This is a genomic window from Enterococcus sp. DIV0712 (assembly GCF_050554855.1).
In the GTDB taxonomy this organism is placed as follows: domain Bacteria; phylum Bacillota; class Bacilli; order Lactobacillales; family Enterococcaceae; genus Enterococcus; species Enterococcus faecalis.
Map to the genome: position 1 here is coordinate 502,938 of NZ_CP187333.1, position 115,343 is coordinate 618,280.

The 115,343-nt window shown below is 37.2% G+C and carries 106 protein-coding genes, 1 tRNA gene, 1 riboswitch and 3 other annotated features (2 of these 111 cut by a window edge); of the genes, 86 read left to right on the forward strand and 21 right to left on the reverse strand.

Annotated elements, in window-relative coordinates:
• The 7 genes from aguA to IGL42_RS02505 form a co-directional block, all read left to right on the forward strand.
• Nucleotides 1–911, forward strand: the 3' portion of a protein-coding gene (gene aguA / locus IGL42_RS02475; protein WP_002364800.1) for an agmatine deiminase. It extends 187 nt beyond the left edge of the window; the window shows 911 of its 1,098 coding nt (coding positions 188–1,098); the start codon falls outside the window, past its left edge; it ends in the stop codon at nucleotides 909–911.
• Nucleotides 912–922: 11 nt separating this feature from the next.
• Entirely contained in the window at nucleotides 923–1,852 is a 930-nt protein-coding gene (arcC, locus tag IGL42_RS02480; RefSeq protein WP_002355590.1) for a carbamate kinase, read from the forward strand.
• A gap of 196 nt (nucleotides 1,853–2,048) precedes the next feature.
• Complete coding sequence (locus tag IGL42_RS02485) at nucleotides 2,049–3,635, forward strand: amidase family protein (RefSeq protein WP_002361263.1); 1,587 nt, start codon at nucleotides 2,049–2,051, stop codon at nucleotides 3,633–3,635.
• Between the two features lie 555 nt (nucleotides 3,636–4,190).
• Nucleotides 4,191–4,889, forward strand: coding sequence for a nicotinamide riboside transporter PnuC (pnuC, locus tag IGL42_RS02490; protein WP_002355593.1), 699 nt, complete (start codon nucleotides 4,191–4,193; stop codon nucleotides 4,887–4,889).
• 8 nt (nucleotides 4,890–4,897) lie between these two features.
• A complete protein-coding gene (locus IGL42_RS02495) occupies nucleotides 4,898–5,542 on the forward strand; it encodes a deoxynucleoside kinase (RefSeq protein WP_002355594.1) in 645 nt (214 codons plus the stop codon).
• Between the two features lie 349 nt (nucleotides 5,543–5,891).
• Nucleotides 5,892–6,323, forward strand: coding sequence for a hypothetical protein (locus IGL42_RS02500; protein ID WP_002361265.1), 432 nt, complete (start codon nucleotides 5,892–5,894; stop codon nucleotides 6,321–6,323).
• A gap of 112 nt (nucleotides 6,324–6,435) precedes the next feature.
• Nucleotides 6,436–6,822, forward strand: coding sequence for a DUF1149 family protein (locus IGL42_RS02505; RefSeq protein WP_002358717.1), 387 nt, complete (start codon nucleotides 6,436–6,438; stop codon nucleotides 6,820–6,822).
• A 46-nt stretch (nucleotides 6,823–6,868) separates the two neighbouring features.
• Here the strand turns inward: IGL42_RS02505 and IGL42_RS02510 are convergent, their stop codons facing one another.
• Entirely contained in the window at nucleotides 6,869–7,204 is a 336-nt protein-coding gene (locus IGL42_RS02510) for a hypothetical protein (RefSeq protein ID WP_002355597.1), read from the reverse strand.
• 297 nt (nucleotides 7,205–7,501) lie between these two features.
• Here IGL42_RS02510 and IGL42_RS02515 point away from each other — a divergent pair, with 297 nt between their 5' ends.
• From IGL42_RS02515 to IGL42_RS02585, 15 genes are all read left to right on the forward strand, one after another.
• On the forward strand, nucleotides 7,502–8,893 hold the full coding sequence (locus IGL42_RS02515; RefSeq protein ID WP_002355598.1) for an L-cystine transporter: 1,392 nt from the start codon (nucleotides 7,502–7,504) through the stop codon (nucleotides 8,891–8,893).
• 274 nt (nucleotides 8,894–9,167) lie between these two features.
• Entirely contained in the window at nucleotides 9,168–9,548 is a 381-nt protein-coding gene (locus IGL42_RS02520; protein WP_002363195.1) for a VOC family protein, read from the forward strand.
• A 152-nt stretch (nucleotides 9,549–9,700) separates the two neighbouring features.
• Nucleotides 9,701–10,867, forward strand: coding sequence for a serine hydrolase domain-containing protein (locus tag IGL42_RS02525; protein WP_010710792.1), 1,167 nt, complete (start codon nucleotides 9,701–9,703; stop codon nucleotides 10,865–10,867).
• Between the two features lie 98 nt (nucleotides 10,868–10,965).
• Nucleotides 10,966–11,676 carry a DUF1003 domain-containing protein gene (locus IGL42_RS02530; protein WP_002425487.1) on the forward strand — a complete coding sequence of 237 codons (711 nt, stop codon included), beginning with the start codon at nucleotides 10,966–10,968 and terminating at the stop codon, nucleotides 11,674–11,676.
• Between the two features lie 465 nt (nucleotides 11,677–12,141).
• Entirely contained in the window at nucleotides 12,142–13,092 is a 951-nt protein-coding gene (locus IGL42_RS02535) for a rhodanese-related sulfurtransferase (RefSeq protein ID WP_002358723.1), read from the forward strand.
• Between the two features lie 178 nt (nucleotides 13,093–13,270).
• Entirely contained in the window at nucleotides 13,271–13,654 is a 384-nt protein-coding gene (locus IGL42_RS02540) for an LPXTG cell wall anchor domain-containing protein (protein WP_002355604.1), read from the forward strand.
• The gene (locus IGL42_RS02545) at nucleotides 13,654–14,385 is read left to right on the forward strand and encodes a WxL domain-containing protein (protein ID WP_002361269.1); all 732 of its coding nucleotides are present in this window, start codon (nucleotides 13,654–13,656) and stop codon (nucleotides 14,383–14,385) included. The genes IGL42_RS02540 and IGL42_RS02545 overlap by 1 nt, the downstream gene beginning before the upstream one ends.
• A 16-nt stretch (nucleotides 14,386–14,401) precedes the next feature.
• On the forward strand, nucleotides 14,402–15,181 hold the full coding sequence (locus tag IGL42_RS02550) for a WxL domain-containing protein (protein ID WP_002355607.1): 780 nt from the start codon (nucleotides 14,402–14,404) through the stop codon (nucleotides 15,179–15,181).
• A 19-nt stretch (nucleotides 15,182–15,200) separates the two neighbouring features.
• A complete protein-coding gene (locus tag IGL42_RS02555) occupies nucleotides 15,201–17,300 on the forward strand; it encodes a lectin-like domain-containing protein (RefSeq protein WP_185776367.1) in 2,100 nt (699 codons plus the stop codon).
• A 22-nt stretch (nucleotides 17,301–17,322) separates the two neighbouring features.
• The gene (locus IGL42_RS02560) at nucleotides 17,323–18,063 is read left to right on the forward strand and encodes a WxL domain-containing protein (RefSeq protein ID WP_002355609.1); all 741 of its coding nucleotides are present in this window, start codon (nucleotides 17,323–17,325) and stop codon (nucleotides 18,061–18,063) included.
• Between the two features lie 75 nt (nucleotides 18,064–18,138).
• Entirely contained in the window at nucleotides 18,139–19,233 is a 1,095-nt protein-coding gene (locus tag IGL42_RS02565; RefSeq protein ID WP_002361272.1) for a DUF916 and DUF3324 domain-containing protein, read from the forward strand.
• Between the two features lie 201 nt (nucleotides 19,234–19,434).
• Complete coding sequence (locus IGL42_RS02570; RefSeq protein WP_002381257.1) at nucleotides 19,435–19,884, forward strand: hypothetical protein; 450 nt, start codon at nucleotides 19,435–19,437, stop codon at nucleotides 19,882–19,884.
• Between the two features lie 3 nt (nucleotides 19,885–19,887).
• On the forward strand, nucleotides 19,888–21,336 hold the full coding sequence (locus IGL42_RS02575; RefSeq protein WP_016634524.1) for a helix-turn-helix domain-containing protein: 1,449 nt from the start codon (nucleotides 19,888–19,890) through the stop codon (nucleotides 21,334–21,336).
• A 109-nt stretch (nucleotides 21,337–21,445) separates the two neighbouring features.
• On the forward strand, nucleotides 21,446–23,350 hold the full coding sequence (locus IGL42_RS02580; RefSeq protein WP_010710789.1) for a heavy metal translocating P-type ATPase: 1,905 nt from the start codon (nucleotides 21,446–21,448) through the stop codon (nucleotides 23,348–23,350).
• Between the two features lie 35 nt (nucleotides 23,351–23,385).
• Nucleotides 23,386–24,105 (forward strand): MgtC/SapB family protein, encoded by a 720-nt coding sequence (locus IGL42_RS02585; RefSeq protein ID WP_010710788.1) that lies wholly within the window; start codon nucleotides 23,386–23,388, stop codon nucleotides 24,103–24,105.
• A 47-nt stretch (nucleotides 24,106–24,152) separates the two neighbouring features.
• Here IGL42_RS02585 and IGL42_RS02590 read toward each other — a convergent pair whose 3' ends face one another.
• Nucleotides 24,153–24,890 (reverse strand): amino acid ABC transporter ATP-binding protein, encoded by a 738-nt coding sequence (locus IGL42_RS02590; protein WP_002355616.1) that lies wholly within the window; start codon nucleotides 24,888–24,890, stop codon nucleotides 24,153–24,155.
• Between the two features lies 1 nt (nucleotide 24,891).
• The gene (locus tag IGL42_RS02595) at nucleotides 24,892–27,060 is read right to left on the reverse strand and encodes an amino acid ABC transporter substrate-binding protein/permease (protein WP_002355617.1); all 2,169 of its coding nucleotides are present in this window, start codon (nucleotides 27,058–27,060) and stop codon (nucleotides 24,892–24,894) included.
• A gap of 278 nt (nucleotides 27,061–27,338) precedes the next feature.
• Between IGL42_RS02595 and uvrB the strand changes: the two genes are divergently transcribed.
• From uvrB to IGL42_RS02635, 8 genes are all read left to right on the forward strand, one after another.
• Complete coding sequence (uvrB, locus tag IGL42_RS02600; protein WP_002355618.1) at nucleotides 27,339–29,336, forward strand: excinuclease ABC subunit UvrB; 1,998 nt, start codon at nucleotides 27,339–27,341, stop codon at nucleotides 29,334–29,336.
• Between the two features lie 117 nt (nucleotides 29,337–29,453).
• Nucleotides 29,454–32,273, forward strand: a complete 2,820-nt coding sequence (gene uvrA, locus IGL42_RS02605) for an excinuclease ABC subunit UvrA (RefSeq protein ID WP_113813597.1) — start codon at nucleotides 29,454–29,456, stop codon at nucleotides 32,271–32,273.
• 171 nt (nucleotides 32,274–32,444) lie between these two features.
• A complete protein-coding gene (locus tag IGL42_RS02610) occupies nucleotides 32,445–33,239 on the forward strand; it encodes a YusW family protein (RefSeq protein WP_010710787.1) in 795 nt (264 codons plus the stop codon).
• A 165-nt stretch (nucleotides 33,240–33,404) separates the two neighbouring features.
• Complete coding sequence (gene rapZ / locus IGL42_RS02615) at nucleotides 33,405–34,292, forward strand: RNase adapter RapZ (protein WP_002355625.1); 888 nt, start codon at nucleotides 33,405–33,407, stop codon at nucleotides 34,290–34,292.
• Entirely contained in the window at nucleotides 34,292–35,287 is a 996-nt protein-coding gene (locus IGL42_RS02620; protein ID WP_002355627.1) for a gluconeogenesis factor YvcK family protein, read from the forward strand. Before rapZ ends, IGL42_RS02620 begins: the two co-directional genes overlap by 1 nt.
• Before the next feature lie 33 nt (nucleotides 35,288–35,320).
• A complete protein-coding gene (whiA, locus tag IGL42_RS02625) occupies nucleotides 35,321–36,256 on the forward strand; it encodes a DNA-binding protein WhiA (protein ID WP_002358736.1) in 936 nt (311 codons plus the stop codon).
• Between the two features lie 233 nt (nucleotides 36,257–36,489).
• Nucleotides 36,490–37,413, forward strand: coding sequence for a hypothetical protein (locus IGL42_RS02630; RefSeq protein ID WP_010710786.1), 924 nt, complete (start codon nucleotides 36,490–36,492; stop codon nucleotides 37,411–37,413).
• A 113-nt stretch (nucleotides 37,414–37,526) separates the two neighbouring features.
• Nucleotides 37,527–38,045 carry a DsbA family protein gene (locus tag IGL42_RS02635; RefSeq protein WP_002361283.1) on the forward strand — a complete coding sequence of 173 codons (519 nt, stop codon included), beginning with the start codon at nucleotides 37,527–37,529 and terminating at the stop codon, nucleotides 38,043–38,045.
• Between the two features lie 43 nt (nucleotides 38,046–38,088).
• Here IGL42_RS02635 and clpP read toward each other — a convergent pair whose 3' ends face one another.
• Nucleotides 38,089–38,682, reverse strand: coding sequence for an ATP-dependent Clp endopeptidase proteolytic subunit ClpP (gene clpP, locus IGL42_RS02640; protein WP_002355633.1), 594 nt, complete (start codon nucleotides 38,680–38,682; stop codon nucleotides 38,089–38,091).
• 195 nt (nucleotides 38,683–38,877) lie between these two features.
• On the opposite strand from clpP, the gene IGL42_RS02645 reads away from it, so the two are divergent.
• Entirely contained in the window at nucleotides 38,878–39,396 is a 519-nt protein-coding gene (locus IGL42_RS02645) for a hypothetical protein (RefSeq protein ID WP_002355635.1), read from the forward strand.
• Nucleotides 39,397–39,416: 20 nt separating this feature from the next.
• Here the strand turns inward: IGL42_RS02645 and IGL42_RS02650 are convergent, their stop codons facing one another.
• The gene (locus tag IGL42_RS02650; protein WP_002386155.1) at nucleotides 39,417–39,821 is read right to left on the reverse strand and encodes a DUF1622 domain-containing protein; all 405 of its coding nucleotides are present in this window, start codon (nucleotides 39,819–39,821) and stop codon (nucleotides 39,417–39,419) included.
• A 464-nt stretch (nucleotides 39,822–40,285) separates the two neighbouring features.
• Here IGL42_RS02650 and IGL42_RS02655 point away from each other — a divergent pair, with 464 nt between their 5' ends.
• The 6 genes from IGL42_RS02655 (at nucleotide 40,286) to IGL42_RS02680 (ending at nucleotide 47,867) form a co-directional block, all read left to right on the forward strand.
• A complete protein-coding gene (locus tag IGL42_RS02655) occupies nucleotides 40,286–44,098 on the forward strand; it encodes an isopeptide-forming domain-containing fimbrial protein (protein ID WP_104842627.1) in 3,813 nt (1,270 codons plus the stop codon).
• 24 nt (nucleotides 44,099–44,122) lie between these two features.
• On the forward strand, nucleotides 44,123–44,506 hold the full coding sequence (locus IGL42_RS02660) for a bacteriocin (RefSeq protein ID WP_002358745.1): 384 nt from the start codon (nucleotides 44,123–44,125) through the stop codon (nucleotides 44,504–44,506).
• A gap of 167 nt (nucleotides 44,507–44,673) precedes the next feature.
• Nucleotides 44,674–45,183, forward strand: a complete 510-nt coding sequence (locus IGL42_RS02665) for an SA1002 family membrane protein (RefSeq protein ID WP_002361285.1) — start codon at nucleotides 44,674–44,676, stop codon at nucleotides 45,181–45,183.
• A gap of 29 nt (nucleotides 45,184–45,212) precedes the next feature.
• The gene (locus IGL42_RS02670; RefSeq protein WP_010710782.1) at nucleotides 45,213–47,000 is read left to right on the forward strand and encodes a glycerophosphoryl diester phosphodiesterase membrane domain-containing protein; all 1,788 of its coding nucleotides are present in this window, start codon (nucleotides 45,213–45,215) and stop codon (nucleotides 46,998–47,000) included.
• A gap of 25 nt (nucleotides 47,001–47,025) precedes the next feature.
• The gene (locus tag IGL42_RS02675) at nucleotides 47,026–47,433 is read left to right on the forward strand and encodes an NUDIX hydrolase (RefSeq protein WP_002355645.1); all 408 of its coding nucleotides are present in this window, start codon (nucleotides 47,026–47,028) and stop codon (nucleotides 47,431–47,433) included.
• A 233-nt stretch (nucleotides 47,434–47,666) separates the two neighbouring features.
• The gene (locus tag IGL42_RS02680) at nucleotides 47,667–47,867 is read left to right on the forward strand and encodes a cold-shock protein (protein ID WP_002355647.1); all 201 of its coding nucleotides are present in this window, start codon (nucleotides 47,667–47,669) and stop codon (nucleotides 47,865–47,867) included.
• A gap of 647 nt (nucleotides 47,868–48,514) precedes the next feature.
• On the opposite strand, the gene IGL42_RS02685 is transcribed toward IGL42_RS02680, so the two are convergent.
• Nucleotides 48,515–48,586, reverse strand: a tRNA-Arg gene (locus tag IGL42_RS02685).
• Between the two features lie 58 nt (nucleotides 48,587–48,644).
• Here IGL42_RS02685 and rpoN point away from each other — a divergent pair.
• The 5 genes from rpoN (at nucleotide 48,645) to IGL42_RS02710 (ending at nucleotide 55,922) form a co-directional block, all read left to right on the forward strand.
• On the forward strand, nucleotides 48,645–49,976 hold the full coding sequence (gene rpoN / locus IGL42_RS02690; RefSeq protein ID WP_002413645.1) for an RNA polymerase factor sigma-54: 1,332 nt from the start codon (nucleotides 48,645–48,647) through the stop codon (nucleotides 49,974–49,976).
• Nucleotides 49,977–50,176: 200 nt separating this feature from the next.
• Entirely contained in the window at nucleotides 50,177–52,054 is a 1,878-nt protein-coding gene (locus IGL42_RS02695; protein ID WP_002388972.1) for an acyltransferase family protein, read from the forward strand.
• Between the two features lie 122 nt (nucleotides 52,055–52,176).
• Nucleotides 52,177–52,272, forward strand: a riboswitch (SMK box riboswitch).
• Entirely contained in the window at nucleotides 52,270–53,454 is a 1,185-nt protein-coding gene (gene metK, locus IGL42_RS02700; protein WP_010710781.1) for a methionine adenosyltransferase, read from the forward strand. Its footprint overlaps the riboswitch before it by 3 nt.
• A 171-nt stretch (nucleotides 53,455–53,625) precedes the next feature.
• Nucleotides 53,626–55,092 (forward strand): MDR family MFS transporter, encoded by a 1,467-nt coding sequence (locus tag IGL42_RS02705; protein ID WP_002364774.1) that lies wholly within the window; start codon nucleotides 53,626–53,628, stop codon nucleotides 55,090–55,092.
• A 38-nt stretch (nucleotides 55,093–55,130) separates the two neighbouring features.
• Entirely contained in the window at nucleotides 55,131–55,922 is a 792-nt protein-coding gene (locus IGL42_RS02710) for an alpha/beta hydrolase (protein WP_002355660.1), read from the forward strand.
• An 80-nt stretch (nucleotides 55,923–56,002) separates the two neighbouring features.
• Here IGL42_RS02710 and IGL42_RS02715 read toward each other — a convergent pair whose 3' ends face one another.
• Entirely contained in the window at nucleotides 56,003–56,665 is a 663-nt protein-coding gene (locus IGL42_RS02715) for a TetR/AcrR family transcriptional regulator (RefSeq protein ID WP_002358755.1), read from the reverse strand.
• 253 nt (nucleotides 56,666–56,918) lie between these two features.
• Between IGL42_RS02715 and erfC the strand changes: the two genes are divergently transcribed.
• The 5 genes from erfC to IGL42_RS02740 all read left to right on the forward strand — a co-directional run bounded on the left by erfC (nucleotide 56,919) and on the right by IGL42_RS02740 (nucleotide 63,309).
• Nucleotides 56,919–58,634 carry a multidrug ABC transporter ATP-binding protein/permease ErfC gene (erfC, locus tag IGL42_RS02720; RefSeq protein WP_002355662.1) on the forward strand — a complete coding sequence of 572 codons (1,716 nt, stop codon included), beginning with the start codon at nucleotides 56,919–56,921 and terminating at the stop codon, nucleotides 58,632–58,634.
• Nucleotides 58,634–60,403: a multidrug ABC transporter ATP-binding protein/permease ErfD gene (gene erfD, locus IGL42_RS02725; RefSeq protein ID WP_002355663.1), complete on the forward strand. Its 1,770-nt coding sequence runs from the start codon at nucleotides 58,634–58,636 to the stop codon at nucleotides 60,401–60,403. The genes erfC and erfD overlap by 1 nt, the downstream gene beginning before the upstream one ends.
• A 409-nt stretch (nucleotides 60,404–60,812) precedes the next feature.
• Nucleotides 60,813–61,418 carry a TetR/AcrR family transcriptional regulator gene (locus IGL42_RS02730; protein ID WP_002355664.1) on the forward strand — a complete coding sequence of 202 codons (606 nt, stop codon included), beginning with the start codon at nucleotides 60,813–60,815 and terminating at the stop codon, nucleotides 61,416–61,418.
• 138 nt (nucleotides 61,419–61,556) lie between these two features.
• Nucleotides 61,557–62,636, forward strand: a complete 1,080-nt coding sequence (locus tag IGL42_RS02735) for an ABC transporter permease (protein ID WP_002355665.1) — start codon at nucleotides 61,557–61,559, stop codon at nucleotides 62,634–62,636.
• Between the two features lie 4 nt (nucleotides 62,637–62,640).
• Nucleotides 62,641–63,309, forward strand: coding sequence for an ABC transporter ATP-binding protein (locus IGL42_RS02740; RefSeq protein ID WP_002363221.1), 669 nt, complete (start codon nucleotides 62,641–62,643; stop codon nucleotides 63,307–63,309).
• Between the two features lie 57 nt (nucleotides 63,310–63,366).
• On the opposite strand, the gene IGL42_RS02745 is transcribed toward IGL42_RS02740, so the two are convergent.
• The 5 genes from IGL42_RS02745 to IGL42_RS02765 all read right to left on the reverse strand — a co-directional run bounded on the left by IGL42_RS02745 (nucleotide 63,367) and on the right by IGL42_RS02765 (nucleotide 67,416).
• On the reverse strand, nucleotides 63,367–63,930 hold the full coding sequence (locus IGL42_RS02745; protein ID WP_002379137.1) for a class I SAM-dependent methyltransferase: 564 nt from the start codon (nucleotides 63,928–63,930) through the stop codon (nucleotides 63,367–63,369).
• Complete coding sequence (locus IGL42_RS02750) at nucleotides 63,930–64,898, reverse strand: TIGR01212 family radical SAM protein (RefSeq protein ID WP_002355668.1); 969 nt, start codon at nucleotides 64,896–64,898, stop codon at nucleotides 63,930–63,932. Before IGL42_RS02750 ends, IGL42_RS02745 begins: the two co-directional genes overlap by 1 nt.
• Nucleotides 64,899–64,913: 15 nt before the next feature.
• On the reverse strand, nucleotides 64,914–65,564 hold the full coding sequence (locus tag IGL42_RS02755) for a phosphatase PAP2 family protein (protein ID WP_002355669.1): 651 nt from the start codon (nucleotides 65,562–65,564) through the stop codon (nucleotides 64,914–64,916).
• 167 nt (nucleotides 65,565–65,731) lie between these two features.
• On the reverse strand, nucleotides 65,732–66,757 hold the full coding sequence (locus IGL42_RS02760; protein ID WP_010710779.1) for a DUF4097 family beta strand repeat-containing protein: 1,026 nt from the start codon (nucleotides 66,755–66,757) through the stop codon (nucleotides 65,732–65,734).
• On the reverse strand, nucleotides 66,757–67,416 hold the full coding sequence (locus IGL42_RS02765) for a DUF1700 domain-containing protein (protein ID WP_010710778.1): 660 nt from the start codon (nucleotides 67,414–67,416) through the stop codon (nucleotides 66,757–66,759). The genes IGL42_RS02760 and IGL42_RS02765 overlap by 1 nt, the downstream gene beginning before the upstream one ends.
• A gap of 316 nt (nucleotides 67,417–67,732) precedes the next feature.
• Between IGL42_RS02765 and IGL42_RS02770 the strand changes: the two genes are divergently transcribed.
• The 4 genes from IGL42_RS02770 to IGL42_RS02785 all read left to right on the forward strand — a co-directional run bounded on the left by IGL42_RS02770 (nucleotide 67,733) and on the right by IGL42_RS02785 (nucleotide 75,461).
• Entirely contained in the window at nucleotides 67,733–69,946 is a 2,214-nt protein-coding gene (locus IGL42_RS02770) for an autolysin (protein ID WP_010711179.1), read from the forward strand.
• Nucleotides 69,947–69,996: 50 nt separating this feature from the next.
• Nucleotides 69,997–70,229: a binding site (T-box leader), on the forward strand.
• A gap of 120 nt (nucleotides 70,230–70,349) precedes the next feature.
• Complete coding sequence (leuS, locus tag IGL42_RS02775; protein WP_002364766.1) at nucleotides 70,350–72,764, forward strand: leucine--tRNA ligase; 2,415 nt, start codon at nucleotides 70,350–70,352, stop codon at nucleotides 72,762–72,764.
• 212 nt (nucleotides 72,765–72,976) lie between these two features.
• Nucleotides 72,977–74,557 (forward strand): membrane protein, encoded by a 1,581-nt coding sequence (locus tag IGL42_RS02780; protein ID WP_002396935.1) that lies wholly within the window; start codon nucleotides 72,977–72,979, stop codon nucleotides 74,555–74,557.
• Complete coding sequence (locus IGL42_RS02785; protein ID WP_002376017.1) at nucleotides 74,523–75,461, forward strand: glycosyltransferase family 2 protein; 939 nt, start codon at nucleotides 74,523–74,525, stop codon at nucleotides 75,459–75,461. Before IGL42_RS02780 ends, IGL42_RS02785 begins: the two co-directional genes overlap by 35 nt.
• 611 nt (nucleotides 75,462–76,072) lie before the next feature.
• On the opposite strand, the gene IGL42_RS02790 is transcribed toward IGL42_RS02785, so the two are convergent.
• The 4 genes from IGL42_RS02790 to IGL42_RS02805 all read right to left on the reverse strand — a co-directional run bounded on the left by IGL42_RS02790 (nucleotide 76,073) and on the right by IGL42_RS02805 (nucleotide 78,828).
• The gene (locus IGL42_RS02790; RefSeq protein ID WP_002355676.1) at nucleotides 76,073–76,516 is read right to left on the reverse strand and encodes a hypothetical protein; all 444 of its coding nucleotides are present in this window, start codon (nucleotides 76,514–76,516) and stop codon (nucleotides 76,073–76,075) included.
• A 175-nt stretch (nucleotides 76,517–76,691) separates the two neighbouring features.
• Nucleotides 76,692–77,525, reverse strand: a complete 834-nt coding sequence (locus IGL42_RS02795; RefSeq protein WP_002355679.1) for an amino acid ABC transporter substrate-binding protein — start codon at nucleotides 77,523–77,525, stop codon at nucleotides 76,692–76,694.
• A 10-nt stretch (nucleotides 77,526–77,535) separates the two neighbouring features.
• Nucleotides 77,536–78,171 carry an amino acid ABC transporter ATP-binding protein gene (locus tag IGL42_RS02800; RefSeq protein WP_002358764.1) on the reverse strand — a complete coding sequence of 212 codons (636 nt, stop codon included), beginning with the start codon at nucleotides 78,169–78,171 and terminating at the stop codon, nucleotides 77,536–77,538.
• Nucleotides 78,172–78,183: 12 nt separating this feature from the next.
• Nucleotides 78,184–78,828: an amino acid ABC transporter permease gene (locus tag IGL42_RS02805; RefSeq protein WP_002383057.1), complete on the reverse strand. Its 645-nt coding sequence runs from the start codon at nucleotides 78,826–78,828 to the stop codon at nucleotides 78,184–78,186.
• 53 nt (nucleotides 78,829–78,881) lie between these two features.
• Nucleotides 78,882–79,124 (reverse strand) — a binding site (T-box leader).
• A gap of 154 nt (nucleotides 79,125–79,278) precedes the next feature.
• Nucleotides 79,279–79,511: a binding site (T-box leader), on the reverse strand.
• 147 nt (nucleotides 79,512–79,658) lie between these two features.
• Between IGL42_RS02805 and IGL42_RS02810 the strand changes: the two genes are divergently transcribed.
• Nucleotides 79,659–81,290 carry a peptide ABC transporter substrate-binding protein gene (locus IGL42_RS02810; RefSeq protein WP_002404754.1) on the forward strand — a complete coding sequence of 544 codons (1,632 nt, stop codon included), beginning with the start codon at nucleotides 79,659–79,661 and terminating at the stop codon, nucleotides 81,288–81,290.
• 106 nt (nucleotides 81,291–81,396) lie between these two features.
• A complete protein-coding gene (locus IGL42_RS02815; protein WP_002355684.1) occupies nucleotides 81,397–81,645 on the forward strand; it encodes a GlsB/YeaQ/YmgE family stress response membrane protein in 249 nt (82 codons plus the stop codon).
• 65 nt (nucleotides 81,646–81,710) lie between these two features.
• On the opposite strand, the gene IGL42_RS02820 is transcribed toward IGL42_RS02815, so the two are convergent.
• Nucleotides 81,711–82,034 (reverse strand): DUF960 domain-containing protein, encoded by a 324-nt coding sequence (locus IGL42_RS02820; RefSeq protein ID WP_002355697.1) that lies wholly within the window; start codon nucleotides 82,032–82,034, stop codon nucleotides 81,711–81,713.
• A gap of 251 nt (nucleotides 82,035–82,285) precedes the next feature.
• A complete protein-coding gene (locus tag IGL42_RS02825) occupies nucleotides 82,286–82,894 on the reverse strand; it encodes a 50S ribosomal protein L25/general stress protein Ctc (RefSeq protein WP_002358773.1) in 609 nt (202 codons plus the stop codon).
• Between the two features lie 330 nt (nucleotides 82,895–83,224).
• Here IGL42_RS02825 and IGL42_RS02830 point away from each other — a divergent pair, with 330 nt between their 5' ends.
• Both IGL42_RS02830 and IGL42_RS02835 read left to right on the forward strand, forming a co-directional pair.
• Nucleotides 83,225–84,007 (forward strand): 16S rRNA pseudouridine(516) synthase, encoded by a 783-nt coding sequence (locus IGL42_RS02830; protein WP_010710775.1) that lies wholly within the window; start codon nucleotides 83,225–83,227, stop codon nucleotides 84,005–84,007.
• A complete protein-coding gene (locus IGL42_RS02835; protein WP_002378056.1) occupies nucleotides 84,004–84,684 on the forward strand; it encodes a YjjG family noncanonical pyrimidine nucleotidase in 681 nt (226 codons plus the stop codon). The genes IGL42_RS02830 and IGL42_RS02835 overlap by 4 nt, the downstream gene beginning before the upstream one ends.
• A gap of 34 nt (nucleotides 84,685–84,718) precedes the next feature.
• Here IGL42_RS02835 and IGL42_RS02840 read toward each other — a convergent pair whose 3' ends face one another.
• Nucleotides 84,719–85,174 (reverse strand): GNAT family N-acetyltransferase, encoded by a 456-nt coding sequence (locus IGL42_RS02840; protein WP_010710774.1) that lies wholly within the window; start codon nucleotides 85,172–85,174, stop codon nucleotides 84,719–84,721.
• Nucleotides 85,175–85,348: 174 nt separating this feature from the next.
• Between IGL42_RS02840 and udk the strand changes: the two genes are divergently transcribed.
• From udk to cshA, 21 genes are all read left to right on the forward strand, one after another.
• Nucleotides 85,349–85,978, forward strand: coding sequence for a uridine kinase (gene udk, locus IGL42_RS02845; protein ID WP_002355702.1), 630 nt, complete (start codon nucleotides 85,349–85,351; stop codon nucleotides 85,976–85,978).
• 169 nt (nucleotides 85,979–86,147) lie between these two features.
• A complete protein-coding gene (locus IGL42_RS02850) occupies nucleotides 86,148–86,489 on the forward strand; it encodes a type II toxin-antitoxin system PemK/MazF family toxin (protein WP_002355703.1) in 342 nt (113 codons plus the stop codon).
• 101 nt (nucleotides 86,490–86,590) lie between these two features.
• The gene (locus IGL42_RS02855; RefSeq protein ID WP_010710773.1) at nucleotides 86,591–87,556 is read left to right on the forward strand and encodes a Gfo/Idh/MocA family protein; all 966 of its coding nucleotides are present in this window, start codon (nucleotides 86,591–86,593) and stop codon (nucleotides 87,554–87,556) included.
• Between the two features lie 370 nt (nucleotides 87,557–87,926).
• Entirely contained in the window at nucleotides 87,927–89,846 is a 1,920-nt protein-coding gene (locus tag IGL42_RS02860; RefSeq protein ID WP_002388793.1) for a BglG family transcription antiterminator, read from the forward strand.
• Complete coding sequence (locus tag IGL42_RS02865; RefSeq protein ID WP_002386165.1) at nucleotides 89,812–90,135, forward strand: PRD domain-containing protein; 324 nt, start codon at nucleotides 89,812–89,814, stop codon at nucleotides 90,133–90,135. The genes IGL42_RS02860 and IGL42_RS02865 overlap by 35 nt, the downstream gene beginning before the upstream one ends.
• Before the next feature lie 14 nt (nucleotides 90,136–90,149).
• Complete coding sequence (locus IGL42_RS02870; protein ID WP_002355707.1) at nucleotides 90,150–90,506, forward strand: glycine-rich SFCGS family protein; 357 nt, start codon at nucleotides 90,150–90,152, stop codon at nucleotides 90,504–90,506.
• Nucleotides 90,507–90,536: 30 nt separating this feature from the next.
• On the forward strand, nucleotides 90,537–90,893 hold the full coding sequence (locus IGL42_RS02875) for a DUF4312 family protein (RefSeq protein WP_002355708.1): 357 nt from the start codon (nucleotides 90,537–90,539) through the stop codon (nucleotides 90,891–90,893).
• A 15-nt stretch (nucleotides 90,894–90,908) separates the two neighbouring features.
• Nucleotides 90,909–91,688, forward strand: coding sequence for a DUF4311 domain-containing protein (locus tag IGL42_RS02880; protein WP_002355709.1), 780 nt, complete (start codon nucleotides 90,909–90,911; stop codon nucleotides 91,686–91,688).
• 19 nt (nucleotides 91,689–91,707) lie between these two features.
• On the forward strand, nucleotides 91,708–92,403 hold the full coding sequence (locus tag IGL42_RS02885; protein ID WP_002355710.1) for a DUF4310 family protein: 696 nt from the start codon (nucleotides 91,708–91,710) through the stop codon (nucleotides 92,401–92,403).
• A 130-nt stretch (nucleotides 92,404–92,533) separates the two neighbouring features.
• Complete coding sequence (locus IGL42_RS02890) at nucleotides 92,534–93,847, forward strand: PTS sugar transporter subunit IIC (protein ID WP_002358780.1); 1,314 nt, start codon at nucleotides 92,534–92,536, stop codon at nucleotides 93,845–93,847.
• A 25-nt stretch (nucleotides 93,848–93,872) separates the two neighbouring features.
• Entirely contained in the window at nucleotides 93,873–94,172 is a 300-nt protein-coding gene (locus IGL42_RS02895) for a hypothetical protein (RefSeq protein WP_002363233.1), read from the forward strand.
• A gap of 8 nt (nucleotides 94,173–94,180) precedes the next feature.
• Entirely contained in the window at nucleotides 94,181–95,269 is a 1,089-nt protein-coding gene (locus tag IGL42_RS02900; protein WP_010710772.1) for a DUF871 domain-containing protein, read from the forward strand.
• An 8-nt stretch (nucleotides 95,270–95,277) separates the two neighbouring features.
• The gene (locus IGL42_RS02905; protein WP_002388962.1) at nucleotides 95,278–96,387 is read left to right on the forward strand and encodes an amidohydrolase/deacetylase family metallohydrolase; all 1,110 of its coding nucleotides are present in this window, start codon (nucleotides 95,278–95,280) and stop codon (nucleotides 96,385–96,387) included.
• Nucleotides 96,377–97,483 carry a DgaE family pyridoxal phosphate-dependent ammonia lyase gene (locus tag IGL42_RS02910; RefSeq protein WP_010710771.1) on the forward strand — a complete coding sequence of 369 codons (1,107 nt, stop codon included), beginning with the start codon at nucleotides 96,377–96,379 and terminating at the stop codon, nucleotides 97,481–97,483. The genes IGL42_RS02905 and IGL42_RS02910 overlap by 11 nt, the downstream gene beginning before the upstream one ends.
• Before the next feature lie 3 nt (nucleotides 97,484–97,486).
• The gene (gene dagF / locus IGL42_RS02915) at nucleotides 97,487–98,230 is read left to right on the forward strand and encodes a 2-dehydro-3-deoxy-phosphogluconate aldolase (RefSeq protein WP_002361094.1); all 744 of its coding nucleotides are present in this window, start codon (nucleotides 97,487–97,489) and stop codon (nucleotides 98,228–98,230) included.
• A 9-nt stretch (nucleotides 98,231–98,239) separates the two neighbouring features.
• Nucleotides 98,240–99,250: a sugar kinase gene (locus IGL42_RS02920; protein ID WP_002379155.1), complete on the forward strand. Its 1,011-nt coding sequence runs from the start codon at nucleotides 98,240–98,242 to the stop codon at nucleotides 99,248–99,250.
• Nucleotides 99,251–99,343: 93 nt separating this feature from the next.
• Nucleotides 99,344–100,372 carry a hypothetical protein gene (locus tag IGL42_RS02925; RefSeq protein WP_002355719.1) on the forward strand — a complete coding sequence of 343 codons (1,029 nt, stop codon included), beginning with the start codon at nucleotides 99,344–99,346 and terminating at the stop codon, nucleotides 100,370–100,372.
• The gene (locus IGL42_RS02930) at nucleotides 100,369–100,815 is read left to right on the forward strand and encodes a YaiI/YqxD family protein (protein ID WP_002358788.1); all 447 of its coding nucleotides are present in this window, start codon (nucleotides 100,369–100,371) and stop codon (nucleotides 100,813–100,815) included. Before IGL42_RS02925 ends, IGL42_RS02930 begins: the two co-directional genes overlap by 4 nt.
• A gap of 140 nt (nucleotides 100,816–100,955) precedes the next feature.
• Complete coding sequence (locus tag IGL42_RS02935) at nucleotides 100,956–102,026, forward strand: D-alanine--D-alanine ligase (protein ID WP_002355721.1); 1,071 nt, start codon at nucleotides 100,956–100,958, stop codon at nucleotides 102,024–102,026.
• Nucleotides 102,027–102,104: 78 nt separating this feature from the next.
• A complete protein-coding gene (locus IGL42_RS02940; protein ID WP_002355722.1) occupies nucleotides 102,105–103,478 on the forward strand; it encodes a UDP-N-acetylmuramoyl-tripeptide--D-alanyl-D-alanine ligase in 1,374 nt (457 codons plus the stop codon).
• A 302-nt stretch (nucleotides 103,479–103,780) separates the two neighbouring features.
• Nucleotides 103,781–105,328: a degradosome RNA helicase CshA gene (gene cshA, locus IGL42_RS02945; protein ID WP_002355724.1), complete on the forward strand. Its 1,548-nt coding sequence runs from the start codon at nucleotides 103,781–103,783 to the stop codon at nucleotides 105,326–105,328.
• 60 nt (nucleotides 105,329–105,388) lie between these two features.
• Here the strand turns inward: cshA and IGL42_RS02950 are convergent, their stop codons facing one another.
• Nucleotides 105,389–105,655, reverse strand: a complete 267-nt coding sequence (locus IGL42_RS02950) for a hypothetical protein (protein WP_025189488.1) — start codon at nucleotides 105,653–105,655, stop codon at nucleotides 105,389–105,391.
• A 304-nt stretch (nucleotides 105,656–105,959) separates the two neighbouring features.
• On the opposite strand from IGL42_RS02950, the gene acpS reads away from it, so the two are divergent.
• From acpS to lepB, 7 genes are all read left to right on the forward strand, one after another.
• Nucleotides 105,960–106,313, forward strand: a complete 354-nt coding sequence (gene acpS, locus IGL42_RS02955; RefSeq protein ID WP_002355727.1) for a holo-ACP synthase — start codon at nucleotides 105,960–105,962, stop codon at nucleotides 106,311–106,313.
• 29 nt (nucleotides 106,314–106,342) lie between these two features.
• The gene (alr, locus tag IGL42_RS02960; protein WP_002355728.1) at nucleotides 106,343–107,458 is read left to right on the forward strand and encodes an alanine racemase; all 1,116 of its coding nucleotides are present in this window, start codon (nucleotides 106,343–106,345) and stop codon (nucleotides 107,456–107,458) included.
• Between the two features lie 15 nt (nucleotides 107,459–107,473).
• Nucleotides 107,474–107,851, forward strand: coding sequence for a type II toxin-antitoxin system PemK/MazF family toxin (locus IGL42_RS02965; protein WP_002355729.1), 378 nt, complete (start codon nucleotides 107,474–107,476; stop codon nucleotides 107,849–107,851).
• Between the two features lie 318 nt (nucleotides 107,852–108,169).
• Nucleotides 108,170–108,865 (forward strand): hypothetical protein, encoded by a 696-nt coding sequence (locus IGL42_RS02970; protein ID WP_002355730.1) that lies wholly within the window; start codon nucleotides 108,170–108,172, stop codon nucleotides 108,863–108,865.
• Between the two features lie 24 nt (nucleotides 108,866–108,889).
• Nucleotides 108,890–110,185, forward strand: coding sequence for a hypothetical protein (locus tag IGL42_RS02975; RefSeq protein WP_010710769.1), 1,296 nt, complete (start codon nucleotides 108,890–108,892; stop codon nucleotides 110,183–110,185).
• A complete protein-coding gene (locus tag IGL42_RS02980) occupies nucleotides 110,166–110,492 on the forward strand; it encodes a hypothetical protein (protein ID WP_341872957.1) in 327 nt (108 codons plus the stop codon). Before IGL42_RS02975 ends, IGL42_RS02980 begins: the two co-directional genes overlap by 20 nt.
• Before the next feature lie 57 nt (nucleotides 110,493–110,549).
• Nucleotides 110,550–111,299, forward strand: a complete 750-nt coding sequence (lepB, locus tag IGL42_RS02985; protein WP_002397969.1) for a signal peptidase I — start codon at nucleotides 110,550–110,552, stop codon at nucleotides 111,297–111,299.
• Nucleotides 111,300–111,353: 54 nt separating this feature from the next.
• Here lepB and IGL42_RS02990 read toward each other — a convergent pair whose 3' ends face one another.
• Nucleotides 111,354–112,832, reverse strand: a complete 1,479-nt coding sequence (locus IGL42_RS02990) for a helix-turn-helix domain-containing protein (protein WP_010710768.1) — start codon at nucleotides 112,830–112,832, stop codon at nucleotides 111,354–111,356.
• 173 nt (nucleotides 112,833–113,005) lie between these two features.
• Between IGL42_RS02990 and IGL42_RS02995 the strand changes: the two genes are divergently transcribed.
• The 3 genes from IGL42_RS02995 to IGL42_RS03005 all read left to right on the forward strand — a co-directional run.
• Nucleotides 113,006–113,758 (forward strand): tyrosine-protein phosphatase, encoded by a 753-nt coding sequence (locus IGL42_RS02995; protein WP_002363253.1) that lies wholly within the window; start codon nucleotides 113,006–113,008, stop codon nucleotides 113,756–113,758.
• 78 nt (nucleotides 113,759–113,836) lie between these two features.
• The gene (locus IGL42_RS03000; protein WP_002355737.1) at nucleotides 113,837–114,067 is read left to right on the forward strand and encodes a hypothetical protein; all 231 of its coding nucleotides are present in this window, start codon (nucleotides 113,837–113,839) and stop codon (nucleotides 114,065–114,067) included.
• 120 nt (nucleotides 114,068–114,187) lie between these two features.
• Nucleotides 114,188–115,343, forward strand: partial view of a YhgE/Pip domain-containing protein gene (locus tag IGL42_RS03005; RefSeq protein WP_002379165.1) — the 5' end (the start) only. Its footprint extends 1,511 nt past the window's final position; 1,156 of the gene's 2,667 nt are visible here — the first part of the coding sequence; its start codon is at nucleotides 114,188–114,190; its stop codon lies beyond the right edge, outside the window.

Genomic DNA, 115,343 nt, shown 5'->3' on the forward strand with positions numbered 1-115,343 from the left:
ATGTGGTGGTTTCTCAACAACAATTTCAAAATTGCCGTCGCCAATTGCCGCCAGAAATTACGGTTTACGAAATGTCAAACAATGATGCGTGGGTCCGTGATTGTGGACCATCATTTGTCATTAACGACCATGGAGAAATCCGTGGTGTAGATTGGACATTCAATGCTTGGGGGGGATTAGTAGATGGTTTATATTTCCCTTGGGACCAAGACGATTTGGTTGCACAAAAAATTTGTGAAATTGAGCATGTAGATTCTTATCGTACAGATGATTTTGTTTTAGAAGGCGGTTCATTCCACGTAGATGGACAAGGAACAGTCTTGACTACAGAAATGTGCTTATTAAGTGAAGGTCGAAATCCACAACTTTCAAAAGAAGCAATCGAACAAAAATTATGCGACTATTTAAATGTTGAAAAAGTTCTTTGGCTAGGTGATGGAATTGACCCAGAAGAAACCAATGGTCATGTGGATGATGTAGCTTGTTTTATTGCACCTGGTGAAGTGGCTTGTATTTACACCGAAGATCAAAATAGCCCATTTTATGAAGCGGCACAAGATGCGTATCAACGTTTGCTTAAAATGACTGATGCTAAAGGACGCCAATTAAAAGTCCACAAATTATGCTGTCCTGTCAAAAATGTAACCATTAAAGGCTCCTTCAAAATTGATTTCGTGGAAGGAACCATGCCACGAGAAGATGGCGATATTTGTATCGCATCCTATATGAACTTTTTAATTACAAATGATGGCGTGATTGTGCCACAGTATGGTGATGAAAATGATCGTTTGGCTTTAGAGCAAGTTCAAACGATGTTCCCAGATAAAAAAATTGTCGGCGTTAATACGGTAGAAGTTGTTTATGGGGGCGGCAATATTCACTGTATCACACAACAAGAACCAAAGCGCTAGGAGGGAAACAGATGTCAAAAATAGTGATTGCATTAGGTGGAAATGCGTTAGGAAATTCTTCGAAAGAACAATTGGCAAAAGCACAAACCGCTGCAAAATCCATTGTTGATTTAATTGAACAAGGCCATCAAGTGGTGATTGCTCATGGCAACGGGCCACAAGTTGGCAAAATTCGCTTAGCTTTTGAGGAAACGAGTCAATCTCCAGAAGATGTCGTGCCGTTTCCTGAATGCACAGCAATGAGCCAAGGCTATATTGGCTATCATTTACAACAAGCAATTGATGAAGAACTAGTAGCCAGAAATTTAGGGGAACAACCAGTTGTTACGTTAATTACACAAGTCGTGGTGGATCCAAAAGACCCAGCGTTTACAAAACCAACAAAACCAATTGGTGGTTATTATGACGAAGAAACAGCCAAACAGTTGATGGCGGAAACTGGGAACGTCTATCAAGAAGATGCGGGTCGAGGCTGGCGACGGGTAGTTCCTTCACCAAAACCAGTTGATATTTACGAAAAAGTTAGCTTGCGAACACTTGTTGATGCAGGACAGATCGTAATTGCTTGTGGTGGTGGCGGGGTTCCTATTGCCTATGATGGTCCAGTCTATCATGGTGTAGATGCAGTCATTGATAAAGACTTTGCGGCAGCAAAAATGGCTGAACTCATTGAAGCAGATGTTTTTGTGGTATTAACTGCAGTGGAACATGTTTTTGTTAACTTTGGTCAAGCAAATCAACAAGCTTTGACCGATGTTACGGTTACGGCAATGCAACAATATATAGAAGAAAATCAATTTGCGCCAGGTAGTATGTTACCTAAGGTAGAAGCGGCCATCAGTTTTGCAGAAAGTAAACCAAACCGCCAGGCGATTATCGGGCTTTTAGAATTAGCTTCGGAAGCAATCAAAGGAGAAAGTGGTACACGAATTACACAATAAATTCTCAGTATTTAACTTTCACAAAAGACTAAAACAAACGCATTTAGCGGACTATCTTAATCGTTAGAGAGTAGGACATCGGTCGTTTTGACGGATGTCCTACTCTCTATTTTGTCTTTTTAACGAACAAAACTGTTAGTTGTCATGCAAAAATAAACATAGTAAGATAATCTTTAAATGGTATAGGAGGATAAAAATGTCTAAATTTTTAAAAGTAATCGGAATAATTGCTGTTTTGTTAGTCATAATAGGCGCTGCAGCGTATTGGTTTATACTCAAAAAGTTCACTCCTGAGGCAGAAACCCCAGCAATGTACAATCAAGAGAGAATCGTTAAAACGATTGAAGACCAATTAAAAGAAACAGATGTACAAAAAGCTCGGACCAAAGCACCGTTGATTATTGAAAAAAATATCACTGAATTACAGCAAGCGATTGCCGAAGGAACATTGACCTATGAAGAACTTACGGCGTTTTATTTGGACCGTATTTTACAGTTCGATCAAATAGATAATGGCATGAACAGCATCTCTGAAATCAATCCGCAAGCAATTAAGGAAGCCAAGGCATTTGACCAGCAAGCCTCTCAAACACCGAAGAAGCCTTTGTATGGTATTCCTGTGACTTTGAAAGAAAATATAAATACGACCAACATGATTTCGAGTGCAGGAGCTTATGCCTTACGCACGTTCAAGCCTAAGGAAGATGCGGAAGTAGTTAAGAAGTTAACAGAGGCGCAAGCTTTGATTTTAGGAAAAGTAAACTTATCTGAACTAGCGAATTATATGTCAATGAAAGCACCAAGTGGCTATAGTTCCAAACATGGACAAACACTTAATCCTTATGGGCCGCTCAAAATAACACCTTCAGGTTCAAGTTCTGGGAGTGGGGCTAGTGTGACGATGAATATCGGCGCCTTCTCTTTAGGCACTGAGACGATGGGATCGATTGTTTCCCCCGCTTCTCATCAATCAGTGGTTGGTTTTAAACCGACCCACAGTTCAGTAAGTGGCGAAGGTGTTTTGCCATTGGCACCGTCATTAGATACAGTTGGCCCGATTGCCCGAAGTGTCGTTGATGCTGCGCAAGGCTATAATGCGTTTAAGAAAGACACGGTTCCGAGCATTGATTCAACGAAATTTACTAAAAATAACTTACAAGGTCAACGCATTGGGTTGCTAGAAATGCCAAGTGCTGAAGAAGAATTTGCGACTGCTAAAAAGGCCCTCCAAAAAGCTGGAGCAGAAGTGATTCCGGTAACGCCAGACATGGAAGGGATTGATGGCGGGAAAGTTATTTCCAATGAATTTAAGTTTGCATTGGAAGAATTTGCGAAACGTTATGACTTACCATTTAAAACACTGGAGGAACTAATTGCGTATAATCAACAAGATAAAAAGGTTCGTGCCAAGTATGGGCAAGATTTATTAGAAGCAGATGTTAAAAAGAAACAACCAGATAAAGAAATCATTCAAACAACCATTAAAAAAGCACAGCAAACGTTTGATGCGTTGCTAAAAAAACAACAATTAGACGGATATGCTTTTATTGATTCTGAAGGTACGGGTTTAAGTGCCGTGGCAGGATATCCTGAATTGACGGTTCCTTTGGCGAAAAACAGTGAAGGACAACCTTATGGGCTGACTTTTACACAAACTGCCAATAATGAGCAAACGTTATTTGAGCAAGCTTACAGCTTTGAACAAAGTACCAAAGGACGGATAGTACTTTCAGACAACGAGCTGTTGGCAAACAGTAAAAAAATAAATAGAGATGAGCAGTAAAGGGAAACTAGGAATGGCGAAATATCTGTATCAAACCTAATAAAGATAATCGACCTACAAATGAAAGGAATTGTTTGTAGGTCGATTATTTAGGTGAGTCGTTTTTTTTTGCTTTTTTAGGCGAATGTTTTCATGTAATAAGTTAATAAGTGGCCAGATTCGAGAAATAAGGCCGTCAATTTTTAAGCATTTCAATAAAAAGAGTGAACGATGGCTGTGTTTGAAGCATAAATATGTACGATTGCTTCCGCTTTCGCAACATTAATTTGGAGCGCTACCGTCGTAAAGGGTTCTGCCGCAGGAATCATTAGATGGAAACAAATCCATGAATACATAGAAGATTAAAGCAAGATGAAGAAAATATTGTGGCAATAAAGGATACCAGAAAGCTTACGAAATAACTATATGTAGTGTGTTTTTATTTTTTTGATCAATATATAGTATTAAAATCTTCTTTTTATTCCGAAATCTGATTGACTTGTTTTTTAAAACGGAGTACTCTTATTGAGACGTCAACAGAGAAAAGTTTGGTTTTAGGAAGGTCGGAAATTTGTTGTGAATAAGAATTTTTTGGTGAATGATTTTAAAGGTTGGGAAACGAGAAGTTACTTGTTTTTAGCTTTGATGGTGGGGGTACAGTTGATTGCATTTGCTATCAATCCATCGAATTGGATTACGTTAGTAGGTGGTTTAGCCGGCATCATTTGTGTGAATTTAATTGCCCAAGGAAAAGTCAGCAATTACATTTTTGGATTAATCAGTGCAGTGATTATTGGCTATTTTGGGTTAGTGACACGGGTATATGCGGAAGTTCTTTTACAAAGCTTCTATATTATTATGGACATTACAGGGCTCTATGCTTGGCTTCGTGCTAGCGAGGATGGCTCGGGTCAAGTAACCGAAGTAAAAGTTTTAAAAGGTATTCAGTGGTTGTATGCTTTTTTCACGTGGCTGCTCATTGGCGTGGCTGCATATATTTTGTTAGGTTTTGTAAATGATGCGCAACAAACATTAGATGCAATCACGTTCAGTGTTTCAGCGACAGGGATGTTATTGATGATTAAACGTTATCAATCGCAATTCGTGTTTTGGCTACTAGGAAATATTTTTTCAATTTTGTTATGGTTCCGAGCAGGGACGCACGCTGGTGGTGATTATGCGATATTTGTTATGTATTGTATGTATACTTTTAACTCAATTTTTGGTATGTTTAATTGGTTGAAGATAAAAAATAAAATGGAAAAAAATAGGTAGGGAGTTCGATGGCAGTGATTGTTTTAGCAGGTACGATTGGCGCTGGTAAATCTAGTTTAACAGCTTTAATTGCAAACCGTTTAGGTTCAGAAGCCTTTTACGAATCAGTTGATGATAATGAGGTATTACCTTTATTTTATGCGGAACCGGAAAAGTACGCGTTTTTATTACAAATTTATTTTTTAAATAAACGTTTTGATAGTATTAAACAAGCATTAACGCATGAAAATAATGTATTGGATCGCTCGATTTATGAAGATTCATTACTTTTTCATTTAAATGCAGATTTAGGTCGTGCCAACGAAACAGAGGTCAAAGTGTACGATGACTTATTACAAAATATGCTCCAAGAATTGCCTTATGCTGCGCATAAAAAAAGACCTGATTTGTTAGTTCACATTCGTATTTCATTTCCCAAAATGTTGGAACGCATCAAAAAACGTGGCCGTCCTTATGAACAAATTGAGACAGATCCAACGTTGTATGATTACTATCAAATGTTGAACGAGCGTTATGATCAATGGTATGAAGACTATGATGAAAGTCCTAAAATTCAAATTGATGGCGATAAATATGATTTTGTCGAAGATCCTGAAGCGTGTCAATATGTCTTGGCGTTAATTGAGAAGAAAATTGAAGAATTAGAAAGATAAATAAAAAGAAGCAAGTCCGGACTTGCTTCTTTTTGACTTAAAATGTGGATAGATAGGCTAAAGTTGCTACTAAATAAAGGAGTGTAGTGCTAAATTATAGAATCGGATTTTAACCTTCCCCTAAGTTAAAATCGGATAATCTATCCATCGACAGTTTAAGTTTGTATAAAATAGCGGTAGCTATTATCAACGAAGTCATTCATCGGTTGACCTGACTTCTCTAGAAGTATACCATCGAAAATAACCAACAGTTGTTCAAAATTTGGACTTAGTAAGTGTAAATTTTGATTGAAAGTTTCTGCAAATCAATCATTTATTCAAAAAATAATGCTCGAAAGAAGGAAGATAAATGAGCCAAATTTGGTTTGAACGCATTCTACGTTGGCGCAAAAAAGCGCAACGATTTTTACAAGGACGTTATGCCCGGTTCGATGAATTGAATCGAACGCTGTTGCTAACAAGTGTCGTGCTGGCGCTCATCAATATTTTTACTGGCTATCTTTGGGTTCGGTTATTGATTTTAATCACAGTCGCCTACGTGTATTATCGCTTTTTTTCAAAACATATTCACCCGCGATTGAATGAAAATCAACGGTTTATTCTTCGAAAACAACGCCTAATGCAAAAGGTTCATGCTTTTCGCAAGCGACACCTGACTCAGAAAGAGTATCGTTATTTTAAATGTCCAAAATGTCAGCAGTCATTACGTGCGCCGAAAGGACGAGGAACAATCAAAGTCACTTGTTCAAACTGCCAAAATCAATTTATCAAAAAAGTCTGACCTTCTGTGTTTTTTGGTCTAGGCAACTTTCGGACTTGTGGTATACTTGAGAAAAGAAACCATTGGATATTCTAAAAGGGGAATATCTTGTTAAAAAAGGAGAGAAAAAACAATGGAAATTAAACGCCAACAAGAAATTGTTGAAGCGTATCACTATGATATGCGAGTACCTGATTCAGAAGTAGAGACAGATTTACGTGTCAGTTTTTCACCAATTGAAGTAGAAGAAGAAAATTATCCAGAAAATAGCTCAGCACTTGTTGCTCGCTTAGAATTTCGAATTGTCTTTGACGAATTTGTTTTATCAGGGGCGATTAGCCAAATTAATCACATTATTGATCGTAAAATTGAAAAACAAGAAGATATTTCGCAAGAAGAAGTCGATGAACTTGTGCGTCCTTTATTTAGCATCGTCGAACGTTTATCTTATGAAGTAACTGAAATTGCTCTGGATCGTCCAGGTGTTCAATTGAATTTTCAACAATCAGAAGAAGCGTAACCTTTAAAAACAGCGTTTATAACGGATTCCGTTACAAACGCTGTTTTTATTCTTGTGAAGATTTAGCAACCAAAGCTTTTTTAAACTGTTCATAATTTTTTGTAGCGATATCCACATAAGCAATCGGCTGACCAACTTTGGTGATTTTTTCGGGAAGATAGGGAGCGAGCATTTCATTGTACAAAATGAACGCAGCTTCTGGTACTTCCTCTGAAAGAACATCATAACTGATAAAGTCAATTTCATAGGTTGGTTGAAAAAAGGCTTTGATGTTTTGCTGCTCTTTGTTTGAAAAGAGCCAAGGACCTCCATTTGCAGGGCTCCCAACATACAACATTGCTCCATCACGGTTGACAGAAAGGATCCAACAAATTTTTTGCATACGCTTACACCTCCTAGAACTAAGTATACCACGTCAGCTTAAAAGAAAGAGGACAAAAAACAAATTATTTTTACAGTGACTAGTAAAACAACGCTTGGTGATAGTTTTAAACTATCACAACGGTTATTTTCTATCAAAAAGTAAGCAAATTATCCCACTATTTGCTATAAAATAAGGTACAATAGAACTATCACTGGAAACAGTTTGCTGTTTTCAGGGTATTTACTGGAGAGTGAGTACCGGGAACCTTTACTTCCTTTGATGTACTTGTCATTAAAAACATAGGGAGGAACTAAAATGACAACATTCATCACTGTATTAGTGATCCTTGCATTTATTGCTGTGTTATTCGGTTTCTACCAAATGCAAAAGAAACATTTAAAATTCTCAACACGTGTCTTTTCAGCATTGGGCGTGGGGATTGTTTTAGGTGCAATTATTCAATTTGCTTTTGGTACAGACAGTAAAATTACTACGCAATCAATGGAATGGATCGGGATTGTAGGTAATGGTTATGTAGCGTTTCTACAAATGCTCGTAATTCCGTTAGTATTTGTATCTATCGTAGGTGCATTTACAAAAATGAAAGAATCCAATAAATTAGGAAAAATTAGCTTTAATGTGTTAGCCACCTTACTAGGAACAACAGCAGTAGCTGCCTTGGTGGGGATTGGAACAACCTTAGCGTTTGGTCTTCAAGGGGCAAAATTCACGCAAGGTGCTGCAGAAACGTCAAGAATTGCCGAGTTAGCGACGCGTCAAGATGCGATTCAAGATTTGACGATTCCCCAACAAATCGTTTCATTCATTCCTAAAAATGTCTTTGCTGACTTTGCGGGAACACGACCAATGAGTACCATTGGGGTGGTAATCTTTGCTGCGTTTGTTGGTGTCGCTTATTTAGGCGTTCGTCGTAAAGCACCAAAAGAAGCTGAATTTTTTGCAAATTTAATTGATAGTTTATATAAAATTACCATGCGAATTGTTACCTTAGTTTTACGCTTGACCCCTTATGGCGTGTTAGCGTTAATGATTAATGTTGTAGCAACAAGTGATTTTGTTGCGATTATTAACTTAGGTAAATTTGTGTTGGCATCGTATGTGGCCTTAATTATTGTTTTTGCCATTCACATGTTGATTTTAATTACTTTAAAAGTCAATCCAGTTACGTATCTAAAAAAAGTTTTTCCAGTCTTGAGCTTTGCTTTTACTTCTCGTTCAAGTGCAGGAGCTTTACCATTAAATATTGAAACACAAACCAAAGCATTAGGTGTCGATGATGCCACAGCAAACTTTGCTGGTAGTTTCGGTTTATCTATTGGACAAAATGGTTGTGCCGGCGTTTATCCAGCTATGTTAGCAACCATCGTTGCACCAACTGTTGGAATTGATGTCTTTAGTTTACAATTTATTTTAATGTTAGTAGCAGTTGTCACAATCAGTTCATTTGGCGTAGCCGGTGTCGGCGGCGGAGCAACCTTTGCTTCTCTAATCGTTTTAGGCGCAATGAACTTACCAGTTGCAATTGTTGGTTTAGTAATTTCAGTTGAACCACTTATTGACATGGCGCGGACAGCTGTTAACGTTAACGATAGTATGGTTGCAGGCGTGTTAACAAGTGCTCGTATTCATGAATTAGATCGTGATGTCTTAAATGATCGCGACGTTGTCTTAGATGCAAATATCTAAATCAATAAAACGAAAAGAGGTCGGGACAGAAGTGTTTAACTCCGAGAAATAAGAAGAAATTTCCGGAAATTGTTCTTTAATTTTTGGAGAATTTCGGCTTATTTCCGAAGGAGTTGCTTCTGTTCCCGCCGTTTATTAGTTTTTGAGCGTGGGACAAAAATCCAAAGTGATTTTTGTTCCACGCTCTTTTTTTGAATTTTAAGCGAAAGTGCAGTAATTATTTAAAAGAACGTATATAATAAGTTGTTAACTAAATTCAAAAGGACGTGAAGGAATGTTTTCAAACCAAGTAAAGATTATGTTATATGTGAATAATGTTGAGGAATCTAGTCAATTTTGGCAAACGTTTGGCTTTGTTGAAAAGGAAAGAGAGGAAGTTGACGGTACATTGGTGGTAGAAATTGCACCAAGTGAATCGGCAGAGACGATTATTGTTTTATATGATTTGGCCTTTATTCAAAAACATTCACCAGAAGTGGCGGGGAATACCCCTTCTCTAATGTTTGCTAGCGATGATATCATTGGTCTCTATAAAAAAATGCAAGAGGCTGGCGTTACTGTTGGTGAAATGGTTCAATTGCCAACAGGCTTAGTTTTTAATTTTGCAGATAACGATGATAATTACTTTGCTGTGATGGGGCAAGAAAGTAAATAAAAAACAGCTTGGCACCAGAATCAATCTAGATTCCGGTGCCAAGCTGTTTTTTATAAAAGTTGAAAGTTTTATAAATTTTACTAAAATCTGTAATTTTCATGAAAATATAGCGTATGATAATGCTGTTAATAGAATAGGCGGAGGTAAGCAGTATGCGTAAACGACATGCAAAGAAAAGACATGGAGGAGTGAATTGGCTTTTTATAGTGTGTTTGTTGGTGGTGATTGGTGGTAGTGGTTATTTAATAAAAACGTTCTTTTTCACTAGAGATTCACAAGTTAGTCAAGAATCGAAAGTGGTCTTGGAAGAAGATCGCCGAAGTGATAATTATGCGAATTTAACGAAAGAAATAGTTGCACCAGATAGTGGTGAACTTGATCAAAAAATTCAAGAAACAAATTATATTGGTTCGGCTTTGATCATTAAAGATGATCAGGTTTTAGTAAATAAAGGATATGGCTTTGCCAATTTTGAAAAGCAACAAGCCAACAAGCCAAACACAAGGTTTCAGATTGGCTCAATTCAAAAATCTTTTACCACAACCTTGATCTTAAAAGCGATTGAAGAAGGTAAACTTACATTAGATACAAAACTCGCTACGTTTTATCCGCAAATTCAAGGTGCTGAGGATATTACGATTAGCGATATGTTGAATATGACAAGCGGTTTAAAGTTATCAGCAATGCCTAATAATATCGTTACCGATGAAGAAATTATTCAATTTGTTAAACAAAATACCATTCAAGTCAATAAAGGCAAATACAATTATTCCCCAGTAAATTTTGTCCTTTTAGCAGGAATGTTAGAGAAAATGTATCAACGTACCTATCAAGAATTATTTAATAATCTTTATCACAAAACGGCTGGTTTAAAGAATTTTGGCTTCTATGAAACCTTATTGGAACAACCCAATAATTCAACAAGTTATAAATGGACAGAAGACAATTCGTATAATCAAGTGCTCTCAATTCCCGCAGCTAGTTTTGCCCATGAATTTGGGACTGGGAATGTGGATATGACGACAGGTGATTTGTATTGGTACTTACATCAATTAATGAGTGGACACTTAGTTTCCACCGCACTTTTGCAAAAATTATGGACGTCTTCTCAGCAAAGTTCTTATCATGGCGGCATCTATGTTCATGATAACTATTTACGCTTACACGGCGTTGAAGCGGGTCAACAAGCCCTGGTTTTATTTTCAAAAGATATGAAAACCGGGGTCATATTGCTAACTAATTGTGTGAATCCAGCGAAATACAAAGAATTAATTGGTTCGTTGTTCCATGATGTAACCAATTTAACTGTTAAATTTTAAAGCAGAAGCAACAACGATCACTCCAAAGCCTTTTTAGGTTTCTTCTGAGAGACTTTATATTAAAATAAAGGGAAGAACGATCAAAGGGAGTGACGAAGATGAAGCAATCAAAAAATAAACAAGTTGTTATTGGTGAATCAACGGAAAAAAACATTTATCTTCAAGATATAGAACAGGAAACGCAAGCTTTTATTCTCCAAAACAATCCACAATTGACAGCTGAATCGATGATTACATTGGCGGAGTTACTTAATTATCGTTTGGATTACATGAAACAATTGGTCGCAAATGATTCTGAAAAAATCCAACAACTGAATGAATTGGTGGTTCAACATATCAAAGAAGATAAGCTGATTTCCAATAATATGAATGAAAAGATGGAAAAGAAATTAACCTTTGGCCAACGAGCAGCGGATACCATTGCTAAATTTGGCGGTAGCTGGGTGTTTATTGGCTTCTTTTGCTTCGTGTTGATTGCTTGGATCGTGATTAACTCTACCACTTTATTGGGACAACCATTTGACAAATATCCTTATATTTTGCTAAATCTCGCCTTATCTTGTTTAGCAGCTATCCAAGCACCGATTATTATGATGAGTCAAAACAGACAAGAAGCCCGTGATAGAGAACAAGCGAATAATGATTATAAAATTAACTTAAAAGCAGAAGTAGAAATTAATTTATTACATGAGAAAATGGATTATATTATCAATAATCAACTAGAAAATTTGGTGAAAATCCAAAATATTCAAATTGAACTTTTAGGTGAATTGCAAGAACAACTCGCCGCGACTTCTGAAAAGGAGTAGTATATAGAAGAGGTCGGGACAGAACCGTTTAGCTCCGAGAACCAAGTAGGTACTGATTAACATCTATTTGCTTTGCAAATAGTGTTTCTCAGCAATAAGAAGAAATTTCCGAAAATTGTCATAAAACACAACGAGGAACGAGTTGATGTTGCATGATACCTACCCGGTGTTCTTTAATTTTTGGAGACCAAGTAGGTACGATGATTTCATCTGTTCATGCTTCACAGTGAAACATCGCAACTCTTAGAGCTGTAGCTCTTTTGAAGGCTGTACTGTGACGAGACGCATGTCGAGAAAACACCTTAGAAGTTGTTGAGATCGGAGCAACGCGTAGTGTTGGTTCTGTTCCCGCCGTTTATCAGGCTTTTTTTATTGTGTGTAAATACACAAGCAAAATAATCGCTTTCCCTTTTTTATTCACCGTATAATGGGATAGAATGACTTTATACAAAAGGGGAAAACAAGATGAAATACCAAGTATTACTTTATTACAAATATACAACAATTGAAGATCCAGAAGCTTTTGCGAAAGAGCATCTAGCTTTTTGCAAATCATTAAATTTAAAAGGCCGTATTTTAGTAGCGACAGAAGGGATTAACGGAACGTTATCTGGTACTGTCGAAGAAACAGAAAAGTACATGGAAGCAATGCAAGCAGATGAGCGCTTTAAGGATACATTCTTTAAAATTGATCCAGCAGAAGAAATGGCGTTCCGCAAAATGTTTGTTCGCCCACGTTCTGAATTAGTGGCGTTGAACTTAGAAGAAGACGTTGATCCATTAGAAACGACGGGGAAATATTTGGAACCTGCAGAATTTAAAGAAGCCTTATTAGACGAAGACACTGTTGTAATCGATGCTCGTAACGATTATGAATATGATTTAGGTCATTTCCGTGGTGCCGTGCGCCCAGATATCCGTAGCTTCCGTGAGTTACCACAATGGATTCGCGAGAACAAAGAACAATTTATGGATAAAAAAATTGTTACCTATTGTACTGGCGGGATTCGCTGTGAAAAATTTTCTGGCTGGTTATTAAAAGAAGGATTTGAAGATGTTGCTCAATTGCATGGTGGTATTGCCAACTATGGAAAAAACCCAGAAACACGTGGCGAACTTTGGGATGGCAAAATGTATGTCTTTGATGACCGAATCAGTGTCGAAATTAATCACGTTGATAAAAAAGTTATTGGGAAAGACTGGTTTGATGGAACACCTTGCGAACGCTACATTAACTGTGCAAACCCAGAATGTAATCGTCAAATCTTAACTTCAGAAGAAAATGAACATAAACATTTAGGTGGCTGCTCATTAGAATGTAGCCAGCATCCTGCCAACCGTTATGTAAAAAAATATAATTTAACAGAAGCAGAAGTTGCTGAACGTTTAGCTTTGTTAGAAGCGGTTGAAGTATAAAAATAATAAAAAAATAAACAAAAAAACTTCGAAAATTATTTTTTGAAGTTTTTTTGTTTATTTTTTTGTCTTTAAAAGTGTTGATTTTAAAGCTTTCTTAGCTAAAACCATTTTATTTTTTAAAAGCGTCTGAAAAAAATAAAAAAATCTAATAAATATTTCTTTTATATAATGTTTATTGGCTGGGCCAGTCAATGTTGAAAATGGGGAAGGAGGAATTCAGATGAAAATCATAAAAAGGTTTAGTTTGGTATGTTTAGGGCTATTGATCATTGGGTTGCAAACAAAAAGCGTTATGGCTGAAGAAAATAATTATGAATCAAATGGTCAAGCGAGCTTCTATGGTACCTACGTTTATGAGAATGAAAAAGAGTCAAATGACGTAGCGTATACCCAACAATCAGAAGAACAGGGAAGAAACAATTTAGCTGCTTCTGGACAAGCAGTTTTACCTAAAACAGGCGAGTCTGAAAATCCGCTGTATTCCTTGATAGGAGTTAGTTTGTTGGGGGTAGTCATTTATTTAATTAATAAAATGAAACGAGAGAAGGAGCTTATTTAATGAAAAAAACTGTTTTACTTACATCGGCAACCATACTTTTAGGCGTAGGATTTCAAGCAATAAACGCATCAGCAGCAGAAACTTTTCCAAAAGAATACAATACGGAAGGCACAATTACTTTTGAAGCAGGCGATAACGAAATCACACCGCCTGTTGATCCAGAAAATCCCGATCCTACTGATCCAGTAGACCCAATTGATCCTCCGGGGCCAGGAACGGGTGGTGCCTTATCAATTGATTATGGGTCAAAATTTAAATTTGGCACACAAAAGATTTCAACGGCAGATCAAACGTATTATGCTGCGCCAGATGAAATGAAAGATGGTTCAAAAAAACCAACCTATGTACAAGTAACTGATAAAAGAGGAACGTTAGCAGGATGGAAACTAACGCTTTCCCAACCTGAACAATTTAAAACAGCTACTGGAGAGGAACTAGTCGGCGCTCAATTAACGTTTACAAAGGCAGAAGCTGCCTCAATGGTGGATGAAAAATATAAACCTACTGAAGTTAGTAGTACTATTTCCTTAACACCTGGTGTAAATAATAATCTAGCGATGAACGCTAAAAAAGAAACAGGTGTTGGGACTTGGGTTTATCGCTTTGGTTCAAATGAAGCAACAAATAAAGAAGCTGTCCAACTATTCGTTCCCGGAAAATCTGTAAAGCTTGCACAACAATATTCAACGAAGTTAGTTTGGGCATTAGAAGATACTCCCGCTAATAATTAAATAAAGGAGAAAAGCAATGAAAAAACAATTCACAGGAATCGTTCTATGCAGTACATTTGCAGTTGCTGGTTGGTCCTTACAAGCGAAGGCAGAAGAGCCAAAAGAGTATCGTTCGAATGGTTTAGTAGAATTTATTCCGAACGTAGATCCGACAGAGCCAGTTGATCCAGAAAATCCCGATCCAGAAAAGCCAGTCAAACCAATTGATCCGACAGACCCAGAAGGTCCCAATCCTGGTACCCAAGGACCGCTGTCTATTGATTATGCTTCAAGTTTTGACTTTGGGAAAAATCGTATTTCGAATAAAGACCAAGTATATTTTGCAAGAGCACAGCAATATCAAGAAAATCAAAAAGAAACACCAAATTTTGTGCAAATTTCTGATAATAGAGGAACCAATAGCGGTTGGTCTTTAACGGTTACTCAAAAGGAGCAATTTAAAGCAACAAAGGCGACTTTAAATAGTCAGTTGACAGGTGCGCAAATTTCTTTAGCTAACCCGACTGTTAATAGTAATGCGCAAAATGTTGTGAAACCAGAGGCAACAAATAAGATTGCCCTTGTTCCAGGGACCGCATCGCTAGTGGCAGCTGCGAAGCAAGGAACCGGTGCAGGAACTTGGGCTACTTATTGGGGCAAAGTAGAAGTGGTTGCAGAACGCGATGAAACCAATACGGTACACAATGTTAATGTTACAAAAGATGTTGCGCTATCAGTACCAGGGTCAACCCCTAAAGATGCCGTGAAATATCAAACAAAATTATTGTGGACGTTGACGGATGTACCAGGAATTTAAAAAGTAGAGGTGAAGAGAGATGCGAAACAAACAAAGCCTAGTCTTTTTGGCAAGTAGTTTATTCTTACTACTCCTTGCGCCTATTACTAGCGAAGCGATTAGTAATCCTTCGACAAATATCAACGAAGTCAATCGGGAAATAGTGGAGGAATCGGCCAATGATCAGGCAACTAGCGCTCCTTCTCACTCGGAAACATTAGAGCAAGAACCTTCCCTAGAAACGACAACAACAACCGATAATCATCCAGCAGAAACAGACCAATCAACGGCTACTTTAGAACCTAGCGAACAACAAGAGGATGACGATAACAGTGCAACGGAATCGGCGATAGTTGAACCACAGCCGCGCATGTTGGCTGCGCCATACGCTACTTCATTGCCGGATGATCCTAATATCATTCCAATCGACAAGGTATTTCAAGAACCAATTGGAAATGCAACAAGTATTTTAGAAGGTGGGAAGTTATTACAACTAAACCCAGCTGTTAAATCACAAAAAGGAGCTATTTGGTCAAAAAAACCAATCAGTTTATTGTCGGATTTTACCTTTAAAAGTTATTTGTATTTAGGAAACGAGTATGCAAATGCTGGTGATGGTATGACCTTTACCTTAACGAATGATCCTAGAATGTCCACAACGCCTCAAGAAGTCATTGGTTCACCTGGGATGGGAATCGGTGCATACTCCACGAAAGCTGGTCAACCTTATGTTAGAAATGCCTTATCGATTGAGTTTGATACCTATAAAAATACTGGTAGTTCCAACCGAATGGACCGAGAAATTTCACAAGATAAGGGAAATGGGCATTTAGCTTTTGTCACTCCGAAAGCTAATAACAACAGCTATACAGGGGAGCATTCAGGCGTCACCGTTGCGCCAACCTATCTATCTAATGGAACCTGGCGCATGTTGACTGTTCATTGGAATGCCGCAGCCAAAGCATTAACATATGATTTAGAAGGTGTGGGCACGAATACGTATGTAGTTTCAGATTTAAATGCACAATTTGGCGCAACAACGGTTTATTGGGGCTTTACATCATCCACAGGTGGCAAATACCAAGAGAATGCTTTAGCAATGACACAAATTCCTACCAACGTTACGTCACAAGCAGCCCTTAGCGTGAATGGTCAGGAGTTTAGCTCAGCTGTTGAAGCAGTGAAAAATGATCAGGTGAGACTACGGAATACGTTGAATATTGACAATGACTTTATCGAAGATCGTCAACCGCAAGTAAGCATTGACTTACCTGATGAATTAGCATATGAAGAAAATTCATTAACGATTGATGGTAAAAAGGTAGCAGCCAAAGATCTGACACAAACAGGGAATCACTTAACAATTGCTTTAAATGACTACCTAGTTTTAAAGAAGGACATGATTATTGAATTAAAAACAACCCTTCAAGATAATACGCCCGAAAAAGTTTTAACTATGAACTTTGACTATTATGAAGAAGGAACCTTACTGCAAAAGTCAAATAATGTAACGATTACTATTCCTAAACCAACAGAAAAAACAGTAACCGTTTTTTATAAAGACGCGGAAGGTAAAGATATTGCTCCACCTAAAAGTGTAACAGGGAAAATTGGTGCACCCTATCAAGAAAAACCCCTAGATATTTCTGGCTATGTTTTTACAAAAGACTCAGGAAATGCGGAAGGAACAATGACAGAGGAAACAAAAGATATTTATTTTTACTATCGTTTAGGGGAACTATATTTTAAAGAGGCACCAAAACAGATTACTTTTGGTACGGAAAAGATACGTAATCAACCACTAATTAAACTTGGGCATCCCACCGAAGGACTCAAAGTTGTGGATGAACGTAACGCAAATAATTGGCGCTTGCAACTAAAGCAAACGCAACCGTTAACAAATGATTCAATTGTAATGCCAGATGTTTTTTCTTTCGTTTCAACTGCTGGAAGCTCTCAGATTACAAATGAGGCAATTACGCTTTTAGAAAGTAATCAGAAAGGTGAAACAGATTTAACAGCATTACTTGATGAATCAAAACAACAAGGAATTCAAATCAATGTTCCTGTAGCTTATCAAAGAGTTGGAACATTTAAAGCTCGTTTATCTTGGGCGTTAGAAGACGTACCAGGAAATTAAAGAAAAGAATGGAGAAAAGAAAATGAAAAAAGTAACAACAGTATGTTTATCCACATTTATTTTAGGGAGCTTAGGCATGACTTCTCAAGCCTTTGCAGAAGATGGCGGTAGTTATACATCTAATGGTATCGTAGAATTTACACCAAGTGAAGAGCCAACTAATCCGGTTGACCCAACGGATCCAACTAATCCAGTTGATCCTATTGACCCAACAGATCCTGAAGGTCCTAATCCAGGAACAAACGGTCCGTTGTCAATTGATTATGCGTCAAGTCTAGACTTCGGTGTTCAAAAAATCACGTCGAAGGATCAGACTTATTTTGCTGCTACCCAAAAATACAAGACAGTAGGCGCAACCGATGAAGTCAAAGAAGGGCCTAACTATGTCCAAGTAACAGATAACCGTGGAACCGAAGCTGGCTGGTCATTAAAAGTGAAACAAGAAGGACAATTTAAATCAACTTCTGGTAAAGAATTGACTGGGGCAGCTATCACGTTTAAAAACGGAAATGTAGTGACTGCTTCAGATTCAGGCAAACCAACAGGCCCAGCCACAATCACGCTAAATTCAGATGGTAGTCAATCAGATGTAATGAGTGCAGCGAAAGGAAACGGTGCAGGAACTTATTTATTTGATTGGGGAACAGATGCAACTACAGCTGCTAAAAGTATTGAGTTAACTGTTCCAGGTTCTACAACCAAATACGCTGAAAAATACGCCACAAAATTAACATGGACGTTGACAGACGCTCCAGGAAATTAAACGAGTTTTAAAAAGAAGAATAGCGGGGAACATGGTTACCTGCTATTCACTACATATAGAAAAGGAGTAAATAATTTGAACAGAAAAAAACAACGATTTCTTTTTTTTCCGATACTACTAATTCTTTTAGCGTTAGTACCTAGCAATGGTTTTGCCAGTGAATTTAATTTTGCGGTTACGCCTATTCCATCAGAAAAACAAGTAGATAAAGAAAAAACTTACTTTGATTTATTACTAGCACCAAATGAAGAAACTGAGTTGAAAGTGAACTTGCGCAATGATACAGATAAAGAAGTAAAGGTAGGTATTTCCATCAATAGTGCCATTACCAATTCAAATGTAATCGTGGAGTATGGTGAAAATAAGGGGAAAAAAGATCAAAGTTTAGCGTTTGATATAAAAGACTACGTTCAATACCCTAGCTCAGTTCGTTTAAAACCGAAAAGTGAACAAACGGTTTCTATTAACGTCAAAATGCCTAATACACCCTTTGATGGAGTGTTAGCTAGTGGTATCACTTTTAAAGAAGAAACGTCGGATGAAGGCAAACGCCAAGACGATAAGAGTCAGGGGTTATCCATTAAAAATGAATATTCGTATGTCGTTGCATTATTGATGCAACAAAACAAAAAAAAGGTTGAGCCGAATTTACTTTTGAAAAAAGTCTCACCAGGACAGATTAATGCTAGAAATGTGATTTTAGTCAATCTACAAAATGATCAAAAAACATATATTAACCAAGTTGCCTTTTCGGCAGAGATTACCAAAAAGGGACATGAAGAAGTTTTATATAAAGAGGAAAAAGCAAACATGCAAATTGCACCAAATACCAATTTTTCTGTTCCCATTGCGCTAAAAGGGCAACCACTTAAGCCAGGAGATTATCATTTGTCTATGACCGTTGTTGGGAATAAAGATGCTGCAGGCTCATTTAAAAAATCAATAAACAATGAATCGATATCTTTTAGAAATCAATGGCAATTTGAAAAAGACTTTACAATTAATGGTGAAGTTGCCAAAGAATTAAATGAAAAAGATGTCACCTTAAAAGAAAATCATTCGAATTTATATTTGATGATTGGCTTACTACTATTATTGATAGTGATTTTAATCATTGCCTGGTTGATTTGGCGAAAAAAGAAACAGGAAAAAAACGAAAGAGAAATATAAAGAGTAGTTAATTTTTGATTTGATCATCGGCAACGTTTTTGTTTGTTTTTACTTATCAAACATGCAGTTTATTCAACAAACCTAACTCAAAAAAAGAAATAATAAGAAGGAGTATTGTTAAATATCGTCTGATACCACTTTACTAGTTATATTTTTTGTTTTGTTATGTAGCTAAAGTATTTGGCAATATATGTGAGAAAAATGGATAAATACAAACATTTACTATTATGGAGTACATTGTTACTCTCGTTTTTTCAAGTAACCAATGTGCAAGCAGCAGAAGAACGGAATCCAATTTATAATCCGACCAATCCAACAGAAGAAATTTATCCGATTGAGAATACTGGCACACCAGAAAAAATGGAAGAAACAAATGAAAGTACTATTACTAGCGAAACGCAAGCGGAAGAAAGTAGCGAAGACGTTAGTAAAAAAGAAGTGACAACCAATAATCCAAAAACAAATGAAGAAAGGCCTTCTTCCAAGAAAAGTCAGCATCAAGTATTTTTCACGGATGAATTATTTGATGCTAGCCATATCACCATTGTACCAAATAGCACAGGCGGTGCTGGAACGGAGGGGCAAAACACTTTTTACTTGAATTTCATACGGGAATTAGTAGGAACGGCTATTTATGGGAGAAAGAACTGATAAATGATGAATTATGAAATTTTTTTAAATAAAGAAGATCAACGAAGTTATTCCTTGCTAAGGCATTTAGAAGAAAGTCCCACGCTATCAGGTACTTTTATTGCACTTCGCGAAGAATTATCAATGTCGAATTTTTTAGTCAAAAAAACATTAGAAAAATTAAAAGCAGATATTGACAATCTAAAGTTAAGCGACAGCTTAACTTTAGTCGTTTCTGATGTAGATGTTACACTTGAAATTGATGGAAACTATTCAAGTAAACTTTTGCTCACGAAATACTTAACAGAATCGCTCTCTTTTAAATTAGTGTTGTCTTACTTTAGAGGAAATTATAGTTTGACAAAGTTTGCTGAATGTAATCATGTCAGCACCTCTGTGGCGTATAGTACCTTACAGCGGCTAAAAAAAGCCTTAAAGGAGTATCAGATCTATTTTAGTAAGCGGGAAATTGTCGGCAATCAAAAAGCAATTTCATTTTTTTTGTATAAATTGTTCACGCTTTCCAATCAACCAATTTCCGAACTATATTCGGTAAAAGTTTATAATGAAGCGAAACGTGTATTACAGTCTGTTGAGTTAAACTATACTTTCACCACCTATGAGCGACGCAATTTTTTCCATTATTTAGCTATTATGATTAACAACGAAGGACGTGCGGTGGAAGGGATCGATACGCGTGCACTGAATACATTTTCAGAGGAACTAATAAAAAAATCGCAATTGGCATGGGCATTGGCCTCAAAATCATTAACGTATACGATTGTTTTTTTCTTGTATTTGCATGGCAAACTAGAGAAAAAATATGTCATTCACGAAGATCCTACGATTGAAAGCCTAACTCGTGTTTTCATTGGAAGTTTTGAAAAAGCATTTAATTGTTTAGAGGAGTCAACAAGGAATACTCTAGAAGAAGGGTTAGCAATTATTCATTTCAATGTTATTTACTTTCCGATTAATATGTTTGACGATTTTGAAATGGATTTACAGTTTTTTAAGCAAACATATCCGGAATTTTATTTTTATTTAATTGAATATATTCGTTGGTTAACAGCAAAACATAAAAAAATTGCGAAAGCCAATCACTGTTTGTTTTTTAACTATCTATTGTTGCTAATTAATCATGTTCCGGTTCATTTAATTGCAGAGCCAGCCAAGGTCCTAATTGATTTTTCTTATGGAAAAGAGTATAACCAATTCATCAAAAAAAATTTATCCGTCTATGTGAATTTAAATGTAGAAATTATTGACCCGTTATCAGATACCTTACCAGATGTGGTGATTACCAATTTAAATAACTTGTATCAAGAAGAAAAGAGTAAAGTTATGGTTTGGCTGGATCCACCTCGTTCGATTGATTGGGTCAATTTAACGCAATCATTATTGACTATTCAAGAAGAAAAATATCAACAACAAAAAGAATCGACAAAGACAAGCGGTGATCCTATCGAATAGAATCATCGCTTGTCTTTGTGTTTAAGTCTTTACAAAACCACCCAAGTGTTTTATAATATGAATATACATTCATATGAATAGGAAAACATTAATAAGGAGGCGCATAACAATGTCAAAACAAACAGGTGCACACACACATGAAGAAAAAGGTAAAAACGTTCCAGTTATTCTCTTTTTTACAGGATTGGCTCTTTTCTTTATCGGTTTATTTTTAGGGAACATGCTCTTAGTGAAAAATATTCTTTTCTCGTTAGCTGCTATTTTAGCTGGTTATCATATTATTGGGGAAGGCTTTGGAGATACGTATCGGGATACGAAAAACAATCGAAAGTTTTCGCCTAATATTCATTTGTTAATGACCTTAGCTGCAGTTGGTTCAGCATTAATGGGAAGTTTTGAAGAATCAGCATTGTTGATTTTGATTTTTGCGGCGGCGCATTTCCTTGAAGATTATGCTCAAGGCAAAAGCCAACGTGAAATTACAAAACTATTAAATTTAAATCCAACAGAAGCTCGCCTGATAACAGATGACGGCTCAATTCAAACTGTGTCAGTTGAACAATTGAAGATTGGTGACCGCGTGCAAGTCCTCAATGGTGCGCAAATCCCGACAGATGGCGTCGTGATTGAAGGAAGTACCGCTGTGGATGAATCATCTATTAATGGGGAAAGTATTCCCAAAGAAAAAAATAGTGGGGACCCAGTTTTTGGTAGTACTATGAACGGTTCAGGCACAATTGTTGTTGAAGTAACGAAAGATAGTTCAGAAACAGTTTTTGCAAAAATCGTACAGCTCGTGAACCAATCACAAGAAAATCAATCAGAAATTGCAAGCAAAATTAAACGATTTGAACCAAAATATGTCACACTAGTTTTAGCAGTTTTTCCACTAATTGTTTTAGGTGGCGCATTACTTTTCCAATTGACTTGGGCTGAAAGTTTTTACAGAGGCTTGGTCTTCTTAATTGCTGCCTCACCTTGTGCTTTAGCAGCGAGTGCCGTTCCGGCAACTTTATCAGGAATTTCCAATTTAGCGAAACAAGGCGTGTTGTTTAAAGGTGGCTCATTCTTATCAAATTTAGCTGAAGTGAAAGCACTCGCTTTTGATAAAACAGGCACACTAACAAAAGGCAAACCTGAAGTCACAGATTATCTTTTTGTTGATGGCTTAGAAGATCGCCAAGACGAATTAGTAGCTGTTTTAACAAATATGGAGAAAAAATCCAATCATCCATTGGCGACGGCGATTGTTAATCGCTTTGAAGCAGAAACAACGGCTTTAAATTTAGAAGTAGAAAATATTGTCGGGGTGGGTTTAGTAACGACCATTGCAGACACAACTTTTAGAATTGGTAAACCATCTAGTTTCCAACAAGTGCCAACAATCATTGAGAAACAAACAACGAAATTAGCGAGTGAAGGCAAAACGGTAGTGTACTTTGCCGAAAATGAACAAGTGATTGGTTTGGTGGCATTGATGGATGTTCCTAATGAAGAAGCAATGAACGCCATTCACTATTTCAAGTCACAGAATATTGAAACAACAATGATTACAGGAGATGCAAAACTTACGGGTGAAGCAGTTGGCCGCTTAGTAGGCGTGGATCAAGTTTATGCTAATGTTTTGCCTGAGGAAAAATCAGCGATTGTTGATCAATTAAAACGCGAAGTAGGAATGACAGGGATGGTTGGTGATGGCATTAATGATGCACCGGCTTTAGTGAATGCTGATATCGGAGTGGCAATGGGGGATGGTACAGACATTGCTATCGATGTTGCAGACGTGGTAGTGATGAAAAATGATCTTTCTAAATTAGGCTATGCTCATCGTGTCTCAAAACGCTTGAATAAAATTGTGCAGCAAAATATTATTTTTTCAATGTTAGTGGTAGCAACGTTGATTATCTTGAACTTTTTAGGTATTGCGAATATCGCATTTAGCGTACTTATTCATGAAGGAAGTACCTTAGTGGTCATTTTTAATGGCTTGCGTTTATTAGTTAATACAAAATAAGTCAAATAGTCACTTGCAAGAAAGGAGAGAAAGCGATGAATTCTTTAAAAATGATTGAACTTTCTCTCACCGACGTTGTCATTCGGATGGCTCTAGCCGTGGTTTTTGGAGCTTTGATTGGGTTAGAAAGAAGTATTAAAAGAAAAGGCTTCGGTATCAGTAGTAATGCCATTTTATGTTTGGCCTCTTGTACGATTTCCATTTTACAGATTCAATCGGTGGATATTTTAGTCGATGTGGTGAAACAAAATACCGCCTTGGCGTCCATTATTTCTATGGATATTACACGATATGGCGCCCAAGTGATTAGTGGTGTAGGCTTTCTCGGTGCGGGGATTATCGTTTTTAGAGAAAGGAAAGTCTCTGGGTTAACGACAGCAGTAATGATGTGGAATGTTACTATTATTGGTTTAGTCATTGGGATGGGCTTTTTAACCATTGCATTTATCAATCTCGTGGCAACTTTGCTAGTATTAGCTCTGGCCCATTTTAAACGAAAGACTCCTTTAAAACGATTGCAGCTTATCGTAAAAATGAAGGAACCTATGATTAAAGAAAGCCGACTGCATGAACAACTTCAAACTTCTTTAGAAAAAGGGGAGCGCTTAGTAGAATTGACTTTGGAATCCGAACAAGAGGCAGTGACAGCAAAGATTTCTTATGTAGGCAAAGAAGATTTCTGGCATTCCAACTTGCACCATCTCTTGAAAGAAAAAGGGCACGTTCAATCTGTCTCTGTCACGGAAACAATTTAACCATAAAATAAAGCACTTGGGCGCTAGCGCGCGCCAAGTGCTTTTGTTTAAATATTTAATACTTTATCTAAGAAATCTTTTGTTCGAGGGTTTTGAGGATTTTCAAAGACTTGCTCTGGCGAACCATCTTCTAGGAAGTTACCGCCATCAATGAACATTACTCGATTAGCCACTTCTTTTGCAAAGCCCATTTCGTGAGTAACGATGACCATTGTCATTCCTTGTTTTGCTAAATCTTTCATTACACCAAGAACATCGCCAACCATTTCTGGATCAAGAGCTGATGTTGGCTCATCGAAAAGCATAATATCAGGATTCATCGCTAACGCACGTGCAATTGCGACACGTTGTTTTTGACCACCAGATAAAGAATCTGGATAGGCATCTTTTTTATCTGCCAACCCAACACGTTCTAAAAGTTCTAACGCTTTTTTCTCCGCTTCGTCTTTTGATAAGCGACCTAAATCGGTTGGTGCTAAAACAATATTTTCTAAAATAGATAAATGTGGAAACAAATTGAAATGTTGGAAAACCATGCCGATATGTTGACGGACTTGGTTGATGTCCGTATTTTTATCTGTCAAGTTCGCACCATCAATAATAATGTCTCCGCTAGAAGCTTCTTCTAATTGATTCAAGCAACGTAAAAAAGTACTTTTACCAGAACCAGAAGGACCGATGACGCAGACTACGTCGCCTTCGTTAATAGAAACATTAATGTCGTTTAAGACCGTGTTGTCACCATATTTTTTTACTAAATGTTCAACTAAGATTTTTTCAGTCATATTAGTTCACCTTCTTTTCAAGGTTTTTCGCTAATTTAGTTAAACTAGTAATTAAAATTAAGTAGATTAACGCAATAACGAAGTAAACCATTGTACTTTGTAATGTCCGAGCAACAATAATTTTTCCTGTTTGTAGTAGTTCGATTAAGCCAATTGCTGAAAGGATAGTTGTATCTTTCAATGAAATAACAAATTGGTTAATGAATGAAGGAATCATAATGCGAATCGCTTGTGGTAAAATAATTTTTTGCATTGTCCGATTATAAGAAAGACCTAAACTTCTTGAAGCTTCCATTTGGCCAACTGGAACAGCTTTGATTCCGCCGCGCACAATTTCAGAAATATAGGCACTGGCATTTAAAGTTAATGTGATAATCCCAGCAATGAAGACCGGGATATTAAAGCCAAGCACACCAGGTAATCCGAAATAGATGAAGAACGCTAAGACCATTAAAGGAATTCCGCGAATTAAATCAACATAAATGGTTGAAAGTACACGTAATGCTTTGATTGGTGAAACGCTGAATAGCCCAAAAATAACGCCGACAATTAAAGCAAGTACGAAGGAAATCAACGTTAATAGAATCGTCATCCATAAACCGTGTAACAATTGTTTCCAGTTGTTTTGCATGAAGCCAACAAACGTAGATTCGTCAGCTGTTTCTTCTTTGGCTTCGTTGCCATCTTTCACGTAAGTGCCGATAATTTTATCGTATTCACCTGTACGTTTCATTTCTTTTAAGCCTTCGTTAAACATTTCAAGTAGTTCAGGATTTTGCCCTTTTTTGACAGCAAAACCGTAAGAACCACCTTTTTCACGAGGAATTGGTGTCGCTAGTGGTTGATTTTGCGCAACCCCATAGCCAATGACAGGATAATCATCCATCATGGCATCAACTTCGCCAATTTCTAATGCACTGTATAATGCATCAGTTGTGTCTAAATACTTAATTGAGTAATCATATTTCTTTTTATTTTTTTCTAAGAAATCAGCACTTTCAGTACCAATTTTTACGCCGACTTTTTTGCCTTTTAAATCATCATACGATTTAATTTTGTCATTGCCTTTTTTGACCGCAATTTGAATGCCGCTATCAAAGTAAGGAACAGAGAAGTCGAAGGCTTTTTTACGATCATCCGTAATCGTCATGCCTGCAACCATCCCATCTGCTTGACCAGATTCAACAGCTTGGACAGCAGAACTAAAACCAATAAATTTAAATTCAACAGTAAAACCTTGCAATTCAGCTGCACGTTTGACTAAATCTACATCAATTCCGACATAATCGCCTTGGGCATTTTGAAACTCAAACGGAGCAAATGTAGAATCACTAGCAATCACATATTTCTCTTTTTTAGGAGTGATTTTTTTCATCTGTTCGCCAGCGTCTTGTGTGTTTGTTTCATCGCCTGTCGCTAAGTAGTTGTTTAAAATTTTATCATAAGTACCATTGTCTTTAAGATTTTTCAAACCAGCGTTGAACTTTTTGATTAATTCAGGGTTTTGACCTTTTTTCACTGCGAAACCATAAGAACTGCCTGTTTCTTTATCGCCAACTAATTGTAATTTTTGGCCATTTTTCACTGCGTAGCCCAATACAGGATAATCATCAACGATTGCATCCGCTTCGCCGTTTTCTAAGGCTTTATAAAGACCCGTTGCATCGTCAAAATTTTTGATGGTGTAGTCATATTTCTCTTTATTTTTTTCAAGGAAATTGGCACTTTCAGTTCCAACTTTAGCCGCGACCGTTTTGCCTTTTAAATCATCATATGATTTAATTTTGTCGTTTCCTTTTTTAACCGCTAATTGTAAACCGCTATCGAAGTATGGATCTGAAAAATCAAAGGATTTTTTTCGCTCATCCGTAATACTCATTCCAGCAATCATGCCATCAATTTGTTTAGATTGAATCGCTTGGACTGCACTATCGAAGCCTAATGGTTTTAAATCCACTTCAAAACCTTGATCTTTGGCAATCGCATCTAATAAATCAACGTCAATACCAATGTATTTTCCTTTTGAGTCTTGGAATTCAAAAGGGGCGAATGTTAAATCCGTTCCAATTGTATATTTCTTTCCTTCTGCATGTGCTGAAGTGCCACTAATGAATGTTAGCAGAGTTACCATCATCACAAAGAAAGAAAGTAAAAAGTGTTTCCTTTTCATAAAATACCTCCTAGTTTTGCATATTGAACAATTATATAGTAAGAAATAGGAAGCTGACAAGTATTTGAACGCTAAAAAGAGAAAAAAACTCTAATTTCCTTACATTGAATGTTATAAAATGTGACATAGAAATTAAGAACAAAAGATTAAGATCAGTTGAAGTCCGAAACAGCAAAAGTGGCGAAAATATGTTCGGTATGTTAAACTAATAAGTGGACATTCTGCCAGAATGGGCCGATAATTTAAGAGAAATTAGACACTTTGAGGGGGAGTTATAAATGATCGAAAGAGAAACTTCCAATACCTTTCATTTGGCTTCTAAATATGAGCCTGCCGGAGATCAGCCAGCCGCTATTGCTGAACTAGTTGACGGTGTCAAAGGTGGAGAAAAAGCTCAAATTTTACTTGGAGCGACCGGAACAGGTAAAACATTTACAATCTCTAATGTGATTCAAGAAGTGAACAAACCAACATTAGTGATTGCACATAATAAAACACTAGCTGGACAATTATACGGGGAATTTAAAGAATTTTTCCCAGATAATGCGGTCGAGTATTTTGTCAGTTACTATGATTATTATCAACCAGAAGCATATGTACCCTCAAGTGATACATATATTGAAAAAGATTCCAGTATTAATGATGAAATTGATAAACTACGCCATTCAGCGACAAGTTCTTTATTGGAACGAAACGATGTCATCGTGGTAGCATCAGTTTCTTGTATTTTTGGTTTAGGGGATCCGCGGGAATACAGTCAACAAGTTGTTTCATTACGTGTGGGAATGGAAATGGATCGTAATGAGTTACTAAAAAGCTTAGTCGATATTCAATTCGAACGAAATGATATTGATTTTCAACGGGGGCGTTTTCGTGTCCGCGGTGATGTGGTTGAGATATTCCCAGCTTCACGGGATGAGCATGCGCTACGTGTTGAATTTTTCGGAGACGAAATTGATCGAATTCGTGAAGTAGATGCGTTAACTGGTGAAATTGTCGGCGAAACAGAGCATGTCGCTATTTTTCCGGCAACACACTTCGTGACGAACGAAGAACATATGGAACACGCCATATCGCAGATCCAAGAAGAATTAGAGGCACGTTTGAAAGTGCTTCGCAGTGAAAACAAATTATTGGAAGCTCAACGTTTGGAACAGCGAACTAACTATGATATTGAGATGATGAGAGAGATGGGCTATACGTCAGGGATTGAGAATTACTCTCGACATATGGATGGTCGCCAAGAAGGAGAGCCGCCATATACGCTGTTGGACTTTTTCCCAGATGACTTCTTACTTGTAATCGATGAGTCTCATGTAACAATGCCGCAAATTAGAGGAATGTATAATGGCGACCGAGCACGGAAACAAATGTTAGTGGACTATGGTTTCCGTTTACCAAGTGCACTTGATAACCGACCGCTTCGTTTAGAAGAATTTGAACAACATGTAAACCAAATTGTTTATGTATCGGCAACACCAGGCCCTTATGAAATGGAACAAACAGAGACGGTTGTTCAACAAATCATTCGGCCAACAGGTTTACTAGATCCAGAAGTAGAAATCCGCCCAATTATGGGTCAAATTGATGACTTGGTGGGCGAAATTCATGAACGGATCGAAAAAGATCAGCGGGTGTTTGTCACAACCTTAACGAAGAAAATGGCCGAAGATTTAACCGACTATTTCAAAGAATTAGGCTTAAAAGTTAAATATTTGCATAGTGATATAAAAACACTGGAAAGAACGGAGATTATTCGCGATTTACGATTAGGCGAATTTGATATTCTAATAGGTATTAACTTATTACGTGAAGGAATCGATGTGCCAGAAGTTTCCTTAATTGCGATTCTAGATGCGGATAAAGAAGGCTTCTTACGTAGTGAACGCTCATTAGTGCAAACGATGGGACGGGCTGCCCGGAACGCCGAAGGAAAAGTCATTATGTATGCAGATAAAATCACCGATTCGATGCAACGAGCTATGGATGAAACGGCACGACGTCGGGCAATCCAAGAAGCATATAATGAAGAACATGGCATTGAACCAAAAACAATTATTAAAGAAATTCGTGATTTGATTTCTATTTCCAAAACAGCTGATAAAGATGAAACAGTGGTTCAATTGGATAAATCATATGAAGATTTATCAAGACAAGAAAAAGCTGATTTATTAATGAAACTTGAAAGAGAAATGAAAGATGCGGCCAAAGCGTTAGACTTCGAAACTGCAGCCACATTACGAGATACCATTCTTGAATTGAAAGCTGCCAAATAAGTCAACCAACGGATTAAGTAAAAGATACGATGAACCATCGTATCTTTTACTAATCTTTTCTCTATAGAATGATTTGAAATGATTTGACGTAAGAGATTTAGTAAAAGGAGAACATATATGGCAAATGATAAAATTGTGATTCATGGTGCACGCGCCCATAACTTAAAAAATATTGATGTCACGATTCCTCGTGACAAAATGGTTGTTGTAACTGGACTATCTGGTTCTGGCAAAAGTTCATTAGCGTTTGATACGCTTTACGCAGAAGGGCAACGACGTTATGTAGAGAGTCTCTCTGCTTATGCGCGACAATTTTTGGGACAGATGGATAAACCAGATGTTGACAGCATCGATGGTTTAAGTCCAGCTATTTCAATTGATCAAAAGACGACAAGTAAAAACCCACGCTCAACGGTGGGGACGGTCACAGAAATCAATGATTATTTACGATTGTTATTTGCTCGGGTAGGTCATCCAATTTGTCCTAACGATCATATTGAAATTACCAGTCAGTCTGTTGAACAGATGGTTGATAAAGTCTTAGAGCTACCAGAGCGAACAAAAATTCAAATTTTGGCGCCTGTTGTGGTCAAGAAAAAAGGCCAACATAAAAAAGTGTTTGAAATGATCCAACGTGAAGGGTATGTCAGAATGCGGGTGGATGGTGAAACCTATGATGTTAGTGAGGCACCAGAACTTGAAAAAAATAAAAAACATGATATTGCGATTGTGATTGACCGTATCGTTGTGAAAGAAGGCATTCGCTCTCGCTTGTTTGATTCGTTTGAAGCGGCTTTGCGTTTAGCTGAAGGTTACGCAATTGTTGATGTGATTGGTCAAGAAGAGATGTTGTTTAGTGAACATTATGCTTGTCCTTATTGTGGGTTCACAGTCGGTGAATTGGAACCGCGCTTGTTTTCATTTAATGCACCATTTGGCGCTTGTCCCGATTGTGATGGTTTAGGTGTTAAATTAGAAGTGGACAAAGACTTAGTGATTCCAGATCCCACTAAAACCTTGAGAGAAGGAGCCATTGTTCCGTGGAATCCTATTAGTTCCCAATATTATCCACAAATGTTGGAACAAGCAGCCACCAGTTTTGGGATTGATATGGATACGCCGTTTGAAGAATTACCTGCAGACCAACAAGAAATTATTTTAAATGGTTCTGGCGAGAAAAACTTTCATTTTCATTATGAAAATGACTTTGGTGGTGTTCGTGATGTGGAAGTGCCATTTGAAGGGATTTTAAAAAATATTAAACGACGTTATCATGAAACAAATAGCGATTTTACACGAGATCAAATGCGGTTATACATGACAGAATTGACTTGTCGAAGCTGTCAAGGGTATCGTTTGAATCCGCAAGCTTTAGCTGTAAAAATCAATGGCACGCACATTGGTGAAGTCAGTGAATTAGCAATAAAAAATGCGGTCCAATTTTTTGAAGGTGTGTCTTTATCTGAACAAGAAACAACGATTGCTCGGCCAATTTTAAAAGAAGTCGAAGATCGGTTAACCTTCTTAAAAAATGTCGGGTTAGATTACTTAACCTTAAGTCGAGCTGCTGGTACACTTTCTGGCGGAGAAGCACAAAGAATTCGCTTAGCAACACAAATTGGATCAAACTTATCAGGCGTCCTTTACATTTTAGATGAACCATCAATTGGTTTGCATCAACGAGATAACGACCGCTTGATTGACTCATTGAAAAAAATGCGGGACTTAGGCAATACATTAATTGTGGTGGAACATGATGAAGATACAATGATGGCTTCGGATTACTTGATTGATGTGGGACCTGGCGCTGGACATCTGGGCGGTGAAATTGTAGCCGCTGGTACGCCGGAAGAGGTTGCTAAAAATCCGCATTCATTGACTGGACAATATCTTTCTGGGAAAAAAGTGATTCCTGTGCCAAAAGAACGTCGCAAAGGCAATGGCAAAGCGATCAAAGTCACTGGTGCCAGTGAAAATAATTTAAAAAATGTCAGTGTTGAATTTCTGCTGGGTGAATTTGTTGCTGTCACAGGCGTTTCAGGTTCAGGGAAAAGTACTTTAGTCAATCAAATTTTAAAAAAAGCGCTGGCCCAAAAATTAAATCGTAATTCCAATAAACCCGGGAAACACAAAAGCATCACTGGTTATGAAGCCATTGAAAAGATTGTTGACATTGACCAAAGTCCAATTGGTCGAACACCAAGAAGTAATCCAGCGACTTATACTAGTGTTTTTGATGACATTCGCGATTTGTTTGCCCAAACAAATGAAGCCAAGGTTCGTGGCTATAAAAAAGGTCGCTTTAGTTTTAACGTCAAAGGTGGCCGTTGTGAAGCTTGTCGCGGGGATGGTATCATCAAAATTGAAATGCACTTTTTACCTGACGTCTATGTGCCTTGCGAAGTTTGTCATGGCAAACGTTATAATTCTGAGACGTTAGAAGTTCATTATAAAGGCAAAAACATTTCTGATATTTTAGATATGACGGTGGAAGATGCCGTAGAATTTTTCAAACATATCCCTAAAATTCATCGTAAATTGCAAACAATTGTGGATGTAGGCTTAGGCTATGTGACATTGGGGCAGCCAGCAACTACTTTATCTGGTGGAGAAGCACAGCGGATGAAGCTAGCGAGTGAACTTCATAAAAATTCTAATGGGAAAAACTTTTATATTCTGGATGAGCCAACAACAGGCTTGCATACCGATGATATTGCGCGGTTGCTTCTAGTATTAGAGCGTTTAGTGGAAGCGGGCAATACCGTTTTAGTGATTGAACATAACTTGGATGTCATCAAATCTGCGGATCATGTGATTGATCTAGGGCCAGAAGGTGGCGACGGTGGTGGGACGATCGTGGCGACAGGAACACCAGAAGAAGTTGCTAAAGTCAAAGACAGTTACACAGGATATTATTTAAAACGTGTTCTGAAATAAACATTAATGATTAGATAAAGAACCTTGTTTTTATGGGAAACAAGGTTCTTTTATTATAAAATAACAAATATTTTTTAATTAAAATTAAAAATAAATGTTGACTTAATGTGTAATTAAAAGATATACTATGTTTGTTAACAAAATAACAATGAACACGAAGGGAAGTCTTAAATGAAAAACAAAAAAATAACAACAAGTTTATTAACAGCAGGAATGGTCTTAGCTATCGGAATCACACCTTTTGTACATAGTAACACAATGGAAGCAGCTACTTTAATTTCACAATCAGACCATGAAAAAGTAATGAGTTTTACCAAGAAAGACTTAAAAGAAGCAACGGGTATTCAATTGGAGCCGGCGACAGTACAAGCCGTTCATCAGGAATTAAAGCAACAAATCACCTGGGAAACATTAGGCTATTCCACAATTGATGCGCAAAATATTGCGACACGTTTTACACAAAATACATATCAGGCTCTGGGGATTTTAACAGATATCGCCAACCATTCAGACCTTCAATTGAAAGTCATTACCATTAATAATCCCTATCTAGCAACAGCTAAAATTGGTACCTTTAAGTGGGAAACTGTAACTCCTGAAGTTGGTGGGGACCATCAAACAGCAGACAATGAACTAACCACACCGACACCGACTGTTGCCAGTCTTCAAGAGATTGACGTAGAAATTGAATACGACGAAAATGAAATTGAGTTCACCTATGAAATAAAATCGAACGGAACAATTGAAGCAACGTATGAAGATGAATCTGCTGATTTAGAATTAGAAGGTAAGGCAGCACAAGACAAAATCATGACTCTTTTAGATGGATTGTCAATCAAAACAGCTACAAATGAACAAATTAAAGAACACATTACGAAAAAGTTAGCCGTGAATGAACAAGTAAAACAATTTGAGTTTGAAGCTAATTTTACTGATAAAACAGAAATTGAGTTTGTATTAAAATAACACACAGTTATATAGCATAATTCAGCAATTAAAACAGCGTTGACAAAAATGTCAATGCTGTTTTTCTATGAAAGAATAGAAATCTTTATAAGAATGATTGAAAAGCTTTCTTTGATACGCCCGGGGTGTTATAATATAGTGATGCAAGTGAAGGGAGTGTTGAATATGCCAGAAAATTTACAACTGGTTATTATTACAGGAATGAGTGGCGCTGGAAAAACAGTCGCTGTTCAAAGCTTTGAAGACATGGGCTATTTCTGTATCGACAATTTACCACCAAGCTTAATCCCAAAATTTTGGGAATTAATTAAAGAATCTGGAAAAGTTACCAAGATTGCGTTAGTGATCGATTTACGTTCACGGACCTTCTTTAGAGAAATTCAGGATATGTTAGTCGAACTTGAAAATACTAATTTTATTGATACAACGATTTTATTTTTAGATGCCACCGATGAAGAGTTGGTTTCTCGTTATAAAGAGACACGGCGTGCGCATCCAATGGCGATGGATGGTTTAGTGACAGAAGGTATTCGTAAAGAACGTGCAATGCTGGAAGAAATCAAGGCGGATGCTCAGTTGGTCATTGACACTACGGACTTGTCCCCTCGTCAATTGCGGGAACGTTTGAATAAAGAACTAGCAACGAGAGAGACACACGAATTTCGAGTGGAAATGGTGTCCTTCGGCTTTAAATATGGCTTGCCGATTGATGCAGATATCGTCATGGATGTTCGCTTTTTACCTAATCCCCATTATATTGATGAACTACGGCCGTTAACTGGAATGGATCAACCTGTTTATGATTATGTGATGGGCTTCCCAGAAACAGATGAATTTTATACAAAATTTATCGATTTACTGCGAACAGTCTTACCTGGATATAAAAAAGAAGGTAAAAGTAGCGTTACCATTGCAATTGGCTGTACTGGCGGACAACATCGCTCTGTTGCATTGACAGAACGTGTTGGCGCTGAATTAAAAGAGGAAGATTACCATGTTAATATTACCCACCGCGACCGCTTAAAAAGAAAAGAAACGGTTAATCGCTCTTAATGAAAACCTATCGAATTCGTAAACCGAAGATCGTGGTTGTTGGTGGTGGAACAGGCTTACCAGTAATTTTGAAAAGTTTAAGAAATCAAAGTGTTGATATTACTGCCGTCGTAACGGTCGCTGATGATGGCGGTAGTAGTGGCGAGCTTCGTTCCTCTATTAATAACATGACACCTCCGGGAGATTTAAGAAATGTTTTAGTGGCATTGTCAGATATGCCACAATTATATGAAGATATTTTTCAATATCGTTTTGATAAATCAGATAGTCATTTTGCCAATCATGCAATCGGTAATTTAATCATTGCTGCTGTATCGGAAATGAGAGGAAGTACGTATGAAGCCATTCAATTGCTTTCAAAAATGATGCATGTTGATGGACGGATTTATCCATCATCAGAACGGCCATTAACGTTACATGCCGTATTTAAAGATGGCTCAGTGGCGGTGGGAGAATCAAAAATTGCACTGGATCGCAAGACGATTGACCATGTGTTTGTGACAAATACACACGGAGAAGAACAGCCAAGAGCTGCGCGCAAAGTCGTCAAAGCAATTGAAGAAGCAGACATGGTCGTGTTAGGACCAGGGAGTCTTTTTACAAGTATTTTACCTAATTTAGTTATTACAGAAATTGGTGAAGCCATCAAACAAACGGCAGCGGAAGTAGTCTATATTTGTAACATCATGACCCAAAAAGGGGAAACGGAACATTTTACGGATGCCGATCATGTTCGTGTCTTAAACGAACATCTACAAGCGCAGTTTGTTGATACAGTGCTGGTTAACACAGAAAAAGTACCAGAAAATTACATGGATCCTGAAATTTATGATGAATATTTAGTTCAAGTAAAGCATGATTTTCAAGGATTACGTGAAGAAGGATGCCGAGTCATTTCGACAGACTTTTTAGAATTAAGAGATGGCGGAGTTTTTCATGATGGGGAAAAAGTTGTTGAAGAACTTTTCCGTATCGTATTTGGAACGAAATATTAATTAATCAAAAGAATCAAGAGAGGAGGAGCTTAGATGTCTTTTGCCTCGGATGTCAAAAAAGAGTTAACTGGTTTAGAAGTCCATCGAGAACACGCGAAAGCAGAATTAGCAGCATTAATTCGGATGAACGGCTCACTTAGCTTAGTTAATCAACAGTTTGTCTTGAATGTACAAACGGAAAATGCTGCAATTGCTCGTCGAATGTATTCATTGCTGAAAGATCATTACCATGCACAAGCAGAATTATTAGTTCGTAAAAAAATGAAACTAAAGAAAAATAATGTTTACATTGTGCGTCTAAAACAAGATACACAAAAAATTCTAGCTGATTTGGATATTATGGATGGGGTCGTTTTTAACGGCAATGTGTCAAATGAAATCATGGGTAACGCGCAAAAAATGCGTTCCTATTTACGCGGGGCCTTTATGGCTTCTGGCTCAGTTAATAATCCGGAAACAAGTCGCTATCATTTAGAAATTTTTTCAATTTATGAAGAACACAATAATGATATTTGTAAGATGTTGAATTACTATGACTTAAACGCTCGAACATTGGGACGCCGAAATGGGTATATTTGTTATTTAAAAGGTGCTGAAAAAATTGCCGACTTTTTAACATTAATTGGTGCCACGAACTCTATGTTGAAATTTGAAGATGTCCGGATTGTCCGTGATATGCGGAATTCAGTAAATCGTTTAGTGAATTGCGAAACAGCGAATTTAAATAAAACCATTGATGCGGCTTCAAAACAAATTGAAAATATTCAATTTATTGAAAGTACAGTAGGGCTGACGTCATTACCGGAGAAACTTCAGGAAATCGCAGAATTACGGTTAGAGTATCCGGAAGTTAGTCTCAAAGAACTAGGGGAAATGATTCCTTCAGGAGCTATTTCTAAGTCAGGTATTAATCATCGTATTCGAAAAATTAATGAATTTGCAGAAAAATTACGAGAAAAAAGTGCGTAACTTTTCTGCTCCAGAAGTGAAGAATAACATTTCCGTTTGAAGTGCTATCCTTCACTTTTTCTTTAAGCGTGTAAAAAAAATTAAAGTGTGTAAAAAGTGTGTAGCACTGAAATGTAGTGTTGACCTGTGGTTTAAAGAAACGACGTTGGCACGAATGTTGCATGTAATAAAATGCAAGCGATTACTTATTGCTGTTTTTAACTAAAACATTAAAAACTATTGGAGGGGTCAAAATGGTTCAACGATTAATTAGTGCAAATGCATCAGAAATCAAACGGATGTCAAAAGAAGAGCTGTTTCAGAGTATTAAAGCGAGCGAAGGGCGCGTAATTTTATCGGAAAATGTGGTAGTTCATCCATCCGTAGCAGGTGATATCACTTGTGCGGAAATGTCAAAAGCATATGGCGCAGACATGATTTTATTGAATGTTTTCGATGTTAATCAACCGATTGTAGTAGCCGCTTATGAAGGGCAATATACTGAGGAAACATGTGTCCCTAATGATGAGGTTGTTCATCGTTTGAAAGAACTAGTCGGTTTACCGATTGGCATGAATGTCGAACCTGTTGATGAAAATTTAGATTTAGCTTCAACGAGAATTTCGATCGAACCAGGTAGAAAAGCATCTGCAGCTACTTTCAAAAAAGCCAATGAACTGGGTTTGGATTTTATCTTATTGACAGGTAATCCTGGAACTGGTGTGACCAACGACTTGATTGCTAAGAACGTGGCCTTAGCCAAAAAACATTTTGACGGCATCATTATTGCCGGAAAAATGCACAGTTCAGGTGTAGATGAACCAGTGGTCAGTTTAAAATCAGCTGAACAATTTATTGAAGCGGGCGCTGATATTGTCTTAGTCCCAGCAGTCGGCACGGTTTGGGGCATCGATGATCAACAAGTCAAAGAAGTTGTGGATTTTGCACATTCAAAAGGAAAATTAGTTATGAGTGCCATTGGAACTTCACAAGAAAGTGCTCAACCTGAAGTTATCCAAGCAATCGGCATTAGAAATAAAATTTTAGGCGTAGATATTCAACATATTGGCGATGCCAATATGGGCTTAGTTGGTATTGAAAATATTAAAGAGCTTTCTGATGCGATACGTGGGAAAAGACATACTGTTGCTAGAATGGCTCGTTCGATTAATCGTTAAAAAAGTGAACAGAGGCACGAATTCAGAAAATTTGAATTCGTGTCTTATGATTTTTTTATTGAAAAACGGTATACTAAAAGAGAAATAAAGGTTTGAAAGGATGAGGTTTTTTTATGGATATTTCAGTAATTGATGCAACAAAAGTTAACACAGAAACAGGGCTTCACATTGGTGAGAGCAATGCCCCTGTCAAAATGATAGAATTTATCAATGTTCGCTGTCCTTATTGCAGAAAATGGTTTGAAGAGTCTGAGGAACTGTTAGCACAATCTGTCAAAAGTGGTAAAGTTGAACGTATCATTAAGTTGTTTGATAAAGAAAAAGAAAGTTTACAACGCGGCAATGTGATGCATCACTACATTGACTATTCAGCGCCTGAACAAGCACTGTCAGCATTGCATAAAATGTTTGCTACGCAAGATGAATGGGGAAACTTAACCTTAGAAGAAGTAGCGACGTATGCTGAAAAAAATCTGGGCTTAAAAGAACAAAAAGATGCAACGCTTGTTTCCGCAGTGATTGCTGAAGCCAATGCGGCGCACATTCAATTTGTACCAACGATTATCATTGGTGAGCATATCTTTGACGAAAGTGTCACTGAAGAAGAATTACGTGGATACATTGAAAAATAAAAAAATGGAAACAGCGACTGTCGCTGTTTCCATTTTTTTATTTTTAATTTAAGGCGCTACTATTTTCCATTACTTCATCGATTAAACCATATTCTTTTGCTTGTTCGGCAGTCATATAGTTATCACGATCGGTATCACGTTCAATCACTTCAATTGGTTGGCCAGTTCGTTCAGCTAAAATTGAATTTAAACGTTGACGAGTGTCTAAAATGTGACGAGCAGCAATTTCAATTTCTGTTGCTTGCCCTTGAGCGCCACCAAGTGGTTGGTGAATCATGATTTCCGCATTTGGTAAAGCGAAACGTTTGCCTTTTTGACCAGCTGTTAATAAGAAGCTACCCATAGAAGCTGCCATTCCTAATACGATAGTTTGGACATCCGCTTTAACGAAATTCATGGTATCGAAAATCGCTAAACCTGCAGAAACGCTACCACCAGGAGAGTTAATGTACAAGTAAATGTCTTTTTCTGAATCTTGGGCATCTAAGAATAATAACTGTGCAATCACTGAGTTTGCCACGTTATCATCGATAGGGCCGCTTAGCATAATGATGCGGTCTTTTAATAAACGAGAGTAAATGTCATAAGCACGTTCACCGCGAGATGATTGTTCAATAACTGTTGGAATTAAATTCATAAGTAAATCCTCCTATATAAAGAAACTTTTAAAGTCATTCTATCACAAAGCACTTTGAATGCCTATGAAAAGTATACCTCTTTGGTCAATAAAGGTCAACGAAGTCGCTTGAAAAATTTTGTGTCATTTTTTATCCGAAACTTTTGGATTATGTTATACTAAAATGGAAAATTAGAAAAGAGCGAGGGGAAAAATATGTTTGTTTTTATCGCCGGAATGGTCGGTGTAATCGTCGGTGCGCTAATAGTCACAGCAAGTGCCGCCTTACATTCATCTTACAAAGAGCGAAAAGAAGTACGTTATCGTGAACTAGAACATTTGGTTAAAGAAATTGAATCATTGAATTTATTAAATAAAAAAGTCAAAGAAATTTTACAAAAGCGTGAATTATATATAGACAGATCAATTGAATACTTATCGATGGATGATTGTTTCATCAGCATCGATGATTTTATTTATTTGGAATCATTTTCTGCTCAAAATAATTTTTACTTACCGACGTACTTAATTGAAGAATTTTTCAAAAAAATTGCGCATCGTAAAGTCATTTTGACGGCCAGCGAAGTTGCTGAAATGGGTGGTCACACCTATAAAGGCGGCCGTGTTATTTTGGAAAATTTTTCAGACGAGATTTTAGCAATTATTGAAGATAAAAAACGTAAAATGCAGCGTTTGTCTAACGAACCACTTCATTATTTTAAAGCGATTAAATAAAAAAAGAACCAGCGTACCCGCTAATTTTTTTGGGTATCTGGTTCTTTTTCTTGTTGTTCCATATCGGTCATAGTATCTTCAATTTCTTTATGTAAGAAATAAGAAATAACTGTACGAATGATTACCAAGGTTGCCAATTTCAAAATATCTTGAAAAGTTGGTTTGACAATGGATTCAATAATATCAGCAGCAATTAAAATTTCTAAACTTAACAGAATGTAGCTACCAAGGAAGTTTTTGATGAACGTATTCATTTTGGTTAAGGTAAAGCGGCTTTGATTTTGTCGTTCACTTTTAATGAAATCTTTTCCTGCTAAACAAACACCCCAAACTAAAACAATAATCGAAAAAACATTCAGTCCTAAAATACATAGCTCAAAAAGTGGGGTTAAAAGCGTCATTAACTGATGGGGCCACTCATTCATCGTATTCACTCCTACCAAAAAGCCTTTTCTTTAACTATAACGAAACGGCTGACTAACGTCAAATATTGTTGAAATAAACAGGCTAAACTATTCAGCTTATAGAACAAAACTAAGAAAATTATGAATAGCATCTAACAATTAAGTAAAAGGACTGTAAAGGTTCTTTTACTTTTTTTGTGTAAAAAAAGAGTCTTAAAAGGAATCAAGTAGCAAAAAGTAAGTGAAAACCAACTTTGTCAGTGGATAGTCTTTTCATTAATTTTTAAAAGACAAATTTTACGTTTTCAAGAGCCGAATACTGCCAAGTTTTAGCCTTTAAAGGTGATAGAATCAGAAATTGAGTAAGAGATGTGTCACAAAAGCAAGGAGACACATCGACTTGATGAAAGATTTAAGGAGCTGTAGTTGAAGTAAAGAGAAGCAAGTGTCCCAAACACTAGCGAAAGAAAATAGGGAGGATTAAAATGTTTAAGAAAGCAACGAAATTATTATCGACAATGGTGATTGTCGCTGGAACAGTTGTGGGAAATTTCAGTCCCACATTGGCTTTAGCCGAAGGAGTGGTTAAAGCAGGAGATACAGAAGGAATGACCAATACGGTGAAAGTGAAAGACGACAGTCTAGCTGATTGTAAACGGATATTGGAAGGACAAGCTGCTTTCCCAGTTCAAGCGGGTGAAACGGAACCGGTTGATTTAGTGGTTGTTGAAGATGCCAGTGGTAGTTTTTCAGATAATTTTCCACATGTAAGACAAGCGATTGATGAAGTGGTTCAAGGTTTATCTGATCAAGACCGCGTGATGCTGGCTTCGTATCGTGGCGGAAAACAATTTATATTTCCTGATGGAAAAGTAAAAATTAATTCAGCTGATTATGATATGAATGTGCGTGTTGATACTCAATTAACCCATGATAAAAGCCAATTTGTCTCTGGATTTGGAGATGTTCGGACGTATGGTGGTACACCAACTGCCTCAGGATTGAAACTTGCTTTAGATACGTACAATCAAACACACGGAGATTTAACGAATCGAAAAACATATTTCTTATTAGTGACAGATGGGGTCGCTAATACACGTTTAGATGGTTACTTGCATAAAACCAACACCAATGATTCAATCAATGAATATCCAGATCCAAGACATCCTTTTCAAGTTTCGGTTGAGTATAGTAATGACTATCAAGGTGCAGCAGCAGAAGTTTTAGCGTTAAACCAAGAAATTACTAACCAAGGCTATGAAATGATTAATGCGTATTGGGAAAGTGTTGAATCTTTAAGTTCAGTAAATTCATATTTTGATAAGTATAAAACAGAAGTGGGTCCTTTTGTAAAACAAGAGTTGCAACAAGGATCTAGCACACCAGAAGATTTTATTACAAGCCAATCTATTGATGATTTTACAACCCAATTAAAACAAATTGTCAAAGATCGTCTGGCGCAATCGACACCAGCAACAGCTTCATTAACAATTGCTGATCAATTTGACATTCAATCGGCGACCGCTACGGACGATGCTGGAAATGATGTGCCTGTTCAAATTAACGGACAAACCATTTCGGCAACTAGTACAGAAGGTTACGTAGGAAACATCACGATTCACTACGAAGTCAAAGAAAATACAGCGATTGATGCAGCAACCCTTGTAAGTAGTGGGACAATGAATCAAGGAACAATTGCTAAGGAATTTCCAGAAGCGACGATTCCTAAAAATGACAATGCGCATGCGTGTGACGTGACTCCAGAAGATCCAACGATTACAAAAGATATCGAAGGTCAAGATCACTTAGATTTAACCAACCGTGACCAAGAATTTAAATGGAATGTCAAAACAGCCTTTGGTAACGAAACAAGTACTTGGCAACAAGCCAGTTTAGTAGATGATATTAACCAATTATTAGATATCCAAAAAGTCGTTGTCACAGATGAAAATGGTAAAGATGTTACAGCCAATGGCACAGTAACACAAGAAAATAACAAAGTAACTTTTGAAATGAACAAACAAGCAGACAGCTATGACTATTTAAGTGGTCATACGTACACAATGACCATTACTACTAAAATCAAAGACGGCGCAACCGATGAAGAATTAGCACCTTATATTGAACAAGGTGGCATTCCCAACCAAGCCGACTTGAACTTTGGCAACGAAGGTGACGTGTTACATTCCAACAAGCCAACCGTAACACCGCCTGCACCAACGCCAGAAGATCCAACGATTACAAAAGATATCGAAGGCCAAGAACATTTAGATTTAACCAACCGCGATCAAGAATTTAAATGGAACGTCAAAACAGCTTTCGGTAACGAAACAAGCACGTGGACCCAAGCTAGCATGGTGGACGACATTAATAAAGTGTTAGACATTACAGATGTAAAAGTCACTGATGAAAATGGTAAAGATGTTACAGCCAATGGCACAGTAACACAAGAAAATAACAAAGTAACTTTTGAAATGAACAAACAAGCAGACAGCTATGACTATTTGAGTGGTCACACATACACAATGACCATCACCACTAAAATTAAAGCTGACGTAACGGACGAAGAATTAGCACCTTATATCCAACAAGGCGGCATTCCCAACCAAGCCGACTTAAACTTTGGCAATGAAGGTGACGTGTTGCATTCCAACAAACCAACCGTAACACCGCCACCTGTTGATCCAAATATCACTAAAGACGTAGAAGGACAAGAACATTTAGATTTAACCAACCGCGATCAAGAATTTAAATGGAACGTCAAAACAGCTTTCGGTAACGAAACAAGCACTTGGACCCAAGCTAGCATGGTGGATGACATTAATAAAGTGTTAGATATCACTGATGTAAAAATCACTGATGAAAATGGTAAAGATGTTACAGCTAACGGCACAGTAACGCAAGAAAATAACAAAGTAACTTTTGAAATGAACAAAAAAGATGACAGCTACTCATACTTAGCTGGACATACGTACACAATGACTATTACCACTAAAATTAAAGCCGGCGCAACGGACGAAGAATTAGCGCCTTATATTGAACAAGGCGGGATTCCCAACCAAGCCGACTTGAACTTTGGCAACGAAGGTGACGTGTTACATTCCAACAAGCCAACCGTAACACCGCCTGCACCAACGCCAGAAGATCCAACGATTACAAAAGATATCGAAGGCCAAGAACATTTAGATTTAACCAACCGCGATCAAGAATTTAAATGGAACGTCAAAACAGCTTTCGGTAACGAAACAAGCACTTGGACCCAAGCTAGCATGGTGGATGACATTAATAAAGTGCTAGATATCACTGATGTAAAAATCACTGATGAAAATGGTAAAGATGTTACAGCTAATGGCAAAGTAACACAAGAAAATAACAAAGTAACCTTTACTATGAACAAAAAAGACGACAGCTATGACTATTTGAGTGGTCACACATACACAATGACCATCACCACTAAAATTAAAGCTGACGCAACGGACGAAGAATTAGCGCCTTATATCCAACAAGGCGGCATTCCCAACCAAGCCGACTTAAACTTTGGCAACGAAGGGGACGTGTTACATTCCAACAAACCAACTGTAACACCACCTGCACCAACGCCAGAAGATCCAACGATTACAAAAGATATCGAAGGTCAAGAACATTTAGATTTAACCAACCGCAACCAAGCATTTAAATGGAACGTCAAAACAGCTTTCGGTAACGAAACAAGCACTTGGACCCAAGCCAGCATGGTGGATGACATTAATAAAGTGTTAGACATCACAGACGTGAAAGTCACTGATGAAAATGGCAAAGATGTTACAGCTAACGGCAAAGTAACACAAGAAAATAACAAAGTAACTTTTGAAATGAACAAACAAGCAGACAGCTATGACTATTTGAGTGGTCATACGTACACAATGACCATTACTACTAAAATCAAAGCTGACGCAACGGACGAAGAATTAGCGCCTTATATTGAACAAGGTGGCATTCCCAACCAAGCCGACTTAAACTTTGGCAATGAAGGTGACGTGTTGCATTCCAACAAGCCAACCGTAACACCGCCTGCACCAACGCCAGAAGATCCAAAAAAACCTGAACCTAAACAACCGCTAAAACCGAAGAAACCGTTGACGCCTACAAATCATCAAGCGCCAACGAACCCAGTCAATTTTGGAAAATCAGCAAGTAAAGGAATTCATTTACCAATGACTAATACAACAGTAAATCCACTTTACATGATCGCAGGTTTAATTGTCCTTATAGCGGCTATTAGCTTTGGCATAACAAAAAATAAAAAAAGAAAAAATTAGACAAACTAAAAAGGAAGAAAAAACATGAATAAAAAAATTTCGTTCAGTCTGTTAATTTTGTTACTTAGTTTGTTGGTAGGTTTTACATTTATTCCGCATAAAAAGGAATTAAGTTTCAATGAGTATCAAGAAAAAAAACACTCTGGCGAAACATTTTATGTTGTTTTAAAAAAGAAAAACTGTTCAGATTGTCAGGATTTCGAGAAACTATTACAAGCACCTAAACAGGTTTACTATGTAGAATTAACCAACAAAGAGACCATGAAGGAATGGTCAACATTTATCCGAGAAAATAAAGTTTTACATGTGCCATCTATGTTTAAAATAGATAACGGCCATCTCAAGAAAATTGATGGAGAAGGAGATGCGAATCAATTATTCGCAAACTATCAAAAAATAACGAAGTAAAAAGAATAAAAAGACAAGACAAGTTTCTTTTATTAGGAAACTTGTCTTTTTTATAGTGTTAGTCGTTTATTAAATAACATGTGAAATGTTTTACAAATACATTTTAGTTTGATAAAATAAACGTGAACATATGAATTTTCTTTCATTTGTTTTAGGAGGAGGAACGAATGATTGAATTGATTTTACTTTTGTCGGTGATTCTTTTAGGTTTATTGATTGGAAATAAAAGAGTTGATAAGTGGCTTTTTCTTAAGGCATTACTTTTGTTTTCTGTTATGCTAAGTGTGAGCATCTTAATTTCGGTAGCTATGTATTTATTATTAACAATGGGCGTTGCAAACGTAATAGGGCAGCGGTTAGAGTCGTTATTTCTTTTAGGGATAGTCGTTATCATCAGTACGAGTCTTTTGTTATATTTTTTATTGAATTTAACGACGAAAAAAATTGTTTTACCCATCGCTTTAATGAAAATAATTGAATATTATATTCAATGGGTATTGATTTATGTTACTATTTATCAAGTGATTTTTGATCAGTTTATTGTTTCTTCAGAAGTAAAAAATACGTTACAAGGGACTATTGATGAGCCAGTCGCAATCATTATTGTTATTTTGCCATCATTTATTTCAATTTGGATTGCCGTTGTTTTATTTAGGATTCGTATGGAAGAACTTTAATCAGATACTTTTAGAATGGAGGAGTTTGTATGTCTGCTTGGCAAACATTTAAAAATGGAACAAGGCAATTTTTTAAAGACATCTTGCAGTACTTATGGTTATTTTTTACTTTAAATGTCTTATTATTATTGGTGGGTGGGGCTTTTAGTTGGGCTACTTCCAACGCACTAAAAACTCAAGGTATTCCTTATCTTTCGTTTAATAACCTGAATTTACTGTTAGAAAAGCCGCTTGCTCTGGTGTTATTAATTCTCTTGTTGTTACTTTTTTTAGGTGCAGTTTTTTATCAGTTTACCTTTTTATTATTAGGGATTTTTCAAATACGGCAAGACCATCGTTTTCATTTTAAAGGAGTTACCAAGGCATCTTTTAAGGTTCTTAAAAAGCAAGGTGCCCGTTCGTGGTTATTCTTTTTCGGTTATTTTGTTGTCATTGTCCCTTTTGGTAACCTGATTTTCCAAAGTAATCTATTGACGAAATTTGTGATTCCAGATTTTATTGTTGAATTTTTGTCCCAACGAATTCCTTACTTGGTTGGGTTACTGGCCTTTGGGTTATTAGTCTGGTATTTAGCTATTCGTTTCATTTACACGCTTCCATTAATGATTCTGGAGAGAAAAAAAGCGGGCGAGGCAGTTAAGGCTAGTTGGTCAATGACAAACAAACGATTATGGTTCATTATTCGTAATATTGCATTTGTGACGATCGCGGTATTTGTTTCAACGTATGTTATTTATGTGTTACTTTATCTTCTACAGTTGAAGTTAGATACCTTGAGCGATACCATTAGCTTACTAGGTGGTATTTTAAATTTAACCGTTGTCCAATTTTTACAGTTTGTCTCTAATGCTTGGCTTTCAGTATTACTGATTAATTTCTTATATACACAATTAAATGTTCAATCAGAAACGACGAAAAAAGTTGCCTTTGACAAAGAAACGAAACGTAATAAATTAGTGACTATCGGAATGGGCCTAGGACTATTCACCATTTTTGGCGGCTATATAATTTTCAATGCTGTTTACTTAACAGGGCTATTAGAATCAAAACCTTTGATTATTTCGCATCGAGGGGTCACCAATAGTAATGGCGTACAAAATACTATTCCTGCTATGGAAAGAACCATTAAATTTAAACCAGATTATATTGAAATTGATGTTCAAGAAACCAAAGACCATCAATTTGTTGTGATGCATGATGCCAACCTTCAAGAACTCGCCGGCGTTGATGGCACGCCGCAAGAGTTTACGTTGGCTGAATTAACAAAAATGACCGTTAAAGAAAATGGCCAAGAAGCACCAATTGCCAGCTTTGATGACTATTTAGCGAAAGCAAACCAAGCCAAACAAAAATTACTAGTAGAAATTAAAACGTCTAAACAAGATAGTCAAGGTGCGCTTTCTAACTTTATTGAAAAATATGAACGTCCTTTGATAAAGAATAACCATCAGGTTCAATCTCTCGACTACAATGTGATCAAAGCGTTTAAAAAAGCCAAATCAAAAGTAAAAGTTAGTTTTATTTTGCCCTATAATTTCACTTTTCCAGAAACACAAGCTGATTTGTATACAATGGAAGCTACCACGTTGAACGATACCTTCATTTTAAAAGCTGACCAACAGAAAAAAGCAGTTTATGCTTGGACAGTTAATGACTCAGAGGTATTAAGTAAAATGCTCTTTATGGACGTTGCTGGAGTGATTACCGATGATTTGGAGTTAGTCAATGAAGAAGTCAATGACTTTGAAAAAAATCCGTCGTATGCGGATCGTATTTTGCATTATATTTTTATGCTACCAAGTGTGGCTTCTCAATAAAAAATGAAGAAGAGGGTTAAACGAAATGAAAAAAGAATTTTCGCGAGTACTTCTTAAAAATCAATCTGATGAAATTCTTATCTTAAAAGATCGGCCAGACACATGGAATTTCCCTGGCGGAAAACAAGAACTTGGTGAATCAGCGCTGGAATGTGCGATTCGTGAAATGAAAGAAGAGTTAGCAGTGGAAATTACTGAACTTGAAGAAATTTTTACTGGACCACTTGTTTTTGATTCAATCGTTTGGCAAGGACATTTTTATTTTGCCAAACAAGCCCAAGGAAAAGTTACCCTGAACGAACCAAATAAAATTAAAGGCGTACAATTTATTAAGCGGTTTGAGGAAGTAAATTTTTCACCAGGATTAGCTCCGCTATTTGATTATTTGGCGTGTAGCGATTATTTAAAGTTAAACAAAACTAACTGGAAATAGAAAGAATAGGAGTGTCTTTTGCTAGGGCTTTGTCAAGCGCATCTTTGATTATTTTAGAAAGTCCAAGGAAAAGTCGTGGGCATTGTTTATTCCTAATAAATGTGTTATAGTAACTAAGTAATCAATTTTGATAAGTAATTTGAGTTATATATTTAAAAACTATACTTCTCCTTTTGCCACTCAACATTTTTTGCAATAACTTGCATATTTTTATGCACTAGGAGGAAATATATATGAACAACGGTACAGTAAAATGGTTTAACGCAGACAAAGGTTTTGGATTTATTACAGGTGAAGATGGCAATGATGTATTTGCACATTTTTCAGCTATTCAATCAGATGGATTTAAAACTTTAGACGAAGGCCAAGCAGTAACTTTTGATACTGAAGAAGGTCCACGCGGCTTACAAGCAACGAACATCGTAAAAGCTTAATAATGAATGAAAACGGACCACGTGTTGGTCCGTTTTTTTGATAGCTGTTGTCTGATCTCGCCATTAATTACATAGCAAAACAAAGCAGAGGCCATTTAAAGGAGGAGAATCTGAAGATGACCTTAACTGAGCTGTTACTTGTAAGTGGATTATTTTGGCTAGTAATCATAATTGGTGTGATTGCGGGTAGCATATTTCTAATTAAGTATTTTAGAGGTCGGAGCTGAACAGTTCTGTTCCCGCCAATTATCAGGTTTTAAGCCTGGGACAAAAATCCAAAGTGATTTTTGCCCTAGGTTCTTTAGGGTATTAAGTTTTAGGTAAAATAATTAACAAATTAAAAGCAATTTACTATATAATCAGAAAGGGATCTTTAAGAGAGAAGCAGGTGTTTGCTTGTCGTAATACTTTGTTTAGCAGATAGAAAAAGGAAACGTTATGCGTTACAATAGGAACGGAGGAATTTTAACCTTATTGGATTTGTAGCTGAAGCAGAACAAATGTTGTCGCGTTAAGTGCGATTGAGCTTGCCACAAGCAACATTTGAAAAAACTACGGATAGAAAAATCATTCCTAAACATGAAAAAACACTCTTTAGATGAATAAAGAGTGTCCAGAAACGTTGATAAATCAACATATTTAAATAACGCGCCCTGAGGGAATCGAACCCCCGTCTCAAGAACCGGAATCTTACGTGATATCCACTACACTAAGGGCGCGGCACGAATACTAGTTTAGCTGATATTGACAAAAATTACAAGAGGGAGGACGAAAATAATGAAATTTGAGCAACGAATGTCCCAACAACAAAAACAAGTCCAGAAGTTGGCCATGACTCAACAGCTTCAACAATCCATTCAAATTTTACAATTTAATACGGAAGAACTGGCTGCCTTTGTTGAAGCGAAAGCACTAGAGAATCCATTGATTGATTTACAAGTAGACACGCAGTACACCACAGATTTTCCGACAACTAGTCGTTCTTACACCAATCAAGACGAAGAAAATAATTATATGAATCAAATTCCAGACTATCATTTATCATTATTTGAGTCTTTAATTGATCAAATTCATTTGAATTACCGCGATACATACTTGCGAACATTGGTTTTGTTTTTAGTAGAATATATAGACGTGAATGGTTATTTAACGATTTCGTTAGAAGAAGCGGCAGAGAAAACCGAAGCAAGCGCCATTCAAATGCTAGATGCATTAACTTTGTTACAACAGCTAGATCCAGCAGGTGTGGGGGCTCGCAATTTACAAGAATGTTTGATGCTACAAACAGAACGAGACGATACCGCGCCTAATTTAGCGTATATTTTATTGGAGGAAGAGTTTGATGCCTTAGTGAGTCGTAAATGGGGCCCGTTAGCTAAAAAATTCGGGATTGAATTAGCAGAAATTCAATTGATTTTTGATTATATACAAACGTTATCGCCAGCGCCAGGGAATATTTTTGATGCGACCGAGGAATTGTATATTCGACCAGATTTAACTGTCCGAATCAAGGAAGATCGAATAGTGGTGATTTCCAACAAAGCTGGTCGACCGACATTAAATTTTCAAGAAAATTATTTCAAACGAATGCAAGAGACTGACGACAAAGAAGTCCAAGAATATATTAAGGATAAGAAAAACGAATTTGAATGGTTAGAGCGCGCAGTGAATCAGCGGGGGGATACAATTTTACGTGTAGGGCAAGAAATTGTGCGCCGTCAAGAAGCCTTCTTTTTAGAAGCAGATCGGCCATTAAAACCAATGACTTTAAAAGAAATTGCGGATGCTTTGTCTATTCATGAATCGACAGTTAGTCGTGCGGTCAATGGAAAATATCTAGAAACCACGTTTGGCGTCTTTGAATTGCGCTCATTCTTCTCAACAAGTATTCTTTCATCAGAAGAAGATGGCGAGGATGTCTCAACAACGATGGTTAAAAAGCAACTACAAAAATTAATTGATCAAGAAGTAAAAAGTAAACCGTTATCTGATCAAAAATTAGTCGAGCGATTAAAAGATTCAGGCATGGAAATATCCCGACGAACGGTGGCAAAATATCGTGAAGCCCTAGGGATTCCATCTTCATCTAAACGAAAACGATATGAGTAAACAACCAAAGCTTATGAGTGATTTTCATAAGCTTTGGTTGTTTTTTTGTGATTTAAAAAATGTTGGTTTTTTGAATTGTAAAAAAAGCCTAAAGGAGGCAAAGTTTGCTTGCCATTTCCTAGGAAAAAACGTATATTAAAGTTACTTGCTTCTTTAAATAAAGGAAAAGAATAATTTTATAGAAAAGTTGGAAAGCACAAATGAATCAGACAGCAAATAGCAAGAAAAAACGCTATATTACAGGTTTTGATGGCATTCGGACGATCGCTGTAATTGGCGTGATTTTGTATCACCTTTTTCCCCAAGTCATGCGAGGTGGCTACTTAGGTGTTCCGATTTTCTTTGTTGTTTCAGGTTATCTTATTAACGACTTGTTGCGGCAAGAATGGGCAGAAAATCAGACCATTGATTTAAAAGGATTTTATGTGCGAAGGATGAAACGGCTGTATCCAGCATTAATTGTGATGCTTTTAAGTGCAGTTAGTTATATTACACTCTTTCAGCAGGATTTATTAAACAATATTCGCAGCGTTGTCGCTAGTAGTGTTTTTTATTACAACAACTGGTGGCAAATTTTTAAAGGGTTTTCTTATTTTGATGGATTTGCGACACAATCGCCATTTGTACATATTTGGTCATTGGCAGTTGAAGCGCAAAATTATTTAATTTGGCCATTACTTTTTATTCTTCTGGAACGCTTTGTTCGTAAGCGCGGTCGAATTTTCAGTTTAGTTTTAATCGGCGCCTTAATTTCGGTGACGCTGATGGCCGTTTTATATGTTCCTGGCGCAGATCCTACACGTGTCTATTATGGAACAGACACACGTGTTTTTTCTATTTTACTAGGTAGTGCATTGGCGTATGTTTGGCCAAGCACACGTTTGAAAGAAGAAATTCCAGAAGCCTCTAAAAAAATCTTAAATGGCGCTGGTTTAAGTGCCTTAGTTCTTTTAGTGTTAGCCTTTTTAACATTATCAGATCATACAAATTTTGTTTATTACGGCGGCATGTTTTTAATTAGTTTGGCAGCCACTGTCTTAGTGGCCGTCACTGCACATCCAGGGGCAGATATGAATCGTTGGTTAACGAATCCGGTCTTTACGTGGATAGGTAAACGGAGTTATGGCATTTACTTGTATCAATTCCCAATCATGATTTTTTATGAGGCCAAAATTAAGACCTTATCGGACCATGTTTTTCTACATTCATTGGTTGAAATAGCATTAATTTTAGTCGTGAGCGAATTGTCTTATCGTTTTATCGAACATCCACTGACACGATTGTCTTATAAGGATGTCTGGACTCAATTCACTGAGTTCTTACGGAAACCGTGGGACCTTCGTGAAAAAGGGACAATGGCCTTTATGACAGTGATTAGCGTGATTGCAGTATTCGGTTTAATTGTGGCTCCAGCAAACGCTAAAAGTGCGCAACAAGAGCAACTAGAAAAAAATATTGCGAAAAATCAGCAAAAAATTGAAGAACGTAAAAAAGAAGTCCAAGAAAGTGGCACGAAAAATAGTAGCACGTCCACAGAAAGTAGTACAAAACCGAGTGAAAGCCAAGACGTTCTACCCACACAACTCACACCAGAGCAAGTAAAAAAAGCGCAGAATTTAGAAATCACAACTATTGGTGATTCTGTTATTCTAGATGGTGCTAGCGGGTTACAAGATATTTTCCCTAAAATGATTATCGATGGGGAAGTGGGCCGTCAATTGTATAGTAGCATTTCACTAATTGGTGAACTAGACAAAAAGAAAATGCTTAAAAATACTGTTTTAGTGAGTTTAGGTACGAATGGTCCTTTTACAGAGGCACAATTTGATGAATTTATGAAAGCGTTAGGTAATCGAAAAGTTTATTGGATTAATGTTCGCGTCCCAACTAGAAGATGGCAAAATCAAGTGAATAGTTTACTTAGTCAAATGGACAAAAAATACGATAACTTAACGGTCATTGACTGGTTTAATTATAGTAACGCCCATGATGATTGGTTTTATGATGACCGAGTTCATCCAAATGTGGCAGGTGGCGAGCAATACACACACTTTATCGCGGAGAAAATTTTACAGTAGCAAGAAACTTCCAGCTCAGATGAAAGGGGCTGGAAGTTTTTTGTTATAGGAAAAGCAAATATAGGTAATTTAATGATTTTCTTGAAAACTTAAGCTTTTTTTTTAGATATCTGGTATACTGTTTTTGTTACAAGTTCCCGAAAGGATTTAGCAAGTAATTGTCGTTACTTACTAAAGATGCCTTGTAACCGAAACTATTTAGGGGGAATAACATTATGACAGAAAGACATTTATTTACATCAGAATCCGTTTCAGAAGGACATCCAGATAAGGTAGCTGACCAAGTCAGTGATGCAATTTTAGATGCGATTTTGGAGAAAGATCCGATGGCCCGCGTGGCATGTGAAACATCCGTAACAACTGGTTTAGTCCTAGTATTTGGAGAAATTTCTACAACAGCTTATGTAGATATCCAAAAAATTGTTCGTCAAACTGTGAAAGATATTGGTTATACACGAGCAAAATATGGATTTGATGGAGAGACTGTCGCAGTTCTTGTAGCAATCGATGAGCAATCACCTGATATCGCTCAAGGGGTTGACGCAGCCTTAGAAGTGCGTGATCAAGATGAAAAAGACGATATTGGCGCTGGTGACCAAGGCTTAATGTTTGGTTTTGCCGTTGACGAAACACCAGAATTAATGCCATTACCGATCGCGTTAAGTCATCGTTTGGTTCGCCGTTTAGCAGAATTGCGGAAGGAAAAAGTCTTACCTTACTTACGTCCTGATGCAAAATCTCAAGTAACAGTGGAATATGATGATCAAGGTCAACCACAACGTGTGGATACGATCGTCATCAGTACACAACATGATGATGAAACAACCTTAGAACAAATCGAAAAAGACATTAAAGAACAAGTAATCAATGAGGTGATTCCTCATGAACTTTTAGATGATGAAACAAAATACTTTATCAACCCAACTGGTCGCTTTGTAATCGGTGGCCCTCAAGGAGATGCCGGCTTAACTGGTCGTAAAATTATCGTTGATACTTATGGCGGTTATGCTCGTCATGGCGGCGGTGCTTTTTCTGGAAAAGATGCAACCAAAGTTGACCGCTCTGCTAGTTATGCTGCGCGTTATATCGCGAAAAACATTGTTGCTGCTGGTTTGGCGAAAAAAGTAGAAGTCCAATTAGCTTATGCAATTGGTGTGGCGCAACCAGTGTCTATTTCTATTAATACGTTTGGTACGAGTGATCTTCCAGAAAGTAAATTAATCAAAGCAGTTCGTAAAAACTTTGATTTACGTCCAGCAGGTATTATTGAAATGCTAGATTTACGTCGCCCAATTTATAAACAAACTGCGGCTTATGGTCATTTTGGTCGAACAGATATTGATTTACCTTGGGAACAAACAGATAAAGTTGAAGCGTTAAAAGCTAGTTTAGCTGAATAATTAAATAAAAAAAACAAGAAGTCAGCCAATACTTGGCTGACTTCTTGTTTTTTTTTTGTAATAATTTTTTTATGAAAAAGCATTTTTTTAAGACATTTTGTTCTTTTTTGTATAGAATAGCTATGGAGCAATTTAGAAAATTGACAATTGAATAGAAAAGGATGTGAACAAATGGCAAAAGAAACAAATGTTAAGTTAGTCACGGTGAGTGTTTTTGTGGCAACATTTATGACAGCCATTGAAGGGACCATTGTGTCTACTGCGATGCCAACGATTGTCGGCTCGTTACATGGCATGGAAATTATGAACTGGGTATTTTCAATTTATTTATTAACGAATGCGATGTTAACACCGATTTATGGGAAACTTGCGGATAAAATTGGTCGTAAACCTGTCTTCATGATTGGCATTATCATTTTTATTTTGGGCTCCTCGTTGTGTGGCTTTGCTCAAGATATGTTGACTTTAATTATTGCCCGCGCAATTCAAGGTGTGGGGGCAGGCGCAATTTTACCAGTTGCGTTAACGATTATTGCCGATATGTATTCATTGGACAAGCGAGCGAAAATTTTAGGTTTAAACAGTGCCGCCTGGGGAATTGCTAGTATTTTTGGTCCGTTAGCAGGTGGTTTTATTGTAGATACAGTCGGTTGGCATTGGATTTTCTTCATTAATGTTCCTATTGGACTTGTTTTATTGGGCTTGATTAGTATTTTCTTAGTTGAACCAAAGCGGGAACGGACCAAGATGCCAATGGATATTTTGGGCAGCGTTACTTTGATGGCAGTGCTGCTAACGTTATTGCTAGGTTTTCAAATGATTAGCGATAATGGTTTTACATTAGTAACATTTGGTTGTTTGAGTTTGAGTGTGCTCTTTTTTGTAGCATTTGTGATGATAGAAAAACGCGCGCAAGACCCAGTGATTGATTTGCATTTATTTAATCAACCAACGTTTGTTTTAGTAAATCTTATTGCAGCGCTTATTAGCGGTTTCTTAATGGGGATTGATGTCTACATTCCGATGTGGATGCAAGGTGTCTTAGGAAAAAGTGCAGGAATTGGTGGCTTAGTTTTAGCGCCTATGTCGTTACTTTGGATGGCTGGATCATTTATAGCAAGTAGCTTTATGGAAAAATATGCTATGAAAAAAGTCTTAACGATTGGGTTATCGATTCTATTAGTCGGGGCCATCTTTTTAGTGGTAATGCCAATGGCCGTTCCGTTTTGGCTTTTCTTTGTAGTGTCTTCTGTCTTAGGAGTTGGTTTTGGGATTACTATCACAACGACTACGGTGACAGCACAAAGTACAGTGGAGCCTGAAAAAATGGGGGTTGCAACATCGTTTAATACGTTGGTGCGTACAATTGGGCAGACTGTGATGGTGTCAATTTTTGGTGTGATTTTAAATGCAGGAATGTTTGCGAAATTGGAAGCGAGCGCGTTAAACGTCGATGCAGATGTCATGAATCAATTAGTGAATCCACATACTGCAAATTTAATTCCAGCTGCGTTGTTAAAACCATTACGCGGTATCCTCTATGCAGGTCTGCATAATGTTTACTTAGTCGGTGCGGGCTTAGTTGTTGTCGCTCTTTTGTTAAATATTTTCGCAAAAGCGCAACGAGCGAAGGTTTAGTGGTACACTAATAGAAAGAGTATTGGAGGGAAAAGTAGATGGCCTTTTTACAAGCAAATATTTATTCAAATGTATTGGAAATGGAAGTGAATGTGAACGTAATTTTACCACAAGAAACGGTAAAAAAAGTGGGCACAAGTACCCAAGCAGCATTAACAGATATTCCCGTGTTGTATTTATTACATGGGATGGGAGGGAATCACAGTGTCTGGGCTCGCAGAACCTCTATTGAGCGGTATGTCGCTGATTTGGGGATTGCTGTCATTATGCCGTCCACGGATTTAGCTTGGTATACGGACACACAATACGATATGAACTATTGGACGTTTATCTCAGAAGAATTACCGAAAATTTGTCATCAACTCTTTCCACAGTTAAGTACAAAACGAGAAAAAACCTTTGCTGCTGGTTTGTCAATGGGTGGTTATGGCGCCTTGAAATTAGGACTAGCGAAACCAGAATCTTTTGCAGCCGTTGCTTCTTTGTCTGGGGCAGTTAGTTTATCATCCACTAGTTTTGGGGAATTATTAAAAGTCCGTAAGCGAAGCTATTGGGAAGGTATTTTTGGCCCGTTAGATCAAATTGAAGGTTCCATTCACGATCCGCTGTATTTATTACAACAATTAGTAGAAAGCCAAACAGAAATGCCCCAATTTTACCTTTGTTGTGGGGAGCAAGATATGTTACTTTCTGCTAATCAACAGATGGCTCAAGCGTTGGAACAGGCACAGGCAAGTTACACTTTTGAAACTGGACCAGGAGAACATGACTGGGTGTTCTGGGATGAATGGATTCAAAAAGCCTTGGCTTGGCTACCGATACCAAAATAGAGAAAGTAGTTTTCGCTATTTATTTTAAAGGTTAACCCTTGGTCCGTCAGTCATTTCGACTGACGGACCAAGGGCTTTTTTTATTTAGATGAAGATGTGTTGTCTGCTTGCAACCCATCTAAGTAGGTTTTAACGGCTTGAATAAAGGCGGATTTTTGGTGGATGGAGTGTCGAAATTGAATGCTTTCCTCCATGTACGTTAACTCATTGTCGGAGACATATTGTTTCATGTGCAGCACTTGTTCTTTTAAATAGTCATCTCCGTTCAATACTTGCGAAACGAGCTGTTTTTCCTCCGTTGCGTCCATAATCATCCCAAATAAAAGATGTTGTAAAGACGTTACTGCTAAATGAGTCATTTCTGGTGAAAAACCTGCTTCTCTTAAAATGCCCATCATTTGATTCAAATGGCGTAATCGTTGGGGATAGGCAGGGACGGTTTGGATTTCGATAGCTACGGCACAGGGAAATTGTTGATAGAGATCATAATAGTTTTCCATGAAGGCCAGTAAGTCAGAATACCATTCACCACATAATGCAGGTTCTTGAAAGTGCTCTTCAATCGCTTCAGCCATACTTTGAAGTAAGGCTTGCTTATTTTTAAAATACCAATAAATTGCGGGCGCCTGTACACCAAGCTGTTTGGCGACTTTACGCATAGAAAGTTGTTCTAAAGTGGGACTTTTTTCTAACAAAGAAAATGCGGCTGCAATAATCGTGTCTTTTGATAATTTCGGTTCCATGATTTTAGCTCCTATTAAACGTTATCTTCGTAAGTTTATCAAAAAGAAGGTACACTTTATGATAGGAAAAACTTGTGAAAAATTAACTTGTTCGCTTGTATTTTACCACTAAAAATGGTAAATTATGAATCGGCCTTATTTTACAGTGTTAAATTGGTGAAGTCAATGAGCAAATTGATTTTTTTGTAATGGGGAAGAATTCGCAGACCAACACTGAAGAAGCAGGGAACTATTTTAAGAAAGTAGGGATAAGATGGACCTTATTATTCAACACGCCAAAAAATACAAAGGCTCGGTAGTTATTGCCTTGTTGGCGGTGATCGTAATGGTTGTCTCAGCACTTTGGCAACCAAAATTGTTACAACAAGTGTTGGAAGCAATTATGAATGACGATAGCGACAAAATGAAAAACTTAGGGATTCAATTAATTGCCATTGCAGGATTAGGACTCGTTGCAGGGGTTATTAATACAATTTTTTCTGCCAAAGTTGCCCAAGGTGTCAGTGCTGACATTCGTGAAGCAACTTTCCGCAAAATCCAAACCTTTTCATTTGGCAATATCGAAAAATTTTCAGCAGGTAACTTAGTTGTTCGTTTAACAAATGACGTTACTCAAATTCAAAATGTCATTATGATTGCGTTGCAGACACTTTTTAGAATTCCTTTTTTATTTATCGGGAGTTTTATTTTAGCGATGCTAACCTTGCCACAACTATGGTGGGTGATTGTTGCACTTGTCATCGCAGTTATTTTGATTTCTATGCTGTCCTTTTCGCAAATGGGCAAGCATTTCATGATTATTCAAAACTTGATTGATAAGATTAATGGTATTGCAAAAGAAAATTTGTTAGGCATTCGTGTCGTCAAATCATTTGTTCAAGAAAAAAATCAATTGTCACGTTTTACAAAAGTGAGTGAAGAATTAACCACCCATAACTTAATCGTAGGTAGCTTATTTGCTGTGATGATTCCAGCGTTTATGTTGGTGGCGAACTTAGCTGTTGTAGGCTCAATTTTCTTTGTGAGTAACTTAGTCAAGGACGATCCAACTTTAATCGGTGGTGTCGCTTCCTTTATGAACTATTTAATGCAAATCATGATGGCGATTATTATCGGCGGAATGATGATGATGATGACTTCTCGTGCCGCTGTTTCCATTAAGCGGATTAAAGAAGTGATGGAAACAGAACCAGATGTTACCTACAAAAAAGTCCCAGAACAAGAGTTAATTGGTAGTGTTGAGTTTGACCACGTATCTTTCCGTTATCCTGGGGATGAAGAAGATACCTTGAAAGACATCTCTTTCTCTATTCAGCCAGGTGAAATGATTGGGATTGTGGGCGCAACTGGTGCTGGTAAATCTACGTTGGCACAATTAATTCCACGTTTGTTTGATCCGACAGAAGGAAAGATTGAAGTTGGTGGTGTCGATTTACGAGAAGTGAACGAACACAGTTTACGAAAAACAGTTTCCTTTGTGTTGCAAAAAGCAATCCTGTTCTCTGGAACGATTGCGCAAAATCTACGCCATGGTAAACGTGACGCTTCTGAAGCGGACATGGAACGGGCTTCAGGCATCGCCCAAGCCAAGGAATTTATTGAAAAATTGGCAGAAGGTTATGATGCACCCGTCGAAGAACGAAGTAATAACTTTTCTGGTGGACAAAAACAACGGTTATCAATTACTAGAGGTGTGATTGGTGAGCCTAAAATTTTGATTTTAGATGATAGCACCAGCGCGTTGGATGCTCGTTCGGAGCGGTTAGTCCGAGAAGCGTTGGATAAAGAGTTAAAAGAGACTACCACGATCGTTATTGCCCAAAAAATTTCTTCTGTTGTCCATGCAGATCGTATTTTAGTATTGGATAATGGACGTTTAGTCGGGGAAGGCACGCATGAAGAATTAGCAGCTACGAACCCCGTGTATCAAGAAATTTACGAAACTCAAAAAGGAAAGGAGGAAGCTTAATGACTGATTTAATAAAAGCTAGTAAATTTTTCTATCATTATTTAAAACGTTACAAAGTTTCTTTCCTCTTTATTTTCTTAGCAATTTTCGCAGCGACTTATTTACAAGTCAAAGCGCCGCAATTCGTTGGGGAAGCTATTCAGGAATTAGCGAAATATGCGGTTAATGTGATGCAAGGAAAAGACGATAAAAGTGCGTTCGTTTCTGTCATTTGGAAACTACTCATTTTTTATGTCTTAACTAGTGCCGCTAGTTTCATTTATAGTATTCTCTTTACACAAGTCGTGGGGAAATCAACAAACCGCATGCGGATTGGTTTGTTTAATAAATTAGAAAAATTGACGATTCGTTTCTTTGATTCTCATCAAGATGGTGAAATTTTAAGTCGTTTTACTAGTGATTTAGACAACATCCAAAACAGTTTAAACCAAGCGTTGCTACAAGTATTAACCAATATTGCCTTATTGGTTGGTGTCTTAATCATGATGTTCCGTCAAAATGTGGAACTGGCATGGGCTACAATTGCTTCTACGCCGATTGCGATTTTAATTGCGGTCTTTGTGATTAGCAAGGCGCGCAAATATGTCGATTTACAGCAAGATGAAGTGGGTAAATTAAATGGCTATATGGATGAAAAAATTAGTGGGCAACGTGTGATTATCACTAATGGCTTACAAGAAGAAACCATTGACGGTTTTTTAGAGCAAAATGAAAAAGTTCGTGCAGCTACGTATAAAGGTCAAGTGTATTCAGGATTACTTTTCCCAATGATGCAAGGAATGTCATTAGTCAATACGGCGATTGTTATTTTCTTTGGTGGTTGGTTAGCAATCAATGGCTCTGTTGATCGTGCAGCTGCGCTAGGTTTAGTCGTTATGTTTGTCCAATATTCCCAACAATATTATCAACCATTAATGCAAATTTCTTCAGGTTATAGCATGATTCAATTAGCTGTTACAGGCGCTCGTCGTTTAAATGAGATGTTTGATGAACCAGATGAAATTCGTCCCGAAAATGGCGGAAAATTAGAAGAGATTAACAAAGCTGTGGCTTTAAATCATGTTGTTTTTGGCTATAATCCAGAAACGCCTGTGTTGAAAGATGTTTCTATTCATGTGGATAAAGGTGAAATGGTCGCTTTAGTCGGACCGACAGGCTCAGGAAAAACAACGATTATGAATTTAATGAATCGCTTTTATGATGTGAATGAAGGCGCCGTGACGTTTGATGGTGTGGACATTCGTGAAATGGATTTAGATAGCTTGCGTTCACATGTAGGCATTGTTTTGCAAGAGTCCGTTCTATTTTCAGGAACAATTCGTGAGAATATTGCTTTTGGTAAGCCAGAGGCCACGGATGAAGAAATTGTTCAAGCAGCGAAACAAGCGAATATCCATGAATTTATTGTAAATCTTGAGCAAGGCTACGATACTGAGATTACGGAAGAGAATAACCTTTTCAGTACGGGGCAAAAGCAATTAGTAAGTATTGCACGAACGATTATTACCAATCCAGAATTATTAATTTTGGATGAAGCAACAAGTAATGTTGATACAGTAACAGAAGCTAAAATCCAAAAAGCGATGGACGAAGCAATTAAAGGGCGCACCAGTTTTGTGATTGCCCATCGTTTGAAAACGATTCTAAATGCGGATCGGATTATTGTTTTACGAGACGGTGAAGTCATTGAAGAAGGCAACCACCATGAACTAGTTGAACAAGATGGATTCTATGCGGAACTTTATAAAAATCAATTTGTTTTTGAATAAGTTGAAAAAGAAGCAAAATGAGTCATTCTCATTTGCTTCTTTTTTTGCTATGCTAAATAGAAAAAGGAGAAATGTCAATGGAAAAAATGAGGAATGTACGGCAATTACGGCGCACGTTTTTGGTGCTAAATACTTTATTTGTACTGAGTGTATTCAGAGAGAATCGATGGACAAAATCGGCACTACTTTTTTGGTTTTTGGCTAATAGTTTTTTATATGGACTGCAGTGGTTGATTTATCTTGGGGGCGACAAAGGCTGGCTGATACATTTGCAGCGGTGGTATTATTGCGCGATTCTTCTCCAAATAGCAGGCACATTGATTGTATATTTTTCGTTTTTTGTATAAAGGTCTCTCGTTTCTTGCCGGAGAATATGCTAAAATAAAAAGCAGCAGGGGGCGAGAAAACCATGGAAAAGCCAAATAAACGCAAAGCTGATTTAGAACGTACACGGCAAATTATTTTGTCTGTCGCTTCTGAATTATTCATGACAAAGGGGTTCAAAAATACCTCCACTCGTGAAATTGCTTTAAAAGCGAACATTACCCAACCGAATCTCTATCACCATTTTAAAAATAAAAAAGAACTGTATTTAGCTGTGATTGAAGAATTAACGTCCCGTGTTCAGGAAGAATTAGTCCCAATTGTTTCTGGAAATGCATCAGTAGAAGAAAAACTTTATCAATTAATCAAAGTTTTGTTAGATGAACATCCGACCAATCTTTTCTTAATGTTGAACGACATGTTTCAAGAAATGGGCCCTGATTACAATCGTACGCTGTATCAAATTTTCAAAAAAACCTATATCAATAATATTGCGGCTATTTTTGAAAGTGAACCTGAAACCAATTGCTTACAAGAGGGCATCAGTGTAGATGATGCAACTCGGTTTATTTTATATAACGTTAGTGCATTATTAAGTATTGAAAAAACGTACCAGCGAAAAACAGTGGATGACGATGTCAAAAAATTTATTCAATTTATGCTACATGGCGTTCTGAAAAGTCACAAATAAAAAATAGAGAAGCCCTGTTGGAAAACAGACTTCTCTATTTTTTTGTAAAATTCACTTATCAATTGATAAATAATTATTGATTTATCGATTGATAAGTGATATAGTTTATTTCGAAAAGAAGAAAGAGGTGAACCATTCATGTTTTTAGGATTTAATGAAATGAAGTATTCAAAAGGACGGTACGTCCTTGTAGTCTTAGTAATGGTCTTGATTGCTTGGTTAATTTTTATTTTGTCAGGTTTAGCGAACGGTTTAGCTCAAGGAAATCGTTTAGCCGTAGATCAATGGCAAGCGAATCAAGTGGTTTTATCAAAAGAGGCCAATAGTAATTTAAATGTATCAGTGTTAGATGAAAACGTGAAAGAAACGATTTCAGGAGGCAAAATTGCACCGATTGGTCAACAATCTTTAGCCATCCGCCCAGCAGATGATAAAAAGGCTGAATTAACGAATGTTAGCTTATTTGGGATTGAAAAAGAAAGTTTTTTAATGCCAAAAGTGATTGAAGGAAACGCATTTACTGATAAAAATCAAGTGATTGCTTCAGAAACATTGAAAAATCAAGGATTTAAAATTGGCGACAAATTAACTGCAGGGAAATATGATGAGCAATTAGAAATTGTCGGCTTTATTTCTAAAAGTAGCTATAACATTGTGCCAGTTATTTACACTTCTCTGGATACTTGGCGGTCAATTAAATATGGTGACAATCCAGCAATGGCCAAAATGGTTAATGGTTTCATTGTTCGCAGCAAGGACAACGCGGAAGTTAAAACGACTAATAAAGACAGCCAAGTTCTTTCAATTTCAGATTTTATTGAAAAACTACCAGGATACAGCGCTCAAAACTTGACCTTGGATGGCATGATTTATTTCTTGATTGTGATTGCAGCGTTCATTATCGGTATTTTTATCTTTGTGATGACTTTACAGAAAACAGCAATGTTCGGTGTCTTAAAAGTTCAAGGGGTGCCGACTAGTTTCTTAGCAAAGGCAGTCATGCTACAAACCGCTTTATTGGCTGTTCTAGGAGTGGCGATTGGTCTTGCTTTAACGGGAATTACCGTGCTCTTTTTACCAGAAGCGATGCCTTATGCAACTAATGGACCACGCATGATTTTGTTTAGTGTACTATTGATTTTATCTGCATTAATTGGCGGGGCATTTTCAATTCGAACGATTGCTAAAATTGATCCGTTAATCGCGATTGGAGGTTAAAGACATGGCAAATGTTTTAGAAATGAAAAATATTTATAAAAAATATGGTGAAAAACATACAGAAGTGATCGCGTTAAAAGAATTATCTTTTGCGGTTCAGCCAGGTGAATTTGTCGCAGTAATTGGTCCTTCTGGTTCTGGTAAAAGTACCTTTTTAACGATTGCAGCTGGTTTACAGGCACCGACAAGTGGTGAAGTCATTGTTGGCGGGCAATCACTAAATAAGTTAACGAAAAAGCAACGTTTGGCGCAACGTTTTCAAAAAATCGGCTTTATTTTACAAAGCTCTAATTTGGTGCCATTTTTAACAGTGGAAGATCAATTTCACTTAATTGAAAAAGTTGATAAGTCACGTAAAAATAGTGAATTAAAAGAGCAATTGTTAGAGACGTTGGGTTTAAAAGAATTACGAAATAGTTATCCTCGTGATCTCTCTGGTGGGGAAAGACAACGGGTAGCCATTGCGTGTGCATTGTATCATGAGCCAGACGTAATTTTGGCAGATGAACCAACGGCTAGTTTAGATACAGAAAAGGCATTTGATGTTGTCCAATTACTAGCGAAAGAGGCCAAAGAGAAAGATAAAGGGATTATCATGGTGACACATGATGAGCGTTTGTTGAAATACTGTGATCGAGTGGTTCGTATTCGTGATGGTGAATTGACAGAGTAACAAAACAAATAAAAGAGAACATGATCGGATTGCTGGAGACAATCCGACCATGTTCTCTTATTTCTTTTCAATACAGAAAAGAACAGGTGGCTGATTTTTTTGATTGATAAACTCATAACGTAAGACACTGTAAACATCTTGTGGTAAGGCTTGCGTGTAATTCGTGACCAAATCAAGTTCCTCTGAACCACCTTCGTGGCCATAATAAACGACTAAAATAATGCGACTTCCTTTTACCAAATGAGGCAGTAACCCATCTAACGCCTGTTTAGTCGTAGCGGGTTTTGTAATAATTTCCTTATTACTTTTAGGTAAATAGCCTAAGTTAAAAATAGCGGCAGTGATTTCTGTTTCTTCATCTAGGACAGCATGAAGATGTTCATGTCCTAATGGAAATAACGTAGTTTGTGAGAGTAAATTAAGTTCTGTTAACTTTTGTTCTGTATTGATCAACGCTTCTTTTTGGATATCAAAGGCGAAAACTTCACCAGAAGGGCCAACCAGCTCTGCTAAGAATGCTGTATCATGACCATTTCCCATTGTTGCATCAATGACGAAGTCGCCAGGTTCCACCACTTCTTTTAAAAGTTGGTGACTAAAATGTAGGGCTGTTTGTAGCATTAATTGAAAACTTCCTTTCCTGAAATGACAGTATATTTTCCTTGATAACTGTTGCGGCGTTTCATTTCCGCATCAATCGCATTGAGAACTTCCCATTTTTTCAAGCTCCACATCGGTCCGATAATTGTTTCAAAGGGAGCATCGCCTGTCAAGCGATGAATAACAATTTCGGGTGGAATCATTTCTAACTGATCACAAATCACTGAAACATAGGCTTCTTTGCTCATCAATTGTAAGCGTCCTTCATTATAATCCCGCATCATTTTGGTATTTGTCATTAAATGAAGTAAGTGCAGTTTAATCCCTTGGATATCTGAATCCTGAATAGTTCGCCGCACATTTTCGCGCATCATAGCGGGGGTTTCACCAGGTAGCCCGTTAATTAAATGTGTACAGACCCGAATCCCGTGTTTCCGTAATTTAGCCACGCCATCTAGATATGTTTGATAATCATGAGCGCGATTAATGGCAGCGCTAGTTTCCTCAAATGTGGTTTGCAAACCCAACTCTACCCATAAATAAAAGCGTTCATTTAATTCGGCTAAATAGTTCACTACCTCATCAGGCAAACAATCAGGACGGGTACCAATGGATAAACCAACGACGCCTTTTTCATTGACTACTTGTTCAAACCGATGACGAATAACGTCAACGGGCGCATGTGTATTGGTGAAATTTTGGAAGTAAACAATGTATTGATCGACAGTTGGCCATTTTTGATGCATCAATTGGATTTCTTTTTGAAATTGAAGCGGCAGGGGATCGCTAGGTGCAACAATCATGTCGCCTGAGCCAGAAACACTACAGAACGTACAACCACCTTTGGCAACCGTCCCATCACGATTGGGGCAATCAAAGCCACCATCAATTGGCACTTTAAAAATCTTTTCACCAAACTGTTGACGAAGTGCATAGTTCCAAGTGTGATAGCGTTTATTTGGATCATCTGAATAAGGAAAAATTTGCATAATCAAGACTTCTTTCTAGCGTTGTTTGCTTTGAAATCGCCAAACAAAGCGTTTTTCTAAATAAATAGGGTAACTTAATAACAACCAAGCTAAACCAAGACAAAAACCACCTAAGATATCGCTAGGGAAATGGACACCTAAATAGATTCGACTAACCCCAATCATGAAAATCCCAATACCTAGTAAAATTTGCACACAAAGGCGGACCGTTTTATTTTTAATGAAAATTGGCAGAATCAATAAAATAGTGCCGTAGAACAAGGTACTTCCTACAGCATGTCCGCTAGGAAAACTATACGTATGTTCAGTTACTAAATGCTCCAAAGTAGGACGTTGGCGCATAAAGAATAATTTTAATAAAGAATTACCTACGCCAGCAATTAAGGCAGTATTAATAAAGAGCCATAATGCTTCAGCATAATATTTCCAAACAATAAACAGAGCAATGACAACGATTGCTAAGATGATAATCGTCAATGAATTGGCAAATTTGGTGTACCAAATAAAAAAGTTATTTAGCTGTGGAAAAGGACGACGAACAAAAGAAGTAATCGTTTGATCAAAGCCTTTGAGCCAGGTTGGATAAAAACGAACAACATAGCCTAAAAACATAAATACTAAAAGAAAACAACTACCTGCAAATTGATAATAAAGTTTGTTTTTCATAAAAAATCCTTTCAAAATTTAATCGCAACAATCCGTATTATACCATCAAAAGGGTAAAAAATTAAAAGATAATTTCATTGCCTGATTAGAGGGGATACAGATATTAAAAAAGTTCTGGCAGCACAATCTCTCATTGTGGTGCTAGAACTTTTTTAAATGGCGCATGTTTATTGATTATCATCATCAGGAGTATCAACGGTAATATCGCCGAATTCGCTAGAAAGGTTAAACTCTGTATCCGCACGACCATTCTTATAAGATGTTCGCTCTTTGTTTAAAAGTTGAACATCGCCTAATTTTGATTCCCCTTTGATTGAAATGTTACGCAAAATTTCTCCAGAATTTACATAAATATCTCCATGGACAAGAGCGACAGTTAATTTTTTAGGCACAGCAGGCATGTCTAAAGAAAAATCACCATTTTCACTTGAAAAGTTAGCTTCTCCTTTGAAATCATAGACGCTAATATCGCCATCTGTCGTTGTTGCTTGGATGTTTCCGCGAGCATTTTGCACTCGAATATCACCAGAAATAGTAGTATTTTTGATTTCATCGAAATAGGCTGAATCCAACGTTATATCGCCGTCAGTGGTTTCAACTGTTGCTTTTTTAGCGGAAGTATCCGCTGAAAGGTAGATACCATCTGAAGAGTTAAGCGTCATTTTTTTGGCTTTAACACCCGATAGACTAACATAAGAATTTGGTAGATTAGTTGTTAATTCGTCTACGTTAAAAGCATTCAATGAAACTGGTGAATGGGTTGAGCCATCAATTACTAACTTTTTCACATTATTAGGAATCTGGACACTCACGTTCGGTGTGAAGTCACTAAAAATACCAATATTAAAGAATGACAATTCGGGTTGGTTTTGTGTACGAGTGGTATTGATGGTTGCTGTTATTTTATTTTTTTCTTCTTTGACATCTAAGGTGCCTTCAGCTTTTGAATAAAAGGCATTATTCGGTGATCGTAACCCCATTTTGTTACTATCAGTTTTATAAATGGTATAAGGGCCTTTGCCTTTTAAGGATAAGTGAAGTTCTTCGCCTGCTTGTTTATTTTTTAGTGTATAACTTTCTTTTAGCGGCGTGACTGATTTTTCCGCTTGCTTGTAATAATAGACGGCGCCAGATCCACCAATTAGCATCGCTAAGACAGCAATGGATAAGAGAATCCCTGTTGTTTTTTTCATTAGATATCACCTCGTAAAACAGCAATGTTCCATTGGAAATAACGCTTAAAGACATGTGCTGAAAATTTTAAAATTGGTAGAAACAGTAACCAACCAATGATTGATGCACCAAATAAAAAGAGACTCATAGATAATTGGAAAAAGGAAGCGGCATTTGCCTGGGTAATAACAATATAAATACCATAAATTGGTGAAAATAAAGTTGCAGCTCCGGCAATGCCACAACCGACGTACATTAAGGCAATCCCTAAAATAACCCAAAACATGAAGAAAAAATTTAAACAGAAAATACCAAGCACTTGGAAAAATCGGGTTAGTGGCCGATGCTGTGGTCGTTGATAGTATGGAGAATCATTATCATAGTAAAATTCAGATTCTTCTTCATAGGGATGATCATAAGCAGGTGTAGCCGCTGGAATTTCTTGCCAGCCATTATTTTCAATTTTTCGTTCCGTCAATTCAATGCCTTGTTCTTTTAAAATTTCTTCTGCGATAACCCGTGGTTTCCCCAATGATTTTGCCACTTGTTCTTCTGTTTCGCCTTCCGCAACACGAGCATCAAATAACGCCTTGTATTTCGCAAGAATAATAGCTTGATCTTTTGGATTTAACGCTTTTAAATAAATTTTCAGCTCAATAATAAAATGTTCTTTATTCATTCCGCTCCCTCTTTCTACACGATTCATTTCTCATCTTAAACTATAATTTCTTTTTGGGCGAATAACAAGAGGAATTAAAAAAATCAGACTAAGGTAAAGAAGCATCTACAACTAAAGTCGCAGTTTTTTTCCGAGTAGTAACAAGAGAGGAAATCCGTGTTAAAAAACATTACTTCTTTACAATCTAGTTACAGTAATATGAAATTTTGTTGAAGTGTTTTTAATTCGCCAGAAAAAAAGGTATACTTGTTATAATAACAAAACTAAAAAATTACATTTACATATAAGTTAAAAAAGGAAAGTTGGGGACGTATCAATGAAGAAAGAATCAATGTCACGTATCGAAAGAAGGAAAGCACAACAAAGAAAGAAAACGTCAGTACAATGGAAGAAGAGCACTACTTTATTCAGCTCGGCGTTAATTGTTTCATCTGTAGGAACGCCCGTTGCGTTACTACCAGTGACTGCTGAGGCAACAGAAGAGCAGCCAACAAATGCGGAAGTTGCCCAAGCACCTACTACGGAAACTGGCTTAGTAGAGACACCAACAACAGAAACTACGCCAGGAACTACGGAACAACCGACAACGGATTCGTCAACAACGACTGAATCGACAACTGAATCATCAAAAGAAACACCAACAACACCAAGTACCGAGCAACCAACAGTTGATTCAACTACACCTGTGGAATCAGGAACGACTGATTCTTCAGTAGCAGAAATTACGCCAGTAGCTCCTTCAGCAACCGAGTCTGAAGCAGCGCCTGCGGTTACACCCGATGATGAAGTAAAAGTACCAGAAGCTAGAGTAGCTTCTGCGCAAACTTTTTCAGCGTTATCACCGACGCAAAGTCCTTCAGAATTTATTGCCGAGTTAGCTCGTTGTGCACAACCTATTGCGCAAGCCAATGATTTATATGCATCAGTGATGATGGCTCAAGCAATCGTTGAAAGTGGTTGGGGAGCAAGTACGCTATCTAAGGCACCAAACTATAACTTATTTGGGATTAAAGGCAGCTACAATGGACAATCTGTCTATATGGATACATGGGAATATTTAAACGGCAAATGGTTAGTGAAAAAAGAACCTTTCCGTAAATATCCTTCTTACATGGAATCATTCCAAGATAATGCGCACGTGCTAAAAACAACTTCTTTCCAAGCGGGCGTTTACTATTATGCTGGGGCTTGGAAAAGCAATACAAGTTCGTACCGCGATGCAACTGCTTGGTTAACAGGTCGTTATGCGACAGATCCTAGCTACAATGCTAAATTAAATAATGTCATTACCGCATATAACTTAACTCAATATGATACACCATCTTCTGGTGGAAATACTGGGGGCGGAACAGTTAATCCAGGAACAGGCGGCTCAAACAATCAATCAGGAACGAACACGTACTATACTGTAAAATCAGGAGATACCTTGAATAAAATTGCCGCGCAATATGGTGTGAGCGTTGCTAATTTACGCTCATGGAACGGCATCTCTGGCGATTTAATTTTCGTTGGTCAAAAGCTCATCGTGAAAAAAGGTGCTTCAGGTAACACTGGTGGCTCAGGCAACGGTGGTTCTAACAATAATCAATCAGGAACGAATACGTACTATACTGTAAAATCAGGGGATACCTTGAATAAAATTGCCGCCCAATATGGCGTGAGCGTTGCTAATTTACGCTCATGGAACGGCATCTCTGGCGATTTAATTTTCGTTGGTCAAAAACTCATCGTGAAAAAAGGTGCTTCAGGTAACACTGGTGGCTCAAACAACGGTGGCTCTAACAATAATCAATCAGGAACGAATACGTACTACACAATTAAATCAGGCGATACCTTGAACAAAATTGCCGCCCAATATGGCGTGAGTGTTGCTAATTTACGCTCATGGAATGGCATTTCTGGCGATTTAATCTTCGCTGGTCAAAAAATTATTGTGAAAAAAGGTACTTCAGGTAACACCGGCGGCTCAAGCAATGGTGGTTCTAACAATAATCAATCAGGAACGAATACGTACTACACGATTAAATCAGGCGATACCTTGAACAAAATTTCTGCACAATTCGGTGTTAGTGTGGCTAACTTACAAGCCTGGAATAACATCAGCGGTAGTTTGATTTTTGCTGGTCAAAAGATTATCGTGAAAAAAGGTGCCAACTCAGGTTCAACGAATACGAACAAGCCTACGAATAATGGTGGTGGTGCGACAACATCCTACACGATTAAATCAGGTGATACGCTGAATAAAATTTCTGCACAGTTTGGCGTGAGTGTTGCTAATCTACGTTCATGGAACGGGATCAAAGGCGATTTAATTTTTGCTGGTCAAACAATCATCGTGAAAAAAGGCGCTTCTGCAGGTGGCAATGCTTCTTCAACAAATAGTGCATCAGGCAAACGCCATACAGTTAAAAGCGGTGATTCACTTTGGGGCTTATCAATGCAATACGGAATCAGCATCCAAAAAATCAAACAATTAAATGGCTTAAGCGGGGATACAATTTATATTGGTCAAACTTTAAAAGTTGGTTAATTTAAGATTGAAAAAAATAGCTATCTTTGGTAACATGAGTCTTATAATAGAAAAAAACAATGAGAAGGAATAGTAGAAAGAACCATGTGATAGAGAGCGTATGGCTGGTGGAAATACGTACAGAAGCTTTTGAACTCGCCTTTAAGTTACTTTTTTGAACAAACCAAGTAGGAAAAGTCGGTGACGATCGTTAAGACGTTTGAGGTTAAGGTGACGGTGACTGACCGTTTCTTTGACGAATTTAGGTGGTACCACGTTGCATTTGTATGTTCACGTCCTATAGGAATTTTTCCTATAGGACTTTTTTTTATCACTAAGTGGCTAGTTTAAGTCAGAATAGTGACAATGGCTGCAGGTGGCAAATTTTAAGAATGAAAAATTTTATATTACTAGGAGGAATAACATGAGCTACAATCACAAAGAGATTGAGAAAAAATGGCAAAAATATTGGGCTAAGAACAATTGTTTCAATACATTGGACGACCCAAATAAAGAAAAATTTTATGCACTAGATATGTTTCCCTATCCATCTGGACAAGGTTTACACGTAGGTCACCCGGAAGGCTATACAGCAACCGATATTCTTTCACGTATGAAACGTGCGCAAGGCTATAATGTGTTGCATCCAATGGGCTGGGATGCGTTTGGTTTGCCAGCAGAGCAATATGCGTTAGATACAGGAAATGACCCAGCTGAATTTACTAAGAAAAATATCGAAACATTCCGTCGCCAAATTAATTCACTAGGATTCAGCTATGATTGGAATCGTGAAATTAATACCACTGATCCTGAATATTACAAATGGACACAATGGATATTTACAAAATTATATGAAAAAGGGTTAGCTTATGAAGCAGAAGTTGCGGTTAACTGGGTACCTGAACTAGGAACTGTTATTTCAAATGAAGAAGTCATTGATGGAAAAAGTGAACGTGGCGGTTATGATGTGGTTCGCCGACCAATGCGTCAATGGATGCTGAAAATTACTGCTTATGCAGATCGCTTATTAGAAGATTTAGAGCTTGTTGATTGGCCAGAAAGTATTAAAGATATGCAACGAAATTGGATTGGACGTTCTGAAGGAGCCAATGTGACCTTTAAAGTCGCTGGTACAGAAGAAAGTTTCACGGTGTTTACAACCCGTCCTGATACCTTGTTTGGTGCAACCTATACTGTTCTAGCTCCTGAACTAGAACTAGTGAAAAAAATTACGACACCTGAACAAACAGCAGCTGTAGAAGCATATATTGAAGAAACCTCAAAAAAATCTGATTTAAATAGAACGGATTTAGCAAAAGAAAAAACAGGTGTTTTCACAGGTGCGTATGCTATAAATCCAGTCAATGGCCAAGAAATTCCAATTTGGATTGGCGATTATGTTTTAGCAAGCTATGGCACAGGCGCAATCATGGCGGTCCCAGCGCATGATGAACGGGATTACGAATTTGCGAAAACATTTGGCATTGATATCCTACCAGTAATCGCAGGTGGCGACATTACAACAGAAGCCTATACAGGTGATGGACCGCATATCAATTCTGATTTCTTAAATGGATTAAACAAAGCAGAAGCCATCGCTAAAATGAATGAGTGGCTAGAAGAAAATCACGTAGGGAAAAAAGAAGTATCTTATCGTTTACGTGACTGGTTATTCTCTCGTCAACGCTACTGGGGTGAACCAATTCCTGTGATCCATTGGGAAGATGGAACAACCACAACGGTTCCTGAATCTGAGTTACCTCTACGTTTACCAGTAACATCGGATATTCGCCCAAGTGGAACTGGGGAATCGCCATTAGCAAACATTGATGAATGGGTCAATGTCGTCGACCCTGAAACTGGCATGAAGGGAAAACGTGAAACGAATACTATGCCACAATGGGCTGGAAGCTCTTGGTATTACTTACGATTCATTGATCCTCATAATAAAAATGAAATTGCTGATTTTGAAAAATTAAAACGTTGGTTACCAGTTGATATCTATATTGGTGGTGCCGAACATGCGGTGCTGCATTTACTTTATGCTCGTTTTTGGCATAAATTCTTATATGATATTGGTGTGGTTCCTACCAAAGAACCTTTCCAAAAATTATACAACCAAGGTATGATTTTAGGAGAAAACAACGAAAAAATGTCTAAATCACGTGGCAATGTTGTAAATCCCGATGATGTGGTGGCTAAATATGGTGCGGATACATTACGTCTTTATGAAATGTTCATGGGCCCATTAGATGCTTCCATTGCTTGGAATGAAAATGGCTTAGAAGGAAGTCGTAAATTCTTAGATCGCGTTTGGCGTCTGATTGTTGATGAAGAAGGCAAAATGCGTGACCGAATTACCACAATTAATGATGGCCGTTTAACGAAAGTTTATCACCAAACGGTTAAAAAAGTGACAGAAGATATGGCAAACTTGCACTTTAATACAGCGATTTCTCAATTAATGGTTTTTGTGAATGAAGCCAATAAAGTGGATGCCTTACCTTATGAATATGTGGAAGGATTTGTCCAATTACTTGCGCCAATCGCGCCACATATTGGTGAAGAACTATGGCAAATTTTAGGTAACGAGGAAAGTTTAACTTATGTCCCTTGGCCAACCTATGATGAAGCAGCCTTAGTAGAAGATGAAGTGGAAGTAGTTTTCCAAGTGAACGGAAAATTACGTGGCAAACAAAATGTCGCTCGTGGGTTAAGCAAAGAAGAATTAGAACAAATTGCAATGAACCATGAAGCTGTTAAAGAATTTATTGAAGGAAAAACAGTGCGCAAAGTGATTGCTGTTCCAGATAAATTAGTAAATATTGTTGCAAATTAATTTATATGTTTTAATACTAACTAGTAATATTCATTTATACTCATATGAAATTTCCGATAGTTTTTAACTAGAGACTATCGGAAATTTATATAAGAATGAATAGGATATTTCATGTTACAATTTCCTTGGATTATTTATTTTTTATAAAAATAAGAAATTTTTTTAATTGTTAGTGTATTCTATTTGGAGGTTTATGAGAAAGGATAAAGATAATGAAAATAGAAAATTCAATTTTTAAATTGATAAATATAGTCAGTTCAATAGTCATTTTATTGACTATTTTTGGAGCTGTTCAATCCGATAATTTAAACTTGTCAGAATTAAAAGCGTCTCACCTGATTTGTATTCTATTTATAATAGTTGCTATGACAATGTTGATAGTTTCTAGCTATTATAGAAAAAGATTCCTTATTTTTTTTGAGAATATGATATTTTTTTTGAAAAAACATCTGAAAAAAATAACATTTATATTGATTGCCATTACAGTTGTTTTCCAAATAATTATTGTAGCAGTAACTACCGCCCCAATTGGTTGGGATGTTGGTAGTATTTTTAATGGGCTAAAAAACTTAGATGTAACCAATGAATCCATTAGCAATTATTTATCGATGTATCCTAATAATTCTTTTTTCTTTTTTTTAATGTTGGGAATTATTAATTTAGTAAATCACTTTTCTCCTAATATTGGTAATACATGGCTTTTTTGGCAGTTATTGAATATCGTTGTTTTAGATACGGGTATAGGTGTATTAACAGTAGCAGCTAATAGACTTTTTTCGAAAAGAGTTAGTTATCTAGTTTTATATCTATCTATGTTTAGTCTAGCATTATCACCATGGTTATTAGTTCTTTATACTGATAGTCTTTCCTTTATGTTTGTTTCTTTAGTACTATTGGTTTATTCTTTTCTTGGAAAAAAGAATAAACATCATTTTATATGTATTCTTTTTTTAGGGATATTATGCGGAATTACCTTTTTGATTAAACCTTCTGCAATTATATTTTTAATTGCTTGGACAATAGTATTTATAGTAATTTTTGTTGCAAATTACAAAAAAAACAGGAAATATGTTAACATACTCAGTGTTTGTTTATTTGTTATAGGAATGGTAAGTTCAGTAACTACATTTACTATTTATAAAAATCAACAGACGGTTATTCAATATGATAAAGAAAAACAATTCCCTATGACACATTGGATGATGATGGGTTTAACTGGAAGTGGCGGTTATAACTCACAAGATGTATCAACCATGAGTAAGCTCAAAACAACTAAGGAAAGGAAAGAGTATGCAGGGAAGACAATAAAAAAAAGACTTCAAGATTATGGAGTAGGTGGTTATCTGAAATTTATTATCAAAAAGCATTTTAATAATACTGATCGTGGTGATTTTGGTTGGGGAAGAGATGGAACTCCTCAAAAACCAGAAAATAAATCTAAATCTAAATTTCAGAGTTTTTTCAGAGATTTTTACTATCAGCAAGGAAAAAGAACACGGACACTCCGTTTTTATATGCAAATTTTATGGATATTTACGTTATTTGGTATGTACTTAACAACGGTCTCCTTTGATAAAAAACAAATTTCATATAGAGAAATTATCATAAAGCTTACTATTATTGGAGCTATGATGTTTCTACTATTATTTGAAGGTGGTCGCTCACGCTATTTAATTCAATTTTTACCATTTTTCTATTTACTTTCAGCAATTGGATGGGAAAGTGTGTTAACAACAGCTAATAGGAGGAAAAAAGAAAATGTCAAAACTTTTTATAGTAGTACCATGTTATAATGAAGAGGAAGTACTACCTATTTCTAGCAAGGTATTGTTGGATTTTTTAAAACGAATGATTGCTAAGAATAAAGTAAGCACAGAAAGTTCCATTTTGTTTGTGGATGATGGTAGTAAAGATAAAACATGGGCTATTATTAAAAGACTATCTGAACAAGAAGAACATTTTAAAGGTCTTAAATTTAGTCGCAACTTTGGTCACCAAAATGCACTTTTAGCTGGTATGACGACAGCGGTTCAATTTGCAGATATGATTGTTACGATTGATGCAGATTTACAAGATGATGTCGAGGCAATTGAGGGAATGATTGATGCTTATCATGATGGAAACGATGTTGTTTATGGCGTTCGTAGTAACCGTGATACAGATACCGCGTTCAAAAGAAAAACTGCAGAAATGTTTTATTCATTTATGAATAAACTAGGTGTGAATACCGTACCAAACCATGCAGATTTTCGTTTGATGAGCAATCGGGCGACTAAGGTATTACTAACTTTTAAAGAAGAAAACTTATTTTTAAGAGGGATGGTTCCATTAGTTGGATTTCCTAGTACAAAAGTTTATTATTCAAGAAATATTCGAGTAGCTGGTGAGTCAAAATATCCGCTAAAAAAAATGCTTAATTTTGCTATGGAAGGCATTACTTCCTTTTCAATTGTACCAATTAAAATGGTTAGAAACATAGGGTTTATTACTTTATTAATTGGTATCTTTTATATGATTTATAGTTTGATACAACATTTTACAGGAAATGTTGAAGCTGGTTGGTCTTCTCTTATCATCAGTATCTGGTTTTTAGGGGGAATTCAATTAATCAGTCTGTCTATTGTGGGCGAATATATTGGTAAAATTTATTCCGAAGTTAAGGGGCGACCACGTTTTATTATTGAAGAAGAAGTCTAAATTAAAAAATAGAATTTTTTAGTAAAATACAAAATTGAGCTCGAATACCGGCTGGAGAAATCTAGTCGGTATTTTTATGAAATGAAACGTTTACTGTATTGAACACTGAACCGAAGTTGCGTTTTGCTTCGCTGATAATTAGAGGAAATCAATTTATTAATTTCTTTTGTCAAGAATCGCTTTTATATTCGAGTGTTTAGCAATATGGAAAGGACAAAACTTTATCATTAAACAAATCAAGAAAAGGATTCAGCTAGAGCATCATTCTTAATTAGGATGTTCCGTTTTGATTATGTTTCGAATGCTTAAATTCAGGTGTATCCGTTGGCAGTTTTTTGATGAAGGACTTTAAAACCAAATTTTTCTACTATTTTGACTCATTCTTGTACAGTGGAATATGAAGAGATATTAAATTGCTTTGTCCAGTGTTTGATAGCCTCTATTCTCCATTTTGATAAGCTTTTACTACTTTGTTCTTGAATGCATAATCATATTTTGCTAGTTTAAATACGCCTCCAAAGTTAGATTTTTGTTCTAATTTTGGAGGCGTATTACATTTTTTCACTTCTTTTTTGTATAGTAAAAGTTAATAAATAATGAAAATCTATTTTCTAAGTTTGTCGTTGTTGGTAATTGGTTAAGATCATACGTGAAAAGGGACCGACAATCAGCAATTGATAAGGAAGGGCAACAATAAAGTTCAGGCCCCAAGCTTGGAAATACGCACTTAGTGACAACGTCTGGCCTTCCATTAATAAGCCAAATAAAGACATACAAGTCACCATGCCGATAATCATGAGACTCGAAATGGTCAGAATAAGTAATAGCCGTTTTTCTTTATTAAAGGGTAAAGAAAAAGCGATTTTCTTAGCTAAGACACCAACGATGAAAACGTCTAAAATAAAAGCAACGATAAATCCAGGAAGCAAACCTTTTGATAAGGCGTACAATGAAAATTCTCCATGCAATAATAAATTATAGGTGCTCATTCCGAAAACCATCAGAAAGCACATTAACGTAGTAAAAAGCATTCCTTCTTTTTTATTAGTAGGCATTTTTTTCTCCTTTCATTTATTGAGAGTAATGATTGTTCTAGGCAGAAAAGGACAAATTCTCTCGACTTTTACTAGTGTAGCAAAAATAAAAGTTCTTCATAAGTTAGAATTTGCTAAGAATTTGATTCAAATAAAAAGGTGTACTAAGTCAGCAGTACACCTTTTTATTCGTTATTTAGTTTATTTTTGTGTTATTTGTAACGTCCTCTCCAAACCATTTTTGAGAAATTTTACTAAGGGTGCCATCTTTTCGTAACGTTTCAAAGGCAGTATTGATTTTTTGGACTAATTGATTGTCTGATTTGCGGACGCCCACAGCAAAATCTTCATTGTCATAGCCGACATGAGAAATAGTATAGTTTTTTAAATTATCTTCGTGGGAAAGATAGTAGTTGGCGTAGACGCGATCAATTAGGAGCCCATCAATTCGGCCAGATTTTAAATCTAAGAAAGCTTCATTAAAGCCGTCATATAAAATAGGCGTTTGGTCTTTAACAAATTTTTTCAAAACGTCGGGCTGACTTTCGAAGCCATCATAGCCAGAAGAGCCGTTTTGAACCCCTAAAATTTTGCCTTGCATGTCGCTCGCTGTTGCAATGTTTTTTTCTTTTAAAGAAACAAGTACTTGGTCGTTCGTCATGTAAGGTTGTGTGAATTGAACTTTTTCGGCCCGCTCGCTCGTTTTAGTGTAGCCGTTCCAAATAAGATCAATGGTTTGATTTTGTAATTCTGTTTCTTTCATAGACCAATCAATCGGTTGGAAGTCAACGGAAATGCCATAAAGTTTAAAAACCGCTTTGGCTAAGTCGACATCAAAGCCGACAATTTTGCCTGATTTATCTTGAAAACCCATGGGCACAAAGGAGTCATCTAAGCCAATAATAATCCGTTTTTCTTCGTTAATCCGTGTCCATTGATCTTCGTTGCTTTTTCTTTTACCACAACCTGCAAATAGGAGTAAACTACAACAGATAACCAGCAAGGCTAAAGAATATTTCTTTTTCATCATAAACTCCTTTCTATTGGACGGGGGCAACCGTCAAAAGATTGTCTGCAATTTTTTCAGCGAAAGCCATATCGTGGGTCACGACAATCTGTGTCATGCCTTGTTTCCGTAAATCTAAAATAACTTCTTCCACTTGTTGGCGTAAAGCTGGATCTAGCGCGCTCGTTGGTTCATCGTACCCAAGAACTTTTGGCTTCATTGCTAAGGCACGAGCAAGTGCAACTCGTTGTTTTTGTCCACCGGAAAGTTGGTACGGATAGAGTTTTTCTTTACCAGCCAAGCCCAATTTTTCCAGTAATTCTAAAGCTTCTTGCTGACTTTTTGCTTTTTCTTCTTTTAGTACTAATGTAGGTGCTAAGGTAATGTTTTCTAAAACTGATAAGTGAGGGAAAAGTTGGAAGTCCTGGAAAACGACCCCAACCACTTGATCGGCATTGTCCATTTCAGCAGGATTGAAAGGAACACCATCCAACAAAAGCTCGCCAGAATCAATGGTTTCTAAACCAGCCAAACAACGAAGTAAAGTGGTTTTTCCGCCGCCTGAAGGACCAACAATCGTTAAAATTTTACCATCTGGAATTTCTAAATTTAAGTGATCAATAATGGTCCGGTTATCAAAATGTTTGGTTAAATTTTTAATAGTTAACATGGTAGAGTCCTCCTATTTATAATATTGATAGAATTTTTCAATTTTCTTAGAAGCAACAGTCAAAATTGCCGTAAAGAGTAAATAAATCACTCCCACTAAAGCTAATGGTACTAATGTAACATCGCGGCTCATCGCAATTTTACCAGCACGTAAAAGATCGCCTAAGCCAAGTACATAAATAAGAGAAGTATCCTTGACCAAATTGATAATTTCATTTCCTACGGAAGGCAGCACGATTTTAACAACTTGTGGCAAAATAATCCGCGTGACTGTTTGAAAACGTGTTAAACGTAAAACCTTAGCAGCTTCATATTGACCTTGGGGAATTGCTTGAATCCCCCCGCGGAAAATTTCAGCAAAGTACGCAGCATAATTTAAAATAAATGCGAATAAGGCCGCATCGTAACGTTCAAAGACAATACCAATTAATGGTAAGCCGTAAAAAACAAAAATTAATTGTAACAATAGCGGAGTGCCGCGCATTAACCAAATGTAGAGGTTAATTAAGTAACGTAAAGGTTTAAACGAACTTTGTAAAATAAAGGCAATGATAATCCCCAGTGGAATCGAGCCAAGGAGCGTAAAGAAAAAGACTTTCAGTGTCATGCCAGCTCCGCTAACTAAAGCAGGTAAAATTTCTAAAATATAATCCATCATTTTTTCCTCCAACAATTTTTATTAAAAAACAAAAAAGCCTCTTGGCTGTGAGCCAAGAGGACGAATCGCATTCGTGGTGCCACCTCAATTTACTTATCTTTCACAAGATAAGCCTTATGTAGTTGCGTTGACAACTACTCTCTGTTAACGATAGAGTCACCGGTTTTTCTTACTAAAGGATTCAGAAAAACATCTTTTAGGTGTGAGTAAAGAAGAATCCATCTTTTTCTTTCAGCCAATGAAAAAGTCTCTGTAAAGGAAGAGCTAAATTACTATGTCCTAAGCCTTGATTGTAAGTATGAAATTGTTCGAACGGAACAGAAAACCTGTTGCTTTTCTAGCGTATCCCATTGAGCACATAGAAAAGGGGACAACAGACAGGAGCGGTTAAGGCATTCTCTCAGTTTGAAAAGCGCATCTAAAAAACAAAAAAGTCCTTTGGCTGACTAGCCAAAGGACGAATAATCAATTATCGTGGTTCCACCTTAGTTTATTCGTGTTTCGCAACACGAACCTTATGAAGTTCATAACTTCGCCTGTTAACGAGTGGTCCCGGACTTTCCTACTAAGGGTTCAAAAAGTCAACTCCCAGATGTGGTTCACTGTTTCTTTACGTCTTTTTCCACCAACCAAAGACTCTCTTCACTAAAGGAAACAGTTACTCTTCTGTTCTCTGTTTTTCAATACTGTACCACCAGAAAAAATATCTGTCAACTCTTATTCTTAAAAAAATATTTTTCTTTCAAAAAGTAAGTGCTGAAAAAGGACAAATGTATGGAAAATCATGTAAAATGTAGGTAAGTTGTTTGAACAGAAGGAGGAGTTTTGGTATGAAACAGAAAAAGTGGTTAATCGGACTTGTTGCACTAGGCTTGGTTTTAGCAGCATGTGGAAGTGGCGGTTCGAAAACGACCTCGAATGAAGCAGCTACACAGAAAATTAACGTCGCATCTGGTGGTGAACTCTCGACATTAGACAGCGCTCATTATACAGATGTCTATAGTTCCGATATGATTGGTCAAGTAGTTGAAGGCTTGTATCGACAAGATAAAAACGGAGATCCTGAGCTAGCTATGGCGAAAGCAGAGCCACAAGTTAGTGAAGACGGGTTAGTCTATACATTCAAGTTACGAGAAGCAAAATGGACAAACGGGGATCCAGTTAAAGCAGGGGATTTTGTAGTTGCGTTTAGAAACGTGGTCGATCCAGCATACGGTTCAAGTAGCAGTAATCAAATGGATATTTTTAAAAATGGGCGTGCGGTGCGGGAAGGACAAGCCACGATGGAAGAATTTGGTGTCAAAGCAATCGATGACCAGACACTAGAACTAACATTGGAAAATCCAATTCCTTATTTAGCCCAAGTCTTGGTTGGGACACCTTTTATGCCTAAAAATGAAGCCTTTGCCAAAGAAAAAGGTACTGCCTATGGGACTTCTGCAGATAATTTTGTTGGCAATGGACCGTTTGTAATTTCAGGTTGGGATGGCAATTCCGAAACTTGGAAATTGAAGAAGAATGATCATTATTGGGATAAAGAACACGTAAAATTGAATGAAATTGATGTTCAAGTAGTGAAAGAAATTGGCACAGGAGCCAATCTTTTTGATAATGGCGACTTAGATTATACTGTTTTAGCAGATACTTATGCACTTCAGTATAAAGAGTCAAAACAAGCGCATTTTGTGCCTAAAGCTATGGTAGGTTATTTAAGCCCTAATCATCGCCGTGAAATCACCGGCAACGAACATGTTCGAAAAGCTTTTTTACAAGCGATTGATAAAGAAACTTTTGCAAAAGAAATTTTAGGAGATGGCTCGACAGCTTTAAATGGTTTTGTACCAGCTAATTTTGCAAAAAATCCAGATACAGGTGAAGATTTCCGCAAAGAAAATGGTGATTTATTACCATATAATATTAAAGAAGCCCAAGCTAACTGGACCAAAGCGAAAGAAGAGTTGGGCAAAGATAAAATTGAATTGGAACTAATCTCAGCGGACTCAGCGATTGCCAAGAAAACCATTGAATTTGTTCAAGGGCAATTGCAACAAAATTTACCAGGTTTAACAATCAAATTAAAATCATTGCCTTTGCAAAATCGTTTGGATTTACAAACAGCAGGTAATTACGATTTAGCCTTTGGAACATGGACACCTGACTATGCTGATCCCATTAATTTTTTAGAATTTTATGACTCGAAAAGTGGCTTAAATACTTCTGGTTATAACGATTCGGCGTATGATGCGGGTCTCCAAAAAGTTAGAAAAGATTACGCCAATGAACCTGAAAAACGCTGGAATGAATTACTAAGTTTAGAAAAAACATTAATTGAAAAAGATGCCGGTGTTTTACCCTTATTCCAAGGAGCCATTGGTTACTTGAAATCAGATCGCTTACAAGGTTTGCAAGTATTTTCTTTTGGTCGCACAGTATCCTATCGTTTAGCTTATGTAGAAGAATAAATTGACTTCTGAAAAGTCCTATCTTTTGAAAAAGTCTGCTTTCTGTTTTATCCTTAAAGTAGGAAAATTAACTAAAAAAATCAACTATGAAAGGTAGGTTTTTCAAATGTTTAGCTTTCTATGGGCATTAATTGTCGGAGGAATTATTGGCGCAATTGCTGGCGCAATTTTAGGAAAAGATGTTCCAGGTGGCATTATTGGAAATATTATCGTGGGCTTTTTAGGAAGTTGGGTAGCATCACTCTTGTTGCCTTCTTTAGGACCAGTCATCGGCGGTTTTCCAATTATCTCAGCGTTGCTAGGAGCGATTATCTGTATCGCAATTTACTCTTTTATTGTAAACCGCAAGGCGTAAAATTTTAAAATTAAAAAATACCACCGAGTGTTTCTTTCGGTGGTATTTTTGTTTGTTGAAATTATTTAAGATTCTAACATTTCTGCAGGTAATAAAATCGTTTCACGATGGCCATCATCAAAAGCAAAAATTCGCGACGGATATGCCGTAGAATAACTAAATGGTAAGTCGATGGCCATTTCTACTGAACTATTTTCTTGAGAAAAATGGACAGTCACCTTGCCATTATTGTTCAACAAATCAAAGTGAAGTAAGTCGTTTAAAGGGATAACCCCTTTTAGATTTAAGTCAATAATCAACCAAATACTATCAATTAAGCCACTAGGTAAGCTGGAAACAACACCTAATGAAGCATAGCGGCTACGGTCACTATCAAAACGTTCAAACATATGGATGACCTCCTTTTTGTTTACTTACTTTTAGTATACTGCAAATTTAAAAAAAAGAAATTGTTTCGTTGGAAAATATTGCGTAGATTAGCAAAAATTTAATATTCCTCTGTAGCTTCCTAGCTTTGCAGGTGTCATCATTTATGTGAAGAAATCAAGATATGCAGTAAAAAGAAAATGGGATGTACGTTGTTTCAACGTACATCCCATTTCTAAAACTTAAGAGAATCAGCTGAACAAAAGTGTACTCTTTATTCGGCTAATTCTGGTTCAGTCGTTTCAGCAGCTGTTCCTTCTTCTTCTTCAGGAGCAGTTTGTGCTTCAACAATAGCAACTAGTTGTTCTTCTGGATCAGTTAAAATTTCATAGTCTTTGTGTTCAGGTAAATCAGCGATTGTAAGAGCATCACCAATTTCTAAGTTTGTAATATCTACTTCAATTGATTCTGGCAATTTATCTGGTGTGGCTGCCACTAAAACAGTGTACAAGTTTTGAGCTAAGGTACCCCCAGCTTTCACACCCGCAGATTCACCAATTAATTGAACTTCTGCTTCGACTTCTGTTGTTTCTTTCATATTTACAGATAAGAATTCAACATGAAGCATTTGACCAGTAAAGGTATCTAATTGTGCTTTCGACATTAATGTGTTGATGTTTTTGCCATCAACTGTCATTTTAATAACGGTGTTAGCACCATGTTCGCGTAAAATTTTTGATAAGTCTTTTTCTTCAAAATAGATTGGTGTACTTTCAATTTGGTAACCGTAAACAATGGCAGGTACTTTCCCTTCGTGACGTAGCTGATTTCTTAGTGAACGTGGACGGATAGCTCTTTCTTTAACTTCTAATTGTACTGACATAACCTAATTCCTCCTTGAAATAATGAGTGATTTGGTTAAACTCAGAAACAAAACATAATGGAAAAAAGAAACTCTTTTTTCAGTTGTTCTTGTCTAGAAAAATGCTAACAATAATCAAAAAATCCCCACAAATATTGCCAGGCAACACTCATGGGAATGGTTCATTGTTATCGTTGTTCTCTCCCAGGTCATTACGCTGTTTTTGAGAAACCTTTATTTACTTTACTTATTAACCGTAACACTTATATTTTTATACGTCAAGGAATTACCTTTTTCTACTTTTCATCTTTAACGGATTCCACTATACTAATACCAGAATGGAGCGGAACAATGCGATTAGATAAATTACTAGAAGAACTTCAGTTTGGATCACGCAAAACGGTGAAACGAATAATCAGAGGCAAGCAGGTCACTGTGGATGGCATCGTGACTTTAAATGAAAGCCAAAATGTCGATGCGCAATTACAAATGATTAAAGTAAAAGGACAATTAATTTCGCATGAGACACATGTGTACTATATGTTGAATAAGCCAAAAGGTGTGGTTAGCGCTGTCTCAGATGCATCTAAAAAAACAGTCATTGATTTGATTGCACCACAAGACAGACGCCCTGGTCTTTATCCAGTGGGCAGACTCGATGGCGATACGGAAGGGTTACTTCTATTAACAGATAATGGCCAATTAGGGTATCAATTAATTCGGCCAAATAAAGAAGTAGCGAAATGTTATGAAGTGAAAGTCAATGGTTTGGTCTCTGCAGAAGATTGTGCTAAATTTAAAGATGGGATTGTTTTGCAAGGAGGCATTCAATGTAAGCCAGCAAAAATAACTGTTCTTGCAGCGACTGAAACGGAGAGTCATGTTTTCCTGACTATTCAAGAAGGAAAATTTCACCAAGTGAAAAAAATGTTTTTATCTGTGGGGAAAAAAGTGACTGCTTTAAAACGCCAAACTATGGGGCCGTTGTGGCTAGATCCGCAATTACCTTTAGGTGCTTATCGTTCATTAACAAGAGAAGAGTTACAATTGCTATTGCCTTATTTTTTTATTGAAAAACAACAAACAAGCAAAGCGTTACCGAGTAATTTGAAAAGAGAAGAGGAACGGAAATGAAAACATTGCTTTTTGATGTTGATGATACATTGTTAGATTTTAAATTGGCTGAAAAGAAGGCGCTCCATGCCTTATTTGAAGAAGAAAATGTACCATTTACATCTGAAGTCGAGTCAACGTACCACCGAATTAATCAAGGATTATGGCGTTCATTTGAAGAAGGAAAAATAACAAAAGATGTTCTCCTTGATACACGGTTTGGTTTATTGTTTGACGCGTTTAATCGAGAAGTTGATAGCGTTAGAATGGGAGAAAACTACCGAGAATATTTAAGTCAAGGACATGACTTGCTTGGCAATAGTCAACGTATCTTGGAAAAATTAGCACCCCATTATGATTTATATATTGTGACAAATGGAGTGGCAAAAACACAGTATCGTCGATTGGAAGATTCGAAATTAATGCCTTATTTTAAAGATATTTTTGTTTCAGAAGAAGTGGGTTATCAAAAACCGATGAAAGAGTATTTTGATTTTGTTTTTGAACGGATTCCTAATTTTAGTCGAGAAAAAACAATGATTATTGGCGATTCTTTGCATTCAGATATTCAAGGAGGCCAACAAGCGAAAATTCAAACTGTTTGGCTCAATCCGACCTCCGCTCCAGCAACACCAACCATTCAACCCAATTATACGATTCAACAGCTAGATGAGTTGTTACCAATTCTTGGGCATTAAAAAACAACATTTCCTGTACAGGAAATGTTGTTTTTTAACTTAAATGTAACCGTAAGCGAACCATATCTTTTAAAGGCAAGCCGTTTTCCATAATGGGCTCATCATAATGATGGATAAAAAAATCTGGTTCAATATGTGTTATTCGAAAACCGACTTTTTGGTAGAGATATAGCTGTTGAAAGCCTGTGCTCCCAGTCCCAATCTCCAAGTAATCATACTTTTCTTTTTTGGCAAAATCAATGGCAAAATGTAATAACTCTTGTCCGATGCCCCGCCCTCGGCTTTCTTCTGAGACAGCGATGTTTACGATTTCCAATGTCCGTGGGTGAGTCGGCAACAGGACTAAAATTCCTTGAAGTTCTTCAGTCTGATAGTCAAAGCAAATACCGCGGGTAATGTAATCTGCCACCATTTTTTTTGATGGATCTGCCTCATAAAGAAGAGCGTAATGCGCAGTTGTAAGTGCTTCTTTTTTGACTTTTTTAATCATAGGTAGGATTCTCCTTTTATTGATAAGTATACTGTAATTGAAAGAAGTGTGGGCAGATTTTTCATAAGAAGATAAAAATCACATGAAAAGTCTTGGAAAAGGTCTGGCATTCTTCAGAGTTTTCATTATAATAGTAAAAGACAATGAAGTTTTTGAAAAGAAAGAGGTTTATACATGAAAGATAGTCAGCCAATTATCATTGGTGTTACTGGCGGATCAGGAAGCGGAAAAACCAGTGTTAGCCGTGCGATTTTTAATAATTTTCCCGATCATTCAATTATGATGTTAGAACAGGATTCTTATTATAAAGATCAGAGCCATTTGAGTTTTGAAGAACGTTTAAATACCAATTATGATCATCCTTTTGCGTTTGATACAGATTTATTGATTCAACATGTTGAACAACTGTTAAATTATCAAGCCATTGAAAAGCCAGTTTATGACTACGTTGCGCATACAAGAAGTACAGAAACGGTGATCCAAGAACCGAAAGAAGTAATTATTCTTGAAGGGATTTTAATTTTAGAAGATCGCCGCTTAAGGGATTTAATGGATATTAAAGTGTATGTGGATACAGATGATGACATCCGTATTATTCGTCGAATCAAGCGTGATATGGAAGAACGTGGCCGTACTTTGGATTCTGTGATTGAACAATATTTGACAGTCGTGAAGCCCATGTATCACCAATTTATTGAACCTACGAAACGTTATGCAGATATTATTGTGCCAGAAGGTGGCGAAAACCACGTCGCTATTGATTTAATTAATACAAAAGTGGATAGTATTTTAACAAAAATGTAATAGTCAGCTTAAATAGTCGTCTCTATATCAGAGTCGACTGTTTAAGCTTTTTTTTGACTTTTAAAGGGTGGTTTTATCAAATATTTTAAGGGATAGCTAAAAAGTTGAAAATATTGCAAGAAACAATATGCTATAATTTTTTAAAGGAAAAGGAGGGAAGGGAATCTGAATGATAAAAAGAGGTGAGGTTTTTTATGCGAATCTCTCACCAGTTGTTGGTTCCGAACAAGGTGGGATTCGACCTGTCCTGATTATTCAAAATAACAAAGGTAACTTATTTAGTCCAACGTTGATTGTTGCACCGATTACCCGTAACGTAAGCAAGCGGCTGCAACCAACGCAAGTCCTCATCGAAATTCCCCATAACGAGTGCAGGACGCCATCACTTATTTTGTTAGAACAAATTCGAACATTGGATAAAGAACGAATGCTACACAAGGTTTGTCAACTTTCTCGTGAAGAGATGGAACAGGTCAATCAAGCTTTAAAAGTTAGCGTTGGTATCCGTTAATTTACATATAAAGAAATCGTTTTGGGGAAACGGTTTCTTTTTTTGTTGAAATGGTTTCCAAATATTCGTTTTTCTCGTATAGTGAAAGAGGAGGCGATTACATGGATAAAATTCGTTATGGAATTATGAGTACTGCCCAAATTGTCCCAAGATTTGTAGCAGGGATTCGAGAAAGCGCGCAAGCTGAAGTGCGCGGGATTGCATCAAGGCGTTTAGAGAATGCTCAAAAAATGGCTAAAGAATTAGCGATTCCGGTGGCTTATGGCAGTTATGAAGAGTTATGTAAGGATGAAACAATTGATATTATTTATATTCCCACCTACAATCAAGGACATTACTCAGCAGCTAAGCTTGCGTTATCACAAGGAAAACCCGTCCTACTGGAAAAACCATTTACATTAAATACTGCTGAAGCAGAAGAACTCTTCGCAATCGCACAGGAGCAAGGGGTTTTTCTAATGGAAGCTCAGAAGTCTGTCTTTTTACCAATTACCCAAAAAGTAAAGGCGACAATTCAAGAAGGGAGATTGGGAGAGATTTTATGGGTTCAGTCAGTTACTGCCTATCCCAATGTGGACCATATTCCCTGGTTTTACTCGAGAGAAGCGGGTGGTGGAGCGCTTCATGGCTCAGGAAGTTATCCATTACAATACTTACAATACGTATTAGGGAAAGAGATTCAAGAGGTTACGGGAACCGCAACATATCAGCAAGGGGCGACGGATAGTCAATGTAATTTAGCTTTGAAATTTGCTGAAGGGACGCTGGGCAATATTTTTATTAATGTTGGTTTAAAGATACCTAGTGAAATGACCATCTGTGGGACAAAAGGGCAAATCGTTATTCCTAATTTCTGGAAAACAGATTGTGCTTATTATACAGATGCTCAAGGCAACACTGTCAAATGGTCTGAACAATTCACTAGTGAATTTACCTATGAAATCAATCATGTGAATCAATGTTTACAAGACAAAAAGTTAACTAGCCCCGTAATGACGAAAGAATTAACGATAGCAACCGTTAAAATTGTTGAAAGTTTTTATCAAGAATGGTTCGATAACGAATAATTACCATCACTTGCTATCCAAACTATTCTGTGTTAAAGTGTGTTTTATGCGACGAGTTGACTCAATCAGATAGCTTCGGCTATTCCGTTTTGACGGCTAGTGATTGTCAAACACAACGACACCAGATAGTACGGCTATCAGTTACCGGATTTGTAACGTGTCGGACAGAATACTTTTGTGGAGAAGGTTTCTGTCTATTTATGCAAATAAATAGTGTGGTATCCCTTAACAGTTACTACTGTTAAGGGATTTTTTTTGTATGAAAAGAGAAGTGTTGCACTTTTATAAGTGCAACTTTTTTGTGTTGTGGAACAGATAAAATAACGCTATAGTTTTAAGTGTAAAGGGAAAAGAAAAGAGGTGACAAGGCATGACCGTGTTGTTGTCCAAAAGAGCGATAAATATTTTATTGATGCTTTTGGATTTGGAAGGGAGTATTACCACGCAAGAATTAGCTGAGAACTTTACTGTCAGCGTTCGAACAATTAAGTATGATTTAGAAGATATTCGTGCTTGGTTTGAACAGCACGATGAGACACTTTATTCAAAACGAAATAAGGGAATCTGGCTAGATTTACCTGACTCTAAACGCTTACTGTTAAAAAATGAAATTATCGATGTCGATCGATTTGAAACCTATCCTGATCAAAAAAGACGAGTCAATGTATTGATTTTTCAGCTATTGTCAGTCAAAGGTTACTTAACGGCACAGCAGCTAGCAGATGAATTATTAGTGAGTCGAAACACAATTGTCAGTGATTTGGAACAGGTCGAACGGTTGCTGCAAGCATATGATTTAACCTTAATTCGCCAAGCACGGCAAGGGTTTACAATCAGTGGTGAAGAAAGCAATGTACGATTACTGATGGAATTTATCACTCAAAAAGAACTTACAGAATACGATATTTACCAAATTATGAACTATGTGACAAAGACAAAAGGGGCTGAAAAGATCCCTAAAATTAAATTTGGGTCAGGGACATTGTTTCAAGGTTGTTATCGTAGTGCATTGAAAAAAATGCGAAATTTAATTAATCCACTCGATCAAAATCAATTTGATTATGCCGAAATATTATCTATTACGTTGAGAGTGGCAATTGCCGCAGCACGTATGCAGATGGCACATACAATTGGGACTTACCGAGTGTTATCACAAAAAACACGCTTTGAACAACGGAACGAAGTACCACTTTTACTTTTACAAGAGGTGTTTGAACGTTATGACTTGCCTTTATTAGCGGATGAATATTTTTATATTTATAGTGATTTATTCGGAACTCATCAACGGCAAGATATGGTTCAATTAACAAAGCAAGTGATTGAAAGCGTTTCAAAAGAGCTGAATTATCCTTTTGTAAATGATCGCCAATTATTTACGAACTTGTTTGCACACCTGTCCTTACGTTTTACAAAGAAACATTTATTTATTAATGAATACAATCCGTTTTCTGAAGAAATCAAAGGAAAACACCCAGCGTTATTTTTAGCTATTCAAAGTGCCTGTAAACAATTAATTCAACGTTCTGTTTTGTTAGTCAACGATTCTTTCTGCGCATATATTGCGTTGCATTTTTTGGCAGCTCAGGAACGACAACAGCAGGAAGCTAAAGTTGTTAGGATTGTGTATGTTTGCTCGACGGGCTTAGGTGTGACCAGTTTAATTGAACAAAAAATTTTAGAGGAAGTACCAAACGTTGAACTCGCGGGGTTTGCTTCTGTTTTAAATGCAACTGAAGTGATTCAAGCAGAAAAGCCCGATTTGGTATTGAGTATTTTCCCAATTGAAGAAATGACATACCCATTTATTAAAGTTAGTCCATTGTTGACGGACACAGACTTAAGTTTAATTCGGGAAGAGGTCGATAAAATTTTATTAGGGAAACGTCAAGGGAAGGGTACCGCTCGCTCCACGAAATCTGATGTAATTGAAAAAAATGAACGGATACAAAGCCAAGATTTATTAGTAAAAGCGTATATTATTTATGAAGAGTTAAAACGAATGTTTCAAACAAAGTTACTGAGCGAATATCAAGAAGCCTTTTTACTTCACGTTTTATTAATGACACATCGGATTACGTTTAATAAACAATACGAAGAGATTCCTTGTAATAGAGAAGTATCTCATGAACGGCAAGAAGAAATTCGGCAAATTGAATGTTTATTTGCTAAAAATGAGTTACCTGTCAATCATGCTGAAATTTCAGCATTACTTAATTATTTAGAACAACCAAAGGAGGAAGAGGATGGAACTAGCAATGGAAGCACAGGAGATCATTCGACAAAGTGCTGAACCAGAAAAGCTACAATCGATTATCAAACAAACCAGTGCGCGATTAGCAGAAGCACAAATTGAACCAACGGAATTACAGTGGACGATTTTGATTAACCATCTCAATGAGATGCTGAATCGTTCAAGAGAAGGAACGACATTAGCTGGTGTTGATCGGACGTTATTTACGGAACTAACACCAGAAACGTTGAAAATTGCACAAGAAACAACAGAAGCAATTGGTCAGTTATCAGAAGATGAGTGGTATGTTTTAGCTGTTCATTTTGAAGTTGCTAAACAAAACAATTAATAGGAGGAAAAGTTATGATTACAGTAGTTATCGCAGATCGTTTAGGAAAAGGACAAAATGTTGCAAAAGGAGTGGAGCAAGCCGGTGGTCGCGCGGTTGTTGTTCCAGGAATGGGCGCTGATATGCGTTTAGGAGATGTGATGCAACAAGAAAAGGCAGATTTAGGCATTTCTTTCTGTGGCAGTGGTGGTGCAGGAGCGTTAACGGCTGCTACTAAATACGGGTATCCCGAAAGACATGGCATGCGATCAATCGAAGAAGGGGTAACAGCAATTAACGATGGGAAAACTGTTCTTGGATTTGGTTTTATGGATCAGGAAGAACTTGGTAAACGAGTAACTGAAGCATTTATTAAGAAACACGGAGCATAGAAAGTAGTAACTTAGAAAGGAGCGGTAATTATGGATGCCACAAAACGGTCAACACAAACCGTGATTGTTTCTGGAAAAGGTAATAAGAAGAATGAAGCTTTTGCAAGTGCATTGAATGATGTTTCAAAAAAAGTATTAAAAGAAACAACAGAGGTCCTCATCCGGATTGAACCGAAAGAAGTAACTATTCGTCAGGCAAAAGAACAAGTTTATACAGAAAAATTTCTGTTCTTCTTCTTTCCTAGAAAGAGAGTGATTTATCATGTCGAACTAGCTGTAGAAGTGGAAATCCAAGCCATTGCAGTCGAAGAAGTTGATTTTTTAACGGAAACAATTAAAGAACCGAACGCAGTAGTAGTTCCGTTTCTTTCAAAAAGAGGCGTATAAAGGGAGGAAGAAGGAATGGAATTTGTAATCATTTTGCTGAAGTCATTGCTTATTGGTGGTTTACTAGGTTTTGCAGCTGGCGCAGGCGCTGCTCGGATGTTTCATGCACCACAAACGCAAGGGTTAGGGGCATTTAGAACATTAGGAGAAATGAACGCGGCACAAGGAGATCCAGCATCACACTTTTCTTTTGGTTTAGGTTTTTTCTTTAATGCTTGGGCTTCGGCCGTGGGAGCAGGGGCCTTTACACAAGATGTGACCCACCGGATTGTGCCTAACTGGGCTGCAGCAATTTTATTGGTAAAGGATAAAGATGTCACTAAAACGATGCATAATCCCAAAAAAATGGGGATTGTCGGGGCCTTTGTAGGAATGGCGACTGTGGCTTTCTTAAATAGTACAGCTGCAGCAATTCCAGAATCGCTACAAGTAACAGCAGTTGCGGTGTTGGTACCTGCAGCAACGATTTTAATCAATACTGTGATGCCCGTTTTATTCTGGCTAGCGGCTTTAGATGCAGGAAAACGGACGGGTTTCTGGGGAACGTTATTTGGCGGATTATCTCAATTAGTCATGGGCAATGCTGTCCCAGGAGTTGTATTAGGGATCTTAATCGGTAAAGGTGTCGATGATTTAGGGTGGACCCGAATGACACGTGGCATGCTTGGTGCCATTATCTTATTATTTATTTTAAGTGGCTTCTTCCGAGGGTTCGACTTAGAAATGATCGAAAGTTTCCGCTTGTCTATTCCTCAATGGTTAAATAATTTACACAATGTCTTCACCGTTAAATAGAAAAAAGGAGGTCTCATAGATGGAACAGCAAGAAAAAAATGAATGGGCACAACAAGAACAAGAAATTCAAGAAGGTTTAAAAGGCAAAAGTTTTTGGTATGCTGATTGGGGCTTTCCCATTTTAGTCGGGATTATGTCAGCGGCAATTTTTGCAGGAACACATATGTATGTAGTTTATGGTGTGGGCGCCTTTAATGAAGTTTCAATTGTTGCGATGCTAAAAGCTGGTTTAGATGGTGGTTCTTATGGTGCTGCCGCAGCATTTGGTGCAAGTTTCCTATTTGCACGAATTTTAGAAGGTTCTTTAGTCGGGATTTTAGATTTAGGTGGCTCAATTTTAACGGGGATTGGGATTGGCGTACCTGCAATTTTCCTCAGCATGGGTATTAAAGCACCTGTAGAAAACTTTGGCTTAGCCCTTTTAACAGGTGCGATACTAGGGTTAGCAGTTGGCGGCGTAATTGTGTTGATTCGGAAATTTACTATCAATCAAGGAAATTCCACTTTTGGTGCGGATGTGATGATGGGTGCTGGTAATGCCTCAGGACGTTTCTTAGGCCCGTTAATTATTTTGAGTGCGGCGGGTGCTTCGATTCCTATTGGGATTGGTGCCACATTAGGAGCTTTAGGTTTTTACATTTGGAAAAAACCAATTGCTGGGGGCGCAATTTTAGGCGCAATGATTTTTGGTGCAATATTCCCGGTTTCTTTATAATAAGAAAAAGCCTTTTATTTTGCACTTTCTCTGTCATGAATAAGAATAAGCGTTTACATTATAATGTTACTATGTTATTATAAATGCGAAATAATTATTATTTTTATTAGTTGAACGGAGGAATTAACAAATGAATGGTTTTGTACAGTGGATGGAAGTTAAGTTAATGCCGATTGCGAATAAATTTGGTTCGCAACGCCATATGACGGCGATTAGAAAAGGATTAATTGCAACGATGCCTTTAACAATTGTGGGCTCATTCTTTACAATTTTTCAAAATATTCCAATTGAGGCATACACAAAATTGATTGAACCTTATCAAGCAATTTTAGATATTCCTTCCCGCTATACGATGGGGTTACTTGCACTTTATGCAACATTTGGGATTGCTTCATCATTGGCCAAAAGTTATAAGCTTGACTCTTTGACGTGTGGAATTTTAGCATTAATGGCCTTTTTAGTAACAGCGGCACCACCAACACGTGTCTTTGAAGATGTTGACAACGTCATTACAGCAGGGCGCTATATTAATTTAGCAAATTTAGGTTCAGCTTCTTTATTTGGTGCGATTGTAACAGCGCTGTTATCTGTTGAAATTTATCGCTTCTTTATTGAAAAAGATATTATGATTAAGATGCCAGATGGCGTACCGCCTGAAGTGTCAAATTCATTTATTGCGTTAATTCCAGGAGCAGTTATTCTTTTATTATTCTGGGTTATTCGCCACGTAATTGGTTTTGATTTGAATGGTTTCTTGAGTACGTTATTAATGCCACTTAAAGGTATCCTTGCTGGTAACAGTTTATTTGGCGGCTTACTAACAGTCTTCTTAATCTGTTTCTTCTGGGTTTTAGGGATTCATGGTCCAGCGATTATGGGCCCAGTTATTCGTCCTTTCTGGGATATGTCGATTGCAGAAAACCTTGAAGCTTTTACCAATGGTGCAAACGTTCATCAGTTACCTAATATTTTTACAGAACAGTTTTTACAATGGTTTATCTGGATTGGTGGCGCTGGAACTACGCTTTCTTTAGTTGTTTTAATGATGTTTTCTAAATCAACGTATCTGAAAAGTCTTGGCCGTTTATCGTTCTTACCAGGCTTGTTTAATATTAATGAACCAGTTATTTTCGGAACGCCGATCGTAATGAATCCTATTTTAGGTATTCCGTTTATCGTGGCACCGTTAATTACCACAACGTTATCTTATTTCTTAACAGTCGCTAATATAATTCCGATGATGGCTGCACGCTTAGCGTTTGCAATTCCAGCACCAATTGCTGCTTGGATGAGTACCAATTGGAGTTTCTCGGCCGCAGTATTAGTGATTGTTAACTTCTTAATTACAATGGCTATCTACTATCCATTTTTCAAAGTTTATGAAAAACAACAATTGGATAAAGAAGCAGAAGAATTAGCAGCTGAACAAGCAGCAAAAAATTAAAAAATGTTAGGGCGGGTGTTCTGATATGAATATCCTGCCCCTTCTAAGTCAGAGAAGAAAGTCAGGAGCGTATAAGATGATTATTTGGTTCATTTTCTTTTTTATCGTTAGTCAAATTATTATAGAAAAAGGGCAGTTGCCTACTGTTGTTTATCAATTTGGTTTGGTAAAGACGTTGGTTTTTACGGCAGTTTGTATTACTCTTTCCATGATAATTGGCGGATTTCTAAATCAACCAGTATTGCTCGTTGGCTCTACAACAATCCTGTGTAGCTCGGTGATTGCTTGGAAATTTCGAAATAAATTTGAAAATAGCGGAGTGTGAGAACGAAGATGAAAAGAGCATTAGGTGTATCAGTTTATCCAGATCATAGTGATATCAATCAAGATAAAGCGTATTTAAAAAAAGCCAGCGAATGTGGGTTTACTCGCATTTTTATGAGTATGTTAGAAGTGACCGATGGCAAAGAAGCGGTTCAGAAAAAATTTAAAGAATTAATTAGTTATGCGAAAAATTTAGGATTTGAAACAATTTTAGATGTCGTTCCAAGTATCTTTGATGAATTGGAAATTTCATATGATGATTTGACTTTTTTCAGCGAATTAGGAGCTGATGGGATTCGGTTGGATACAGGTTTTGATGGAAATAAAGAAGCCATGTTGACGTTTAATCCATTCGGCGTGGCTATTGAGTTAAATATGAGTAATGATGTCGCTTATCTTGATAACATTTTGACGTATGAAGCGAATCGACCTTTCTTATATGGTTGTCATAACTTTTATCCACAAGCGGGAACTGCATTGCCGTATGATTTCTTTGAAAAATGTAGCATCCGTTTTAAAAAGGAAGGTATTCGGACAGCTGCTTTTATTTCATCACAGGTAGGTGAAATTGGTCCTTGGGATGTGAATGATGGGCTACCTACCTTAGAAATGCATAGACAGTTGCCAGTCACTGTTCAAGCTAAACATTTATTTGCAACAAATTTAATTGATGATGTTGTTATTGGAAATGCTTATGCTTCCAACGAAGAATTAGAAGCATTGGGTCAGTTGAATCGTTATCAAACAGAATTGACCATTGTTTTTGAAGAAGCGACTTCTGAAATTGAAAAAGAAATCGTAACAAAAAATCAACATTTTCGCCGTGGAGATATCACTCAGCAGATGATTCGTTCCACAGAAGTGCGTAAAAAATATAAAAATGAAGCTAATCCCCCACATGATAATCAAGCAATGCTACAACCTGGAGATGTTGTTGTGGGAAATGATGCATTTGGAAAATACAAAAATGAATTACAAGTCGTTTTAGAACCACATCAAGACTCACGCAAAAATCGAGTAGGGCGTATTATAGAAGAAGAACTTGTATTATTAGAATTCATTAAGTCTTGGACAAAATTTAGATTTATAGAAAAGTAGGGAAGAATATGGACTACGATTTACTTATAAAAAATGGACAGACAGTAGATGGTATGCCTGTTGAAATTGCAATTAAAGAGAAAAAAATAGCTGCTGTTGCAGCAACTATTTCAGGTTCTGCAAAGGAAACTATCCACTTAGAACCAGGTACTTATGTATCCGCAGGCTGGATAGATGATCACGTTCATTGTTTTGAAAAAATGGCTCTTTATTATGATTATCCAGATGAAATTGGGGTCAAAAAGGGTGTTACGACAGTGATTGATGCTGGGACAACAGGTGCTGAAAACATTCATGAATTTTATGACTTAGCGCAGCAAGCAAAAACAAATGTTTTTGGATTAGTCAATATTTCTAAATGGGGCATCGTTGCTCAGGACGAACTCGCAGATTTAAGTAAAGTACAAGCGAGTTTAGTCAAAAAAGCGATTCAAGAATTACCAGATTTTGTTGTAGGGATTAAAGCCCGTATGAGTAGGACCGTTATTGGCGATAACGGCATTACGCCTTTAGAATTGGCCAAACAGATTCAGCAAGAGAACCAAGAAATTCCCTTAATGGTTCACATTGGATCAGCACCGCCTCATTTAGATGAAATTTTAACCTTGATGGAAAAAGGGGATGTCCTAACCCATTGTTTTAATGGGAAAGAAAATGGTATCTTAGACCAAGCAACGGATAGAATAAAAGATTTCGCTTGGCAAGCGTACAACAAAGGGGTCGTATTTGATATCGGGCATGGTACGGATAGTTTCAATTTTCACGTAGCTGAAACAGCGTTGCGCGAGGGAATGAAAGCTGCATCAATTAGCACAGATATCTACATCCGTAACCGAGAAAATGGTCCTGTTTATGATTTAGCCACAACGATGGAAAAACTCCGTGTGGTCGGCTATGATTGGCCAGAAATTATTGAAAAGGTAACCAAGGCTCCTGCTGAGAATTTCCATTTAGCTCAAAAAGGCACGTTGGAAATAGGTAAAGATGCTGATTTAACGATTTTCACGATTCAAGCAGAAGAAAAAACATTGACTGATTCTAATGGATTGACACGAGTAGCCAAAGAGCAAATTCGCCCAATCAAAACAATTATTGGAGGACAAATCTATGACAATTAGTTACGAAAAATTCCACTTAAAAGAAGTCATTAATGCTTCTGGCAAAATGACCATTCTAGGTGTCTCCAAAGTTTCGGAGGCAGTCCTCGCGGCTCAACGATTCGGCGGCGAACATTTCTTTGAAATGAGTGAACTTAGTGTGCAAACAGGGGCCTTTTTAGCCGACTTGTTGAAGGTAGAAGATGCCCAAATCGTTTCCTCGGCTTCGGCGGGGATTGCCCAATCGGTGGCTGCCTTGATTGGAAAAGGCAGCTTGTACCACGCGTATCATCCCTATACAGAAAAGATCGCACAGCGAGAGATTGTTTTACCTAAAGGGCACAACGTGGACTACGGCACGCCTGTAGAAGTTATGATAGCGCAAGGCGGCGGCCAAGTGGTGGAAGCTGGCTACGCCAACATGTGCAGTCCAGAACACGTGGAAATGATGATTTCTGAAAAAACAGCGGCCATTCTATACATCAAAAGCCACCATACCGTGCAAAAAAGTATGCTGACGGTGGCCGAAGCGGCCAAAGTGGCGCAACGCCACAAGGTGCCGCTAATTGTTGACGCGGCAGCAGAAGAAGATCTTTTCAAATACACCGAAGCAGGCGCTGATTTGGTGATTTACAGCGGCGCCAAAGCCATTGAAGGGCCAAGTGCCGGTTTAGTGGTCGGGAAAAAAGAATACATTGACTGGGTGCGCCTACAAGGCAAAGGCATTGGTCGAGCAATGAAAATTGGCAAAGACAATATCCTAGGTTTTACGCAAGCAGTGGAAGAATACTTGGCGCACGGCAGTGAATCAGGGGCTTCGATGCAAGAGCGCTTAAAACCGTTTGTTGAAGCCATCAACAACTTGTCAGATTTAACCGCTAAAATTGTCCAAGATGGCGCTGGTCGAGACATTTATCGCGCCAGTGTCAAAGTGGACGGCAGAAAAACTGCCAAGGAAGTCATCCAAGCATTAAAAGCAGAAAGTCCAGCTATTTATACGCGAGAATATCAAGCCAACAATGGCATCATTGAATTTGACATTCGTTCTGTCAATCAAGAAGAAATGAACAAAATCGTGCAACGATTACAAGAAATTATGGACACAAAGGAGAAATAAGCCATGTCATTAAAACCTAATTATTTAGAAGAACGCATTTGTTTAAACGTCTTAGCCAATTCAGTAGAAAATGCCCAAGCCTGTTATGAAGCAGCAGAAGGGCATGTTGTGTTAGGCGTCCTTTCAAAAAACTATGAAACCGATGAAGCAGCTATTGACGACATGAAAAAATACCAAGCAGCAACCAACAACGCTTTATCTGTCGGCTTAGGAGCTGGTGATCCAAATCAAAGTCAAATGGTGGCTCGCTTATCAGAAGTTCTACAACCGCAACACGTGAACCAAGTCTTCACAGGTGTCGGCGCTTCGCGGGCCTTACTTCGTCAAGACGAAACAGTGATAAATGGCTTGGTTTCACCCACAGGCAAAGTTGGCTATGTCAACATTGCGACAGGTCCGTTAAGCTCTGGTGCGCCAGCGGCGGAAGTGCCTATCGAAACTGCCATCAAATTGTTGAAAGACATGGGAGGCAGTTCCATTAAATATTTCCCGATGAAAGGCTTGGCTCACAAAGAAGAATACCAAGCAGTAGCAGCAGCTTGTGCCAAGTATGACTTTTATTTAGAGCCAACAGGGGGCATTGATTTAGAAAACTTTGAAGAAATTGTTCAAATTGCGGTGGATGCCGGCGTTAAAAAAATCATTCCTCATGTCTACAGCTCAATTATCGATCAAGAAACAGGGGACACTAGAACAGAAGACGTGAAAACGTTACTAACCATGATGAAAAACACATTGAATAAGTAGGTGGCAAAGATGAAAATTGCTGCGTTTGGTGAAGTCATGCTTCGTTTCACTCCGCCAGAGTATCTAATGTTAGAACAAACAGAGCAGTTAAGAATGAACTTTGTAGGGACTGGCGTAAATCTCTTAGCAAATTTGGCTCATTTTCAACTAGAAACAGCATTGATTACGAAATTACCTGCCAATCGTCTTGGTGAAGCTGGCAAAGCAGCGCTAAGGAAGTTAGGAATTTCAGATCAATGGGTAGGAGAAAAGGGCGATCATATTGGTAGTTTTTTTGCAGAAATGGGTTATGGAATCCGCCCCACACAAGTAACTTATCAAAATCGCCATCAGAGTGCTTTTGGCATCAGCGAGGCGAAGGACTACGATTTTGAGGCCTTTTTAGCGGAAGTAGATATGGTGCATATTTGTGGTATTTCGTTAAGTTTAACTGAAAAAACTCGTGATGCTGCTTTGATACTTGCTCAAAAGGCGCATGCCTATCAAAAGAAAGTTTGTTTTGACTTTAATTATCGACCTAGTTTGAATACAGCAAATAGCGCACTCTTTATGCGTCAACAGTACGAACGCATTTTACCTTATTGTGATATTGTTTTTGGCAGTCGACGTGATTTGGTCGAGCTATTGGGTTTCATTCCGCGAGAAGATTTAGAAGGTGAGGCACAAGAAACTGAACTGATTCAGCGTTTCATGTCTCAATACAATTTGGAATGGTTTGCTGGGACAACGAGAAGTCATTCCCAAAATCAAAACTACTTAAGTGGGTATTTATATACCCAAAATGAGTACCAACAGAGTGAAAAAAGACCGCTTCTTAATCTTGATCGAATTGGTGCTGGTGATGCTTATGCGGCGGGGATTTTATATGGCTATAGCCAAAATTGGTCGTTAGAAAAGGCAGTTACCTTTGCCACAGTCAATGGGGTCCTTGCACATACGATTCAAGGAGATATTCCTTTGACAACGGTCAAACAAGTGAATCACGTTCTTGAGCATCCGAATATTGATTTAATTCGTTAAAGAAGAAAACCAGAAGAAAAGTCGTGTGTGGCTTTTCTTCTGGTCTTTTTTTCATTATAATTAAAAGAAACAGATTGCAAAGGAGGCAGCAGGATGAGTGTTGCACATCTTTTAACAGTTTTAGAAAATGATGAATTTATTGAACGGATTCAAAAACGACCAGAAGCGTTCATTGGAACGACTGGCTTAGTCGGCTTAGAGAATTTACTTGTTCAGACAATTAACGGTTTATTAGAGTTTTTCATTGAAAAGAATCAAGGGAAAATTGCTATACAGTTATCGCGTCAACAAATCTCTTTTCAGGTATCTTCCACACGACCGCTTGTTTTTGAACAAAAGCAAGTCGATTTAGAACCACCTTTTCTGTATTTATCTGTTTTACAAGCCTTCTCAAAACAAGTAGGAATCAGTATCGATCAAGAAAAACAGCGGACTATTTTTATTTATCATCAAGGGCAATTGAAAAAACGATTATTATTACCTATTGAAGAAACCCAGGAACGAATTGAAGTCTTGTTTTGGCCAGATACGCAAATTTTTGGTACAGAATCACTTTCTTATATGCGTGTTTTACAACAATGTCAACAGATTGCCATGTTGAATCCAGGCTTAAAGATTCTCTTAACACAAGAAGAGGAACAAAAAAATCTTTGTTATTACCCTAAAGGTTTAAGTAATTATTTATTTGAAAAAGATAACCCATTAACTAGAAAAGCTGCACCGATTATTCAAGCAAAGCAAACAGAATTGGCCCTTGTTCAATTTATTTTGAGTAAAAATCATGCACCGCAAGTGCAAAAAACATTTGTTAATGGGCATTATCCCAGTCTTGGTGGAACCCACTATGAGGGTTTTCTTGATGGCGTAGTGGCCGCCTTTAATCAATTTTTAGAGGAACAACATTACTCATTATCTGTGACAGCAGATAGTTTTTTAGCAGAATTTGATTTTGTTTTAGCCATTACGATACCAAAGCCCCGCTACACGGATGCAACGAAAACCATTTTAAGAAATACAGAGTTATATGAAGTGGTTAAAGAAGTCGTTTTTGACGAATTACAACACTACTTTCAACGTCATCCCAAATGGTTAGAGCAAGGAAGAAGCGAGGGAAATGAATGAAAATTTTTGTCGATGGCGATGGTTCACCTGTGAAAGAGACGGTTATTGAAGTCGCTGTAGAGAAAGCTTTGGATGTGGTGATTGTTACTAGTGTAGATCATTATTCCTTAAAAGATTATCCAGAAAATGTCTCTTTTGTGTATGTTGATAAAGGAGCGGATGCTGCTGATTTTAAAATTGTGCAGTTAATAAAAAAAGGGGATCTTTTAATTACACAAGATTATGGCTTAGCTTCCTTGGTTTTGCCAAAGGGAGTGTCAGTTTTACATCAACTGGGTTATCAATATACGAAAGAAAATATTGATGGCTTGTTAGAACAACGCTATTTTAGTGGCCAAATTCGGCGAAAAGGTGGCCGAACGAAAGGACCTAAACCTTTTACAGACCAAGATAGAACAACGTTTAAACAAGCCCTTATTGAGCTGGTGGAACGGAGTCTTTAGCAAGGAAAAGGCAAGCAAAGAATTTTGCCTTCACTAAATTTGCTTCTATTATGAAACTGGGTTTTATGCTAAAATAAGTAAGGATAATTTGAAAAATAATTTTTTCTAAAAGACAGGAAAGAAACTAGGAGGACAAGCATTTGAAGATTATTTTGTTGTATGGCGGCAGAAGTGAAGAGCACGATGTGTCTGTTTTGTCTGCATATTCCGTTTTAAATGCAATCTATTATAAATATTATCAAGTACAGTTAGTCTTTATTAGTAAAGATGGTCAATGGGTAAAAGGCCCTCTCTTATCTGAACGACCACAAAATAAAGAAGTTTTACATTTAACTTGGGCACAAACACCTGAAGAAACAGGCGAATTTTCAGGAAAACGAATCAGTCCTTCGGAAATTTATGAAGAAGAAGCGATTGTTTTCCCTGTTTTACATGGGCCAAATGGTGAAGATGGAACAATTCAAGGATTCATGGAAACCATTAATATGCCTTATGTAGGCGCAGGTGTCTTAGCTAGTGCTAACGCAATGGACAAAATCATGACGAAATATCTTTTACAAACTGTTGGCATTCCACAAGTACCATTCGTGCCAGTTTTAAGAAGTGATTGGAAAGGAAATCCAAAAGAAGTCTTTGAGAAATGTGAAGGTTCTTTAATTTATCCGGTCTTTGTTAAACCTGCCAATATGGGTTCTAGTGTCGGAATTAGCAAAGCGGAAAATCGTGAAGAATTGCAAGAAGCATTGGAAGAAGCTTTCCGTTATGATGCCCGAGCAATTGTTGAACAAGGGATTGAAGCACGTGAAATTGAAGTAGCCATTTTAGGAAATGAAGATGTCCGTACGACTTTACCTGGTGAAGTGGTGAAAGATGTCGCTTTCTATGATTATGATGCAAAATACATCAATAACACGATTGAAATGCAAATCCCAGCGCATGTTCCAGAAGAAGTAGCTCATCAAGCGCAAGAATACGCTAAAAAAGCGTATATTATGTTAGATGGAAGTGGCTTAAGTCGCTGTGATTTCTTCTTAACAAGCAAAAACGAATTATTCCTGAATGAATTGAACACCATGCCTGGTTTTACTGACTTTAGTATGTATCCTTTACTGTGGGAAAATATGGGCTTGAAATACAGTGATTTAATTGAGGAACTGATTCAGTTAGCTTTGAATCGTTTTAAACAACGCCAAGAATTTTATAATAACTAAGAAGAAAAAATCACACAAGACTGGGACATGACAAGACTTTGGCATGTCCCAGTCCCTGTGTCAGAGGAGCAAAACATAATGAAATTAACCTTCTGGGAAGTAGCGCAAGCGGTTGAAGCCAGTAATGATTGGCAACAATGGCCTGATTTTCCTTTAACAGGCATTGAATTTGATAGTCGTAAAATTGTGAAAGGAAATCTCTTTGTTCCTTTACAAGGTGAAAATGATGGTCATCGTTTTATTGAGAGTGCCATGGCTAATGGCTGTCAGGCCGCTTTTTGGGGACAGGATTTAGTCGATGCGCCGCAACAATTGCCTGTTTTGCATGTTACTGATCCACTGGTTGCTATGCAAAAATTAGCTACCTATTATTTAAATAAAATGCAACCGAATGTCATCGCTGTGACTGGCAGTAATGGAAAAACCACCACTAAAGATTTAATTGCTGCTGTGTTATCTGAAAAGTTTGTGACTTACAAAACGCAAGGCAATTACAATAATCAAATTGGCTTACCCTATACTATTTTACACATGCCTGATGAAACAGAAAAACTGATTTTAGAAATGGGCATGGATCACGCTCAGGAAATTTCTTTCCTTTCCAATCTGGCTCAGCCAGAAGTTGCTGCCATCACAATGATTGGCGAAGCCCATGTGGAAAATTTAGGCTCACGAGCAGGCATTGCACAAGCAAAAATGGAAATCGTAGATGGTTTAGCCAAAGACGGTAGTTTATTTGTGCCAAGCGATGAACCTTTGCTAGAACCATTGGTGGAAAAAGTCACGCAACAAGTGATTACTTTTGGTTTTAGCCAGGAAAGTCAACTTCAAGGAATCGTCACAAATGAAGCCAAAGAGCAAACCTCATTCAAAATCAGTGATACACAAATGACGTTTACGATTCCAGTGCCAGGAACCTATAATGTCACCAATGCATTAATCGCAATTGGCATTGGTCGGTATTTCCAATTAACGGATAGTGAGATTCAAAAAGGGTTGGCTACAGCGGAACTAACAAAGAATCGGACAGAATGGCTGAAAGCAGCGAATGGTGCCGAAATTTTAAGTGATGTGTACAATGCCAATCCGACAGCTATGGGTCTTGTTCTGGACAGTTTTAGCAAAATGTCCAAAGTAGGAAAACGAATTGCTGTTTTAGGAGACATGCTGGAATTAGGTCCTGATTCTGCTGCCATGCATCAAGCAATGGCGCAGCATTTAGCCCCAGATGCGATTGAAGAAGTCTTTTTATATGGTTCTGAAATGGCTTATTTAGCTGATAAATTGCAAGAAACCTATGCACCAGCTAACATTCATTCTTTTAAAAAAGAAGAAAAAAATGAGTTGATTGAAGCTGTCAAAAAAGTCTTACAGCCAGAAGATATGGTGGTTTTAAAGGGAAGTAACGGGATGGGACTTCGTGAAGTCATCGATGCACTTTTGGAAAAGTAAATAAGTTTCATAAAACTTGCTGAAAATAGGATTCTATGATAGAATGACCTATTGCCGGAAGATGACGAGAAAAATTGAATCGTAGTAAATAAAATAGATCTATTTCTATGTTTAATAATAAATGTGAAGCTGAACGACCACGTTTGGCTTTTCTAATGCCATAAGGTGAATTTTTCGGTGAAATCAGGAAAGAAGAAATAGTTGGCACACTATAATGGATTTCTTTTTAACAACTGAAAGTGAAGACACCTGAAACTAGGAAGAAATCGTTCTTTCCGAAACAAAATCTAGGAGGATATCATTTGAAATTTAAAGAACTTGGTTTAGCGCCAGAATTATTATCAGCGGTAGAACGCGCAGGCTTCGAGGAAGCAACCCCTATTCAATCAGAAACAATTCCGTTAGCGTTAGCAGGAAAAGACGTAATCGGACAAGCACAAACAGGAACAGGGAAAACCGCTGCTTTTGGCTTACCAATGCTTAACAAAATTGACGCAGACAACCGCGTTATTCAAGGATTAGTCATTGCACCAACCCGTGAGTTGGCTATCCAAACACAAGAAGAGTTATTCCGTTTAGGCCGCGATAAAAAGATTCGCGTCCAAGCCGTTTACGGTGGGGCTGATATCGGTCGCCAAATCCGTGGACTAAAAGATCGTCCACATATCGTTGTAGGTACACCAGGACGTTTACTAGATCATATTAATCGTCGTACCTTGAAATTAGAAACTGTTGAAACATTAGTTTTAGACGAAGCAGATGAAATGTTAAACATGGGCTTCTTGGAAGACATTGAAAAAATCATCTCACAAGTGCCAGAACAACGTCAAACACTTCTATTTTCAGCAACTATGCCGCCAGCAATCAAGAATATTGGCGTGAAATTCATGAAACAACCAGAACATGTGAAGATTAAAGCCAAAGAAATGACGGCTGATTTAATTGATCAATATTATGTACGTTCAAAAGACTTTGAAAAATTTGACATTATGACACGTTTACTAGACGTGCAAACCCCAGAATTGACCATTGTCTTTGGTCGGACAAAACGCCGTGTTGATGAACTTGCCCGCGGGTTAGAAGCGCGTGGTTACAAAGCAGAAGGCATCCATGGCGACCTATCACAACAAAAACGGATGAGCGTTTTACGTTCATTCAAAAATGGTAACTTAGATATCTTAGTGGCAACAGATGTAGCAGCACGTGGGTTAGATATTTCAGGTGTCACCCATGTCTATAACTACGATATTCCACAAGATCCAGAAAGTTATGTTCACCGTATTGGTCGGACAGGTCGTGCTGGTAAAGGCGGTATGTCTGTGACGTTTGTAACACCAAACGAAATGGGTTACTTACATGTCATCGAAAACCTAACGAAAAAACGGATGACACCATTACGTCCACCAACCGAGAAGGAAGCATTTAAAGGACAATTAAGTGCAGCTGTTGAAACCATCGAAAGTGATCTAGAAGAAAATGGTTTAGACAAATATCTAGAATCTGCTGAAGCGTTATTAGAAAAATATTCAGCGACAGACTTAGCTGCGTTATTATTAAAAACAGTAGCGAAAGATCCAGCAGATGCGGTTCCTGTAAAAATTACCCCAGAACGACCATTGCCTTCAAATAAAAAAGGCTTTAACAAAAATGGCCGTGGTGGTGGCGGTGGGAACAACCGTAATCGCAACCGTGGTGGCAATGGTAAAGGTGGCAGCTATCGTGGCAACAAAAACCATAAAGATGGCGACCGTAATTACAAAAATAGCGACCGCAAAAATAAAGATCAACGTGGCGGCAAACGTCATAACGATAAAAAACGTGGTTTCGTCATTCGCGAAAACGCCAAATAATCAAAAGAGCGAGTATTCCGTCTATGAATGGAATACTCGCTCTTTTTTGGTAGATAATCGTTAAATAGAAAAACTCAAAAAAAGTAAAAAAGGCATCAAAATGATATAAAAAAAGAAAAACGCCAAAATTATCCAAGTTTTCAACGGGGAAGTTAGATTGAAGAGTTTCAGTTTTTGTTGTAGCAAATGAATGGTTACGATCCAAACCAGTTGCAAGAGAAAAAATAGGCTGGGATTTTTAAAGAAGATTGGAAATATGTAGAGCAACAAAGTAAAAATAAACAGGGCGCAACGAAGTAACTTTTTTTGCCGAGAAGTTAAAGTCATACGTTTTTCTCCTTTTTCTTTTTATTCTCCCATAAGTAGCCAAAATTTTCTATAAAATATCAGAACATCCACTTAGTTTCCTGCTTTTTTTCCGATACTTCTTAGTTGTTTTCTTACTTTTATAAAAATTCAGAAAAATTTTATAAAAATGTAAATAGGAAGAAAACGTATGGTACTTCAATTTGTGTGAGGATCTTGTAAAACATTCTTTATTTTTTTAGCGAATCAGTGGAAAAATTTTGAAATTTTGTTAAAATGAAAGGTAATTCGGAGTAACTATATTAAATAGGAAGTAAGGCGGAAAATGATAAAGGGAATTGGTATTGACGCAGTAGAATTAAGTCGGATAAAACCGATTGTTGAAAAACAAGGATCATTTATTCAACGGGTTTTAACACCTAACGAATTGACCCTTTTTGAAAAGTTATCTACAAAACGTCAAATAGAATTTTTAGCTGGTCGTTTTGCTTGTAAAGAAGCGTTCTCTAAAGCATGGGGCACAGGGATTGGTAAAGTTGGTTTACAAGATATTGAGGTGCTGACTGAAAAAACAGGTGCACCATACGTAGCAAACTCGCCCCATAATGGTAAAGTGTTTGTCTCGATTACGCACACAGATACTATGGCGATTGCACAAATTGTTTTAGAAAGCGAATAATAGAAGCAACGAAGAAAGAAGGATGTACAATGGTCGTTGGATGGCATCGTCCTACACGGTTACATATCGATACGCAAGCAATTACTGAAAATGTCCAAAAGGAATGTCAACGTTTGCCAGAAGGGACCGCTTTATTTGCGGTTGTAAAAGCGAACGGCTATGGGCATGGCGCCGTAGAATCCGCTAAAGCGGCGAAAAAAGGTGGCGCGACAGGTTTTTGTGTCGCCTTATTGGATGAAGCAATTGAATTGAGAGAAGCAGGTGTTCAGGACCCCATTTTAATTTTGAGTGTGGTAGACTTAGCTTATGTGCCTTTGTTGATTCAATATGATTTGTCTGTAACGGTAGCTACACAAGAATGGTTAGAAGCTGCTCTTCAACAACTAACGCCTGAGAGTAACACGCCATTACGTGTTCACTTAAAAGTCGATACTGGCATGGGACGGATTGGTTTTTTAACCCCGGAAGAGACCAAGCAAGCAGTGCGGTTTGTTCAATCCCACAAAGAATTTTTATGGGAAGGGATTTTTACTCATTTTTCAACAGCTGATGAAATCGATACAAGCTATTTTGAAAAACAAGCAGGGCGTTTTAAGGCTGTTCTAGCAGTTTTAGAAGAGTTACCTCGGTATGTCCATGTTAGCAATAGTGCGACAGCGTTATGGCATCCTGATGTGCCAGGAAACATGATTCGCTATGGGGTAGCCATGTATGGATTGAACCCTTCAGGTAATAAGCTGGCCCCAAGCTATGCGTTAAAGCCGGCCTTACGGTTGACCAGTGAACTCATCCATGTAAAACGCTTAGCGGCTGGTGAAGGGATTGGCTATGGCGAAACCTACGTAACTGAAGCTGAAGAATGGATTGGGACAGTGCCAATCGGCTATGCAGATGGCTGGTTGCGTCATCTCCAAGGATTTACAGTGCTCGTGAATGGTAAGCGTTGCGAAATCGTCGGACGAGTGTGTATGGATCAATGTATGATTCGTTTAGCAGAAGAAGTTCCTGTCGGCTCAGTCGTTACATTAGTTGGAAAAGATGGCAATGAAGAAAATACGTTACAAATGGTAGCCGAAAAATTAGAAACCATTCATTATGAAGTTGCATGTACTTTCTCACAAAGAATCCCCAGAGAATATAACTAGATAGGAGGTTCCACTATGGTCAAACGCGGAGATATTTATTTTGCAGACCTTTCCCCAGTAGTGGGCTCGGAACAAGGTGGCGTCAGACCTGTCCTTGTTGTCCAAAATAACTTAGGTAATCATTTTAGCCCAACGATTATCGTTGCGGCGATCACAGCCAAAATGGCAAAGCCAAAATTGCCAACACATATCGGGATTAATTCTGATGAAACAGGCATTGAAAAAGATTCAGTGATTCTTTTAGAGCAGATTCGAACAATCGATAAGGGTCGCTTGAAAGAAAAAGTTTGTCATTTGAGACTTGATATTATGGAAGAAGTTGATCGTGCCTTAGGCATCAGTGTTGGACTTAGTAGCGATTCAGCCCCAGCAAAAGCAAATTCAGCTACATAAAGAACGATAGCTACTATGAAATCAACAAAGACTAATTGGATTTTTTTAAAAGCGACTGATCTAGTTCGGTTCGCTAAACATAGTTTGAGTAAAAGCGAGAGAGATGGCCAAGTGGCATCTCTCTTTTTTTGTTTTATATTTTAAAAATTAAAATATAAATATAAAATATAAAATTTTATCATTGTATTTTAAATAAAGTTGTTGGCAAGGCTCAAACGGAATGTTACAATCAATACTATATAGAGTTTTTAAAGAGCGTAACAGGTGATTTTACAAGTTTTGATTGTCGAGCGATGACATAAAGGAGATTATATTTGTATGATGATTGTTGTACTTTTAATGAGTAGTTGCTTATTTTTATTTGTAAGCTATCAATTGTATTTGCGATTACTTGTCGAAAAACTGGATTCAGAGGACCGGACATTAAAGAGGAAAATAAATTTCTATAAGTATCAGAAAAATAGTCGTTTAATGATTTATTTATTGTTTAGTGTTTGTCTACTTAGCGTATTATTGTTAGGAATTGTTTATACATATTATCAATTAAATCAACGAAATATCCGCATTGAACAACGGATCGAGCGTTTGGCACAAGGCCAAGCTACTCAAGGTGACAAAATAAAAAAACAAGCGATTAAAAAAACAGCCTTAAATCAGTTTCCCTGGAAGCAAGCTGTTTCGGCAGAATCGGCCGCTGTCTTGACTAATTATGAATTACAATTAGCGCGTGAATGGCGTCCTTACCTCGGAGAGACGAGTATCACAATGATTAGAAGTGAAAAAACACAAACCTTGACGCTGTCTGTTTTTTCAGTTGGCTTAAGTTACCATGAATTTCAAACAGGCCAAGACAATATTGTAGCACTTATTGCAGCGTTGAATTCAGTTAAAGAAATTACCATGATTGATTTTAATTTTACTTATCGAGATCAAGAGCAAACCCTTGTCAAATCCATTGATACGTATGCTCGTGAGACGCTTGAAACAAATTTGGAGCCTGTCGTGATTAGTTAAAAGGACGAGAGAAAGGACATATAGATGACAAAAAGACGTTTAATCAAAAAAATTAAAGATATTTCGGATGATACGCTTGAAAAAGAAGTCTTTTTTCAGCCAGGATTCGAACCAGAAAAAATAATTAGCGGAATCAAACCGGAACAACAGGAAAAAGAAATGGCGACGTTAAGAGAAAGGCTCGCCTACTATCAGAAAAAAGAAACAGCCTTTAAAAAACTTCAAGAAGAAAATGAGCAATTAAAGAACCAACAAGAAACGGAAAAACAAGCGTTAGAAGAAAAAAATCAGGCATTACTTGAAATACTAAATCAAAAAGAACATGAAATTTTTGAATTGGAAGAGCAACTGGAAACAAACAGTGAAACCACGACAGAGGCTACCACTCTTCAAACAAATCTGCAAAATGCAGAAAAACAATTAACCACTGTACATAATCAAATGGAACGTTTAGAAAGTGAATTAACGCAGCAAGTGGCAGAATTAGAAAAAGAATCGGCTGAACAGCAACAACATATCCAGACATTACACAACCATTTAGCAGAAGAAAAAGGAAAGTTGGAGAAAAAAGGAGATATTACAGGAATGGAAAAGCAAGTAGAAACGTTAACGACAGAATTAGAAGAAAGCACAACGACTCAACAAGCATTGCAGGAACAAATTGAAAAACTAACTGTACAATTACAAAAAGTAGAAGCCGAAAAACAAGCCTTACAAGAGGCTGTCCAACAAGAAGTGATTGTGAAACAGCGCATGGAGGAGTTAAAGAATGAGCTTCAAAATAGTTTACAGCAAAAAAATGAAGCAGAAGTAAAACTAGGTCGACTACAAGGTGTCAATGACAAACATCTTGCTGAAAAGCAAGTTTACGAAGGAGAATTAGCTGCTCTAAGAAAAGAAGTAGAGGCCAAAGAAGACAATTTAGAACGAGTTCAAAAAGAATTGAAGACACTACAAGCCGTTTCAAAAAATATTGAACCGAGTAGTGAGCAGTTAACAGAACTGCTACGCGCAAAACAGCAAATTAACGATTTATTAATGAAAAATCAGCAATTACAAGAAGAGGCTTTAAAATCGCAACAAGAAATTGGCGAAGTGATGGTTTCTGCCAAAAAAGAAGCCAATCGGATTGTTAATGAAGCGAAAGTAGAAGCAAAACACCTAATCAATTCCGCAGAATTAGAAATGTTAAATATTGGTAACCGAGCGAAAAGTATTTCGAATGAAGTCGAAGCATCAAAAGTAGAAGTACTTGAGATTTATCGCGAATTAGAGGAACGCTTAACTAAACTGACACGTCTTGAACAAGATAATTATTAATAAAATGGTCAGTAAAAAGTTAATGGGAGCAAGGAAACTACATTGTCTTGGGATCCTTTTTTTAGCTGTTACATTAAGTAGCTCCGCAGAAAGATTACAGGCTGCTGCTGTCTCAAAGGAAGAGCAGTCGCTAAGGCAACCGCTTATCAGGAAAAACATAGTAACAGAGAAGAGCGAATATCTTGTAGAAGCAAATCAAAGTATTTGGGAGCTGGCACAAGATGCGCAGAAACCATTGAATCAGTTTATGAAGGAAAACCAGTTACGTAGTAGTTATATAAAAAAAGGAACGCAATTAGTTAAATAGAAAAAAGGAGCAAGAAAGGAAAAGTTTATTTAAGAAGCTTTTCCTTTTAAGAAAACGATGGAAGAATGGATAAAGCCCGTTATGCGAACAATTCGCCACATTAAGCGCGCCTTCTTGAAGCAAAAGTTGCCTGCGACATATCAGCTAAAAAAGCAAAAGGCTAACACAGCAATGGAATATTTGCTTGAGCAAACAGATAACCATCAATCAATAAGAGGACCGAAAAGAAAAATGACCGCTGAAGAGATTAAAAAAAAGCGGCAAGCCTACCAAAAGAAACAACGCGTCCAAGTCGTTAAATTTTTTATGCCAGCTATTCTTTTCGCCATTTTTGTGTTCTTTTTTGTGTTAAAGACATCTAGCTACCCAATTGCTGGGCAATCCATGAAGCCGACACTTAACGCAGGGGAACGAGTCTTAGTACAACGGACGAAGCAAGTAGCAAGGTACGATGTGATTGCATTTAAAGCACCGCTAGCTAGCAAAGGTACGTACGTCAAGCGAATCATCGGGGTTCCTGGTGATCGAATTTGGGTAAACGAGGGAAAACTTTATCTTTCAGAAGAACCTATAGCAAGCGATAATGAGGCACTGCCTGAGAATGCCAGTCGTTTTGACTTATCAGAAAAAGCGGCAGCCCAACTTCGCCTGTTTCAGAAGATTCCAGCTGGTCATTACTTTGTCTTAGGGGACAATCGTACGCATTCAAGTGATAGTCGTACGTTCGGCTTTGTCGAGATACAAGCGATTGAAGGAATCGTGGTGTTTAAAATGGCGCCGTTTAAGGAAATAGGGAAAGTAAAATAAAAAGCTTAAGTCAGCCATCTGAGAGTAGGGCACTTAAGCTTTTTTTATTAGAGATTATTTGCCCAATAACAATTGAATGATTTTTTCAATTGATTGTAGGTCGTAACGATTACTAATATCCGAAAAAATATAGTAATGGTCATACTGGGCAACGAGCTGTTCATTATTGGTATTCATTAAAAGCAAATCATAATGGTTTTCTGCGTTGTAAGGCTCAATTTTCAGCGGATATTTTCCAGCGATACTCTGTTGTATTTTTTGTGCTACCAACTCGCTATAAGCACTGCTCAGTGAGTGATAAACACCAATCGTTATTTTTTTTTCATTTAATTCAGCAATGTGATTCAAAATAAGTGTATAATTAATTTCAGTAAATTGATTTTGGTACTTAGAAGCAGTGGCTTTTGTGGCAAAGTTCGTTGTAGCGATCTCCACTAATTCGTAAACTTCACTTTCGCTAAAAGGATGACGTACGACTTTCAAAAGTGACTGAATTGTCCAATAATCAAAGGGTAAAATAAATCCTGAAAAATAATAGAGTTGCGCATGTAATTGGAAAAGTAAATTTTCAATATAAAGTAGCCGAATAGGCAGCACGTAATGGGATAAATAACCACGTGCTTTAAGGTACGTTAAAATGACCCGGTTCATTTCGTTAAGATACGTTTTTTCAATTCGTTGTTGTTTTGCTAAACGAAAGGCGAAAGCAGCATTCGCAGAATAATTATGCATGGAACAAAAAAAGTCATAAAACATATAGGCTTCGTTGATTGTATATGGACGGTCGATTCTTTTCATATATGTATGTATAGATAAATTAATTTCTTCAAATAAAGGTCGATCGAGTTGGACATCCTGTGGACTAATCGTTGGCAGGGGTTCTAAAACCATGCGACGAAAAGAAATTTTCATCCAAAGTTTAATTTGGAGAATTTCTGTATGGTCAAAGGTAATTCTGGGGATTTCTTGTAATATCTCGATTAATCCTAGGTATTGATTGGCCAGTTCTTTTTCTAAATCTGTTTTTTCTTCAAAGATAAACCAGAAAAAATTAAAAAAGAAAAAGCGAATTTGTTTTTCTTCGCCGACAAGTTTTCCTCGTTTGATACGTAAATTAAACTCATTGAGTAAGTCATTTAATTCAACAATTTTTCGATAATAGGTAGCAGAGCTAATGGCATAATTCTGTTGGAAATACCCGCCATTTATTTCATTTTTATGGAGGAGTTGCTGGACCATGTGAAACTTAATAGATTTATCTAAGAACAACATGATCATTGCTTTCATGGAAAAGGTAGGCGCTTTATTTAGATATAGAGTGTCACCTAATACAGTTAAGGTGAGGTTTTCTTGAAGTTGCTCTTCTTTCAAAAATTGCTCTAAAAAAGAAAGATACTCATTCAATGTTGGTAAACTAATATTGAAAAAATCTACTAATTCATTTCGTGTCGCTTGACCTTTATTATTATATAGGAACAATAAAATATCATTCATATAATCATAAGGCTTTTCTAAAAAATCTCGTTTTAGCATCGTTACTCACCTCTCTTTTAAGAATACTGTATCTATGATAAAATGGCAATAAACAACTGATAAAAAGATTGTTTTTTGAGGTGTTTTTTATTATCGTTGAGAAAAAGAAATAAAAAGAAAAAACAAAGTATTTAAATGATAACAAAATAATTAAAATGAAGGAGCGATAGAACATGAACAGCGTGGTGAACTTTAGAGATATTGGAGGATTTCCAACGCAACAAGGCACAGTTGTCAAGACAGGGCATTTTTTTCGGAGTGGTGAACTCGTCAATATTGCACAAGCGGATCAACAGAAACTGGTAGAGGACTATCAAATTAAACGAATCTATGATTTTAGAAGTGCAGCGGAAACGCAAGAACGACCAGATGATTCAATTCAAGGAACCAACTATCTACATATAGATATTTTGGCCGATATTCAGGCGCAGACTGCTTCATTAGAAGGAATGCTTAAAACGGTTGGTTCACCCGATGAAGCTATGGACATGGCTTATAAGGAAATGGTTCTTTCCAATTCGGGGCGCAAAGGTTACCAAACATTTTTTGAAAACTTTTTAAGTTATCCACAGGAAGCTATTTTATTTCATTGTTTCGCAGGAAAAGATCGAACAGGAATCGGCGCAGCCTTGATATTAAGTGCTTTAGGTGTGGAACATTCTTATATTTTAGAAGATTATTTAAAGACGAACGAGCAAAGAAAAACCGCTAACGAGCAAATTATTGCGCAATATCAAGCAAATGGAACGCCTCCAGCAGAAATTCAACAATTAGAAACGCTGCTTTATGTGAAAAAAGAGTACTTAGCGACCGCTTTACAGGCGATTGAAAAAGAATTTGGTTCGGTAGAGGGCTATTTAAAAGAGGGACTCGGCTTACCTTTATCCGCCAAAAAAGACATGCTAAGTCTGTACACAAAATCATAGATCCTAAAAAAAGGACTATCCTTTCTAAAAAAGAAGTTTTATAATAGAAAAGAATCTGTTTGTAAGGAGGGATAGGGAATGAAAGAAGGACAAGAACAATTCTTAACGTTCATACTAGATCGAACAAAAGAAGATAAAAAAGAAAAAATGCAAGCGCTACTTGCAGAAATGTTTGAACGCCAACAAACAGGCAAATTAGATAAAATGTACTTGATGACAAAAGCACCAAAACTTTTGGCTTATTTAAAACCAGAAGCCATTGATGAAGTTAAACAAGTCGTTTCGGAATTTTCTAAAAATATGAAATAAACAAACTTAGCTTGAACTTACGACATTTTAAAAATGTGTCGTAACATTCAAGCTTTTGTTTGTTATTCTCTTGTATTTTATGCTAAAGTTATTCAGGCACAAAAAAAAGCAGGTGATTTTATGAAACATATAAAAAATACATGGGAACTATTTATTTTAGATTGGAAAAGAATTTTTAAAAACCCAGTAGCAACATTTTTGATTGTTGCCTTAATGATTATTCCATCATTATATGCATGGTTTAACATTAAAGCACTATGGGATCCGTATTCAAATACAGGAGAGTTACCAATAGCGGTCTATAGTGATGACCAAACAGCAACTTTTCAAGATAAATCGGTCAATATTGGTGATGAAGTCTTGAAAAACTTGAAGAAAAACAAGCAATTAGGTTGGCGTTTTGTTGATTCGAAAAAGGAATTAGACAAAGGGGTCCAATCAGGAAAATATTTTGCCGGGATTTATTTACCTAAAGATTTTTCAAAAGATTTGCTAAGTTTTACTTCTGGTGATATCAATAAACCTAAAATTGAATACTCAATTAACGAAAAAATTAATGCAATTGCGCCGAAAATTACGTCAAAAGGCGCTTCTTCCATTCAGTCACAAATTTCGGAAGAATTCATTAAAACGGCAAGTAGTACGTTAATCAAAACATTCAATGATATTGGCTATGATATTGATAAAAACATGGTCAGCATTCAAAAAGTTAAGAGCATGATTTTAGATACAGATGCCAACATTGGAACCATTGATACGTATGCAAAACAAGTCACAGACTTACATGGTAAGATGCCTGAGCTAAAAGAAAAATTAGCGAAAGCCAACGATGCGATGAAATATTTACCTGAAGTTGATGCTTTAGGAGAGAAGATTGTTGAGCTAAATGGCAAAATGCCAAGCATCAAAGAGCAAGCTAGTGTTATTTTGACGTTACAAGAAAAAATTCCAGAAATTCAAAACGCTGGCCGACAAATTGCTATGATTGATGAAGACTTTGCCTCTGTGGAACAAACAATGAGCGAAGGAATCCAAGAAGCAAAACAAGGATTAGAAATCATTCAACAAGTCCAAACGGCGTTACCAGATATTCGTAAACTAGGTGATCAAGCCAATGATTTAGGGAATGTCACATTAGATGGCGCCACTCAATTGGAAAAGGCTTTACCTGGAATTACTCAAAGTGTGGGGACGATTTTAAAAGCAATTGGAACAATTAGCGCTGGTGTAAATACGGCACTAGAAGATTTAAAAAATCATCGTTTACCAGTTGAAG

Coding starts and splice junctions, on each gene's coding strand:
- IGL42_RS02835 (WP_002378056.1), top strand. CDS start 84,004: ATGAAAACATTGCTTTTTGATGTTGATGATACATTGTTAGATTTTAAA.
- IGL42_RS02705 (WP_002364774.1), top strand. CDS start 53,626: ATGGCAAAAGAAACAAATGTTAAGTTAGTCACGGTGAGTGTTTTTGTG.
- IGL42_RS02590 (WP_002355616.1), bottom strand. CDS start 24,890: ATGACTGAAAAAATCTTAGTTGAACATTTAGTAAAAAAATATGGTGAC.
- IGL42_RS02575 (WP_016634524.1), top strand. CDS start 19,888: ATGATGAATTATGAAATTTTTTTAAATAAAGAAGATCAACGAAGTTAT.
- IGL42_RS02580 (WP_010710789.1), top strand. CDS start 21,446: ATGTCAAAACAAACAGGTGCACACACACATGAAGAAAAAGGTAAAAAC.
- IGL42_RS02875 (WP_002355708.1), top strand. CDS start 90,537: ATGGATGCCACAAAACGGTCAACACAAACCGTGATTGTTTCTGGAAAA.
- IGL42_RS02800 (WP_002358764.1), bottom strand. CDS start 78,171: ATGTTAACTATTAAAAATTTAACCAAACATTTTGATAACCGGACCATT.
- IGL42_RS02755 (WP_002355669.1), bottom strand. CDS start 65,564: ATGAAAAACAAACTTTATTATCAATTTGCAGGTAGTTGTTTTCTTTTA.
- IGL42_RS02630 (WP_010710786.1), top strand. CDS start 36,490: ATGGTTCAACGATTAATTAGTGCAAATGCATCAGAAATCAAACGGATG.
- IGL42_RS02930 (WP_002358788.1), top strand. CDS start 100,369: ATGAAAATTTTTGTCGATGGCGATGGTTCACCTGTGAAAGAGACGGTT.
- IGL42_RS02885 (WP_002355710.1), top strand. CDS start 91,708: ATGGAACAGCAAGAAAAAAATGAATGGGCACAACAAGAACAAGAAATT.
- rpoN (WP_002413645.1), top strand. CDS start 48,645: ATGAAATTTGAGCAACGAATGTCCCAACAACAAAAACAAGTCCAGAAG.
- IGL42_RS02795 (WP_002355679.1), bottom strand. CDS start 77,525: ATGATGAAAAAGAAATATTCTTTAGCCTTGCTGGTTATCTGTTGTAGT.
- IGL42_RS02535 (WP_002358723.1), top strand. CDS start 12,142: ATGAAATACCAAGTATTACTTTATTACAAATATACAACAATTGAAGAT.
- IGL42_RS02680 (WP_002355647.1), top strand. CDS start 47,667: ATGAACAACGGTACAGTAAAATGGTTTAACGCAGACAAAGGTTTTGGA.
- IGL42_RS02660 (WP_002358745.1), top strand. CDS start 44,123: ATGAATAAAAAAATTTCGTTCAGTCTGTTAATTTTGTTACTTAGTTTG.
- IGL42_RS02950 (WP_025189488.1), bottom strand. CDS start 105,655: ATGACTTTAACTTCTCGGCAAAAAAAGTTACTTCGTTGCGCCCTGTTT.
- IGL42_RS02780 (WP_002396935.1), top strand. CDS start 72,977: ATGAAAATAGAAAATTCAATTTTTAAATTGATAAATATAGTCAGTTCA.
- IGL42_RS02890 (WP_002358780.1), top strand. CDS start 92,534: ATGAATGGTTTTGTACAGTGGATGGAAGTTAAGTTAATGCCGATTGCG.
- erfC (WP_002355662.1), top strand. CDS start 56,919: ATGGACCTTATTATTCAACACGCCAAAAAATACAAAGGCTCGGTAGTT.
- uvrA (WP_113813597.1), top strand. CDS start 29,454: ATGGCAAATGATAAAATTGTGATTCATGGTGCACGCGCCCATAACTTA.
- IGL42_RS02485 (WP_002361263.1), top strand. CDS start 2,049: ATGTCTAAATTTTTAAAAGTAATCGGAATAATTGCTGTTTTGTTAGTC.
- IGL42_RS02825 (WP_002358773.1), bottom strand. CDS start 82,894: ATGTCAGTACAATTAGAAGTTAAAGAAAGAGCTATCCGTCCACGTTCA.
- IGL42_RS02635 (WP_002361283.1), top strand. CDS start 37,527: ATGGATATTTCAGTAATTGATGCAACAAAAGTTAACACAGAAACAGGG.
- IGL42_RS02770 (WP_010711179.1), top strand. CDS start 67,733: ATGAAGAAAGAATCAATGTCACGTATCGAAAGAAGGAAAGCACAACAA.
- whiA (WP_002358736.1), top strand. CDS start 35,321: ATGTCTTTTGCCTCGGATGTCAAAAAAGAGTTAACTGGTTTAGAAGTC.
- IGL42_RS03000 (WP_002355737.1), top strand. CDS start 113,837: ATGAAAGAAGGACAAGAACAATTCTTAACGTTCATACTAGATCGAACA.
- IGL42_RS02995 (WP_002363253.1), top strand. CDS start 113,006: ATGAACAGCGTGGTGAACTTTAGAGATATTGGAGGATTTCCAACGCAA.
- IGL42_RS02765 (WP_010710778.1), bottom strand. CDS start 67,416: ATGAATAAAGAACATTTTATTATTGAGCTGAAAATTTATTTAAAAGCG.
- IGL42_RS02520 (WP_002363195.1), top strand. CDS start 9,168: ATGTTTTCAAACCAAGTAAAGATTATGTTATATGTGAATAATGTTGAG.
- IGL42_RS02920 (WP_002379155.1), top strand. CDS start 98,240: ATGAAAATTGCTGCGTTTGGTGAAGTCATGCTTCGTTTCACTCCGCCA.
- IGL42_RS02665 (WP_002361285.1), top strand. CDS start 44,674: ATGATTGAATTGATTTTACTTTTGTCGGTGATTCTTTTAGGTTTATTG.
- IGL42_RS02620 (WP_002355627.1), top strand. CDS start 34,292: ATGAAAACCTATCGAATTCGTAAACCGAAGATCGTGGTTGTTGGTGGT.
- IGL42_RS02650 (WP_002386155.1), bottom strand. CDS start 39,821: ATGAATGAGTGGCCCCATCAGTTAATGACGCTTTTAACCCCACTTTTT.
- IGL42_RS02805 (WP_002383057.1), bottom strand. CDS start 78,828: ATGATGGATTATATTTTAGAAATTTTACCTGCTTTAGTTAGCGGAGCT.
- IGL42_RS02810 (WP_002404754.1), top strand. CDS start 79,659: ATGAAACAGAAAAAGTGGTTAATCGGACTTGTTGCACTAGGCTTGGTT.
- IGL42_RS02745 (WP_002379137.1), bottom strand. CDS start 63,930: ATGCTACAAACAGCCCTACATTTTAGTCACCAACTTTTAAAAGAAGTG.
- IGL42_RS02940 (WP_002355722.1), top strand. CDS start 102,105: ATGAAATTAACCTTCTGGGAAGTAGCGCAAGCGGTTGAAGCCAGTAAT.
- IGL42_RS02990 (WP_010710768.1), bottom strand. CDS start 112,832: ATGCTAAAACGAGATTTTTTAGAAAAGCCTTATGATTATATGAATGAT.
- uvrB (WP_002355618.1), top strand. CDS start 27,339: ATGATCGAAAGAGAAACTTCCAATACCTTTCATTTGGCTTCTAAATAT.
- IGL42_RS02675 (WP_002355645.1), top strand. CDS start 47,026: ATGAAAAAAGAATTTTCGCGAGTACTTCTTAAAAATCAATCTGATGAA.
- IGL42_RS02500 (WP_002361265.1), top strand. CDS start 5,892: ATGAGCCAAATTTGGTTTGAACGCATTCTACGTTGGCGCAAAAAAGCG.
- IGL42_RS02970 (WP_002355730.1), top strand. CDS start 108,170: ATGATGATTGTTGTACTTTTAATGAGTAGTTGCTTATTTTTATTTGTA.
- IGL42_RS02695 (WP_002388972.1), top strand. CDS start 50,177: ATGAATCAGACAGCAAATAGCAAGAAAAAACGCTATATTACAGGTTTT.
- IGL42_RS02895 (WP_002363233.1), top strand. CDS start 93,873: ATGAATATCCTGCCCCTTCTAAGTCAGAGAAGAAAGTCAGGAGCGTAT.
- IGL42_RS02975 (WP_010710769.1), top strand. CDS start 108,890: ATGACAAAAAGACGTTTAATCAAAAAAATTAAAGATATTTCGGATGAT.
- IGL42_RS02855 (WP_010710773.1), top strand. CDS start 86,591: ATGGATAAAATTCGTTATGGAATTATGAGTACTGCCCAAATTGTCCCA.
- udk (WP_002355702.1), top strand. CDS start 85,349: ATGAAAGATAGTCAGCCAATTATCATTGGTGTTACTGGCGGATCAGGA.
- IGL42_RS02510 (WP_002355597.1), bottom strand. CDS start 7,204: ATGCAAAAAATTTGTTGGATCCTTTCTGTCAACCGTGATGGAGCAATG.
- IGL42_RS02965 (WP_002355729.1), top strand. CDS start 107,474: ATGGTCAAACGCGGAGATATTTATTTTGCAGACCTTTCCCCAGTAGTG.
- IGL42_RS02870 (WP_002355707.1), top strand. CDS start 90,150: ATGATTACAGTAGTTATCGCAGATCGTTTAGGAAAAGGACAAAATGTT.
- IGL42_RS02530 (WP_002425487.1), top strand. CDS start 10,966: ATGAAGCAATCAAAAAATAAACAAGTTGTTATTGGTGAATCAACGGAA.
- acpS (WP_002355727.1), top strand. CDS start 105,960: ATGATAAAGGGAATTGGTATTGACGCAGTAGAATTAAGTCGGATAAAA.
- IGL42_RS02910 (WP_010710771.1), top strand. CDS start 96,377: ATGACAATTAGTTACGAAAAATTCCACTTAAAAGAAGTCATTAATGCT.
- IGL42_RS02820 (WP_002355697.1), bottom strand. CDS start 82,034: ATGTTTGAACGTTTTGATAGTGACCGTAGCCGCTATGCTTCATTAGGT.
- IGL42_RS02585 (WP_010710788.1), top strand. CDS start 23,386: ATGAATTCTTTAAAAATGATTGAACTTTCTCTCACCGACGTTGTCATT.
- IGL42_RS02655 (WP_104842627.1), top strand. CDS start 40,286: ATGTTTAAGAAAGCAACGAAATTATTATCGACAATGGTGATTGTCGCT.
- IGL42_RS02525 (WP_010710792.1), top strand. CDS start 9,701: ATGCGTAAACGACATGCAAAGAAAAGACATGGAGGAGTGAATTGGCTT.
- leuS (WP_002364766.1), top strand. CDS start 70,350: ATGAGCTACAATCACAAAGAGATTGAGAAAAAATGGCAAAAATATTGG.
- metK (WP_010710781.1), top strand. CDS start 52,270: ATGACAGAAAGACATTTATTTACATCAGAATCCGTTTCAGAAGGACAT.
- IGL42_RS02570 (WP_002381257.1), top strand. CDS start 19,435: ATGGATAAATACAAACATTTACTATTATGGAGTACATTGTTACTCTCG.
- IGL42_RS02610 (WP_010710787.1), top strand. CDS start 32,445: ATGAAAAACAAAAAAATAACAACAAGTTTATTAACAGCAGGAATGGTC.
- erfD (WP_002355663.1), top strand. CDS start 58,634: ATGACTGATTTAATAAAAGCTAGTAAATTTTTCTATCATTATTTAAAA.
- lepB (WP_002397969.1), top strand. CDS start 110,550: ATGGAAGAATGGATAAAGCCCGTTATGCGAACAATTCGCCACATTAAG.
- IGL42_RS02730 (WP_002355664.1), top strand. CDS start 60,813: ATGGAAAAGCCAAATAAACGCAAAGCTGATTTAGAACGTACACGGCAA.
- IGL42_RS02815 (WP_002355684.1), top strand. CDS start 81,397: ATGTTTAGCTTTCTATGGGCATTAATTGTCGGAGGAATTATTGGCGCA.
- IGL42_RS02560 (WP_002355609.1), top strand. CDS start 17,323: ATGAAAAAAGTAACAACAGTATGTTTATCCACATTTATTTTAGGGAGC.
- IGL42_RS02750 (WP_002355668.1), bottom strand. CDS start 64,898: ATGCAAATTTTTCCTTATTCAGATGATCCAAATAAACGCTATCACACT.
- rapZ (WP_002355625.1), top strand. CDS start 33,405: ATGCCAGAAAATTTACAACTGGTTATTATTACAGGAATGAGTGGCGCT.
- IGL42_RS02900 (WP_010710772.1), top strand. CDS start 94,181: ATGAAAAGAGCATTAGGTGTATCAGTTTATCCAGATCATAGTGATATC.
- IGL42_RS02860 (WP_002388793.1), top strand. CDS start 87,927: ATGACCGTGTTGTTGTCCAAAAGAGCGATAAATATTTTATTGATGCTT.
- IGL42_RS02505 (WP_002358717.1), top strand. CDS start 6,436: ATGGAAATTAAACGCCAACAAGAAATTGTTGAAGCGTATCACTATGAT.
- IGL42_RS02495 (WP_002355594.1), top strand. CDS start 4,898: ATGGCAGTGATTGTTTTAGCAGGTACGATTGGCGCTGGTAAATCTAGT.
- IGL42_RS02850 (WP_002355703.1), top strand. CDS start 86,148: ATGATAAAAAGAGGTGAGGTTTTTTATGCGAATCTCTCACCAGTTGTT.
- IGL42_RS02670 (WP_010710782.1), top strand. CDS start 45,213: ATGTCTGCTTGGCAAACATTTAAAAATGGAACAAGGCAATTTTTTAAA.
- IGL42_RS02645 (WP_002355635.1), top strand. CDS start 38,878: ATGTTTGTTTTTATCGCCGGAATGGTCGGTGTAATCGTCGGTGCGCTA.
- arcC (WP_002355590.1), top strand. CDS start 923: ATGTCAAAAATAGTGATTGCATTAGGTGGAAATGCGTTAGGAAATTCT.
- IGL42_RS02830 (WP_010710775.1), top strand. CDS start 83,225: ATGCGATTAGATAAATTACTAGAAGAACTTCAGTTTGGATCACGCAAA.
- IGL42_RS02785 (WP_002376017.1), top strand. CDS start 74,523: ATGTCAAAACTTTTTATAGTAGTACCATGTTATAATGAAGAGGAAGTA.
- IGL42_RS02545 (WP_002361269.1), top strand. CDS start 13,654: ATGAAAAAAACTGTTTTACTTACATCGGCAACCATACTTTTAGGCGTA.
- IGL42_RS02865 (WP_002386165.1), top strand. CDS start 89,812: ATGGAAGCACAGGAGATCATTCGACAAAGTGCTGAACCAGAAAAGCTA.
- clpP (WP_002355633.1), bottom strand. CDS start 38,682: ATGAATTTAATTCCAACAGTTATTGAACAATCATCTCGCGGTGAACGT.
- IGL42_RS02710 (WP_002355660.1), top strand. CDS start 55,131: ATGGCCTTTTTACAAGCAAATATTTATTCAAATGTATTGGAAATGGAA.
- IGL42_RS02515 (WP_002355598.1), top strand. CDS start 7,502: ATGACAACATTCATCACTGTATTAGTGATCCTTGCATTTATTGCTGTG.
- IGL42_RS02880 (WP_002355709.1), top strand. CDS start 90,909: ATGGAATTTGTAATCATTTTGCTGAAGTCATTGCTTATTGGTGGTTTA.
- IGL42_RS02555 (WP_185776367.1), top strand. CDS start 15,201: ATGCGAAACAAACAAAGCCTAGTCTTTTTGGCAAGTAGTTTATTCTTA.
- IGL42_RS02735 (WP_002355665.1), top strand. CDS start 61,557: ATGTTTTTAGGATTTAATGAAATGAAGTATTCAAAAGGACGGTACGTC.
- IGL42_RS02905 (WP_002388962.1), top strand. CDS start 95,278: ATGGACTACGATTTACTTATAAAAAATGGACAGACAGTAGATGGTATG.
- IGL42_RS02840 (WP_010710774.1), bottom strand. CDS start 85,174: ATGATTAAAAAAGTCAAAAAAGAAGCACTTACAACTGCGCATTACGCT.
- IGL42_RS02740 (WP_002363221.1), top strand. CDS start 62,641: ATGGCAAATGTTTTAGAAATGAAAAATATTTATAAAAAATATGGTGAA.
- IGL42_RS02790 (WP_002355676.1), bottom strand. CDS start 76,516: ATGCCTACTAATAAAAAAGAAGGAATGCTTTTTACTACGTTAATGTGC.
- dagF (WP_002361094.1), top strand. CDS start 97,487: ATGTCATTAAAACCTAATTATTTAGAAGAACGCATTTGTTTAAACGTC.
- IGL42_RS02760 (WP_010710779.1), bottom strand. CDS start 66,757: ATGAAAAAAACAACAGGGATTCTCTTATCCATTGCTGTCTTAGCGATG.
- IGL42_RS02925 (WP_002355719.1), top strand. CDS start 99,344: ATGAGTGTTGCACATCTTTTAACAGTTTTAGAAAATGATGAATTTATT.
- alr (WP_002355728.1), top strand. CDS start 106,343: ATGGTCGTTGGATGGCATCGTCCTACACGGTTACATATCGATACGCAA.
- IGL42_RS02595 (WP_002355617.1), bottom strand. CDS start 27,060: ATGAAAAGGAAACACTTTTTACTTTCTTTCTTTGTGATGATGGTAACT.
- IGL42_RS02550 (WP_002355607.1), top strand. CDS start 14,402: ATGAAAAAACAATTCACAGGAATCGTTCTATGCAGTACATTTGCAGTT.
- IGL42_RS02715 (WP_002358755.1), bottom strand. CDS start 56,665: ATGGAACCGAAATTATCAAAAGACACGATTATTGCAGCCGCATTTTCT.